Annotated in this window: 113 protein-coding genes and 2 pseudogenes (2 of these 115 running past the window's edge); 79 read left to right on the top strand and 36 right to left on the bottom strand. The window is 43.7% G+C overall.

The window, feature by feature from the left end; translation table 11 throughout:
* From BDD43_RS21290 to BDD43_RS21220, 16 genes are all read left to right on the top strand, one after another.
* Positions 1 to 1,258, top strand: the 3' portion of a protein-coding gene (locus BDD43_RS21290; RefSeq protein WP_121199587.1) for a c-type cytochrome. It extends 80 nt beyond the left edge of the window; 1,258 of the gene's 1,338 nt are visible here — the last part of the coding sequence; its start codon lies beyond the left edge, outside the window; the stop codon is at positions 1,256 to 1,258.
* Between the two features lie 12 nt (positions 1,259 to 1,270).
* Positions 1,271 to 1,435 (top strand): hypothetical protein, encoded by a 165-nt coding sequence (locus BDD43_RS30195; RefSeq protein WP_162847138.1) that lies wholly within the window; start codon positions 1,271 to 1,273, stop codon positions 1,433 to 1,435.
* A 131-nt stretch (positions 1,436 to 1,566) separates the two neighbouring features.
* Positions 1,567 to 1,953, top strand: coding sequence for a hypothetical protein (locus tag BDD43_RS21285; protein ID WP_246001703.1), 387 nt, complete (start codon positions 1,567 to 1,569; stop codon positions 1,951 to 1,953).
* Positions 1,954 to 2,102: 149 nt separating this feature from the next.
* Positions 2,103 to 4,583 (top strand): TonB-dependent receptor, encoded by a 2,481-nt coding sequence (locus BDD43_RS21280; RefSeq protein WP_121199585.1) that lies wholly within the window; start codon positions 2,103 to 2,105, stop codon positions 4,581 to 4,583.
* 237 nt (positions 4,584 to 4,820) lie between these two features.
* Positions 4,821 to 5,207, top strand: a complete 387-nt coding sequence (locus BDD43_RS21275; protein ID WP_121199583.1) for a hypothetical protein — start codon at positions 4,821 to 4,823, stop codon at positions 5,205 to 5,207.
* Between the two features lie 123 nt (positions 5,208 to 5,330).
* Positions 5,331 to 7,715, top strand: coding sequence for a TonB-dependent receptor (locus BDD43_RS21270; RefSeq protein WP_121199581.1), 2,385 nt, complete (start codon positions 5,331 to 5,333; stop codon positions 7,713 to 7,715).
* 4 nt (positions 7,716 to 7,719) lie between these two features.
* Complete coding sequence (locus BDD43_RS21265) at positions 7,720 to 8,496, top strand: DJ-1/PfpI family protein (RefSeq protein ID WP_121199579.1); 777 nt, start codon at positions 7,720 to 7,722, stop codon at positions 8,494 to 8,496.
* 18 nt (positions 8,497 to 8,514) lie between these two features.
* Positions 8,515 to 10,872, top strand: coding sequence for a TonB-dependent receptor (locus tag BDD43_RS21260; RefSeq protein ID WP_121199577.1), 2,358 nt, complete (start codon positions 8,515 to 8,517; stop codon positions 10,870 to 10,872).
* Positions 10,873 to 10,884: 12 nt separating this feature from the next.
* Complete coding sequence (locus BDD43_RS21255) at positions 10,885 to 11,853, top strand: DJ-1/PfpI family protein (protein WP_121199575.1); 969 nt, start codon at positions 10,885 to 10,887, stop codon at positions 11,851 to 11,853.
* Between the two features lie 52 nt (positions 11,854 to 11,905).
* Positions 11,906 to 12,319, top strand: coding sequence for a hypothetical protein (locus BDD43_RS21250; protein WP_121199573.1), 414 nt, complete (start codon positions 11,906 to 11,908; stop codon positions 12,317 to 12,319).
* A gap of 11 nt (positions 12,320 to 12,330) precedes the next feature.
* A complete protein-coding gene (locus BDD43_RS21245; protein ID WP_121199571.1) occupies positions 12,331 to 13,101 on the top strand; it encodes an MbnP family protein in 771 nt (256 codons plus the stop codon).
* A gap of 1 nt (position 13,102) precedes the next feature.
* Positions 13,103 to 14,161, top strand: coding sequence for a cytochrome-c peroxidase (locus BDD43_RS21240; protein ID WP_121199569.1), 1,059 nt, complete (start codon positions 13,103 to 13,105; stop codon positions 14,159 to 14,161).
* Between the two features lie 38 nt (positions 14,162 to 14,199).
* Complete coding sequence (locus tag BDD43_RS21235; RefSeq protein ID WP_121199568.1) at positions 14,200 to 14,697, top strand: DUF3347 domain-containing protein; 498 nt, start codon at positions 14,200 to 14,202, stop codon at positions 14,695 to 14,697.
* A gap of 41 nt (positions 14,698 to 14,738) precedes the next feature.
* Positions 14,739 to 16,922 carry a TonB-dependent siderophore receptor gene (locus BDD43_RS21230; RefSeq protein WP_121199566.1) on the top strand — a complete coding sequence of 728 codons (2,184 nt, stop codon included), beginning with the start codon at positions 14,739 to 14,741 and terminating at the stop codon, positions 16,920 to 16,922.
* 9 nt (positions 16,923 to 16,931) lie between these two features.
* Positions 16,932 to 18,023, top strand: a complete 1,092-nt coding sequence (locus tag BDD43_RS21225) for a PepSY-associated TM helix domain-containing protein (RefSeq protein ID WP_121199564.1) — start codon at positions 16,932 to 16,934, stop codon at positions 18,021 to 18,023.
* Positions 18,024 to 18,046: 23 nt separating this feature from the next.
* Positions 18,047 to 20,308 carry a TonB-dependent receptor gene (locus BDD43_RS21220; RefSeq protein WP_121199563.1) on the top strand — a complete coding sequence of 754 codons (2,262 nt, stop codon included), beginning with the start codon at positions 18,047 to 18,049 and terminating at the stop codon, positions 20,306 to 20,308.
* Positions 20,309 to 20,403: 95 nt separating this feature from the next.
* On the opposite strand, the gene BDD43_RS21215 is transcribed toward BDD43_RS21220, so the two are convergent.
* From BDD43_RS21215 to BDD43_RS21195, 5 genes and pseudogenes are all read right to left on the bottom strand, one after another.
* On the bottom strand, positions 20,404 to 21,207 hold the full coding sequence (locus tag BDD43_RS21215; RefSeq protein ID WP_211339710.1) for a hypothetical protein: 804 nt from the start codon (positions 21,205 to 21,207) through the stop codon (positions 20,404 to 20,406).
* A 134-nt stretch (positions 21,208 to 21,341) separates the two neighbouring features.
* Positions 21,342 to 22,100: a hypothetical protein gene (locus BDD43_RS21210; RefSeq protein ID WP_121199561.1), complete on the bottom strand. Its 759-nt coding sequence runs from the start codon at positions 22,098 to 22,100 to the stop codon at positions 21,342 to 21,344.
* A 15-nt stretch (positions 22,101 to 22,115) separates the two neighbouring features.
* Entirely contained in the window at positions 22,116 to 22,529 is a 414-nt protein-coding gene (gene traM, locus BDD43_RS21205; protein ID WP_121199559.1) for a conjugative transposon protein TraM, read from the bottom strand.
* Positions 22,520 to 22,714 (bottom strand): annotated as a pseudogene (locus BDD43_RS21200) (DUF4134 family protein); the annotation flags it as partial. The gene traM and the pseudogene BDD43_RS21200, both read right to left, overlap by 10 nt.
* The gene (locus BDD43_RS21195; RefSeq protein WP_147425701.1) at positions 22,711 to 23,220 is read right to left on the bottom strand and encodes a hypothetical protein; all 510 of its coding nucleotides are present in this window, start codon (positions 23,218 to 23,220) and stop codon (positions 22,711 to 22,713) included. The gene BDD43_RS21195 and the pseudogene BDD43_RS21200, both read right to left, overlap by 4 nt.
* A gap of 424 nt (positions 23,221 to 23,644) precedes the next feature.
* On the opposite strand from BDD43_RS21195, the gene BDD43_RS21190 reads away from it, so the two are divergent.
* The 6 genes from BDD43_RS21190 to BDD43_RS29770 all read left to right on the top strand — a co-directional run bounded on the left by BDD43_RS21190 (position 23,645) and on the right by BDD43_RS29770 (position 27,585).
* Positions 23,645 to 24,196, top strand: coding sequence for a hypothetical protein (locus BDD43_RS21190; protein ID WP_121199553.1), 552 nt, complete (start codon positions 23,645 to 23,647; stop codon positions 24,194 to 24,196).
* A gap of 57 nt (positions 24,197 to 24,253) precedes the next feature.
* Complete coding sequence (locus BDD43_RS21185) at positions 24,254 to 24,904, top strand: DNA/RNA non-specific endonuclease (RefSeq protein ID WP_121199551.1); 651 nt, start codon at positions 24,254 to 24,256, stop codon at positions 24,902 to 24,904.
* A 23-nt stretch (positions 24,905 to 24,927) separates the two neighbouring features.
* Positions 24,928 to 25,827 (top strand): hypothetical protein, encoded by a 900-nt coding sequence (locus BDD43_RS21180; protein ID WP_121199550.1) that lies wholly within the window; start codon positions 24,928 to 24,930, stop codon positions 25,825 to 25,827.
* A gap of 10 nt (positions 25,828 to 25,837) precedes the next feature.
* Positions 25,838 to 26,218 (top strand): hypothetical protein, encoded by a 381-nt coding sequence (locus BDD43_RS21175; protein ID WP_121199549.1) that lies wholly within the window; start codon positions 25,838 to 25,840, stop codon positions 26,216 to 26,218.
* Positions 26,219 to 26,281: 63 nt separating this feature from the next.
* Positions 26,282 to 27,184, top strand: coding sequence for a hypothetical protein (locus BDD43_RS21170; RefSeq protein ID WP_121199548.1), 903 nt, complete (start codon positions 26,282 to 26,284; stop codon positions 27,182 to 27,184).
* Between the two features lie 182 nt (positions 27,185 to 27,366).
* Positions 27,367 to 27,585, top strand: a complete 219-nt coding sequence (locus BDD43_RS29770) for a hypothetical protein (RefSeq protein ID WP_147425700.1) — start codon at positions 27,367 to 27,369, stop codon at positions 27,583 to 27,585.
* Between the two features lie 10 nt (positions 27,586 to 27,595).
* Here BDD43_RS29770 and BDD43_RS21165 read toward each other — a convergent pair whose 3' ends face one another.
* Positions 27,596 to 28,495: an RteC domain-containing protein gene (locus tag BDD43_RS21165; RefSeq protein WP_121199547.1), complete on the bottom strand. Its 900-nt coding sequence runs from the start codon at positions 28,493 to 28,495 to the stop codon at positions 27,596 to 27,598.
* Positions 28,492 to 29,751 (bottom strand): aminotransferase class I/II-fold pyridoxal phosphate-dependent enzyme, encoded by a 1,260-nt coding sequence (locus tag BDD43_RS21160; protein ID WP_121199546.1) that lies wholly within the window; start codon positions 29,749 to 29,751, stop codon positions 28,492 to 28,494. Before BDD43_RS21160 ends, BDD43_RS21165 begins: the two co-directional genes overlap by 4 nt.
* Positions 29,752 to 29,947: 196 nt before the next feature.
* On the opposite strand from BDD43_RS21160, the gene BDD43_RS21155 reads away from it, so the two are divergent.
* The 3 genes from BDD43_RS21155 (at position 29,948) to BDD43_RS21145 (ending at position 31,559) form a co-directional block, all read left to right on the top strand.
* Complete coding sequence (locus BDD43_RS21155; protein WP_121199545.1) at positions 29,948 to 30,541, top strand: Crp/Fnr family transcriptional regulator; 594 nt, start codon at positions 29,948 to 29,950, stop codon at positions 30,539 to 30,541.
* Between the two features lie 126 nt (positions 30,542 to 30,667).
* On the top strand, positions 30,668 to 31,099 hold the full coding sequence (locus tag BDD43_RS21150; RefSeq protein WP_121199544.1) for a MauE/DoxX family redox-associated membrane protein: 432 nt from the start codon (positions 30,668 to 30,670) through the stop codon (positions 31,097 to 31,099).
* 136 nt (positions 31,100 to 31,235) lie between these two features.
* Positions 31,236 to 31,559 (top strand): DUF6520 family protein, encoded by a 324-nt coding sequence (locus BDD43_RS21145; protein WP_121199543.1) that lies wholly within the window; start codon positions 31,236 to 31,238, stop codon positions 31,557 to 31,559.
* Positions 31,560 to 31,619: 60 nt separating this feature from the next.
* On the opposite strand, the gene BDD43_RS21140 is transcribed toward BDD43_RS21145, so the two are convergent.
* From BDD43_RS21140 to BDD43_RS21125, 4 genes are all read right to left on the bottom strand, one after another.
* On the bottom strand, positions 31,620 to 32,999 hold the full coding sequence (locus BDD43_RS21140) for a RagB/SusD family nutrient uptake outer membrane protein (protein ID WP_121199542.1): 1,380 nt from the start codon (positions 32,997 to 32,999) through the stop codon (positions 31,620 to 31,622).
* A 17-nt stretch (positions 33,000 to 33,016) separates the two neighbouring features.
* Entirely contained in the window at positions 33,017 to 36,211 is a 3,195-nt protein-coding gene (locus BDD43_RS21135; RefSeq protein WP_121199541.1) for a SusC/RagA family TonB-linked outer membrane protein, read from the bottom strand.
* A 34-nt stretch (positions 36,212 to 36,245) separates the two neighbouring features.
* The gene (locus tag BDD43_RS21130) at positions 36,246 to 36,803 is read right to left on the bottom strand and encodes a TlpA family protein disulfide reductase (protein WP_121199540.1); all 558 of its coding nucleotides are present in this window, start codon (positions 36,801 to 36,803) and stop codon (positions 36,246 to 36,248) included.
* A 145-nt stretch (positions 36,804 to 36,948) separates the two neighbouring features.
* Positions 36,949 to 37,221, bottom strand: a complete 273-nt coding sequence (locus BDD43_RS21125; protein ID WP_121199539.1) for a hypothetical protein — start codon at positions 37,219 to 37,221, stop codon at positions 36,949 to 36,951.
* 374 nt (positions 37,222 to 37,595) lie between these two features.
* Between BDD43_RS21125 and BDD43_RS21120 the strand changes: the two genes are divergently transcribed.
* Positions 37,596 to 37,835, top strand: a complete 240-nt coding sequence (locus BDD43_RS21120) for a helix-turn-helix domain-containing protein (protein ID WP_121199538.1) — start codon at positions 37,596 to 37,598, stop codon at positions 37,833 to 37,835.
* A gap of 48 nt (positions 37,836 to 37,883) precedes the next feature.
* On the opposite strand, the gene BDD43_RS21115 is transcribed toward BDD43_RS21120, so the two are convergent.
* The 5 genes from BDD43_RS21115 to BDD43_RS21095 form a co-directional block, all read right to left on the bottom strand.
* Entirely contained in the window at positions 37,884 to 38,492 is a 609-nt protein-coding gene (locus tag BDD43_RS21115) for a TetR/AcrR family transcriptional regulator (protein WP_121199537.1), read from the bottom strand.
* A gap of 220 nt (positions 38,493 to 38,712) precedes the next feature.
* Complete coding sequence (locus tag BDD43_RS21110) at positions 38,713 to 39,720, bottom strand: protein kinase domain-containing protein (RefSeq protein ID WP_121199536.1); 1,008 nt, start codon at positions 39,718 to 39,720, stop codon at positions 38,713 to 38,715.
* Positions 39,721 to 39,733: 13 nt separating this feature from the next.
* Positions 39,734 to 41,044, bottom strand: coding sequence for a hypothetical protein (locus BDD43_RS21105; RefSeq protein ID WP_121199535.1), 1,311 nt, complete (start codon positions 41,042 to 41,044; stop codon positions 39,734 to 39,736).
* An 8-nt stretch (positions 41,045 to 41,052) separates the two neighbouring features.
* Positions 41,053 to 41,268, bottom strand: coding sequence for a hypothetical protein (locus tag BDD43_RS21100; RefSeq protein ID WP_121199534.1), 216 nt, complete (start codon positions 41,266 to 41,268; stop codon positions 41,053 to 41,055).
* Between the two features lie 75 nt (positions 41,269 to 41,343).
* Positions 41,344 to 42,438 (bottom strand): PIN domain-containing protein, encoded by a 1,095-nt coding sequence (locus BDD43_RS21095; protein ID WP_121199533.1) that lies wholly within the window; start codon positions 42,436 to 42,438, stop codon positions 41,344 to 41,346.
* 168 nt (positions 42,439 to 42,606) lie between these two features.
* Here BDD43_RS21095 and BDD43_RS21090 point away from each other — a divergent pair, with 168 nt between their 5' ends.
* The 12 genes from BDD43_RS21090 (at position 42,607) to BDD43_RS21045 (ending at position 51,270) form a co-directional block, all read left to right on the top strand.
* Positions 42,607 to 43,203 (top strand): DUF6088 family protein, encoded by a 597-nt coding sequence (locus BDD43_RS21090; protein WP_121199532.1) that lies wholly within the window; start codon positions 42,607 to 42,609, stop codon positions 43,201 to 43,203.
* Complete coding sequence (locus BDD43_RS21085; protein WP_121199531.1) at positions 43,200 to 43,982, top strand: 8-oxoguanine DNA glycosylase; 783 nt, start codon at positions 43,200 to 43,202, stop codon at positions 43,980 to 43,982. Before BDD43_RS21090 ends, BDD43_RS21085 begins: the two co-directional genes overlap by 4 nt.
* A 10-nt stretch (positions 43,983 to 43,992) precedes the next feature.
* Positions 43,993 to 44,331 (top strand): hypothetical protein, encoded by a 339-nt coding sequence (locus BDD43_RS21080; RefSeq protein ID WP_121199530.1) that lies wholly within the window; start codon positions 43,993 to 43,995, stop codon positions 44,329 to 44,331.
* Positions 44,328 to 45,545 carry a PfkB family carbohydrate kinase gene (locus BDD43_RS21075; protein WP_121199529.1) on the top strand — a complete coding sequence of 406 codons (1,218 nt, stop codon included), beginning with the start codon at positions 44,328 to 44,330 and terminating at the stop codon, positions 45,543 to 45,545. The genes BDD43_RS21080 and BDD43_RS21075 overlap by 4 nt, the downstream gene beginning before the upstream one ends.
* Positions 45,538 to 46,131 (top strand): 7-cyano-7-deazaguanine synthase, encoded by a 594-nt coding sequence (locus BDD43_RS21070; RefSeq protein WP_121199528.1) that lies wholly within the window; start codon positions 45,538 to 45,540, stop codon positions 46,129 to 46,131. The genes BDD43_RS21075 and BDD43_RS21070 overlap by 8 nt, the downstream gene beginning before the upstream one ends.
* Before the next feature lie 98 nt (positions 46,132 to 46,229).
* Entirely contained in the window at positions 46,230 to 46,781 is a 552-nt protein-coding gene (locus tag BDD43_RS21065; protein WP_147425699.1) for a SagB/ThcOx family dehydrogenase, read from the top strand.
* Positions 46,782 to 46,836: 55 nt separating this feature from the next.
* Complete coding sequence (locus BDD43_RS21060) at positions 46,837 to 47,163, top strand: hypothetical protein (protein ID WP_121199526.1); 327 nt, start codon at positions 46,837 to 46,839, stop codon at positions 47,161 to 47,163.
* 622 nt (positions 47,164 to 47,785) lie between these two features.
* Positions 47,786 to 48,385 carry a hypothetical protein gene (locus tag BDD43_RS21055; protein WP_121202065.1) on the top strand — a complete coding sequence of 200 codons (600 nt, stop codon included), beginning with the start codon at positions 47,786 to 47,788 and terminating at the stop codon, positions 48,383 to 48,385.
* A 38-nt stretch (positions 48,386 to 48,423) separates the two neighbouring features.
* Positions 48,424 to 48,579, top strand: a complete 156-nt coding sequence (locus BDD43_RS30190; RefSeq protein ID WP_162846935.1) for a hypothetical protein — start codon at positions 48,424 to 48,426, stop codon at positions 48,577 to 48,579.
* A 4-nt stretch (positions 48,580 to 48,583) separates the two neighbouring features.
* On the top strand, positions 48,584 to 48,760 hold the full coding sequence (locus BDD43_RS30185; RefSeq protein WP_162847137.1) for a hypothetical protein: 177 nt from the start codon (positions 48,584 to 48,586) through the stop codon (positions 48,758 to 48,760).
* Positions 48,761 to 48,764: 4 nt separating this feature from the next.
* Complete coding sequence (locus BDD43_RS21050; RefSeq protein ID WP_121199525.1) at positions 48,765 to 49,826, top strand: DUF932 domain-containing protein; 1,062 nt, start codon at positions 48,765 to 48,767, stop codon at positions 49,824 to 49,826.
* 112 nt (positions 49,827 to 49,938) lie between these two features.
* Positions 49,939 to 51,270, top strand: coding sequence for an IS4 family transposase (locus BDD43_RS21045; RefSeq protein WP_121199524.1), 1,332 nt, complete (start codon positions 49,939 to 49,941; stop codon positions 51,268 to 51,270).
* 10 nt (positions 51,271 to 51,280) lie between these two features.
* Here BDD43_RS21045 and BDD43_RS21040 read toward each other — a convergent pair whose 3' ends face one another.
* Positions 51,281 to 51,700: a PH domain-containing protein gene (locus tag BDD43_RS21040; protein WP_147425698.1), complete on the bottom strand. Its 420-nt coding sequence runs from the start codon at positions 51,698 to 51,700 to the stop codon at positions 51,281 to 51,283.
* A 181-nt stretch (positions 51,701 to 51,881) separates the two neighbouring features.
* On the opposite strand from BDD43_RS21040, the gene BDD43_RS21035 reads away from it, so the two are divergent.
* The 5 genes from BDD43_RS21035 (at position 51,882) to BDD43_RS21015 (ending at position 61,280) form a co-directional block, all read left to right on the top strand.
* Complete coding sequence (locus BDD43_RS21035; RefSeq protein WP_121199522.1) at positions 51,882 to 52,121, top strand: hypothetical protein; 240 nt, start codon at positions 51,882 to 51,884, stop codon at positions 52,119 to 52,121.
* Positions 52,122 to 52,439: 318 nt separating this feature from the next.
* Entirely contained in the window at positions 52,440 to 54,437 is a 1,998-nt protein-coding gene (locus BDD43_RS21030) for an ATP-dependent nuclease (RefSeq protein WP_121199521.1), read from the top strand.
* On the top strand, positions 54,437 to 56,308 hold the full coding sequence (locus BDD43_RS21025) for a UvrD-helicase domain-containing protein (RefSeq protein WP_121199520.1): 1,872 nt from the start codon (positions 54,437 to 54,439) through the stop codon (positions 56,306 to 56,308). Before BDD43_RS21030 ends, BDD43_RS21025 begins: the two co-directional genes overlap by 1 nt.
* Complete coding sequence (locus BDD43_RS21020) at positions 56,305 to 57,549, top strand: exonuclease SbcCD subunit D (RefSeq protein ID WP_121199519.1); 1,245 nt, start codon at positions 56,305 to 56,307, stop codon at positions 57,547 to 57,549. Before BDD43_RS21025 ends, BDD43_RS21020 begins: the two co-directional genes overlap by 4 nt.
* A complete protein-coding gene (locus tag BDD43_RS21015) occupies positions 57,546 to 61,280 on the top strand; it encodes an AAA family ATPase (protein WP_121199518.1) in 3,735 nt (1,244 codons plus the stop codon). The genes BDD43_RS21020 and BDD43_RS21015 overlap by 4 nt, the downstream gene beginning before the upstream one ends.
* A 657-nt stretch (positions 61,281 to 61,937) precedes the next feature.
* On the opposite strand, the gene BDD43_RS21010 is transcribed toward BDD43_RS21015, so the two are convergent.
* The 3 genes from BDD43_RS21010 to BDD43_RS21000 form a co-directional block, all read right to left on the bottom strand.
* A complete protein-coding gene (locus tag BDD43_RS21010; RefSeq protein ID WP_121199517.1) occupies positions 61,938 to 62,741 on the bottom strand; it encodes a helix-turn-helix domain-containing protein in 804 nt (267 codons plus the stop codon).
* Positions 62,742 to 63,713, bottom strand: a complete 972-nt coding sequence (locus BDD43_RS21005; RefSeq protein WP_121199516.1) for an aldo/keto reductase — start codon at positions 63,711 to 63,713, stop codon at positions 62,742 to 62,744.
* 619 nt (positions 63,714 to 64,332) lie between these two features.
* Positions 64,333 to 65,124 carry an SDR family oxidoreductase gene (locus BDD43_RS21000; protein WP_121199515.1) on the bottom strand — a complete coding sequence of 264 codons (792 nt, stop codon included), beginning with the start codon at positions 65,122 to 65,124 and terminating at the stop codon, positions 64,333 to 64,335.
* A 310-nt stretch (positions 65,125 to 65,434) separates the two neighbouring features.
* On the opposite strand from BDD43_RS21000, the gene BDD43_RS20990 reads away from it, so the two are divergent.
* The 7 genes from BDD43_RS20990 to BDD43_RS20965 all read left to right on the top strand — a co-directional run bounded on the left by BDD43_RS20990 (position 65,435) and on the right by BDD43_RS20965 (position 70,012).
* Positions 65,435 to 65,767, top strand: a complete 333-nt coding sequence (locus BDD43_RS20990; protein ID WP_121199514.1) for a hypothetical protein — start codon at positions 65,435 to 65,437, stop codon at positions 65,765 to 65,767.
* Entirely contained in the window at positions 65,764 to 66,672 is a 909-nt protein-coding gene (locus BDD43_RS20985) for an IS3 family transposase (protein ID WP_121199513.1), read from the top strand. The genes BDD43_RS20990 and BDD43_RS20985 overlap by 4 nt, the downstream gene beginning before the upstream one ends.
* Positions 66,618 to 66,842 (top strand): hypothetical protein, encoded by a 225-nt coding sequence (locus BDD43_RS29765; RefSeq protein WP_147425697.1) that lies wholly within the window; start codon positions 66,618 to 66,620, stop codon positions 66,840 to 66,842. Before BDD43_RS20985 ends, BDD43_RS29765 begins: the two co-directional genes overlap by 55 nt.
* Positions 66,835 to 67,131, top strand: a complete 297-nt coding sequence (locus BDD43_RS20980; RefSeq protein ID WP_262707425.1) for a winged helix-turn-helix transcriptional regulator — start codon at positions 66,835 to 66,837, stop codon at positions 67,129 to 67,131. Before BDD43_RS29765 ends, BDD43_RS20980 begins: the two co-directional genes overlap by 8 nt.
* A 424-nt stretch (positions 67,132 to 67,555) precedes the next feature.
* On the top strand, positions 67,556 to 68,119 hold the full coding sequence (locus tag BDD43_RS20975) for a Crp/Fnr family transcriptional regulator (RefSeq protein WP_121199512.1): 564 nt from the start codon (positions 67,556 to 67,558) through the stop codon (positions 68,117 to 68,119).
* Between the two features lie 74 nt (positions 68,120 to 68,193).
* Entirely contained in the window at positions 68,194 to 69,075 is an 882-nt protein-coding gene (locus BDD43_RS20970; protein ID WP_121199511.1) for an NmrA family NAD(P)-binding protein, read from the top strand.
* Positions 69,076 to 69,085: 10 nt separating this feature from the next.
* Positions 69,086 to 70,012 (top strand): alpha/beta fold hydrolase, encoded by a 927-nt coding sequence (locus BDD43_RS20965; RefSeq protein ID WP_121199510.1) that lies wholly within the window; start codon positions 69,086 to 69,088, stop codon positions 70,010 to 70,012.
* Positions 70,013 to 70,351: 339 nt separating this feature from the next.
* Here the strand turns inward: BDD43_RS20965 and BDD43_RS20960 are convergent, their stop codons facing one another.
* The 5 genes from BDD43_RS20960 to BDD43_RS20940 all read right to left on the bottom strand — a co-directional run bounded on the left by BDD43_RS20960 (position 70,352) and on the right by BDD43_RS20940 (position 74,750).
* A complete protein-coding gene (locus tag BDD43_RS20960; protein ID WP_121199509.1) occupies positions 70,352 to 71,125 on the bottom strand; it encodes a hypothetical protein in 774 nt (257 codons plus the stop codon).
* A 20-nt stretch (positions 71,126 to 71,145) separates the two neighbouring features.
* The gene (locus BDD43_RS20955) at positions 71,146 to 72,063 is read right to left on the bottom strand and encodes a helix-turn-helix domain-containing protein (protein WP_121199508.1); all 918 of its coding nucleotides are present in this window, start codon (positions 72,061 to 72,063) and stop codon (positions 71,146 to 71,148) included.
* Positions 72,064 to 72,071: 8 nt separating this feature from the next.
* Entirely contained in the window at positions 72,072 to 72,728 is a 657-nt protein-coding gene (locus BDD43_RS20950; protein ID WP_121199507.1) for an NAD(P)-dependent oxidoreductase, read from the bottom strand.
* Between the two features lie 352 nt (positions 72,729 to 73,080).
* Positions 73,081 to 73,869, bottom strand: a complete 789-nt coding sequence (locus BDD43_RS20945) for a helix-turn-helix domain-containing protein (protein WP_246001700.1) — start codon at positions 73,867 to 73,869, stop codon at positions 73,081 to 73,083.
* Positions 73,870 to 74,030: 161 nt separating this feature from the next.
* Positions 74,031 to 74,750 carry an SDR family NAD(P)-dependent oxidoreductase gene (locus tag BDD43_RS20940; RefSeq protein WP_246001699.1) on the bottom strand — a complete coding sequence of 240 codons (720 nt, stop codon included), beginning with the start codon at positions 74,748 to 74,750 and terminating at the stop codon, positions 74,031 to 74,033.
* A 216-nt stretch (positions 74,751 to 74,966) separates the two neighbouring features.
* On the opposite strand from BDD43_RS20940, the gene BDD43_RS30180 reads away from it, so the two are divergent.
* Positions 74,967 to 75,140 carry a hypothetical protein gene (locus tag BDD43_RS30180; RefSeq protein ID WP_162847136.1) on the top strand — a complete coding sequence of 58 codons (174 nt, stop codon included), beginning with the start codon at positions 74,967 to 74,969 and terminating at the stop codon, positions 75,138 to 75,140.
* Position 75,141: 1 nt separating this feature from the next.
* Here BDD43_RS30180 and BDD43_RS20935 read toward each other — a convergent pair whose 3' ends face one another.
* The 3 genes from BDD43_RS20935 to BDD43_RS20925 all read right to left on the bottom strand — a co-directional run bounded on the left by BDD43_RS20935 (position 75,142) and on the right by BDD43_RS20925 (position 76,445).
* Positions 75,142 to 75,483: an EthD domain-containing protein gene (locus tag BDD43_RS20935; RefSeq protein WP_121202064.1), complete on the bottom strand. Its 342-nt coding sequence runs from the start codon at positions 75,481 to 75,483 to the stop codon at positions 75,142 to 75,144.
* Positions 75,484 to 75,549: 66 nt separating this feature from the next.
* The gene (locus tag BDD43_RS20930) at positions 75,550 to 76,122 is read right to left on the bottom strand and encodes a Crp/Fnr family transcriptional regulator (RefSeq protein WP_121199505.1); all 573 of its coding nucleotides are present in this window, start codon (positions 76,120 to 76,122) and stop codon (positions 75,550 to 75,552) included.
* Positions 76,123 to 76,232: 110 nt separating this feature from the next.
* Positions 76,233 to 76,445: a helix-turn-helix domain-containing protein gene (locus tag BDD43_RS20925; protein WP_246001875.1), complete on the bottom strand. Its 213-nt coding sequence runs from the start codon at positions 76,443 to 76,445 to the stop codon at positions 76,233 to 76,235.
* 162 nt (positions 76,446 to 76,607) lie between these two features.
* On the opposite strand from BDD43_RS20925, the gene BDD43_RS20920 reads away from it, so the two are divergent.
* The 6 genes from BDD43_RS20920 to BDD43_RS20895 all read left to right on the top strand — a co-directional run bounded on the left by BDD43_RS20920 (position 76,608) and on the right by BDD43_RS20895 (position 81,029).
* Positions 76,608 to 77,429 (top strand): SDR family oxidoreductase, encoded by an 822-nt coding sequence (locus BDD43_RS20920; RefSeq protein WP_121199503.1) that lies wholly within the window; start codon positions 76,608 to 76,610, stop codon positions 77,427 to 77,429.
* The gene (locus BDD43_RS20915) at positions 77,426 to 78,343 is read left to right on the top strand and encodes a helix-turn-helix domain-containing protein (RefSeq protein ID WP_121199502.1); all 918 of its coding nucleotides are present in this window, start codon (positions 77,426 to 77,428) and stop codon (positions 78,341 to 78,343) included. The genes BDD43_RS20920 and BDD43_RS20915 overlap by 4 nt, the downstream gene beginning before the upstream one ends.
* Before the next feature lie 8 nt (positions 78,344 to 78,351).
* Entirely contained in the window at positions 78,352 to 78,681 is a 330-nt protein-coding gene (locus BDD43_RS20910) for a nuclear transport factor 2 family protein (protein ID WP_121199501.1), read from the top strand.
* A gap of 54 nt (positions 78,682 to 78,735) precedes the next feature.
* Positions 78,736 to 79,059 carry a nucleoside triphosphate pyrophosphohydrolase family protein gene (locus tag BDD43_RS20905; protein ID WP_121199500.1) on the top strand — a complete coding sequence of 108 codons (324 nt, stop codon included), beginning with the start codon at positions 78,736 to 78,738 and terminating at the stop codon, positions 79,057 to 79,059.
* A 353-nt stretch (positions 79,060 to 79,412) separates the two neighbouring features.
* Entirely contained in the window at positions 79,413 to 80,006 is a 594-nt protein-coding gene (locus BDD43_RS20900) for a DUF6088 family protein (RefSeq protein ID WP_121199499.1), read from the top strand.
* Between the two features lie 3 nt (positions 80,007 to 80,009).
* Positions 80,010 to 81,029 carry a nucleotidyl transferase AbiEii/AbiGii toxin family protein gene (locus BDD43_RS20895; RefSeq protein WP_121199498.1) on the top strand — a complete coding sequence of 340 codons (1,020 nt, stop codon included), beginning with the start codon at positions 80,010 to 80,012 and terminating at the stop codon, positions 81,027 to 81,029.
* 260 nt (positions 81,030 to 81,289) lie between these two features.
* Here BDD43_RS20895 and BDD43_RS20890 read toward each other — a convergent pair whose 3' ends face one another.
* Positions 81,290 to 82,204 carry a helix-turn-helix domain-containing protein gene (locus BDD43_RS20890; RefSeq protein ID WP_121199497.1) on the bottom strand — a complete coding sequence of 305 codons (915 nt, stop codon included), beginning with the start codon at positions 82,202 to 82,204 and terminating at the stop codon, positions 81,290 to 81,292.
* Between the two features lie 58 nt (positions 82,205 to 82,262).
* On the bottom strand, positions 82,263 to 83,093 hold the full coding sequence (locus BDD43_RS20885; protein WP_121199496.1) for an SDR family NAD(P)-dependent oxidoreductase: 831 nt from the start codon (positions 83,091 to 83,093) through the stop codon (positions 82,263 to 82,265).
* Positions 83,094 to 83,683: 590 nt separating this feature from the next.
* On the opposite strand from BDD43_RS20885, the gene BDD43_RS20880 reads away from it, so the two are divergent.
* The 4 genes from BDD43_RS20880 to BDD43_RS20865 all read left to right on the top strand — a co-directional run bounded on the left by BDD43_RS20880 (position 83,684) and on the right by BDD43_RS20865 (position 86,317).
* A complete protein-coding gene (locus BDD43_RS20880; protein ID WP_121199495.1) occupies positions 83,684 to 84,178 on the top strand; it encodes a hypothetical protein in 495 nt (164 codons plus the stop codon).
* Positions 84,168 to 84,800, top strand: coding sequence for a helix-turn-helix domain-containing protein (locus tag BDD43_RS20875; RefSeq protein WP_162847135.1), 633 nt, complete (start codon positions 84,168 to 84,170; stop codon positions 84,798 to 84,800). Before BDD43_RS20880 ends, BDD43_RS20875 begins: the two co-directional genes overlap by 11 nt.
* Positions 84,801 to 84,802: 2 nt before the next feature.
* The gene (locus BDD43_RS20870; RefSeq protein WP_121199493.1) at positions 84,803 to 85,243 is read left to right on the top strand and encodes a hypothetical protein; all 441 of its coding nucleotides are present in this window, start codon (positions 84,803 to 84,805) and stop codon (positions 85,241 to 85,243) included.
* 126 nt (positions 85,244 to 85,369) lie between these two features.
* Positions 85,370 to 86,317, top strand: a complete 948-nt coding sequence (locus BDD43_RS20865) for a toll/interleukin-1 receptor domain-containing protein (protein ID WP_121199492.1) — start codon at positions 85,370 to 85,372, stop codon at positions 86,315 to 86,317.
* Between the two features lie 166 nt (positions 86,318 to 86,483).
* On the opposite strand, the gene BDD43_RS20860 is transcribed toward BDD43_RS20865, so the two are convergent.
* Together BDD43_RS20860 and BDD43_RS20855 are read right to left on the bottom strand one after the other, a co-directional pair.
* Complete coding sequence (locus BDD43_RS20860; RefSeq protein ID WP_121199491.1) at positions 86,484 to 86,807, bottom strand: nuclear transport factor 2 family protein; 324 nt, start codon at positions 86,805 to 86,807, stop codon at positions 86,484 to 86,486.
* Between the two features lie 18 nt (positions 86,808 to 86,825).
* Positions 86,826 to 87,620 carry an SDR family oxidoreductase gene (locus tag BDD43_RS20855; protein ID WP_211339709.1) on the bottom strand — a complete coding sequence of 265 codons (795 nt, stop codon included), beginning with the start codon at positions 87,618 to 87,620 and terminating at the stop codon, positions 86,826 to 86,828.
* A 124-nt stretch (positions 87,621 to 87,744) separates the two neighbouring features.
* On the opposite strand from BDD43_RS20855, the gene BDD43_RS20850 reads away from it, so the two are divergent.
* The 18 genes and pseudogenes from BDD43_RS20850 to BDD43_RS20765 form a co-directional block, all read left to right on the top strand.
* Positions 87,745 to 88,131, top strand: a complete 387-nt coding sequence (locus tag BDD43_RS20850) for a winged helix-turn-helix transcriptional regulator (protein ID WP_121199490.1) — start codon at positions 87,745 to 87,747, stop codon at positions 88,129 to 88,131.
* Positions 88,132 to 88,905: 774 nt separating this feature from the next.
* Complete coding sequence (locus BDD43_RS31110; protein WP_394339626.1) at positions 88,906 to 89,142, top strand: DUF4007 family protein; 237 nt, start codon at positions 88,906 to 88,908, stop codon at positions 89,140 to 89,142.
* 225 nt (positions 89,143 to 89,367) lie between these two features.
* On the top strand, positions 89,368 to 89,949 hold the full coding sequence (locus BDD43_RS20835) for an RNA polymerase sigma factor (protein ID WP_246001697.1): 582 nt from the start codon (positions 89,368 to 89,370) through the stop codon (positions 89,947 to 89,949).
* Positions 89,950 to 90,031: 82 nt separating this feature from the next.
* Entirely contained in the window at positions 90,032 to 91,228 is a 1,197-nt protein-coding gene (locus tag BDD43_RS20830) for a FecR family protein (RefSeq protein WP_121199486.1), read from the top strand.
* 126 nt (positions 91,229 to 91,354) lie between these two features.
* Positions 91,355 to 94,969 (top strand): SusC/RagA family TonB-linked outer membrane protein, encoded by a 3,615-nt coding sequence (locus tag BDD43_RS20825; RefSeq protein ID WP_121199485.1) that lies wholly within the window; start codon positions 91,355 to 91,357, stop codon positions 94,967 to 94,969.
* Positions 94,970 to 94,981: 12 nt separating this feature from the next.
* On the top strand, positions 94,982 to 96,349 hold the full coding sequence (locus tag BDD43_RS20820; RefSeq protein ID WP_121199484.1) for a RagB/SusD family nutrient uptake outer membrane protein: 1,368 nt from the start codon (positions 94,982 to 94,984) through the stop codon (positions 96,347 to 96,349).
* 106 nt (positions 96,350 to 96,455) lie between these two features.
* Complete coding sequence (locus BDD43_RS20815) at positions 96,456 to 98,906, top strand: zinc-dependent metalloprotease (protein WP_246001696.1); 2,451 nt, start codon at positions 96,456 to 96,458, stop codon at positions 98,904 to 98,906.
* Between the two features lie 202 nt (positions 98,907 to 99,108).
* Positions 99,109 to 99,360 carry a hypothetical protein gene (locus tag BDD43_RS20810; protein ID WP_246001694.1) on the top strand — a complete coding sequence of 84 codons (252 nt, stop codon included), beginning with the start codon at positions 99,109 to 99,111 and terminating at the stop codon, positions 99,358 to 99,360.
* 27 nt (positions 99,361 to 99,387) lie between these two features.
* Positions 99,388 to 99,630, top strand: coding sequence for a hypothetical protein (locus BDD43_RS20805; RefSeq protein WP_121199481.1), 243 nt, complete (start codon positions 99,388 to 99,390; stop codon positions 99,628 to 99,630).
* The gene (locus BDD43_RS30175) at positions 99,614 to 100,021 is read left to right on the top strand and encodes a YwqG family protein (RefSeq protein WP_162847134.1); all 408 of its coding nucleotides are present in this window, start codon (positions 99,614 to 99,616) and stop codon (positions 100,019 to 100,021) included. Before BDD43_RS20805 ends, BDD43_RS30175 begins: the two co-directional genes overlap by 17 nt.
* A complete protein-coding gene (locus BDD43_RS20800; protein WP_121199480.1) occupies positions 99,963 to 100,469 on the top strand; it encodes a DUF1963 domain-containing protein in 507 nt (168 codons plus the stop codon). Before BDD43_RS30175 ends, BDD43_RS20800 begins: the two co-directional genes overlap by 59 nt.
* A gap of 63 nt (positions 100,470 to 100,532) precedes the next feature.
* Entirely contained in the window at positions 100,533 to 101,168 is a 636-nt protein-coding gene (locus BDD43_RS20795; RefSeq protein ID WP_121199479.1) for a hypothetical protein, read from the top strand.
* Positions 101,168 to 102,319, top strand: a complete 1,152-nt coding sequence (locus BDD43_RS20790; RefSeq protein WP_121199478.1) for an AAA family ATPase — start codon at positions 101,168 to 101,170, stop codon at positions 102,317 to 102,319. The genes BDD43_RS20795 and BDD43_RS20790 overlap by 1 nt, the downstream gene beginning before the upstream one ends.
* Entirely contained in the window at positions 102,319 to 103,026 is a 708-nt protein-coding gene (locus BDD43_RS20785) for a hypothetical protein (RefSeq protein ID WP_121199477.1), read from the top strand. The genes BDD43_RS20790 and BDD43_RS20785 overlap by 1 nt, the downstream gene beginning before the upstream one ends.
* A complete protein-coding gene (locus tag BDD43_RS20780; RefSeq protein WP_121199476.1) occupies positions 103,019 to 105,385 on the top strand; it encodes a hypothetical protein in 2,367 nt (788 codons plus the stop codon). The genes BDD43_RS20785 and BDD43_RS20780 overlap by 8 nt, the downstream gene beginning before the upstream one ends.
* A gap of 1 nt (position 105,386) precedes the next feature.
* Positions 105,387 to 106,523: a hypothetical protein gene (locus BDD43_RS20775; protein ID WP_121199475.1), complete on the top strand. Its 1,137-nt coding sequence runs from the start codon at positions 105,387 to 105,389 to the stop codon at positions 106,521 to 106,523.
* The gene (locus tag BDD43_RS20770; RefSeq protein ID WP_121199474.1) at positions 106,468 to 108,120 is read left to right on the top strand and encodes a tetratricopeptide repeat protein; all 1,653 of its coding nucleotides are present in this window, start codon (positions 106,468 to 106,470) and stop codon (positions 108,118 to 108,120) included. The genes BDD43_RS20775 and BDD43_RS20770 overlap by 56 nt, the downstream gene beginning before the upstream one ends.
* Before the next feature lie 181 nt (positions 108,121 to 108,301).
* A pseudogene (locus BDD43_RS20765) lies at positions 108,302 to 109,657 on the top strand (IS1182 family transposase); the annotation flags it as partial.
* A gap of 338 nt (positions 109,658 to 109,995) precedes the next feature.
* Here BDD43_RS20765 and BDD43_RS20760 read toward each other — a convergent pair.
* The 4 genes from BDD43_RS20760 to BDD43_RS20745 form a co-directional block, all read right to left on the bottom strand.
* On the bottom strand, positions 109,996 to 112,449 hold the full coding sequence (locus tag BDD43_RS20760; protein WP_121199473.1) for a patatin-like phospholipase family protein: 2,454 nt from the start codon (positions 112,447 to 112,449) through the stop codon (positions 109,996 to 109,998).
* A gap of 27 nt (positions 112,450 to 112,476) precedes the next feature.
* Positions 112,477 to 113,280 (bottom strand): peptidoglycan recognition protein family protein, encoded by an 804-nt coding sequence (locus tag BDD43_RS20755; protein WP_121199472.1) that lies wholly within the window; start codon positions 113,278 to 113,280, stop codon positions 112,477 to 112,479.
* Between the two features lie 12 nt (positions 113,281 to 113,292).
* On the bottom strand, positions 113,293 to 113,928 hold the full coding sequence (locus BDD43_RS20750) for a hypothetical protein (RefSeq protein WP_147425696.1): 636 nt from the start codon (positions 113,926 to 113,928) through the stop codon (positions 113,293 to 113,295).
* 151 nt (positions 113,929 to 114,079) lie between these two features.
* Positions 114,080 to 115,343, bottom strand: the 3' portion of a protein-coding gene (locus BDD43_RS20745) for a dipeptidase (RefSeq protein WP_121199470.1). The gene runs 221 nt beyond the window's last position; only the last 1,264 of its 1,485 coding nucleotides appear in the window; its start codon lies off the right edge, out of view; the stop codon is at positions 114,080 to 114,082.

Raw genomic sequence — 115,343 nt, 5'->3', positions numbered from 1 at the left:
TTTACTGGTACTTTCCTTTTTATTGCACATTATTTTTATCAGCCTGATGGTAGGTGGCAGTATCGTTACACTGTGGGCTGAGATCAAGGGCCTGAAAGAAAAACGCTTTGACACCTTCGCCAATGAAATTGCCAAAACCATTACGGTCAATAAGAGTATCGCGGTGGTGCTGGGCATCGCCCCGCTGCTCAGTATCGGAACCTTATACACCATGTACTTTTATGCCGCCAATGCATTGACCGGATTTGCCTGGATCATGATCATCCCGCTGGTTACCATTGCTTTTTTGCTTACCTACCTGCACAAATATACCTGGTACACCTTTAAAGATAGCAAGCGCATCCACATTGCAATCATGGCCCTTTCCGTTGGTATTTTCCTGTTTATCCCGCTCATCTTCCTGGTCAATGTCAACCTGATGATGTTTCCTGAAAAATGGGGTACCATTCATGGCTTTTTGAGCGCCCTGCTGCTTCCTAATGTGATTCCCCGTTACCTGGAATTTCTGGGCTCTTGTATCGCTATTACCGGTATTTTTATCGTTTGGTATAACGGCAGGAAGAATTATCCTGTTGAGGAAATTTATGAAGGCGATTTTAGCCGCACAGCGCTCAAAAAGACCGGTTATTCCATTGCCTTGCTTGGCTTAGCCCTGCAGATTTTCTTTGGCGTTATCGTATTATTCAGTCTGCCGTCTAAAGGCATCAGCTATGATGTGATCGCGGTAATGGCGGGTGCGGGAATGTTACTGGCGGCGGCACTCTATTATACTTACCTGTCGCTGACCGGGGCACCTGAAAAGATCGATCTGTATTTCAGGCGGATCGCTGGTCTGATGCTGGTTTATATGCTGTTTTATGGCAGCAGCCGCCAAATGTACCGCAACCATGCGTTAAGTAAACACCAGGCGCTCATGGCCGCACGCACAGCCGAATTTGAAAAACTAAGTAAGGAAGCCGCCGAACATCCTGTAGCAGAACAGCCGCAACTTGAACTTGACCCTGCTTTAGGTAATGTGGCAAGAGGGGCTGCTTTATTCCAGGCTAACTGCGCCGGTTGTCACCGTAGGGATGAAAAACTGGTGGGCCCGCCGATGACCGAGATGGTTTCCATTTACAAAGGCAATAATAAAGGGCTGGAAGCATGGATCAGGAAGCCTGGAAAGAAGCGGCCAGACTTTCCGCAAATGCCGACCCTGACGCAATTAACTGATGCAGACCGTGAGGAACTGGCTAAATATATTTTATCCATCAAATAAACAAAAACGAATATGATTTTCTTTTTAACTGCCGTTGTTATCGGCCTGCTGGCCATCCTGATCAAAATGATCGTCGATGTTTATATGCTGATCATTACCGTCCGGAAGGATCAGGAAGTTGTGGCAAAACCGCATCCTACGGATGAAGGGCACCAATTTATTAAGGGTCTTTATTGATCTCCCATTTTCAAATCTGGCGAAACAGGGCTGCCGTTTTTGTTGACCCTCGTCCATGGTGGACAAAAACGGCAAATGTAGGTATTTGGATTTCTCAATAAATCCAAATACTTACTACCTTTGCGGGCAGCATGTATAAACGAATCATAGGCTGGCTCCTGATGCTCGCGGTTTTCACCGGGAGCTTTTCCACTTTGTTCATTTATGCGGGATTCAAACTCAATAAGGATTATATAGCGGCAAACCTTTGCGTTAACCGTTTTAATCCCGGCCTGCACTGCAACGGTAAATGTTATTTCATGCGAAAGATCAGGCAGGCTGAAGAGCATCAAAAGAAACAGGCCGGCCGGAGTAACTCGCTTCGTATCACAGTCAGTTTTTTCCAGGAAGCTTATCGTGTTAAGTTTTTAGAACCTTCTTTACTAGAAAAGCATAAAATTTGCCTTACCAAATTTAATTATCTATATACCAGCCAGTATTTAGATGCTATCTTCAGACCGCCCAAGTCTTTAGTCTAAGCTATATACGCTTCTCCCCACAATTCCTGCAATAACCTGTTCAGCTGTGACAACGTCATCAGTTGATCACTCTTTTTATTTAGAATTTAAATAAGAAAGCGCCGCCCGTATGCATTTCCGGGTGTCGCCCATTCTTTCAGAAAAATGATATGAAAACTCCATTACGATTTTTTAATTTTCTTTTTATACTATTAATTATCTCTGTTGGCCAAACGGCTTTCGGAAAAATAACAACCGGCGATGGCAAAATCACCGGTAAAATCACTGATAAAAGTACCGGCAACCCGATAGCCGGTGTAACCATTACCATTCCCGATTTAAAAATTGCAACCAGCACAGACGCAAACGGCAACTATTTGCTGAAACGGCTGCCGAAGGGCGAATACCTGATCCAGGTAAGCGCTATCGGTTATGCCAGTGAAACCAAAGTGGTAGACCTGGGTAATACCTACTCGGTGGATTTTAAACTATCCACATCCAATTACGAACTTTCGGATGTGGTGGTAACAGCTTTGGGTAATACCACTACCCGCAAACGCGCCACGATCCCCATTACGGTAGTCACCAATAAAATGATCCGGGAAGGTGTGGCCAATACGGCTATTGACTTAGTTTCCTCACAACCGGGTGTTAACGCGACGACAGAAGGCTCAGGTACCACCAAGCCCCAGATCAACGGTTTGGGTTTTGACCGCGTATTGACCCTGATGGATGGTTTGCCGCAGGAGGATTTTCAATGGGGCGATGATCATGGCATATTGATCGATCCTTACGCGGTACACAGTGCCGAAGTGATCAGGGGGCCGGCTTCCCTGCAATATGGTGCCAGTGCAGAGGCCGGCGTGATCAGTTTCAAATCGGCCCCGCTGCCGCAAAACGGAACGGTTGTGGGCAGTGTGCTCACAGAATACCATACCAATAATGGGTACCTGGGAACTTCCTTAAACATCGCTGGCAACCATAATGGTTTCGTATGGGGGCTGCAGGCGAGCGGCGAAGCAGCGCACAGTTATTCTAATCCCAAAGATGGCTATGTATGGGGTACCGCCTGGAACCAGGTAAACGGGCGGTTGGTGCTTGGCGTTAACCGCTCATGGGGTTATTCGCGCCTTACCTTAAGCGCCCTGCACCGCAGGATAGAACTGCCCGATGGGAACCGCGACAGTACAGGCCGCTTTATGTTTGATTTTCCGCAGAACGGGAAGATCTATCCTACACGGTCTGATTTTTTGTCTTACAACGCCAACATTGCCAGCGATAAAAGTTTGGGCGAATACCAGGCCTGGTGGCAGAACAGTGTTAACGTGGGCAAAGGCAAAATTGGATTGGATATTGGCTTTGCGCGCAGCGTACACCATGATATTGATACAGGCACCGTTGGCGCAGGTAACTTAATATTGGGTGATATCCCTTTCAACCTGAAATACCAGATCGCAGATGATAAATCCGGCTTAAAGCTAACGACAGGTGTTAACGGCATGTATGAGTTCCATCATAACGGCGATGCCCCTCCATTGCCTTATGTACCTGATTATGAAATACCCAATTATACCAATTTTGAGATCGGCGGCTATGCCATCGTAGAAAAGAACTTTAAAGATCTGACGCTAAGTGGCGGCTTGCGCTTTGACCACACCAATTTTACAGGCGACCCTATGTCGTTGAACATTGACGGCCGGATAGTTCCTGTAGGGACCTCGGGTTCTACGGTGCAATTCAGCAGTTTTAATAATAAGTATAATGGCCTATCGGGCAGTATTGGCGCATCCTATCAACTGCCCGGCAATAACTATGTAAAACTGAATGTTTCGAAGAGTTACCGCGCCCCGGCGATCAATGAGCTGACCAGTAACGGGTTGAATATCGGCTCCAACCTGGTGCAACTGGGTAATCGCAATTTAAAAGCCGAACAGGGCTACCAGGTAGATCTGGTATATGGCTATGATGGTAAAGATGTAAGCGTGGAAGCGGACGGTTTTTATAACCATATTAACAATTTCATATTCGCCAACCGCACCGATTCACTCTCCGGCGGGTTCCCGATCTATCAGTATCTTTCGACCAATACGGCGATCATCACCGGCGTTTCCGGCTTCCTGAATATCCATCCGGCAGCCACTAAATGGCTGGAAATCGATAATGGTTTCACTTATATTTATTCTCATATTCCCAACGAGACAGATTCAACCAGGCATCTGCCTTATATCCCGGCACCGCATTTAAACTCAGAAGTTAAATTCAGGTTTAATGACGGGCATAATTCAATTTTTAAAGGCACTTATGTCAAATTTGGCTTACAGCATGACTGGGCGCAGAACAATGTATACAGCGCATTTTATACCGAACTGCCTTCTGCGCAGTACACCATTTTTAATGCAGGCGTCGGCACCAATTTGGTTAACCCTAAAACCGGGAGAACCATTTGCTCGGTTTATGTGAATTGCACCAACCTGACCAATGTGGCCTACGCTGACCACCTCAACCTGGCGCAATACTTCCTGGCTTATAACGGCACACCGGCTACGGTAACGCAACAAAACCAGGGCATTTACAACATGGGCCGGAATATCAGCTTCAAACTGATTTTTCCCTTTGGCAGTAACAGCCATAAAACCACGACTGAAGAATAGCCGGAACAGGTGGCAAAAACAGGCACCGGCCTTTTCCTAATCGTAAAAGGAAAAGGCCGGGATGCCTTGTTGAGCAACTAAAAATAGTGTTGCAGTCATTGGTACGGGTGTTAACCGGCAACTGATCGCCATTTCAATAAAAGTGCGTGCTTTTTAGTTGTTATTTATAATAGTTCTAAATAAATACAATACTTTCCTGAAAGAGCTTTAACGGCTTATATTCTATAACTTTGTAAAATGTTTCGCCAGGCAACCATATTTCTTTTGATCCTGACCACGCTTACGGCGAACTGTTCCCGCTTTTTTGTTTTTGCCGGGTTTGAACTCAATAAGAAATATATCGTTAGCAACCTCTGCGAGAACAGGAACAGGCCTTATCTGCATTGTAACGGTAAGTGCTATTTCATGAAGAAAATCAGGCAAGCCGAAGAAAACGAAAAAAAAGAAGCGTCGAAGGATAACCTGAACCGCCTGGAGGTTTCGTTTTTCCATGAACCGTTTAAGTTATCTTTTCCTGAACCGGTACTTTTAACCGGCATTGAACAATATTTTCCGGTATATACCTATCAGTATACCAGCCGCTATCTTTCAACCATCTTCAGACCGCCTAAGCAGGCCGCTTAATTACCATTCATTTAATGCTTCGTTAACGGTTTTATAAATTCCGTGCGATCAACCTATTTATTAAGCATTGGTTAAATACCAGCATCATATGCTGTGTGTACACTCTGCTATTACAGCGATCTGATGAAATTTCTATACATTATCATTCTATTTTTATTTTCTACTCCTGGCATTGGGCAAACTATTAAAGGTAATATCACTTCTACCGACGGGGGACCCCTAAGCAATATCAGCGTTAAACTGGAGGGAACCGATTTCGGTACACGTACCGCGGAAAACGGTGATTTTACGCTCCGGAATGTAAAACCGGGCACCTACACCTTAGTGGCTTCCGGCATCGGTTATTCAGCCACTAAACAAAACCTGATCGTCATTAACGGTAAAAAAAATTTCCTTACACTCGAACTCGATAAAGCTACACAGCAGTTATCTGAAGTAATAATTGGCAGCCGCAGGACCCGCCAGCGGGATAAAGCGAGCAGCATTGCAGCGAGGCTGCCATTGAGCAATATCGAGAACCCTCAGGCGATTAATACCGTCTCTAACCAGGTCATTACTGAGCAGGCAGCTACCGACCTGAACAGTATCATTAAAAACATTCCCGGTGTGGTTAAAGCCTGGTCATCCGTTTCTGCTTATTACACCAGCCGCGGCTTTAATACCCGCAATTATATCCGAAATGGCGTATCTGGCTATTCAACCGCGGATCCGGATATCGTCAATATAGAACAACTGGTGGCTGTCAAGGGGCCATCCGGAACTTTGTTCGGCAGCACTTTGGCATCCTTCGGTGGTGTTCTTAACCGCATTACCAAAAAGCCTTTTGATACCACGCATGTGGAGATCGCTTATCAGGGAGGCAGCTATGATTTAAACCGTTTTACGGCAGATATCAATACACCGCTTAACAAAGACAAAACCGTTTTATTACGTGTTAACGCCGCACAGCACTACGAAGGTAGTTTCCAGGATGCCGGTTTCTTGCGTAGCACCTTCATTGCACCAAGCTTGTACTACAAAGCTAGTGATCGCCTCAGCTTCTCGCTTGATGCGGAGTTCTTCAACCGCGAAGGGACATCCTTACCCCAGATCACGCCGGTAGGCCCTATACAACCGGGATCAACCAAAACATGGGCGAGCAATCCATCCCGGTTACCATTGGACTATACGCGTTATTATGGCAACAACAGCGTAACGTTAAAAGACCCAGCCCGGAGCTTTTACGGCCAGGTGAACTACAAAATCTCCGACCAGTGGACATCTCAAACAAACCTGACCAGAACAGGCACGGAAAATACCGGCAACTATTTGACTTTTACATTGCTGAAAGGCGACAGTGCGCTTGTACGTAACGTATCCAATTACCCCGCTAGTCTAATTACAATCAGCCAGATCCAGCAAAACTTTATCGGCGATTTTAAGCTGGGTAAACTACGTAACCGCCTGGTTGTTGGTTTGGAGTTTTACCAGAACTCATCTGCTTTTGCGTCTAATTCACTTGCCGGCTCAGGTGGCCGCAAAGCGTTTGACACCTTGTTTGTTACCCGTTCTATGCCGAATTACGAACTGATCGGCCCGGCAAATATCGCTAACAAATTAAATGGGCTTGCAGCTACCTATTCTTCATCCAGAGTAAATACTTATGCAGCCTATGCTTCCGATGTAATTAACGTCACTGACCGTTTATCGGCGTTGTTAAGTTTAAGGGTTGATCGTTTTAATAACAAAGGCACAACCAATACAACCACCAACGTCACTACAGGCAATTATGACCAAACTGCTTTTGCGCCCAAATTTGGATTGGTTTACCAGGTCGTGAAAGACCACGTATCCCTGTTTGGTAACTATAACAACGGTTTTCAAAACGTAGCGCCTGCTACCCAGCCGGATGGTTCGGTATCTGCGTTTAAACCCCAATATGCCAACCAATTGGAAGGTGGCCTGAAAGCCGAATTGGCTCATGACCTGTTGAGCGCTACGATCAGCTATTACAATATCAAAGTTGAGAATACCCTAAGGCCTGATGTTTTACGACCGGCGTTTACCGTTCAGGAAGGCACACAGTTTAGCAGAGGGGTAGAAATTGATCTGTTTTCCCGCCCGGTCAATGGCCTGCTTATCAATACTGGATTTACTTATAATGACAGTAAGCTTACTTCTGCAAACGGAACGGTCAATGGCCTGCGCCCCGTAAATTCCGGCCCGGACAAAACGGTTAACTTTTACACCAGTTACAATCTTCCCTTCACATCGATGCAGGGTTTGGGCATCGGTTTCGGCGGCAATTATTATAGCCGTAACCTGATCGTTAACAATACGACTAACGGGCAATTCTACCTGAATAGTTATGCGTTATTCAACGGTGCTATATTTTACAACCGTCCGCGCTACCGCTTTGCTGTTAATGCAGATAACCTGGGCGACAAAAAATATTACAACGGTGGCTTTGGAACCATCACTCCCGGTATGCTGCGCAGATACATGGCTACCTTAACTCTTAAATTCTAATGCAATGATAAAAAGGATCATCTTAATTGTGGTAATCATTGGCATCCACCAGATAGTGAATGCGCAAATGATGGTGAATGCCCGCATGGGGCAGAAAAAATTTGACAAGCCGCTGAATGTTGCGGTCTTTGTTTATAATGGTGTTGGGCTGGGTGATATGAACGGCCCGATTGATGTGTTTACTAAAGCTGGTAATATGACCGGCGGCCAGTACCATGTTTATACTGTAGCCTTAAAGCCGGGAACTGTAACTACCCAGGCTGGCGGGTTAAAGTTCATGCCGGATTACACGCCTGATCAGATGCCGCAGCCTGACATTTTGGTTATTCCAGGCGGCTCGGTAGGCTTAGCGGACTCGATGCGTTATGATCAGCCGGTGTTAAATTTCATCAAGCAACACGGAGAAAAGGCCCAGGTGCTGATGTCTATTTGCACGGCGGCGTATTTCGTTGGCCAAACCGGCGCATTTGACGGACACAAGGTAACCACGCATTTTTTCCAGGCAGAAGATCTGCAAAAACAGTTTCCCAAGTCAACGGTGATTCAGGATGTTCGTTTCGTGGATGATGGAAAATTGGTGACTGCTTCTGGTGTAACTACCGGTATCGATGCCTCGCTTCACCTGGTTGCCCGCTTTAGTGGTGACCGGATGGAAAAGTTAGTGGAGGGCGCTATACAATATACCATGAAGGAACACGACGAATGGCCCGAAGCAGTGGGCGGGATGAGGTTTGACCGTGGTATGCGTGAACAACTTAAAATGTTAATGCCACATCAATAGTCTTTTAAACTAAACATCATGAAAAAATTTATAAAACTTACAACCCTTATCATACTATGCTTTAGCATAAAAGTATTCGCTCAATCGGGCAAAATACAGGGTACGGTTACGACCACCAGCGGAGAAGCTATCGTCAAAACAACGGTTAAATTACTCAATACCAATTATGGCGATATATCAGACAGCCAGGGTAAATACAGAATCAACAATTTAGCAGGTGGAAATTATACCATCAGTGTTTCAGCGGTCGGCTACGCCTCGCAATTGAAAGCCCTTGAATTAAAAAAAGGCCAAGTACTGATCCTTGATTTTAAGCTGGCGGAAAGCAGCAGTCAATTAAATGAGGTGACGGTATCTTCTGAAAAACGCCAGGAGGCTATCCAGAAAATACCGGCCGCGATCACTTCTTTAGATGCCAAACAGATCAAGGATTATCGCTTATGGGATATCACGAACCTGACAGCCATTGCACCGAATTTATTTGTGGTGGAGCACGGTAACAGCACTAGCTCCAATTTCTTTAACATACGTGGGGTGATGGGGTTTTCTAATGAGCAGGCCGTTGCTACTTATGTGGATGGTGTTTATCAATTCGATTACTTTTCTGCGCCGCCCTTGTTCAACGATGTGCAAAGCATCGAGATCTTGCGCGGGCCGCAGGGAACCTTATATGGGCGTAACGCCTATGGTGGCGTAGTCAATATTACTACCAAACAGCCCGGCAACACGCCTTCCGGCTATTCAGAAATGACTTTCGGTAATTACGGCCAGCAGCGTTACACGGTAAGCCTTTCAGAACCCATCGTAAAAGATAAACTGTTTGCCAGCGGTTCGTTAACATATAATCACCGTGGATCGATCTATTACAACGAGTTTACGAAAAGCGGTTTTGACCGCAGAGAGGATTATTCCGGCAACTTTAATTTACGTTACCTGCCGTCTAAACAATGGTCACTTGCACTGAATGTGAAAAACGAAAACGACAACGACCGCGGCAGTTTTCCCTGGGTCGGCTCCATAGATGATGTATTTTCAAAACCATACCAGGTAAACACGAACAATACGAACGTGGAACGCCGCAACAATTTCAATACCTCGCTGGCTGCCAATTACTATGGCAAGGATTTCAACTTCACTTCAGTATCATCCTATATCAACTGGCATGAATATTACGAAGGAAGAGGCGTGGATTATGATTTCAGTCCTTTGGACGCCATTAGCACTGCTCCTGATCAGCGTCAGCATATCTTTGCACAGGAAATCCGGCTTTCTTCACCGTCCGCAAGTCCAAGCAAATTAAAATGGGTAGCCGGGGCTTATGGTTTTACGCAAAATCTGCACATGATCACGCCGACATTTTATGGGCCCGATTACGTGCAATTTGACCCGACTTCCGGTGCACCATTTACCACCATCGGCAACAGCCACGGCAACAATAAAGGGTATGCATTTTTCGGACAGGCCACCTATTCGCTAACTAACCAATTGGACTTCACCGCAGGCATACGTTACGATTACGAAAATCGCGGGCTTAGCCAATATACCGATTATCAGAAAGATCCTGCCCCTGCAACCTTACTAACCCCAAATGCGGATTATAAGGCCAGCTTTCACGCCGTGACCCCTAAGTTCGTATTAAGCTACAAAATACAGGACAACATGCTGCTTTACGGTTCGTATGCGCGTGGATTCCGTGCAGGTGGCTTAAACACCAATGCGACCGATCCGGCACAAGTACCTTACCAGCCAGAACATTCGGACAATTACGAGATCGGCTGGAAAAACACGTTTTTGGATAATAAGCTAAAATTTAACCTGACCGCTTTTTATCTCGAACAGCATAACCAGCAGATCAGCACGGCGATGGACGGAATTAACGCCCTGATCCTGAACGTTGGTGAAATGCACAATAAAGGTATTGAACTGGAACTAACAGCCCTGCCCGTAAAAGGCCTGCAAATTGACTGGAACGCCAGTTATTCCCATGCGCGCTATTCCTCGCTGTTGCTGTATAGTGCAGATGCGAAAGCCGTTGTGAATTATAAAGGCGACCAGCCTATTAACACGCCGCCGGTTAGCTCGATGCTGGCTGCGCAATACACCTATGATTTTGTGGGCAGCAAACAAAAATTAGCTGCTTTCGTCCGAGGCGAATATCGTTATATAGACAAATATTACTTTGATTTTGTGAACGGTTTAAGCCAGCCGGCTTATAGTTTGTTCAACGCTAAAGCTGGTATCAGCAGCAAGAACTTTGAATTGAACTTTTGGGCGCGGAACATCACTGATAAAAAATACGTGGCTTACGGCTCGTTCGGCACTTTCCTTTTGGGAAGCCCGAAAACTTACGGAACGACTTTGATAGCAAAATTTTAAATAGAAGATCTGATGAAAAGACTATTTTTTGCAGCAACCCTCATTTTGATGGTTGCTGCTTGTAAAGACAAACCAAAAGATACAGCAACTACCACAACAAAAAGCCATGAACAACAAATGGCAGATATGCTCCCTGAACCTAAAGTGCAGATCAAGACAGTAGGTATCCTGCTATATGATAACTATGCTGTGTTAGATGCGATGGGGCCATACCATGTCTTAAGTGAACTCATGGGCGCTAAAGTGTTTTTTGTGGGTCGTCACAAAGGATTGATCACCACCGGTGGGGGCATGAAAGTACAGTGTGATACGTCTATTAACGAGGTAAAGCAATTAGATATACTGGTGATCCCAGGTGGCTTGAACGAAACCTTTACCGCAACTAAGGATACTGCTTTATTAAACTGGATTAAGGCCATTGATAAGCACTCCAAATACACCACCAGTGTTTGTACCGGTGCCTGGATACTGGCTTCGACCGGCTTGTTAAAAGGCCATGAAGCCACTACGCATTGGTTCGGTAAGCAGATATTAAAAGACCAGTTTGGGATCACCGCAGAAGATAAACGTTATGTTCAAAGCGGCAAGTATTGGACGAGTGCAGGCGTTTCCGCAGGTATTGATATGAGTTTGGGCTTAATCAACGATATCATGGGTGAAAAGTATACCCAAACGGTGATGCTCGACCTGGAGTACGATCCGCAGCCACCGGTCAAAGGCGGCAGTGAGCATAATACAGATAAAGTGATTGTAGAAAGTGTACGCACGATGTATAACAGTGCTTTAGAACCTTTGCTGCACCCACAAAGTGTATCCGCAAAAGCCAAAATCGATAATGATAAAGACCCTGTTTGTGGAATGGCCCTGACTGGCTATGCCGATACAGTTCATTACAAAGGAAAGATCATCGGCTTTTGCTCTGCACGTTGCAAAACCGGTTTTCAAAGAAATCCGACCGCTTACGAACTGCATACACGCTAAAGGAGATACTCGAAATGACGCTAATCGCAAAAGTTTATTTATAAAGCTTAACATGACAGATATCGCAACATCATCCGTAATGGCCTTATCGGCTATTACGCCAGCAGCCATATTCAGTTACCTGGGTCTGGAAAAGTATGGCAGTAAACTGTACTTTTCCTGGTCTAACAATGCGCTTGCATTTGATATGCAGTTCCACCAGGGCGCGTTGGAGCGTCATGTAAGGCGGCATATCAAAACGCAATTAAAAGAACAGGTCACCTTAACCATCGGCGGCGAGCAGATGCAAGGTTTCATCAGGCAGAACGGGCGCAATCAATTCACCTTTTATATGAATTATAATTCACCCGTCATCAGCGTCCGCAAAGTTGATGGCGGATGGCAGGTGATTGATGAGGAAGAGAAATGCCCCAGGGAATTGGCAACTCATTTTATTATGACTTTAGAAAACAGATTATTCAATTAAATCCATTCATTATGAAAAAGAACCTACTTTTTTTAGCCTGCTTGATTGCGATAACAGCAACCGCGTTCGCTAATCCTCCGAAAGGAAAAACTAAGGATGCCAAAAAAGGAAACTTAGCTGTTCATTTTAAAAATGTTGTTGACGGCAAAGACCTGAAGCTGAACGATTCCACTTCGTTTTATAAGAATGCCAACGGCGACGATTTCAAGATCACTACCTTCAAGTATTATATCAGCAACGTCAGCCTGATCGCAAAAAACGGTGACAAGGTGGCTATACCTGATTCTTATTTCCTGATCAACGCTGCGGATTCCACCACGCTCAATCAGCAGATCACCAATATACCCGAAGGAAAATATACCGGCATAACTTTCACCATCGGCGTAGATAGTGCAAGGAACTTCGCGGGTGCGCAAACCGGTGTGCTGGACCCCGCCAAAGGCATGTTCTGGAGCTGGAACAGCGGTTATATCTTTGTCAAGCTGGAAGGGGAATCACCGAAGTCAACCGCCAAGAAAAACCGTTTAATCTTTCATATCGGCGGTGCCAAAGCCCCGAATAATACGATCCGCACCTTTACGCAAAAGTTTCCGAAGACCTTAAAGATCAGTGAGGGCAAACTGCCGGAACTGGAACTGGTCGCAAACGCAAGTGCTTTGTTCCAGGGTAAAACTACTGTTGATTTTGCCAAACTAAATTTCACCATGGGCGGCCCTAATTCTGTTATTGTTGCTGACAACTATGCGGACGGACTTTTTAAGATCACCAAAGTAAAGAACTGATATGAAGGTTAAGGGAATTGTCTTTTTAGTATTGCTCGGTTTTATTACTATTTGCACGGCGTTCAATTATGGGTTTAAGGGAATTAATTATGGTATAGCAGCGGATAGCGTTCGCTTCGCCGTCCCTGCCAATTTTCCTAAGCCTGTATACGATTTCAAAGACAATCCGGTAACCAGCAATGGCTTCAAGTTGGGCAGGATTTTATTCTACGATCCGATCATATCCAAAGATAAGTCCATTTCCTGCGCTAACTGTCACCAGTCCTTCGCTGCTTTTGCCAACCTTGACCATGCGGTTAGCCACGGCGTAGATGAATGCCTGGGCACGAGAAATGCTCCGCCCTTATTTAACCTTGCCTGGCAAAAAGAGTTTATGTGGGATGGCGGTGTGCATCATATCGAAGTTTCGCCGATGAATGCCATGACCAATCCCTGCGAAATGGCGACTGACCTGAATACCATCGTGAGCAGGTTACAGGAAACCAAAGCCTATGCTCCTTTATTTAAAGCGGCCTTCGGGACAACGGAGATCAATTCACAGCGTGTTTTCCGGGCAATGGCGCAGTTCACCAGCATGCTGGTATCTGCGGGTTCCAAATACGATAAATACATCCGGCATGAAAACGGCGGAGCATTCTCCCCGGAGGAAACGGCAGGTTATGCGTTATTTAAACAGAAATGCAATACCTGCCACCAGGAACCGCTATTCACCGACCTTTCTTACCGCAGCAACGGCCTTGATATTCAATCCGAAGACATTGGAAGGGACAGCATTACGCATCTGGAAGCTGACCGTGGCAAGTTCCGTGTGCCCTCGCTGCGAAACATCGAGCTGACCAGCCCTTATATGCACGATGGCAGGTTTGAAACCCTCGAACAAGTATTAGCGCATTACAACGCAGGCGTGAAACCGGGCGCTAACCTTGATCCGGCTTTACATCAAAATAACGTTTACGGGATCAGGCTGACAGCAATCGAACAAAATCAGTTGATCACATTCCTCAAAACTTTAACCGACCGGGACTTTGTGAACGACAAACGTTTCCAGGCACCGGAATAACAATCATTTGAAAAAATTAACCATTTAAAACTACAGACATGAAAACGTTAAAAACAACAGCACTTTTTTTGGCAATGACCCTACTGTCCATCCTAACTGTTAAAGCGCAAAGCCCGCAGGCTAAACCGCTGAATACGGTGATCACCAATTACCTGGCCCTGAAAGACGCCCTCGTCAGCGGTGACGGCACAGTTGCTGAAGCTAAAGCGAAAACTTTACTGGCATCTGTCGGGGAAGTGCCTAAAATCGGTTTGAGCACTGATGAAGCGGCCTTATTGCCTAAACTGGAATTTGACAGCAGGCATATCAGCGAAGTCAACAAGATCGCGCATCAGCGTGAACACTTTGCCAGCCTTTCCAACAACCTGTATACCCTTGTAAAAAAACTGAAAGTAAACAACACAGTACTTTACCGCCAGTATTGCACCATGACCAAAGCCTACTACCTGAGCGAAACCGATAAAGGCAAAGACCCTTACATGGGAATGAGCAATTGCAGCAAGGTAACTGAAACCTTACCAGCAGCAAAAAAATAACCCGTCCATCCCCAATCCATCCAAAATATACGATCCTTTAAATGAATAAATTTTTAATGATAACAGGTGCAGTGTTACTATCCGGCAGCTTGTATGGTCAGCAAAGAAAACCTGCTAATCAAGATACGGCATCTGCTAAAAAAGATACGACCACACATAACCTGAAAGAAGTAACAGTAACCTCTAAGTATTATAAAAAATATAAAACAGACAGGGCTTCCAATTCCTTGAAGGTAAATACGCCTCTTTTAAAGCTTTCTCAAAACATCCAGGAAATTGATCAAAGTGTCATTGCCGACCAGCAAGCAATTACCATCAATGAGAGTATCACCCGTAATGTGAGTGGTGCCGTGCGCAACAATAATGCTGACCTGTATACGCCTTATATTTACATGCGCGGCGCTCAGATCACGCCTTTACGCAATGGGATGGATATTTCTATGATCTATGCCGGGCCGAGCGCGGAGGATGCCGCCATTATCGGTCGGGTGGAGTTTATTAAAGGGCCGTCCAGTTTTATCAACGGCTTGTTTGATCCCGCCGGTTCATTTAACGTACTCACCAAACAACCGATGGGCACGCACTCCAACCAGATCAATCTTACTGCCGGTAGCTTCAATCTATACCGGCTCAGCGCCGATCTGGACGGTAACTTAGACGAGTCCGGTAAATGGCAATACCGGTTGAATGCGGTTGGGCAAAAAGATAAATCATTCCAGAAATATAACTTTAATGATAAGGTAGCCGTGGACCCGGTATTGAAATACAATATCAATAAGCACTCATCCATTTCGGCAGAGTACATCTTCCAGACCCAGCGTTTCCAGCAGTACTTTGCCACGGTGTTTGCGCCTGATGGATTTGCTTCGCTTCCCCGCGATTTTACCATTAATGACCCTAACAAGAAGCCTTATCAGTCAACAGAAAATAATGGTTTCCTAAATTATTATAATGAGTTTAACAGCCATTGGCGGTTTACGGTAAAGGCTGCCTACGCCAAAGACCATTTGGAGGGCACTTATTTCTTCGTTTCGAGGTACAACGCGCAGCAGCCTAACCTCATTATGCGCAGGGCGAGTTACGAGCGGCTAAATACCGACGTGTTAGCCATCCAACCTTACATCAGTGGCGAGTTTAACACCGGAGCAATCAGTCATCATTTCCTGGGCGGCATTGATGTGAACCGTAAGCATTTTCTTTCCTATTCAGGATCTAATGACCCAACAGCTAACCAAACCCTGTATCCATTGGATGCTAAAAACCCGGTGTACGGGATCAGTTTTGATGCCAATGTCCGTTCCGGTAAGTTGTCAGACATTGCCACAGATCAACAATCCATCAGTTACCAGGCAGCCTACGCACAGGACGAGATCGGTCTATTGGATAATAAATTACGCCTGACGTTTGCGGCAAGGTTGACTTTTTCCAATACAGGGGTGCAGAAGAACCCGGTAACAACAGGTTTGGGCAGCACCGATAACACCGCGTTCACACCTAAAGTTGGCCTAAGCTATTCCCTGATGCCTGATTTTTCGGTATATGGTTTGTTTGACCAAACCTTTACACCGCAAAGCGGCGTAAGCACCACCACAGGAGAGGCTTTTAAACCTTTGCTGGGAAAAAACCTGGAAGCTGGCTTAAAGAAAGACTGGGCAGGCGGTAAATGGAATACTACGGTTTCGGTTTATCGCATCGTACGTGATAATGTTAAAGTAACAGATCCGTCTACCAATATTCAATCGCAGCTGGGCCAAACACTGTCTAAAGGGATTGAGTTCGACTTGAAAGGCGAGATCGTAAAAGGCCTCAACGCGGTGGTTAACTACGCCTACACAGACAGCTATATTTCCAAAGATGCCAACCCGCTGCGCATAGGGCTGGCAACCCCGTTCCGGGTGAAGCATATCCAAAATACCTGGCTTAACTATCAACTACCGGGTGCAGCGTTAAAAGGTTTTTCTGTTTCCAGCGGTTATCAGTTACAGGTAGGCCGAGCCGGAAGGTATGAATTGCAGAAATTGCAACTTGCACCGGTTTTCAGGGTGGATGGAGGTCTTGGGTGGACGAACGGTCGCTATTCGGTTAATGCAATCGTGAATAATATACTGAACCGCTACAATTATGGCAGTGCCTGGATCACACCCTCATCCGGCACAGTCGGCACCTATGCCTATGTTCCGTATCCTCCGCGTGAGCTGAGGCTGAATCTAGGCTTTAACTTTTAACAGATCAGCATGGCCTGGAAAAAGAAGTTAACTAAGATTGCATTTAAGCTGCATGGCTGGATGGGCCTCTTTGCGGGTTTATTCTTTTTGCTTTATGGTATCACCGGTTCCATGCTGATGTTCAGGCATCAGCTGGACCGCTACTTTAACCCGGAACTGCATCAGCTTAAGCCGACAGCACATCCAATCCCTGCTGACCAGCTTTACAGGACGGTATTGCGTACACATCCCAACTTAAGAAAACTGGTATTACATGATTTTCCTGTAGATCAACAGGATTGCTACGAATTCATGTTGTATAAGCGGCAGCAAAAGCTGACCGACAATTATCTGTACTATGTATTTGTAAACCCTTATACGGGACAGATCATCAGGGAAGGTAGTTATGGTGATGTAGCGCCTTCCTTCTTCAGGTGGTTATATACGCTGCATTACAGTTTGCAGTTAGGCATACCCGGTATGCTATTGACTGCGATAATGGGCATCGTCATGTTGCTCTCCCTTTTAACAGGGGTCATTGTTTATCGTAAACATTTCTGGCAGGCCCTGCGATTTAAAGCCGGGTTGAATTTCAAGAACAGGCGTACGGCTGTTTCATCATTGCACCGTATTTTGGGGGTATGGTCTTTAGGTTTTACCGCTGTCTTGTTTTTTACCGGGTTCTGGATGCTGAAGGAGTATTTCACACCGGAGCAATGGGAGTTACCCAAATATCAGGCTGCCTATGCCGTGCCGGCCAATGTCGATTCGATGATCATGAGCGCCAAAAAGATCGTGCCCGGATTTAAACCGATTGCGGTGAATATTCCAACTACTAAAGGTGCGGATGTATTAGTAAGGGGATTAATGCCGACAACCTGCTTCTTCCTGCTGCAGGGCAAGGCAAGTGGATTGTCGTTCGATGCGCAGACTGGTAAGTTTAAAAAGCTTTCCGACATCGATAAGCAGAGTTTTGATCAGCGGTTTGAAACAGAAGTTTACAATCTGCATATCGGCTCTTATGGCGGCGACGTTATCCGTTGGTGCTATGTGGTTTTAGGTTTATTGCCCGGAATTTTATCGGTCTCAGGCGCTATCTTATGGTTCAGACGGAAATATTGAGCATTTTCGTGACGGCTTAAAATATGAAGAAATTTTTACTTTTTATCTGCTTACAGTTTATCATTAGCGGTCTGTCGGCACAGCAGCGCAACCTATCCGGCAAAATTATCGATAGTGCAACCCAAGTGCCGATCAATGGTGTTACGGTTATAATAAAACCTAACAATAGGACGGACATCACGGACGAAACGGGACGATTTTTTTTCAAAAATATAGCGGGAAATACAAAAGTACTGACGGTATCCGCAGTGGGCTATCAAAAGAAAACCTATCAGCTCGACGATTTTAAAAATGGACAAACCATTAGCCTTGCGCAACGGCAAACGCAATTATCAGATGTGGTGATCACCGCAGATAACCGAAACCCCTACAAAGCCATCAGCGAAACGGACATCAAACTGCGCGGCGTTTCCAATTCTCAGGAAGTACTCCGCATTGTACCCGGATTGTTTATCGGGCAGCACCAGGGCGGCGGTAAAGCCGAACAAATCTTTTTGCGGGGCTTTGATAATGACCACGGAACGGATATCAATATGAGCGTAGACGGGATGCCGATCAACATGGTTTCACAGGCGCATGGCCAGGGTTATGCGGACAGCCACTTTATCATTCCGGAAACCATCGAGAGCACCACTTATCAAAAAGGCATGTACAATGCAGAGAAAGGTGATCTGGCAGTAACCGGCTTTGTGAATTTTAATACGGCCAATGCGATCAGTTCCAATATGGTCAAGGTTGAAGCAGGGCAATTCAATACCTATCGCCTGATGGGTATGGTTAACCTCTTAGGTGAGAAGGCCAAAGCCAATAACCAGTCCTGGTATGCGGCTACTGAATATCGTTACAGCGATAGCTATTTTGACAATCCGCAGCACTTTAAACGATTCAATTTTTTCACCAAATATCATGGCAAACTGAATAATAATAACTGGTTGACGCTTTCGACATCAACCTTATACAGTACCTGGAAAGCATCTGGACAAATTCCTGAAAGTGCTGTGAATGACGGAACCGTAGGATTTTACGGTGCCATTGATCCGAACGAAGGCGGCATTACATCCCGTACTAACTTCAATGCACAATTGCTGACCACATTACCCAATCATGATATTATCAAAAATCAGCTTTATTATTCCCGTTATAAATTTGACCTGCATACAAATTTTACTTTTTTCCTGGTAGATGCTATCAATGGTGATGAGATCAGGCAGCAGGAAGCCCGTAACCTTTATGGCTACAATGGCAGTTACCAGCATGAAGGGTATATCGGCAATACAAAGGTCAATACCGAAGCGGGTATCAGTGCCCGTTTGGATATGACGACAAATTCAGAATTGTCGAATACGGTCAATAATTTCACAGTGATCAAGCCTTTCAAGTTAGGCGATATTACGGAATTGGGGGCAGGTGCTTTTATTAACGAAACATTCCGATTCAGTCCAAAATTCAGCTTGAATGCTGGTTTAAGATTTGACCAGTTCTATTATAAATACAATAACAAATTAGCCAGCGACAGCACGTTAAATGGTGCCGGTGTCTACTCAGCCAATAATAATATAATTAGCCCGAAATTGAACTTTTATTACCAGGCAACGGATAAAACGCAGTTCTATTTATTCCTGGGAAAAGGTTTCCATTCCAACGATACCCGCGTAGTGGTTGCTGAAAAAGGTTTGCAAACCCTGCCCGCTGCTTACGGCGCTGACCTGGGAACAGTTTTTAAACCTGCGAAAAACTTATTATTCAATGCCGCTTTATGGTACAGTTATTTGCAAAAAGAATATGTGTATGCCGGTGACGGCGGTACGGTTGATTTCAGCGGGCGTACACAGCGTATTGGTTTTGACTTCTCCGGACGTTACCAGCCCGTTACCTCCCTTTACTTTGATGCAGATGTAAACTACGCGCATGGCCGGTCTTTAGATGACCCTAAAGGCGAAAACTATATCCCTTTGGCACCGGTATGGAGCAGTACAGGCGGAATTACCTATATTTTAAAAGATGGATTTAACGGTAGTCTCCGTTACCGCTGGCTGGGCGACCGTGCGGCAAACGAAGATTACACTTTAAAAGCAGAAGGGTACTTGATCAATGACCTGATATTGAACTACACCAAGCGTAAATATGAAGTCGGCTTAACAGTCAACAACCTGTTCAATGTCAAATGGAAAGAAACGCAGTTTGAAACGGTTACCCGTTTGAAAGGACAGTCTGCGGTAGATGGGATCGCTTTTACACCGGGGACGAAGTTTGCAGCCCTGCTTCATTTGAGTTGCTTTTTTTAGTGCAGCATGATGATCATCTGTGTTTTTAAATAGATGTCTAAATCTCGCAAGTTATTTACCGGTGCTGAACTACAGTCTGCATAGATCCCGCAGAATCAAAATACGGTCTTCAGGACCTTATCTGTACCATTGATCAGGTCGGCGACTTCTGTGGGTTCAGGCTCACGTTTTTTATTCTGGACGCAAAGTTGATAGAGTTCGGCCAGCAATCCGATGTGCCGATAATCCGGAAAATCGATGATTTCGTTTTTTTTGAGTGTTTCATTCAGATCGGTGATCGTCTTCCGGCTGATCTTCAATTGCCTTCGCTCGCAAACCTGTTCCAGGTGTTTTTCCAGTACGATACCCGCCAGGGCACCCGCCGCCCGCAATTGTTTATTTTTGACCAGAAAGGCAGCTTTGTCCAATTCTGCATCGAGCAGGCTTGCCTGCACCTCGCGCCGGATGTCAAGCAGCGAACTATCAAGTATGTTCATGATGGCAGCGAGGATATGGAACTGCTGCTCAAACGCCGGTATGGCGGCCTCAGGGCCTGCAACTACCTTTTTATCAAAACCTGAGGTTACCACCGTGTCGCTCAGATAATCTTCGATAACATAATTGTCTTTGGTGATGTCCTTCCTATTTTTAGGCTTTTCATATAAGCGTAAGAAGTCATTGTATCGCAAGGGCAGCAATATCTTTACCACCGCCATGGCTTCGCTATACCAGGGCTGGTATGCAGCCTTAAAAACAGGAAGCCCTTTTTTAAATTCCTGGTAATCCTTTTTTAACACCGTGGTAAAATGTTGCTCCATTTGTGCGGGGAACTGCTCATCCCGCATCGCATTGAGTAAGTTCACGCCCTGGGTATGGAGGCGTTTCACATCCGCTTTGATCTGCCCGAAATTGTCTTTCATGTCAGCTGCAAAATTAAGTGTTGCGGGTATTTAAAAAAATAAAAGTCCCCAACACTCGCTGCCGGAGACTTTAAACCTAAACCTTATCACAATTGACGGAAAGAGTCCGTCATTAGATAAAGGCAATTTACGCTTTATGGTTTCATTTTAGGGCCTTTTCGCTGCTTTTTTTCCGGCGCATCCTCCGATACCTGCGCTTGCTTTTGATCTTTCTTATTTTCATTTCTGAGTTCCGGCTTTTTGTAATGTTCCAGTTGCTGGGCTTCGCCTTTGTAATTCGTGAGGTTGACCCGGTGTTCGGCGGGATTGGCTTCTAAATACAATTTAACTTCTTTACCGTCCTTCATTGCCGTAACCTGGTGCCGGTTGCCTTTCTCTAATGATTTGATCAGTTTTTCTTTGGCCCCCTCATCATTGATTCCGACAATATCCAGTTTATCGATAGCACGTTCCGGCTTATAGTTCCAGCCGTCGGTAAATGGCCTGAGTTTATAATTACCGTTATCCGTTTTGTTTTCCTTGTCAATAATGATCCAGGCATTATATTTTTCTCCTTCGAGGTTTTCAAGTTGTTTGTGGACCGCCCGGCCTTCCATTAAATTATAGGCTTCTTTTGCGGTAATGGCGCCCCCTTTATTGATATAAAAGGTTTGCTGCATGTCCTTATCCCGTAAGGAGGCATCGTATTTATTGAAAAAATACATGTCGTTCTGGTCGCCTGCTTTATAGTGCAGCGTATAATCCACGTTTTGCTTGTTGTACTCTTGTTCAGCATTTAAGATAAACTCCTTTTTGCCTGACTTGATGTTTTTTTCCAGTTGTTCGTTTAGTTTCTCGCCAAACCCCAGGTTCAGCAGTTGCTTTTGCAGGTAGCTTAAATTCTCTGTGTTCATAATACTTAATTTTAATTAACGGTTGATTTTTAACAGGACGGGGTATTCGTCCTTTAATTTGACTTTGATCTTTTTTACCTTTTTACTGAACAGGCTTTTGGCGGCATTCACACCACCTGCCGCCGCCTGTGCGCCGATGCTTTGGTCCATGGTCAGGAACTGCATACTTTGGATCGCATTATCGGCACCATTTCCCGCCGCGCCCCCTAATTCGGCTTCCGGCGCGGGTATGCCCGGCATGCCGTCCAGGCTGAATACGGTTAAATTGACCGGGATGATCTGCTTATCCAGGCGTATGTTCTGAATGGTCAGCAGCAGCCGCTGGTTGGTGACTTGGCACATGCCAAAGATTTCCTGTCCTTTGGATAATAATTGATTTTTAAGGGTGACACTATCGGTTAGTTTCAATTTAACAGCTCCGCCATCCATTTTTTATAAACTTTGATGGCACCCACCAGGCCGACAATCGCGCCTATGGCGTACATCAGGTTGGTACCCGTGGCGAAGTAGCTTTTGACCTGGTTGGTGGCTTCATTGATGCCGGCATTCCCATCCTGGGCCATCGTTACCGTTGCGATCAAGAGCAGGGAGATGATTGCTGTTATCTTTTTCATGATGCAAATGTTAAGGGCCATTCACTGGCCTGGATTTGAAAAGGAAGTTTATTGGTTGCGAAAGCCTTTAGGGGAGTAATGACGGCAGGCAGGCTGATCTCGTCTGCAAAGACTTCGTATTTATCCAGTAATAGTTTAAAGAGCGAAAGGAATTCCGTTTTGTTATCATTGTCTCCGTACGCCTCAACAAGTACCATGGCTTCGGCCAGCAGGTCATCGCCTGGTCCTTTGGGCAGTGTTTGGTCGCTGATATCGTCGGGCTCAGCAGCCGCGAAATGCAACTCTTCGGGCGGGTAAAGGCCGGTATCGGTTTCGGGTTTTGCCGCACCCATGACAACAGTCAGTTGATTGGCTACCGGAGGTACCGCGCCTTGAGCAGCCGGCTTGATCTTTAACCAGGCGGTCAGTTCTGTGCGGTAGTAGCGCAAGCCGACATACATATACCAGGCTGCGCTGAAGATGAGTATGGCAGTGAGGTATTGCTGCCAGGATATCGCGTTTAACATAGTCCTTTGTTTTAAACCCGACAGCACCATGCTGCCCGGCAAAACAAAAGTGGGCACGCTGCTAATTTTTATTTCACAACGCTGACACAGGTGGGGGCGCTTTTCCTGAATAGAAGATTATTATAGCTTCTTATGCACTTAAAAAAAAATTTAGTCTTAGATACTTTCCCGATTTTCTATCCGGAATGCATAGTATATAAATGTTGCTAATAATATTGGCACGTCGACAGATCGGATTAAGCAATTTTATTTGTTGGTAGTAAAATATATTTCGATAATATTTTATATTTATCGAGATACTTAATTTACTATATTACAGATAGTTAATATGAGAATTTATCTATTTTAATTTGTTTTATTAAATATCAATAGCTATTTTTAATCGCCTTAACATTATAGTTAATCACCTTAAACACTTATCCAAATGTATGCCTTCACCATCTCTTGTAGCGTAGCTGCATTTCTGATCTTTTTAATTCTTTTTTTCAAAATGAGAGAATTAAGCGCACTGTTAAAAGATGATAGTGCACTTTCGCCGGATCAAAAACCATATAGCTTAGCCCGGACAATCTTATGTTTTTGGACGCTGATCATTTTTCTCTCCATCTGTTACATCGGGATTGTTAGCGACAATCTTCCTAAAATCGATGCCGGGGTGCTGATTTTGATGGGGATTGTCGTTGGCACTACAACCGCAGGCCGTGTAATTGATACAACACAAAGTAAAGACCCCAATATAACCAGAACTCAGGATACTGACCCTTCCGTAGGCTTTTTGACTGATATCCTTTCAGATGCAAATGGTATCAGTATTTCACGATTCCAAACACTTGTGTTTAATATCATCTATGGTTGTGCTTTTATATCCATCGTAGTGACACAAAATACGCTCTATAATTTTCCTCCTGAAACCCTTACGCTGCTCGGGATCAGTTCGGGCGCTTATGCATTATTGAAAATTCCTGAAAATAAGTAACCGATCAGGCGAATAGCCCGGCTTCAAACTTTACTGTTTTATTTAATTAATGGCGTAATGAATAAAATAATAACAATGCTCCTGTGTATCTATTCTACTTATTGCTACAGCCAGGGGGCAGCAACCGATACAGTAACAATCAATCAAGGCAATTTTAAAGTTACCTGGAGTCATAGTGCAAAATATCCCGTAAAGGTCGTATGGAAGTTGACTAAAGAAATGCTTAGTTGTTCCCAGCCTTTAAAACGCTGCAACTGTTTCCAAGCCGATCCTCAATTAGCCCAGGAAAGTAATTTGACTGCCGATTATGCGCATTCCGGTTATGATCAAGGGCATAATTTTAATGCCGCTGACGATGCCTGCGCGTCATCTCAAGTCAATGTCAAATGTTGGTATTTCACCAACATGACGCCACAATTACCCCATCTGAACAGGATTACCTGGAAGAATTTAGAAGATCAATGCCGTAATTGGGTTAAAGGTGGGGATGAACTTGTAATAGAATGCGGCAGTTATGGCTGTGTTAAAAAGATCGGTCCCGATAACGTTTGGGTGCCTGCATATTGCTGGAAAATTATCCGTCATAAAAACGGCGTGGTCGATTCATTTTTAATGCCGAATACTGACGATGTTAATGCGCACGACTATTTTTATTATCATACAGACATCACCGTTATCCGCCAAAAAACGGGGATACCCACACTTTAAACCTAAACCATTAAGCACAACATATGAAACTCCAAAAAATCCATTTTGTCCTGATATGCCTAAGCGTTGTTCTCGGAAGCTGCGCTGACTTAAAGCACATTAATACTTTTTCGGCAACAGCTGTTAAAACTATCAATAGTTATAATGATGTCGGGTATACATTTACGAGCAGCTATAACGACTACACATTAAAAAAGAATGCTTATAATTTTGAAGGCGATGTGGCAAACAACGTATTATCGCTTCCAACTGTACCGGTAATCGCTGATGAGCCTAAAACGGCGATGGATGCCGATAAAGCGATCACGCTGTACATTACAAGCATAACTTCTTATTTCGATGGGTTATCAAAGCTGTCTGATAAAGACTTAGTGAATTATAACTTCGATGAGGTTACTAAAGATCTTAAAAACCAGACCGCGTTAAAAACCAAGCTTCATATTGACAATGACGACAAAATCGATGCTGCATCAAGTATTGCCAAGGTTTTTACGAATGAAATCATGGGCGCTTACCGGGAAGGTAAACTGAAAGAAGTGATGATTAAATATGATGGTCAGGTTTCTTTATGCATCCAAACGTTGATAGATATCCTCAATAAAACAGTTTTACCCCATATTGATGCTGATAAGGTGTTAGTAGACGGCAAGTACCAGGTTGTTTTGGCTAATAAGCAAATAGATATGGGCAAGAAAATAGACATCATTAAAGATTACCAGGCGGAGCAGGCAACCCTTAATAAAAACAAGGAACAAATATCACAAATTATTACAGCGCTTGAAAAGATCAAGGATGAGCATAATAAAACAGTCGTAGCATTAAAAACGGAAAAATTGAGTTCAAAAGCTGTTATAGATATTGTCAACACCCATAGTGCGGAAATTTATCAACTATATACCAACATCAAAACGTTAACCAAATAATTAAATCCTCATGGCAACAACTTACGACCTTACCACACTCGCAGATAGCCTGAAGGCCTCCGCAATAACTATAAATCAACGTATCCACGACGATATTGCAAATATGGATTTTCACGAAATTCAGGAACTCACAAACAAATCCCAGGATTTGATTATCAAAAGTAAAACCCTGTATGAGATGGCAGCTATTAATATCGCGAATGATGGTAAAGCTGCACTCGATACGCTCGCGAAAGCCCAAGACGATATCCTTCATGCGATAAAAACGATAAAAACTGTGCAAACAGTGATAGATATTACAGCGAAACTGGTAGTTCTTGCAGGAGCAGTGATTACAGGAAACGTTGCCACTATTGTTTCTACCGCTGGCGATATTACATCCTCGCTATAAATAATTGGTTAAACTATAATTCAAGCTGATTTCCAGGTTATCATACGACAAAACACAACGCTGATGGTGGTAAAAGAAGATCCAAATAATACAAAAGGTGCCGATCCGGCCCAAAATCTTGAACGTCTTAAACTATGGATAGAAGTAATAAAGTGGTTTATTACAAGTGTTGTACTGGTCATCATTTCCACTATTATCGAAACCGGGTTTAAAGATCGTACCGCAGGAATTCAGGAAATACAACAATATGACAAATATGTAACCGACCTGATTGTCCTTAACAAGGAAATAGGTCCGCGACGTTTATTGGCTCAGTATTTTGCGAATGTTACAGCATCAGATAAATTAAAGCAAGGCTGGAAGGATTATTATAAATTGGTTGATAAAGAGTATAATGAATACGTCCTTAAGGACTCGCTGGCAAAGATAGCTTTATCTAAAATACAAAAAAATGATAGCTTAAAGATAGCCAAGAGCCATGGTTCACAGGATGGCAAAAAGTTGGTGTTGCCCATTAACAAAGACGCGATAAAGTTACAACAGACTATTGCCGATATTAATCATCAATTGAATGCAAATATAAAGCTTCCGGGCAATTCAGCCGTAACCTTAGTATCGGCATCACTGATGTTAAGGACAACATCCGATGATAAAGATCGGGATACCCGTTTATCAGTAAAATTGACATACCCGAATCATAATATTTTAGCAGCTTTCAATATCAACGGCCAAATGTTTGAAGATAACTCTTATAAGACATTTGATTTCCCTTTGTCCGGAGGCATTAACAAAAATGAAATTGCTAACGGTTTTATTGATTTCGAGATCACACCAAACGGGAATGATACCTGGCGGTTTGTACCTACCTTGACCTTAAAGTTTTCAGACGGTTCAACCGCTTCCTATAATAATTATCCCGAAAAACAATTAGATCAAAATTCCAGAACCCTTACGTTAGCATTTTAATCTGCACCTTAAAATACTTAAGTTGAAAAGAACAGCGAAGAATAGAAACAATCATTCTGACCTAACTGAATTTTTTTGATGTTTTTCATGATACGAAGATTGAAATCAAACATTCTAAAGGTTGCTTGTACTGCCCATGTATTTTGCCCTTAAGGCTCAACCAATATAAAATCCTATTGTGCATGGTTAAAGCAATTTCACCGTTTAGTTGCCATGGTGAATTTTGCTGCATTCTTAACAGCAATTCTAGTTTTTATAAAAATATGCCTCATCAGGAACTCGAAAGACTACAGGCCGTGCATCTGTTTAAAACAGGAATTCAGTTTACGGCACTTAGTCAAAAAGATGCAACTATGTTTCATCAGTTAACTAACTGGGAAGTTAGTGAAAGGGTCAGTTAGCGGGCTGCCATCACGAATGCAGATAGGTAGCCGCAGTAAAAAGTGCCGTAATTGCGGCGAGCAGTACTAAAGCCAGCTTATCGTTGATGAAATTCTCGAAGCTGTTCCTGAGCCGGTTCAGAAAGATGAACATGTCTTTCTTCCGTCGGCTGATATCCAGAAGCTTATGATAAGTCTCATGTAGTTCAGTCTGGAATACAAATTCAAAAATGGCGACCAGTTCGCTGATATCGATATTGCCGTGGTTAACCGCCCCGGACGATTTAAGCGAATACAGCAATTCTACCGCGTCCGTCTGGCTTGCCGTCCAGTTCGGATGTTTAAACGGGAAAACTTTCTGCCCGTTTAGCGACAGCAGGCCCTCATTGCCAACCTTCGCCATTTCAAGGATCAGGTAATCCCGGAACTTTTCATGTGCTATGATCTTGGATAATTTATAGTCATGAGAAGTGCTGTATTGTTCGTCTTCTTCAAAATCCTCCAGTTCCATCAGTACATCGAAGCTGCCGCGGGTATAATAAATGGCATCCATGTGCGTGCTGCGGGAACGGTAGTACTGGTAAAATGCCTTGTTGTTATCAAAGAAGCGCTGGAGATCCGATAAGTGGAAGTTAATATAGGCACGGATGGCCTCTTCCCCGCAGGGAGGCAGCTGCATCAAAAAGTTATAAATATTGATGAAATAGATGTATTTACTGTAAAACAGCGGTTTTAATTCTTTAAAGAAATAGATCTCCTCCGCCGAGTCCGCAAAAGCATAGCTGGAGATGTAGCGCTTGAGTTTGGTCATGGCTTTTTTGCAGATCAGGATGGAAACCCGGTATTGCTCGGTCAGGGTCGATTCATTCAGGATAGCCTCTGATAGTTGGCTTTCCATGGCGGCATAATACCTTTCAGCTGTTGTTTTCATGATTTTCCGGTTAAATGTAGTTGATGGTCAATGGCGGCAAAGGCATTCAGTACTTTGTCCAGGTGTTCGCGTGTATGGGTGGACATCACGTTCATCCGGATACGCGCGTTCTTTTTGGAAACGGCCGGATACATGATGGGGTTGGTATATATGCCTGAACGCAGCAGTAACCTGCCTGCTTCCAGTGTTTTAGGGATGTCGCCGATCTTGACGGGGATGACCGCTGAACAGGTTGTGCCCACATCGAATCCCAGGCTGACCAGCCCGCTTTTCAGGTAATCAATGTTTCGCGATAACTGTTCACGCCAGGCAGGTTCTTCGTCGATCAGCTCAATAGCTTTGACAATGCCCATGATCGCAGGCGTGGCTGTCGTGGAAAACAAATGCTGCTTCGACTGGAATTTAAGGTAATTCACCAGCTCGCGCCCGGCGATCACATAGCCGCCGATGTTGCCGAGTGCCTTGCTGAATGTTCCGGTGATGATATCCACCTGTTCAAACAGATCATAGAGCTCGATCACACCCCTGCCGGTATCACCGACAACGCCGATGCCGTGGGCATCATCCACTACCAGGTAAGCACCGTAATGATGGGTCAGCGCTGCGATCCGGTCCAGATAAGCGATGTCTCCGTCCTGGCTGTATACCCCGTCAACAACCACGAATTTCGTACGGTACGCATTTTGGGCCTTGGAAAGGATCTGTTCCAGGTGATCCAGGTTGTTGTGCAGGAACTGTTTGGTATTGGTGGTGATGCAGCCTTCATAAACGCTGGCATGGACCGCCATGTCTACAATGGCGAGATCTTCCTGGTGCATCAGGCATTGCAAGGTCGCGCTGTTGGCGGTATAGCCAGTGGTATATAAGATGGCATCCGTTTTTTTATAGAATTTGGCAATCTTTTGTTCCAGCAGTTCGTGGTAACTGAAATGGCCGCCGATTGCCGGTGAAGCCCCCGAACCTGTGCCGAAGCGGCTGATCCCCTCGATCACTGCTTCTTTAATCTTAGGGTGCTGGCTGAATCCGAGATAGTCGTTGGAAACCAGGCACACGGCTTTGCTTGGTGTGCTGTTTCCCGGCAGCAGGAGTTCCATCTCCGGGCCGACCGGGCTGACCGATTCGATCCTGTAATTCAGGTGTCCGTTCTGTCTTAAAAAATCCAGGTATTGCTGGAATTTCCCGGCGGTTTGAAAGGCATCCAGCCCTGGTATGTTTTCAAAATCCTTAAAGCTTGCTTTGGTAAAATCTATTTTCATATCGGTAAATGTTTAACTATTATGAAAATAGGTGTCCGAATCAGCACAATCGGTTACATGGAAATATTTATTTACAATAATTTAACAATAAGTAAATATTGGCCGTCATGTAACCGCTTTGCCGGAATCAGGCAATTAGTTTTGGACGGGCCGGGGCATTCCGGTCAGGATCGCTTTCCGTTAGGACGAGCCTTATATGGAATTGATTAATACACCTATGTCCGTTGAGCAATTATTACATGATTTAGCCGGATGGACCGATCTGTCCGGCGTTTTTAAGGAAGCCTTGTTATCCGGCCTGCATCTTGAGCGTTACAGACAGCACCAGGTCATTGTCGGCGAAGGCCAGATCGAAAACCGGCTTTGGTACCTTGGCAGCGGATTCGCGCGCTGTTATTTCTACGATAGTGATAGCAATGAGCAGACGATCAGGTTCTGGGCTCCGGGTGAGATCATCTTTTCCTACCAGGGTTACCTGAAAGCTCCTGCAGATGTCTATATCGAAATACTGGAAAACGCAGAGTTGCTCTCCCTGACCTATAAGAAACTGGATATCCTGTCAACCAGCTACCCGGAAACGAAAGTGCTCATACGGGCCTATATGTTAAAGCAACTACGAAAGGATTTCCGGCGCACGGTACTTAATGCCATGAATTCCGAAGAGCGCTATCGCGCGTTACGAAAGGAAAACCCGCTGGTATTCAAATATGCGCCATTAAGAATGATCGCCTCCTACCTCGAAATGAGCAGGGAAAGCCTGAGCCGCCTCATTTCCAGGGATCATCTTTAAGCGTTTGATCACGTCTTGTAGGAAGAAACAACAACATCAGGCGTGATTTTTTAGGTGGCAACACGTGACGGATGGGCTTTAACCGGCAGGCGGAGGGATCTAAATTTGATTGACGATCCCATACCTATGAAAACAACTGCCTTAACCGATGCCATTATGTTTCTGCTGATCCTGCTCTTTGCCTACACCGCTTTCAGCAAACTGATGGATTTTACGGAGTTCAGCGGACAGATGTACCGGCAACAGCTCCCTGCCTGGGCAGCCAGGATACTCATCTATTCTTTACCCGGCATAGAATTACTCACAGTTGCTTTGCTTTGTCATCCCGGGTACCGCAAGGCGGGTTTATTTTTATCCGCTATCCTGATGACGGTGTTTACGGTTTATATCGGTTTGGCATTGGCCGGGGCTTTCCCGCAAAAGCCTTGTTCCTGCGGCGGCGTGTTCAGGCACATGGGATGGAAAAACCATTTTTTATTCAATCTCTTTTTTTTGCTGTTGACGTTTACCGGATTATATCTCACGTACAGGGAAAGGAGGATACGGCAAAAAAGCTAAGCTTTGATTGCGGATCCCATGACCGGGTGCCATGGATCACGCACAGGATCAGCCGAAAACCTGGCAGAGAGTAGGCTATAATTGTCCGAATTTTATTTAAAGTTTTCCGTGCTTTTTGATATAAAGGTGCTACATCATGAAAAAACAGTTTTTAGGCCTAGCGGCCATTGTTATCGCTGTAAGTGCGAGTGCATTTACCACTACCCACAAATACAGCACTTATTTTTACCGTTATACTTCGAGTTCCCACGCGCAGACTGATATTCAGAATATCAGCAATTATGTGCGCCAGGACCTGACCTGCGGTGACGGGGCTAATGTCTGCGGGGTCTACCTTGCGACCAACAAACCAACCGGACAACAACCGGTGACCAGTGAATTCAATTCAGAACAATCCGCGCTGTGGGCTTCACAGCAAAATGGCAGCCCGAGCGATGCCAATATTGACATGAAAGAATAATTCCTTCGCTCAATGTACGAAAAGCAGCGGGTTCAGCCTATTGAACCCGCTGTTTTATTTTCAGGGGTTTTGTACGACTCCGCTGATATTAACCGCGTTCCTGTCCAGCTGAAAGGTATAGCGTAAACCGCCCGGTTGCAGTGTATACCTCGTCCCACCGATATTGCGGTAAAGGGTTTGCGCGGTGCCTGCTTCCTTATTCAACCGCCGCAGGTCCGTCCAGCGCAGCGTCCGGTACAACAATTCCTTTCGCCTTTCCTGCAAGATCAAAGTCAGCAGTTGTCCGGGATCGCTCGTCGTGACCGGCACGTAGGTTCCCGTTTTATAGCGGGTGGTTAACAGCGCATTCAGATCATTCAGGGCAGCCTGGGTATTGCCGTTCCTCGCAGCCGCTTCTGCCCGGATCAGCAGAACTTCGTCTGTAGCGCAGCCGGTAAAAAGTGAAGCATTGCTCAGCCCGGTATAATTTCCTTTAAAAGCTTTACTGCCATTGGTATTGGACTTAAAAAAGACCGTCTTTCGCAGGTCATTGGTCGCATAGGACCCGAAGAGCGTCGTATCAATGCGGGCCCTGGCAGAGGACAAGGCCGCGGGCGGCGATGTCCGTGCATCATAGATCACCTCATCATTAAACTGTTTGAAAGGTATCGTGGAACTGGCACTGACCGTATTGTAATTGATCAGCGTATGATACAGCTGCAAGCAGGAATCCGCGTAAAGCCCGGCCTGCTCATATTTGCGCATGGACAGGTAAACACGGGCCAGCACCGCGTAAGCCGCGGGTTTGGTCGGCCGGTATTTCAGCACGGGTGTGGCGGGTAGCAAAGGAACGGCTGCTTTCAGGTCGCTAATGACCGAGGTATAGGTAGCGGCAACTGTGGAGCGAACCGGCAGGTCCGCGATGTCGGATTTTAAGCGCAAGGGTATGCCCAGGTCGGTACCGGCTGTCTGCTCATCATAGGGCACCGCGAATAACTGGGCCAGCGCGTAATGATAAGCGCCTCTTAAGAACAGGGCGCTTCCCCGTATTTCGTTTACTTTTGCCGGATCACTGCCCGGCAGGCTGTTCAGGGTTTCCAACATGATGTTCGCATAGAAAATGCTGTTGTATGGTGCGGTATAGTCCCCGCCGATGTCGTCGAATTTTTGCCACAGGTAAAAGTTTCGCTGGCGCTCGACCAGGCTGGTATAATCCGCGTCCGTCAGGTAAAAATTATCGGCACTCACCTCCGAAGCCGAAGGATAATGCGTGTTCAGTGCCGAATAGTTATCCAGCATGCCTTCGAGGTCTTCAATGGTGGATGGCGTTGTTATTTTCTGGTCGGGCTTCGCTTCCAGGTATTTCTTACAGGCTGTGGTACCCATAGCCACCAAAAGCAGTACCGGGATTAAGCGGTAATTCGTTTTCGTTGTTTTATATAGCAGCGTTAAGATTTTCATATCAAGTCATTTAGCGTTTAAAGATTAACTTTGAGGCCAGCGGAAAAAGTGACCGGCGGTTTAACCCCATAAAGAATATCCGGGTCAATGCCTGATTTATTGGCTTTCCAGATCAGCAGGTTCAACTGGCTGGCGTACAGATAAAACTGGACTGACTTCAAGCCCAACATGGGATGTTGCGGCACCCAGTCATATCCCAGGTAAATATCGTTCAGCTTGACATTATCGGCCCGTTCCACATTGATATCCGCATAGTGATAAAAATTATCCCGCAGGGCGTTAGCCGGATAGACCAGCGACGGAACGTTGGTTAATTTCTCGTCGCCGGGTTTCATCCAGCGCTGATCGTATTCCGAGTATCCGGTACCATAGGTAAACAAAGTGGTATAATTGAGCGATGGCCGCCGGAAGTAGTAATCCAACTTATAAGTGATATTGACCGCCAATGAAAAATGATGCCAGTCCACGGTATTCCTGAATGTTCCGAACAAGGGTGGCAGAGCCGAACCACTTACAACCTGTTGCTGTACCGGATTTTTGGCGATGGCCTGGTAGTCCTTACTTACCTGACCATTCACATAGCCCATCGGATCACCGGTTTGGGGATCAAGTCCTGCCCATTGGTAGCTTACGATTTCGTAAGGATTATAGCCGACCACGGGAAAGATATAATTACCGTCACTGACTAAACCATCCGCAGAGGGCGGATTGAGATTTTTTGAAACTTTATACGATACATAGTTTACCAAAAGCGTAGACCTCCATTTGATTTCCCGGTTCACATTCAAGGTGTTCAGCACCACATCAAAGCCTTTTGAATCAATAGCTGCCGAGTTTTGCAAAGCGCCGGTCATACCGACGGTAGGGTCAAGTATCACATTGTTGATCAGATCAGTGGCATTCTTTTTATAAAGATCAACCGAACCCGTTAAGCGGCTGTTGGCCGAACCGAAGTCAAACCCTGCATTCCAGGTCTTCACCTGTTCCCAGCGCAGGTATGGATTGGGCGGTGACAGGATATCCACTGATGGCAGGTTGATGGGTGAACGTGAAGGATCGTTGTATTGGATCTTGGTCAGTGCCGAAGCTGTCAGGGAAAGATTGCCGCTAACGCCGTATGTTAAACGCATACTCAGCTGCGGTAACCAGCCGACCTTATAGAATTGCTCCTGGTCGATCCGCCAGAGCAAACCGGCAGACCAGAGCGGCACCCATTTCTGATTGGTATTAACACCGAAGATATTCGAGGCATCACGCCTGGCACTTCCTGACAGGGTATATTTCCGGTTGTAGGTATAAGCTGCATTAGCATACACCGAAACAAACCTGTTTGTTAAATTATCAATACTGCTGCCATCGGGAATATAACTATTCCCGTAAATGCCGTCAAATGTGGGATACGGATTGCTGTAATCCACACCAACTGTTGTTGCCGTATTGGCATCGTAGCCATATAGGTTGCTTGTGCTGATATGGCTCCGGGTTTCCCTGATTTCGGCACCTGCGATGGCAGACAGTTCATGTTTGTCCCCCCAGTTATTATTTACATTGAGCTGCCCGCGTAAAGACTGCGCCCTGTTCAGCACATCCCGCGTTTTTAGAATCCCGTTTTTAGGTACAATATAATCTACACCTGTAGCGGTGAGCTGGCTGAACCTGTTGATCAGATCACGGGTGGAAAAAAGGGCCAGGCTATTGTTGTTGGTCGTATTGTTCCAGGACTGCTGATATTGGTATTTGAGGTCTGCACTTAGCCAGGGCAGCACTTTGTACGATGTGCCGGCATTCAATAATATATCATTCGCCGTGGTGGTATTGTCATTATTGGCTAACTCCTGCAAGGGGCGGTATTTCCAGTCCAGTAGCTTGCCATGGCCTGCCGTATCCGTGTACTGTCCCCGGTAAAATAGATCCACAGCAGCCGGGGTGCCATCGGAATTGACCAGCCTGGCATAAGGTGAAATGTTACCCGTAAAGCTATAATTGCCATAACCTCCGGGGCTGTTGGCAGTGGCATCGGTATGCGTAAAAATGACATCCGTTTGCAGTTGCCATCTTTTTGTCAGGTCAATAACGTTATTGGAACGCACGGTAATCCGCTGGTTGCCGTTACCTTGCAGGCTACTCAGGTTTTTATCATAACCTGCCGATAAGAGATACCTGATGTTATTACCCGAGCCCGTCAGGTTCAGGGCATATTGCTGAACAGTTGCCGGGCGGTATAAGTACCTGGTCATATCATTCCGCACATCCTGACCGGCAAGCTGATTGATCCGGGCATCTGCCTGGGCCTGTGAAAGCGTGCCCTGTTTTTGTTGTTGCAGAATTTCGACGACCTGCGATATTGGCGGGTGGGTAGGGTCATTAAATAAGTTATCGTAGTTGCCCTGCGCGAACAGGTATTTTTCCAAGCCAATAAAACTGCCTACTGATAACTGGTTTGCAGAAAACAGGTTTGGTTTGGCAGATAAGGTAATGTTCGAGTTGATGCTGACTTTTAAGGGCTGGTTCAGCTTCGCTTTTTTGGTATTAATGACGATTACCCCATTACCGGCCCGTGCTCCCCATATTGACGAAGCAGCGGCATCTTTCAGCACGGTTACACTTTCTATATCGTTGGGATTGATGTTATTGATATCACCGGCATAAGGGAAATTATCCAGTACGATAAGCGGTGAAGCCGCGTCGTAATTCAATGTACTGAGCCCGCGGATCTGTATGGTACTTTGATTGGGGTCACGTTTATCAATCAACAAGCCGCTGGTTAATCCATCCAGACGGCTGACGATATCGCTGCCGACCCGCTGATTTAATAATTGATTATCCAGTTTGTAAAATGAGCCGGTCGCTCTTTCTTTGGGGATATCCTGGTAGCCTGTACTGACCACCACTTCGTTCAATTCGCTGATCAGCGGTTCCATTTGGATACGGAGCGGTAAAATGGTGGCGGAGCTAACGGGTAAGCGTAAAGTTTTATAACCAATATAGGTGATCCGCAGGGTATCAGGCGAACTTCGTATCGCGATGCTGAAATGGCCGTTGGTATCCGATGCCGACGAAGTACGGCTGATCGACAAAGTGAGGGTTACCCCGGCAAGGGTCTGTCCTGTGGCAGAGCTGACCTGTCCACGGATCATTTTTACCTGGGAGAAAGCGCTCTTTGTAAAAACAAGCAGGAAAAGCCATAAGAATGGGTAATATTTTAATTTCATGTAGCAATCATCATAGTGTGAAAAATATAGTGTGTTAGCGTACCCTGTCAATCTTAACAGGGAGGTCAATCCGTCCGGAGGCGATCAGGCGAGACACGTTAGCATCCGTGACCTCCTTTTTACCTGTCATCGCGACTATTCGGCCTTGCTGGTTAATCCAGACGTAATGCGGAAGCGCGGTAAACCGGAAATAATTACTGCATGTGGTATCCTGAACTGCCACCGGCAGATGTGGCGTAAATGCAATCCTTTTGAACAGGGCATTGATCTTGTCCAGATCATCACCTGTCTTTTTACAATTGATCAGGAATACTTGCAATTTGTCGCCGAATTGCCTTTGCAGGGAATCCATATGTGGTAGCCCGTTTATACAGTTACTACACCAGGTAGCCCAGAAATCCAACAGGATGACTTTGCGTTTAAAAGCAGCTAATTTGGCGGTGGTAGATTTGTAATGTATCAGGTTGCTGAGCAGGATGTCCGGCAAAGTATCCCCGATGGCAAGCGGTTTAACTGGTTGGAGATGCTGCGCGTTGACCCGAAAATTCAGGCATAGCAAAGCCAGTACGATGTAAATCGTTATTTTTTTCATGAGCGTTTAGTTAGTGGATGAAATGAGAAAAGCGGGAAAAATACATAATGGCAACCCGGTCAATTTTTAACTATTAACCGGAACCGGGTTACCATTACCCTTTGATCATTCGGGGGGACAAATGACCAGTAGCCAGATACTTGATTTACTTGTCTTCATGATCTCCTTTAATTTGATTTTCAGACATGATTTGCAGTACCTCAGCACGATGATAGATCTCACTGATTAAGTTGGGAAGGCCGATGATGCCATCTTTTTGAAGCGTATTTAAGTCAATTCCTTGTTCCCGCAGGTTACCAGTAAACCAATCGTTTAGCTCCTTTTGAAATTGTTCGTAGGGTACACGATGAAACCGTTCCATTATCCCGGTTAGGGTGCTGAAATCGGGAGATTCTGGGTTTGATTTTTCTGCTTCCATTTGATTGAAATATTTAAAATGGAGCCCTGGAGGGTGATCTACAAAATAGGCGTGGACACCCTACCCATCGCTTGTGAGGCCCTGAGAAGCCCTGGAACGAATAAGCGGGCGCCACGCCTATAGCGTGGGCGCCTTCCGCTTTATCGCCTTGTTCCATTTGAAATTTCTCAGGTTTCACAAGCAAGACTCAAAGCGCGAACGCCAAATATTTTATGCAGTTCGCAAAATTAAGAAATAGTAAAAATTATCTATACATCATTAAAATTAAACTATAAAAATAGAGAATATATCTACAAATATAGACTATTTACACTGATATGCAAATAATTTATCTACAAACAGGATAGTAGGTTATTTTTAAATAAAAAAACGAATTGCAAAAAGAAACACTTACAGCCTTAGGACTATTTTTAGCAAAAAAATCGGTTAATAAGGCTGACGTAGCTAGAAAAACAGGGTTGAGCCCTTTTCGATTAAGTCAATTATCAATTAATCCTAAGACTTATCTAAGAGTGGAAGAGCTTTATCTTATTGCATTAGCTATAGAAGTGTCTCCATCTGATTTGTTGGAAGCCGTGTGTAAAGACGTAATTCTGCCAAATTCTAAATCCTGAAAGCAAAGTCTTTTATTGTAATGATACCGATAGATGTCATTTTAGGGCCTAACTTTTTTCATATGCCCATTCAACGATCTGCTCAATAGATTTTAATATTTCGTTTTGCCCGTCAGAAGATTTAACATCTATGTCACAAAACGTACCTCCGTTAGACCGGGTATGCAGGATGGTGTAATAAATACCACCAACCAGCAAAGCAGATACCGCACGAAAATTTATTTTTTTGTTTTTGAAATGTTCGTCCGTCATCTCCAGTAGTTTTTGACCATTACTCTCCCTGGCATTATGAATACTGGTCATTAACCGGCTTTGCCCTGAAAGTTCCCAATGGATCAAACGTTGCATTTCCGGTTCGGAAAGAAAAAAGGTAAACTGATTTTGCAGCAATTGCGTAACCAGCGGTTGGGAACTCAGCGATCTGTTATTTTGGATCAGATCATTCAGACTGTTTGAGAAGGTCATCCAATAATCTTTTTCAACTACATACGCTTCGATTAGGTATTCTAACGTCCTGAAATAGCGATAGATCAAACTCTTGTTTACGCCAGCCTTTCTCGCGATATTATTAACTCTCAGTGCACTATAGCCTTCGTTTTTCAATATTTCACCTACGGCATTGATCAAACGCCTTTTGGTTTCCTCTTTATTTTTCATAGCGGTATGATTTATAATGAAGAAAAAAAATCATCACCAAAATTTGTACCAATTATTCTAAAAAGGAGTATTGGCGACTTTATAAAAATGTATTTTCGCTGAATAACTGAAATTGTTAATGCTATAGTGTGTTTTCTCTTGGAACTTGATACCTAGCCAGACAATTAAACCGAAGCTGAATAGTTTTCCAGCGCGCCATCGCTTGCCTTACAACCCGGGCTTAATCGAATATCTTGCTATAAACTTTTCTTTTTACTTCGGAATTTTCGATTATCGTCATTTCCAGATCGGCATCCCAATTTTCCGCTTTTCGTATTTCTTCATGGAAATCCTCCCAGGCATATTGGAATTCCAGGCTTTTTCCACGTTTCTCGGCAATGCGTTTAGCCGCTGTCACAACCGGCATAATATTCCCTCTACCTAATGGAGAATTGACCAAGGTTACAAAGAAGCCTTTGATCCCCTGTTGCGTCAGTTGATGTTTCTTGGCATGAACCAAGAAGTCAAGTACCCTGGTATAGGCTATTTTCAATAACCTGGTTTCTGAATAGCCATGATATAAAATTTCGACCAATTCAAACCATTCCCAATCCATGAGCGTATTGTCCAGCACTCTTTTCAGCAGACGGTAATCCTTTGCTATTTTTTCCGGCTCATTATCACAATAAATCTCGCCTTTAATGGAAGCATTATCAAAATCGATCAGCACCACATGAAAATGATATTGTTCCATTACATCTTGGGCAAAAACCATAATATTACCATCATGGAAGTCCCCATGGCCATAACCACGGTCATGACAAAATGCTAAACCCTCTAATAACGAAGGAACCAAACCGAAGGCATAATCTTCGGCTACAATTTTCCGGGTTGCGTCGTCCTGTTCATCTGTAACTGCCCATATTTTCTTGAGCGATCTGCCCGGGACAAACTGTGAAATGACGGCACGGCAGTTCTTTTGATCATAACTTTCATATTTTTCAATGGTATGCGTCGTTGCAACGTGCGGTGTATTAATGACGGAGGAAATGGCAAATCCGCGAACAGCACCCTCTGGTGCGACTCCGTTGTGATGGATCTTTATCGCCACGATAACGTTCCGGTAGAGGTCTTTTGCTTGAAAAACGGCACCGTAGCCGCCATCTCCCAAGGGTACGTCTGAAAGAATAAGGTACTTATCCTCAAATTTCTGCTTAAAATCACTCAGCAATTGCGCAGTTTCCATCATTTAATTTTTTACCCTAAACACCACATATTTTAACAAAGTCGCCCATCTTTTGCTCGTAGTAACCGAACAATGTCCATCGTTCTTCCAATGACATCATTCCTGTCGTGGAAACTTTGGTCAGAGCAGTTTTAAAATCCACGCCATCTGTGTCAATCAGCGTGTCCTGAAAAGTAAAATCAGGAAAGTATTGTTTTTCAACTAGCCATTGGTCAATGGCGGCTTTCTTCCCATCAATGCCTCGTTTAGCATAAATCTCCATACCCATATTGAGCAGGTACGTCCCGAACAAAGTGAAAGGCCCGGCTTTAAGCTCATGCAGATTCATCGCCATTTCTGACAACACCTCAAGTTCTAGTTTGCCCTGATCGGGTAAACCGGATGCTGCCAGCACATTTGCTACGGAATAGGCGTCTTTCCCATAGGTTTTGACCAGGTTGGTCATCATATTAAAATAACTGAAACCAATATCGCCGTTTTTGACCATGGCTGTTGCACGAGCATCCCAGGCCACGCCGTTGCCACCATCGTAGCGTTGTTTAGCTAAGACCGACGAGGGGGTATTTAATAATAAGGTACCTAAAGAAGAGGAAATTTGATATGTCCTAAAAATATCGGTGATGTGATTGGGTGTAGCTGTTAAATGCGCCACAACACTATAAACAGTCAACCCTGTCTGGTAAAGCAATTTTTCGAATTCTCTATTTAAGCCCTGTTTTTCGATGGCCTGCGCAAAGGGTTCCTGGATTAGGCCTACAAAGGCAGCCTTAACTGCGAATTCTTCAAAAGTTGCGTTAGTTTCAAGAATGGACGCGACGCTAACCGGCACCCGTGTAATGGGTTTCCCTTTACTGGTGTAAAATTTGGTAAACAACAGTGGCCTGTCCGGCAATAGTGAACCATCCAGCCCATACCTTGCTCCACAAGTTATTTCATATCGCCATAAATCTTTAAAGCTGCCCTTATGATCAAAGTATGTTTCATCATAATAATCCGCCAGTAAATCGGTGCTTAGACTCAAGTCCAATGTCTTTATCCGCCAAAGTTCTTTTTCATCGCCATTGGCCCAGGCATTCATTGCATTCAGCAATAAGACGATGTTTTTTTGCCCCCAAAGCGTACCGACATGGTCTATCCAATGAGTCAGCTCATGCCTTACCAGCGCCAAAGTTTTATAGTTCTCAACGGTGATCTTTGAAAAATCATTGGCCAAGTATTCTGCCTCAGTGATGGAATCCAAGGAAACGGTCAGGTAGAACGGATCATAAGAAGCCGCTGTAATTAAATTTGGAAATGGATTGCCAAAAGTGGTGCGTAAAGTAGACATAGGAATGGTTAGGAAATGGTGATCTCGTGTACATTCAATCCAGCCACATCCGTAGTCTTTTGGTCATAAACAATACCGCAGGCTACAAAGATATTTTTAAGCTGATCAATCGACTTGTCGTCTGTATAAACTTTATCGCCCTTTTTTAAACGTTCATTCACGTGGCTCGGTAAAACACTGTAAATTTGCCTGATCTGGTCAACAGAATAGGTGGTGCTTGCCATGATTATATTGGTTAAGGTTAATTTATTGCAAGATAGATGAAAGTTGTTTCAAATACCAAATTTGATATTTGCCTATCAATAATGTTCATGATCCCAACGCCCGAAGACAGAAAATCCCTGACCATCGTTGATCGACTCCACCTCAAACTCCGCATCAATGAGATCTTCATCAAATTCCACTATGATCGTTAGCATCACATCGTGACTATCTTTTACCGTTACTGAAGTACTTTCCACGAAATGCCACCGATCATCTTCTTTGTCGTACCAGGCATCAGATTTGTCTTCAACCGCGATGTCCAGTTCGTAAGCGAAATTAGCCGGACATTCCAATCTGGCCTCGCCCTCACCAAGTGAAACAATAGCATAACCCGTAATGTCAATATCGCTGAGGTCAATATGATCAAGTACATCGACTTCCATGCCGCCTATCTCCCCACGTGAACTAACTTCTTCCTCAAGATAGGCCGTAATCAGCTGGTGGGCCTGCTTTTCTATCTTTACCTTATCGCGATCAAACATTTCCCCGATAAAAGCCGGTGTCCGGGATTTCTTTTCCTCTTCGAACCGAATGATCGCGTCGAGTGCAATTGCAGCCTGCTTGACCGGGATGACGACTGTTGTGGGTAATCCATCAAAATCTTTGTCACTGGTCACTAAATAACAATCATCTTTGTGTTTTTCGAAATATTCTTTTATCGCCTGATAGGAAAAGGCATCCGGAAACTCACTCTTTTTCTCCCCACTGCCGAATGGCGGCGCGGCATTAAAATAATCGTCAAATATTTTTTCAATTGTCAAATGCCCGGTTGGGATAGTTTTTATACGCGCCTCTTTGATATAACGGTCAAATTTTACTTTAAATGCAGCACACGCTGCGTCAAGATCGACTGTTGGTAAATTAAAGAAAGCTTTATATGCTTCTGAATTTTTGAGCGTTTTTAGTTGATTTTCGATCAGATTTTGAATATTTCTGGATTTCTCGGCCTCTGTAATTAACCGTTGCCTAAAGCGTGAAAACACTTCCCGGTACACAATGTCCGTGATAAAAAGATGCCCCCAGCGTTTACGGCTGATTTTTTTCAGGTCGCCAAATACGATCCCCTCCAGGAAATTCTGGCCCTCTATAAAAGAAGTATCTAAAACAATATTTCTAATTGGTGTTGCCATCTACAATACGCTCCATTAATATATATATCATCAAATATAAGGATTCTTCCACCTTTACCTGTTTTTTAAAAATGATCTAACACGCATATTTTCCAATTAAATAAATAATTAATTATTAGCTATTTAAGTTTGATATTTTGTTACCTTTTTAGATATATTTGTAACAAAATGAATTCAACTCATCAACTCATTGCCAATAAGATCAGCCGCCTTGCAGCGGGTGAGTTAGCGTTTCCTACAGATTTTCGCGGAATGGGCTCTGAAGATGCGATTAAAATGAGCTTGAGCCGGCATACGAAAGAAAACCGATTGGAACGGTTAGGGCATGGTGTTTATTTGAAAGCTGGTAAAACTGCAAAAATCCCAGCTCCCGAAACGGTTGCAATGGCTATCGCAAGGAAGGATAGAGTCAGGATCAGGCCTGACGGGCAGCTTGCTTTGTTTCAGTTAGGTTTGATCGAGAGCAGACCAGATGAACTGATCTATTTAACGGATGGCGAACCACGCAGTATTAAGATCGGTGAACAGCGCCTGATCTTCAAATCTACGACCGCTAAAAAGCTGTCGCTTTCGGATACCACCAGCGGGCTGCTGGTACTGGCCTTAGATGAACTTGGGAAAGACAAGGTAACCGACAAACTATTGGCACAAATCACCGACAAATTAAGCGCTATCGATAAAAATAAATGGACGAAAGACCTTCAGCTGGCCTCCGGCTGGATATATAACTTATTACACAAACTCTATCAACAAACAGCGAAATGAAAACGATAACCCTTGCAAACGATTCAGAATTGGCCTGGAAACTTTTATGTGATGCCGTCCGGCAGTTACCTGGTGAAGACCACGAACTGATGCCTGGTGTAAGATGGGGGGACTGTGCCCAGCTTTACACCCCCGCTTTTTGGAAGATCCAATACATCTCTCACATGCAGCGGCGCGAACCACGTCGGATTTACAAATTGGGGAAAACCATCCTGGAAGAGATCATCGTATGCTTACTTGGTGGTTTTGGGATGCCATCTGAGGTTGGCCTGGCCGCATTTGATCGTTTAAAGCAACAAGAACTGATCAAACCTAAGGTGAGCAGAGAACAACTTTACCAAGCATTGGTCACACCTTTTGTCCTGCCTAACGGCAAAAAAATAACTTACCGGTTTTACAACCAAAAAAGCAGCTATATATTCAAATTATTAAACAGGGGTGATCTAAACGCTATACCTCTTCATAGCGACCTGGACTTGCGCAACTGGTTACTTACCGTTGACGGTATAGGACTGAAAACGGCTTCCTGGATCACGCGGAATTGGCTGGACAGCGACCGGGTCGCAATACTGGATGTTCATATTCTCAGGGCCGGCTTACTGGCCGGATTTTATCATAAGAATTATGATTTGACCAAGTATTATTTACACTTGGAAAAACAATACCTGTCATTTTGTGAAGCATTGCACGTATCATCAGGTATTATGGATGCAATAATTTGGGATTTCATGAAAAAAACTAATAGATTAGCACTTAGTGCACTAAAGCACTTAGACTAAACCAATTATCATGTCAGGTAACGGAGATTCAGATTACGATTCGCCACCAAGCGGAGGCGACACCAGTAGTATCAATTGCGCCACGCTCAGCGGCAGAGGAACCATCATGTCGCCCAGCGCGGCTGTATTGGCAACCCTGAATGTCGGCGATATCCTGGCGATCCGCCTGCGCGCCTCGACCGGCCCGGTTCAAGCTTTCACGGCTTCGGGTCAATTAGTTGGGACCGTTTTTTTAACGAGCGCGCTTTCTGCATCGCTTATCTACTGTCTCAACGAACTGGTCGACTATCAAGGCGAGGTTACATCGCTTGCGGGCGGCTCTTGTGAATTACTGATCTCTGCCGTATGATTATCGTCGGCGGTACTTATGATGAATACTGTTTCGAACCCAGATGGGACAAAAAGTTCGGATCAGGGTTAAGGGCTTGCTGGGCGATGGCCCGCCTACGGCCACAGCAAAATGTGGCGTTTTATACTTTCGGCAATGAGGCGACCAGCCAATATCTCAACCAGGTCGCCGAAGGTATTGACCTGACTTATCATGTTACGCCCATAGCCCATAATATACAGTTCAGATACGATTATCCACTGGCCGATCCTGTCGTCATCCCGCGGCCGGATACACTTGGCAACCATCAAAACCTGCTGGAAGTTAAAGGCGATGTCATTCTATATTATGGAATGATCGAAGGCAATGGACGGGTTTCCGGGCGGAAGGTAATTTATGACCCGCAGTCACCCTCGAACCCGGTTGGTTTCCGCGCCACAGGGTCAACAGCTGAGCGGCTGGCTATTGTGGTCAACTTGACTGAAGCCAAAAAGATAACCGGGATACGGACAAATGATGTCCAGGCCATACAGCAATTTTTTTTTGAGCAGGAAGATGCCGAAGTCGTTGTACTTAAAATGGGCGCAAAAGGCGCTTGTGTCAGGACACGCGAGGGTGCCGAAGCCTTAATCCCGGTGTACGAAACGCAGTCGGTATGGCCGATTGGTTCCGGTGATGTATTCGCTGCTTCCTTTGCGCATTATTGGGATGAGTCCGATGACCCCATACTCGCTGCCAGGCAGGCATCCTGGAATACCGCCGTCTACTGCAATACCCGTAATTTTAATTTTTTGCCTTTTGAAAGCGTACCAGAGATCAAACCCTTTTTGATCCATGATTATCCGAAAGCGCAACTATACTTAGCAGGGCCGTTTTTTACTTTTTCTGAACGCTGGTTGATTAATGAGATATTTCATTGTTTGAAATCGATGAATATCAAGTTGTTTTCACCATGGCACGATGTCGGCCTCGGCGAAGCATCCACAGTTGTGCCCCTGGATATCAAAGGGCTAAATGAATCTAAAGTAGTTTTTGCAGTATTGGACGGCTTAGATTCGGGTACCTTGTTCGAAATCGGTTTTGCGGTCGCCAAAAATTGTACGGTCATTGGTTATGTCGAGAACGAATCCTCGGAAAGCATCAAGATGCTGGAGGGAACTGAATGTATCATTGAAAGAGACCTGACGACAGCACTTTATAAATGCCTTTGGGCGCTCGCAAAACTTGATGGATAAAGGCATATTATTATCGGGTGGATTAGATTCCGTGTCCTTGGCCTATTGGAAGCGACCGGATATCGCATTATCGCTTGACTATGGCCAGGCGGCAGCCGAAAAAGAAATAGAAGTTAGCGCCATCATAGCTAAGGAACTTGGGATGGATCACTATATCGTCAGGGTGGATTGCAGCAGCCTGGGCAGCGGCGACCTGGTCAATGGCAGCGCGATCAATGGCTCTCCCTCAACGGAATGGTGGCCCTATCGTAACCAGTTACTAGTTACACTCGCCTGCATGAAAGGCATCAGCCTGGGAATCAATGAACTTATGGCCGGTTCCGTACTATCAGATGGTTTTCATAAAGATGGCACGATAGGTTTCTACGAACGCATCAACGAGTTGATGAGTTATCAAGAAGGCAATATTAAAATTACCGCCCCAGCCATCCATCTTTCGTCCGTTGAACTGATCAAAATTTCAGGCATTCCAGCGTCATTGCTGCATTGGGCACATTCCTGCCACACCGGTAGTGTAGCCTGTGGCAAATGCAGGGGATGTCTTAAATATCAATATACCCTCAGAACTTTATACGGTGACCAGTGAAAAACCCAAGCCTAAGATCGAAGGAACTACCGGTCGCGAGTTATGACTACGCGCTACAGGAACGAATAAAGCTAGCTAAACCCAGCCAACCGCTTACCATGGCCTTTAGGGAAGTGATCACTAATCGCCGGTCTGTTCGAAAATTTCGCCCTGTTAGCAAGGAGCAACTTAGCGAATTGCTTTGGTATTCCGCCAAAGTGAAAAGCCTGCAAATTCAGGATAATGGCTATATCCTAACGCACAGAGGAGCACCTTCTGGGGGAGCCCGTCACCCCATTGATATTATCGTCTACGATCCTACAATGTTCAGCAATGCGCATTTCTATTATTATAATCCATTCGACCATTCCCTTAACCAAGTAGTTAATAAGAATACCGCACCATTGATCAACCATGTTAACCAAATTGTTCCTATCGATGATGGTACCTTACTTTGGTTTGTTGCCCATACGCAACGGACAGCAGCTAAATATAAGCATCCCGAATCGTTGATTTGGCGGGATAGCGGGGCGCTGATCAACAGCTTGCAATTGACCTGCACTGCATTAAGTTTAAATTCTTGTCCGATAGGAAGTTTGGGTGAACCTTATATCTCTGAATTTTTTGGGGTGCCCGGCATCTTTGGTGCGGGCGGGATAATTATAGGTTGAACCTGCTTGGATAACTCCTTATTCTTAACATTGAAACCGGAGATCGAATAAAGATATGAGAACCTTACAAAAGCTATTGCTGGGACTGGCCTCCCTAACCAGAAGTACGACGTCATCCCGAGCCGACAGCGCGCCGCAAAAAGATCCAAACCGACCTTTCAAAACCGGAGATAAGGTCAAAAAGCAATGTTTCACCCGCGCAAGATTTCCTGGAAAACCCGTAGAAATATCGGAAGATTTCTACTATGGCACGATTGTTTTTATGGAAAACAAAGGTTATGCCTCTGTTCGTTTCCGGCATCAAAGAACTCCTGAAATGGAAATGCTATCGGATCTCATCCATGTACCAGATGACGAATGGCGTTATATATGTGTGCAATGATCGTTTCAAATTCAGCAATAACTACTGCCACGCACACGATTTCTACCTAAGCACTCATAATACTGTTTCAGCTACACTCATCTTAATTTCCGTTGGCTTGCCCAATAACATCAGTTCACTCGCGAACACTTTGGTAAATACCCGTTTACAACTGTTTTAAACGTTTGTGCGGTGCCTGTGCGGCCCGGGCTCATCCGCTGTATCTCCTGCGGAGGATGTCGCTGCGATCCTTACCGCGTGCGTTTGATTTTCGCTGTCGCTCAAAACATCCGCCCATTTAGCGCAAAAGCATCGCCATTCAGGCTGATAGCCCTGAATGCCTCCGCACTTGCGAAACACTCATAATAGATTGTTTATGCATTACTGTTTCCAAAAGAAGGAGAAAAAGGATGCTAAATTGGGCACTGTTGCCTGATGATTGCCGATAGTATGCAAAAAGACTACGGCATAAACGGCTGCCTCCCCAAAGGGTCCCCTCCAATTATTCCGTTTCCTTTTTGCTGCGTGTCGTGCCCGGCCATTTGCTTTCTTTTTCTCCTTTTTCTTTTGGAAAAAGCTTTTACGGGAAAGGGGCGAAAGAGAGAAATAAACAGCAAATTTTTAACTCTTAATGCTTAACAAAATGAAAACAGCAGAAAAAAATGCAAAGCAAGTACAAGGTACTAACGCAAAAAACAACAATGCACCAAGGACAGAGAACCGTCCAAACTTAACAGGAAAGGAAGCTAAACAAGATGAACCCGCAAAAGATGAAAAACCCGCCGAGGCTGCGAAAATTGAGGCAACCCAAGCCGGTGAAACAAAGGCCGGTGATACCGTTGCAGTGGATAACCAACCCGCTAACGCTGCACCCGAACAACAAGAGCAGCCAATAGCCGGGGAAGTGCAAAAGGCAGAAATTAAATATATCAAACCTGCATTAAACTTAGAGCAGACCCTAAAATCGGTGGGTAACCTGCACCGCCTGACCATCCAGCGTTTGGCGTTGATCGGTCGCATCAAAACGTTGGAAGATTTCGAGGTAAAGTTGGTGGAAGAAAACGACGAGTTGGAAAGCAACCCGTATCAGGGTTGCAAATTGATTATCAAAGATGATAAAGGCCGGGAGTTTATCACCAACACGCCAAATCTTATCCGCATGGTTACGCAATTCATTTTTGATGCCTGCCATGAAAAATTGGGTGAAATCGAAGCAAACATTGTGTTCCCGCAACATGGCTAATTAAGTATGCTCCCGGCTTTTTGCCGGGAGCATTTTTTATGGTTTTACAAAAAACAGGAATTAAGATGTACGAGCAATTTATAGAGTTCACCGACCAAATATTTTGGGAGGGATACGCAGAACAATTAGCAAAAGAAACCCCCGAACGGTTTCAGTTTGAGTATAACGACTTTTTAAGTACCTATCAAAACTAAGGTTATGGAAGACCGGATTTTTTTATTGGTGAAATGCACCATCACGACCACGCACAAGCACATACGCGATGCGATACAGGAATTGCAGGATGATATCATACTGCAATTAACGGATACTGAAAATGTGCAGGTGCTGCAAACGGAGATAATAAAAATGAATACCAAATCATCTAAAAATTAACATCATGGCACATCAAATAAATTTCAACGGAAAAACAGGCCAGCACAGCTTTATGAGCGTAAAGGAAAAAGCTTGGCATAATTTAGGTCAAATTATTGACCGTTACCCGACCAGCAGCGAAGCGATACAATTTGCAGGGCTGGACTACATGGTAGAAAAACGTCTCCTATTTACCCACGACACCAATAACCATCTTTGGAACAATGACGAGGCAATACCCGATATACAAGTGCCCAACTATTTTGCTACAGTCAGGGCAGACACCGAGCGGGTATTAGGCGTAGTGGGTAATGATTACGAGGTCATCCAAAACCGGGAGGCGTTCAGTTTTTTTGATGCCATTGTCGGCGGTGGCGATGGAGTATTATATGAAACCTGTGGGGCATTAGGTAATGGTGAGCGGATATTTATTACCGCTAAATTGCCGGGTTATATCCGTGTAGGTAATGACGACCTGATCGAAAAATACCTTTTTTTAACCACTTCTCATGATGGTTACGGCAGTATTACCGCAGCATTTACACCTACCCGTATTGTGTGTAATAACACGCTACACGCTGCTTTAGGCAATATGACCAATAGCGTAAAGATAAGGCACACGCAAAGTGCGCAGGAACGCTTAAAACAAGCCCACAAGGTGATGGGCATATCCAATGTCATGAGCGAACAATTAAACGGAATATTCAACCGCTGGGCACATATCCGTATAACTGATAAACAGGTGCTAAAGTTAGTGCAACAAGCGATGGCACCAAGCAAGGAAGTATTGCAAAATGTACTGGATGAAAATATAGACGAGTATAGCAGCCAGTTTTTAAACACCGTAGAAAAGGTTTGCGAATTTGCTTTTAGTCACCCCACCCAACAAATGGACACCACACGGGGAACATTGTTTGGAGCATATAATGCAATTAGCGGGTACATGCAAAATGTGAAACAATACAAAAATGAAGAAGTAAAATTGAAAACCATCTTATTTGGTAGCGGTTTTACCAAAACACAAATCGCTTTTCAGCTTTGTAAAGAGTTTGAAAAGACAGGTGAAAACCAATTTGTACGCAACTAAACAAAGGGGCGAAAGCCCAATGTCATTAAGTTAAGGACTTGAATACTTACTCTACAGTAAAGAACCGGACACCATCCGGTTCTTTAGTTTTACAGGAAATTATAGCTGTATTATGTCTGTAAACATTAAAATCATTAACGACCTAAAGAACTTTATTACAGAGTCTGCCACTCAAACAGAGCTAAGGGAATTATTCACACACTCAAAAACGGATTTCTCCCGCGATAGAAAGTTAGGGTTTGAGCGGTTGGTTCTTTTATTAATTAATTTTTTTCGGAAGAGTTATAGTGTTGAAATCGCTGAATTTTATAACTGGCTGGATATAGATGACCTAATAGTAAGTAAATCAGCGTTTTGTCAGCAACGGATGAAAATCAAAGATTTATTCTTTGCTTGCCTCAATGAAGTTTTGGTACAAAGTTTCTATGAGCATTATCGACAAGATATTAAGCGTTGGAATGGAATGCGAGTTATTGCTGTAGATGGGTCAATAATAAATTTGATTCATTACGATGAAGTCATTAATCATTTTGGCACTCAAAGCAATAAAAGCGAGAAAAAATTTCCAATGGGGCAAGCACTGGCTGCTTATGATATACTAAATGGTATTGCAATAAGAACTGAATTGTATCCAGTGAAAATATCCGAACAGAGAATGGCGCAACAATGGGTGCAATATTATGAATCTGATATGTTGTTGATCTATGATCGTGGTTATCCAGGCTTTATCAGTTTCTACCTACACCAAAATAAAGAACAGCCACAACCTTTTATCATGCGTTGCCCGCTAAGATTTACATACGAAATAAGAGACTTTGTTAGTAGTGATAATAACGACACAATTGTTGCATTCAGAGCGAATAAATACTCATCAGATGAGTTATACAAACATGGATTTGTCGTTCCCTTTGGTTCAACTATCAACGTGCGGTTAATAAAGGTTATCCTTGACGATGGTACGATAGAAGTATTGGCAACCAACCTTTTCAACAAAAAGGACTACCCGCAAGAAATTTTCAAAGAATTATATTTTATGCGTTGGGGGATTGAAACTAGTTTTAGCGCAATCAAAAATCAATTACAATTGGAAGCTTTCAGTGGACAGCGAGTTATTACTATCATGCAGGATTTTTATATTACTTTCTTCTTGTCTAACTTACAGGCAATTATCGCAAAACCTTGTGAAAAAAGGATAGATCTGATTACTTCAAAAAGATTGCACCCGTATAAAATCAACAGAAATATCGCCTTTGGCATAATGAAAAACAGGATTGTAGATTTGTTTATAACACACAATCCTGAAAAAATCCTACTCAATTTACAAGAATTGTTTATTCATCACCTCGAACCTGTTCGGCACAATCGAAAATATCCTCATTGTAGGAAAAACAACAAGTCGAGAAGCAAGTACGAGGCATTAACTAATTATAAGAGGGCTATTTAGACAAAAGCAATTATTCGATAGTTTTGATGCTTGGGTTAACGTTTTTTAATGCACCGATAAATCGATCTATATCGATTGGTGAGATATAAATGTCATCCCATTTATTATACTTTATTATAATCCCCTTTGTTGACAAGGATGGTTTTATACCTGAAAATTGTGTTTTGTTTTTAACTATTTCAACAATGGTGCTAATGTTGATCGATCCTTTTAATAAAGCTGATTTATAAAATAGCTTATCACCATCTATCATGTAATAGGTATCATACCACATCCAAACTAAATAAGATAGCGTTGCGATCAATATAACGGTAACTATATAAGCTTTGTCCGAAAAACTGATTATAGCCATAATTATCAAAAAACTAATTAAAGCAACGATAATGTACCCCTTACTAGAATAAAACTTCATAACACTGTCTTTTTTCAAATTTAATAATTAATGATTACAATGTTTATGATCATTAAACCTACCATAATTGCCTTTCGTGAGATCATATTCTTTTATAGTCGCAAAATATCGTCAATAGCGCACAATCACTATTGACGATATTTTAAGCCTTAACTTAATGGCATTGGGCGAAAGCCCCTTTGTTACCTAAATAACCATTATGAAAACGTTAATAGCATATCCCGACCGCATAACCATTTACGCCATTGTATTGTTGGCTATCGGCTTACTACTTCGTTATATTATAGGCAAACGCAGGTTTAACCGCCGTGGAATTGGAGGAGTACAATATTTTAAATCTTATGGTAGAAGCTTGATCACTACTACTTTTGAACGAGTGCTAAATATTATAGCTACTTTAATGATAATAGGGGCAATCATTTTATATTTGATTAGATAGTAGTGGATAAGAATTTCTGAAATTGCCCCGCGGCTCCGCATCGCGGAGCCCTTAGCGCCCTCTGTTTACATTGTTGACCTTTTTTCAGCGGTGTAAACAGGGGGCGTTTTGTCGATACTATTGAATATATAAGTCAAAAAATTCTTTAAATAATATTTACTTATAATAATCATTAACTTTACTACATAAATCTTATCAATATAATTCTCGGATTTCCTCAGATCAAAGTTCGTTAACTCTCCCTGGATATAAGCGATATATTGTTTAGGCCTATTTTCATTGTTAAACCGTGTTTATTGCGATATAAATAAATTCTTTATGCTGATAAGTAAGTTGAAAATTAAGGGATTCAGGTCTTTTGGACAAGAAGTTGTCATTGATATTAAAAAAGATTTGGCCGCTTTTATCGGGTTGAATAGTTCCGGGAAAACTTCGGCGCTTGAAGCGCTAAGAAAGTTATTCGGTAGCCACAATGAACGAGACTTACGTTTTCAGGATTTCCATATTGGAAAAGATGAAAATCCCGAAGATTTTGAATCACGCGAATTAGCTATTGAAGTAAGACTTGATTTCTCTGAAGCAGAAAAAGCAGATATTCCTCATTTTTTCAGTTATATGGTTGTTGACGAGGAAGGAGCCGACCCTTATGTAAGAATAAGGCTTGAGGCAAGTTGGAAAAAAATTGATTATGAACCAGAAGGAAGTGTTGAGTTAAAAACATATTTTATCAAAGTAGCTGAATATGAGGCCGGCGATGAAATAAAGCAATTAGTTCCCTCACATTTTAAGTCAATATTTCAAATATTATATGTCCCCGCAATACGCCGGCCTGCAGAACAATTGAAGTATGCTTCTGGAAGTATTTTATATAGGGTACTGCGTAAAATAAATTTCAAAGATGAATTCAAAGAAAAATTTGATGAGAAAATTGCTGAAATAAATGATGACTTTAGAGGATTACCGGAATTGGAGATAGTTCAAAAAGCGATAAACGGTTATTGGGATAAATTTCATAAAGATGAACGATACAAGGAAACATCACTTGGTTTTGGCGGAAGCGATTTTGATTCCATATTAAAGAAACTTGAAATTTCATTTAGTCCAACTCCAATTCACCGCAAATTTGATATTGATGAACTCGGAGAAGGATATCGTTCCTTGTTTTACCTTACTCTTGTTTGCGCTCTTTTAGAAATTGAGGAAAAGCTTGCAAAAGAACACGATGAGGAAACTATCGGGATTAGTCGACCATTGATGACCATACTTGCAATTGAGGAGCCCGAAAATCATATTGCGCCGCAATTACTAGGAAGGGTCATCAAAATTTTAAAAACAATCGCTGAAAAACCAAACTGTCAGGTATTACTATCTTCCCATACGTCGGCTATCGTAAAACGGCTCGACCCTGAATCTATCCACCATTTTAGGATCACTGAATTTTTTCACACACAGGTTAACGGAATCATTTTGCCCGAAAAAGCAAGCGAAGCCTATAAATATATAAAAGAAGCGATTTACAACTACCCTGAAATATATTTTTCAAAATTGGTGGTAATTGGGGAAGGTGATAGTGAGGATGTTATTTTTAATCGATTAATGGAAGTTAAAGACACAGATTTTGATGATAATATTATAACGTTCGCACCACTTGGACACAGGTTTGTCAATCACATATGGCGGCTTTTAGAAGCGTTGCATATCCCTTATATTACATTGTTAGATCTTGATATTGAAAGAGAAGGCGGTGGTTGGGGACGAATTAAATACGCATTAAAACAATTAATAAAGAATGGTGCAGATAAAAACAAATTATTGAAGCTGGATGATGATTCTGTACTATCTGATGAAAGGCTTGATGAAATGCATAAATGGCCATTAAATAAAAAAGCAGATATTAAGTTGATAATGGGTTGGGTATCTTTTCTTCAAGGCTATCGTGTCTACTATTCCTCCCCGTTGGATTTGGATTTTTTGATGCTTGAACACTATACTGATTTTTACAAAAAAGCAATCCCGAAAGGTGGCGGGCCCGAAATACCAGATGTTGACGAAGATCCTGAAGCTTTTGCAAAAAAATTGGAAACGGCAATTCAAGCTACGTTAAAATCAGAAAAAGCTGTCGGCGTAACGTATTTAGATGAGCAAAAAGAATTAATGATATGGTATAATTACCATTTCCTTGGTAGAGGAAAGCCTTCAACGCATATTCATGCCTTATCATTAATGACCGATAAAGAGTTGCTTGACAACTTACCGCCAATTTTTGATAAGGTGTTTAAAACAATTGCTAAAGAGCTTAAACTCCCTGTTAAATAATGAAAGCAATAAAAACTGAAGAGTGGATACCGGCAGATGGATTTGAGTTAGAAGATAATGCTTTGTTAGTAATAAAATTACCTGATAATTCGCTTGTGCTTGCTGGTCCAGGTGCAGGGAAAACAGAGTTACTTGCGCAAAAGGCAAGCTATTTATTGCAAACAAATTGCTGCAAATTCCCGACGCGCATTCTGGCTATAAGCTTCAAACGTGATGCTGCGTTCAATCTCAAAGAACGTGTGAAATTACGATGTGGCGACGAATTATCGCGGCGCTTCGACTCTATAACCTTCGATTCCTTTGCCAAGCAGATTTTAGATAGATTCAGGTTGGCGTTGCCAAAGGATTATGGCATTAGTGCCGACTATGAGATTGCAATGAAGGACAATGAAACACTGACGTATTATCAAAATGCCGATCCTGACACCAACTATGAAGTACGTGGTGCGGCTGCACCGATCACGTTAAAAAATCATACCGCCGACCAGCTTCCTCTTGATAAAAGGGGCGCGACAAAAAAACTTCGATATGGTGTATGGCAAGATATGCTTCGGGCAACGCCTTCTCAGTTGAACTTTAAGATGATAATGCGTTTGGCTGAATTAATCATTAATACAAACCCTAAGATTAAAGCATATCTACAGGAAACGTACCAGTACGTCTTTTTAGACGAATTTCAAGATGCGACTGATTTGCAGTATGATTTTTTCAAATCGTGTTTTTTGGGTAGTGGCAGCAAATACACGGCGGTCGGTGATGACAAGCAAAGAATTATGCTTTGGGCAGGTGCTTTAGACGCCGTTTTTGACGATTTTATGAAAGATACAGGCGCTATCCGTCTACCTCTGAAAATGAACTTTCGGTGTGCACCGCGGTTGGTGAAATTGTTAAACCATTTGACTGAACACCTATTGGGTAAGACAGATTTTGCCATACCCTCACCGAAATGGAATGAAGAAGAAGGCGAATGTTTCGTATGGGTATTTGAAAATCCGGAGAAAGAAACAGAAATATTATTTAAAGAAATAAAAAAATGGATTGAATTCGACGGTTTGAAACCACGGGACATTTGTATCCTCGTTAAACAAAAATTAGAAAATTATGCGGGTGGCCTGATTCGCTATTTTAATGAGAATGGTATAAAAGCGAGGGATGAGAATGCCTTCCAAGATCTTCTGACACAAGAGATTTCGCTGTATATCATCAACGTTTTCTACATGATTTTTAAAAAGAAGGCCTCAGATTCCAAAGCAATAACCTTTTCTTTTTTAAGCAACGTTTTTACCGAATTTGAAGACGAACAACTTTTGCGTCTGGAGGTCTTTTTTCATAAATTCATCAAACAATTAATAAAGGATTACCCTCAAGAAGAATTAGACGAGGCAAAACTAAAGACATTGGTCAATTTAATTGTTGAGTTTGCAGGGCGTGACAGAATAAGGGCCTTTTATCCCGCTTATAAAAACTCGAAATACTTAAATGGTATTATAACCGAGTTAACCGAAAAGCTCATTGAAAGCTATAATTTGACAGGCACCATTATAGGTGCTCTGGATCAACTTGTTGGCAACGATACCATCCCGGTTATGACGGTTCATAAAAGTAAAGGTCTGGAATATCACACGGTTATCTTCATTGGCTTAGAAGATGGGGCATTTTGGAAATTTCAAGAAAATCCCAATGAAGATAAATGTACCTTTTTTGTCGCGCTATCACGGGCTAAGGAGCGAGTGGTTTTTACGTTCAGTAAACAACGGCCCAATCAATACGGACGGATGTTTAACCAATCGATAACTAACATACAAGTGATTTTAACGGAATTGGAAAATTCCGGAATTGTAAAAATGGAAGAAAAATCTTTAGCGGAATGAAAATAATCCATACCGGTGATTGGCATTTAGGCCAATTGTTTTACGAATACGACCGAACTTTTGAACACCAAATGTTTTTAGATTGGCTTACCAATCTAATTGCCGAACAGCAAGCCGACGTTTTATTGATTAGTGGAGATGTTTTTGACCTTTCTAACCCGTCTGCGTTAACCGTACGAATGTTTTACACGTTTTTAAATAAAGCCGTTCGCGCAAACCCCGACATTCAGATCATTGTCACTGCGGGAAATCACGATTCTCCCTCACGCCTGGAATCTCCTAAACCATTATTGGAATTGTCTAATATTCACATTGTAGGAATGATAGAAAAAGATTTAAACGGGCATATAAATTTCGAAAAGCTTGTGATCCCTTTGAAAAACAAACAACAACAAACCGAAATTTTATGTTTGGCTATTCCGTTTCTACGAATGGGGGACTATCCGGTTATTGCGGAATGTAGTGATCCGTATGCCGAGGGCGTTGCTGAAATGTATAAGCAGGTCAATAAATATGCAATAGCTCAACTAAAATCCGGCCAGTCTGTAATTGCAATGGGACACCTGTATGCAGCCGGGGCAGAAAGGTCAGGTAATGATGAACATGAGAGACCGATATTAGGTAACATAGAATGCGTTTCTGCTTCCGCGTTTCCTGCGGATTTAAAATACGTTGCACTTGGTCATATCCATAAAGCTCAAAAAATCGGTGGGCTCAATCATATCCGCTATTGCGGTAGTCCTATCCCGATGTCTTTTTCAGAAACAAACTACACCCACCAGGTAATTTGTTTCGACTTCAACAACGGCGAGGTTGAAAATCTGCATCCGATAGAAATCCCTACGGCTATTCCGTTATTAAGAGTTCCAAATAACCACAGGCCAATTCACGAGGTGCTTTCCGCTATTAACGAACTACCCGATGCAGATGGGGACTTAAATATAGCTCCATATTTAGAAGCTAAAGTATTGCTCGATGGTCCGGAACCTGGATTACGCCACAAAATAGAAACCGCATTGAAAGGGAAACATGCAAGGCTTGCTAAGATCGATGTAAAACATCCGGTGTTGGAGAGTGGTGGTGTAACTACGTTCATAACAAATAAAAAATTGGAAGAGATCAAGCCTATCGAAATCTTCACCAAAGTATATGAAGCGAAATACAATGTACCGGTTCCCGAAATTTTGACGAGTCTTTTTAATCAGGTATTTCAGGAAGTATCCCAGGGGGAAAGTAAATGAAAATCTTAGCCATTAGAATAAAAAACCTTGCTTCTTTAGAAGGAGTTAGTGAAATAGATTTTACGGAAGACCCTTTATGTTCCGCTGGCATATTTGCGATAACCGGGCCAACCGGATCAGGTAAATCTACTATTTTAGATGCAATTTGCCTCGCCTTATATGGTAAAACACCGAGGTATATTCAAGCTAAAGAAACAGGTATAGAGATTCAGGATACACCCGGCTCACGGATATCGCAAGGTGACGTCAAAGGAATTCTGAGAGATGGAACGGGCGAAGGATTTGCTGAAGTAGACTTTATCGGGGTGGATGGCAATAAGTACAAAGCCAGTTGGCAGGTCAAAAGAGCTTATGGAAAAATAGAAGGCGCGCTCCAGGGTGAGGTGATTGTTCTTACTAACTTAAATACGAATGTTGTGGTGCCGGGAAAAAAGACCGAGACGTTACAGCAGATCGAAAGACTCGTAGGCTTGAATTTCGAGCAGTTTACCCGCTCTGTACTTCTAGCCCAAGGAGACTTCACAGCATTTCTAAAGGCAAATAAGGATGAAAAGGCCTCTTTACTGGAAAAACTTACGGGGAACTTTATCTATTCAGAAATCTCAAAATCCATTTTCGACAAGTGTAGAAAAGCTGAACAGGATTTGCGCGAACTCAATTTACAAAAAGAGGCTATCGCTATATATACCGATGAGGAAATTGTAATAATAGAGAATCATCAACAGGAACTCGCCAACCAAATTGAGCATTTAAACAAAATAAGCAAAGAACTAATAGCAGAACAGTCCTGGCATATCAGGCTGGCTGAGCTAATAGCGGGGACATCCAAAGCTGAAAATGATTGGCAAGTAGCAATAGTTGCTAAGTCCGCCTCTGAAGCCCGATCTACGTTGGTACAACGGGTAAGTGAAGTTCAGCCGGTAAGAACATTAGTAGACGCAAAATTTCAGGGAGAAACCCAATATAAGGAAGTAGCCGGTGAACTTTCCGTTGCAGATCAGAACATTGAAGATCTAACAAAATCACAAAGCGCTTACAAGGATCAGCTTCAGTTGGCTGAAAAAACTTTAACTGATTCAAAAAAAATAAAATCGGAGACCTATCCTTTAATTGAAAAAGCTAAAAAGCTTGATGTGGTGATCAGTGAAAAGCGCAGTCAGGTTTCCGTCGCAGAAAAAGCTATTGACGATGTGAGCAAAGAAATGGACTTGCATAATTCACAGGTTAAATTAAAACAAGCTGAAGCAGCTTCATTAAAGCAAAAAATAGAAAACCTTGAATCGTGGAAAACTGAAAATATCCATAGGCAGCCTATTGCAACAAACATTATTTTGATTTCTTCCAAATTAACCGATGCCGCTAATATTTTGTCGTCCAGATTAAAGGTTAAAGGGGATTTAGAACTTAATAATCAAAATGAAATTGTCTTAAAGAAAGATATAAAGCTACTGGAGGACAATGTTTTACGAAAGCAATCGGAATTAGCATTAAAGACCTCATCCGTCCAAACTGATCAAACAGTCCTTGCCGGTATAGATATTGATAAAATCAAAAAGGAAAAGCAGGTGTGTGATGCAGAAATTGAGGATATCATTTTAGGTTCCGCGCAGTGGAACCTATACTACCAGGCTTTAACGGATCATCGGTCAACTGTAAATAGTCTAAAGAATAATCAAGCTGCCTTAATCGATAAGAAAGCATCACTAGAGCTGGCTCAAAATAAGTTAGCGGAGATCAAAACTATCAAAGATACTTCCGGAAAAATTTTGAGTGATGCAAGGTTAAGGATCGCGGAAAACGTAGAGCATTTACGGACAAGCCTAATTGATGACGAACCATGCCCTGTATGCGGAAGTACAGAGCACCCATACAAAGAATATTCGCCCGTTTTAAACCAAGTTATTTCCGGGCTTGAACAGGAGCATCGCCAAAATGAAACAATTTACGAAGAATGCCTTGAAAAATACACGGGTTTAACACAGGCATGCGAGGGTCTGGAACGTCAGATAAAATTGGATAATGATCAACTTGAAATTAGGAGAATAGCCGCTGGCCAGTTGGCGGATAGATGGAAATCGTTCAAAGTCCAAAAACAATGCGAAGTTATAGATCAAGATAAAAAAGCCGTTTGGCTACGGGATAAGACAGCAGGATTAAAATCTGAACAAACTTCGTTGGACAGCAAGATTACCAGCTATAACAGTTTAAAACAAGCTGTAGCAAATATTCAGCTTGAAATTGAAAAGGCCAAATCGGAGTTAACTAAATTAACTGACGATGTTAAAGACAAAACCCATAAAAAACAATTATTAACTGAACATTCCAAGGGGCTCCTACAACAGGAAGCGAAATGCGAAGCCGACCTTAAGATTTTGCATGACGGTTTGTCGCCATATTTCGAAAATAAAGATTGGTTTACCCATTGGCAAGATAATCCACCACAATTTATAAAGCGAATAAAAGATTTTGCTGATCTATGGGTGCAAAAAATAGGTGATCTTGAAAGCGATAAAAAAAGCGAAGGTATATGTCTTACAGAATTGCTAGGGCTTGCAGGGCGAACAAAAGATTTCGCATCATCCTTTAGTAAACAACAGGAAATTCATTTAAACCGAAAAAATGAGTTGCAAGCGGTTGTCAAAGAAAGAAAGGAACTATTTAGTGGTGAAGAAGTGATAACTGTTGAGAAACGATTAGAGGACAATATTGTCAATGCTGAACAAAACGTTAAATTGATAAATGATGAACTGCAAAAAACTGAGGCCCTTCTTATTAAAACTAATACCCAAAAATCGCAATTAACAAAAGATGCAGAACGGCTAAAACAACTGATTAACAATAATTCATCAAAAATAAAGGAATGGCTTTCTAATTATCAATTTAAGCATGGCGTCGAATTGGCGGAAGAAGAACTCGCTAATCTACTACAGTTTACCCATGATTGGATTGACGAGGAAAGAAAAGCATTGAAAGTCATTGACGATGCCGTTACTACTGGTTTATCAGTACACCTTGAGAGAAGGAGTCAATTAGAGAATCACATAAAAAAGCAACTTTCAGAAAGGACATCAGAAGAAACAGAAGAGCTATTGACGGAAAATAAATTAAACCTGGACGCTTCTGTCCAAGTGAGAAATGAGAATACGTTTAAACTACAGCAGGATGTAATTAACAAACAGAAGTCAACTGATCTGTTGAATAAAATCCAAGATAAAGAGACTGTTGCCGAGAATTGGGGTAAACTAAATGAGATGATTGGCTCCGCTGATGGAAAAAAATTCCGCCAAATAGCGCAAGAGTTTACACTCGATGTGCTGTTAGGATATGCTAATATCCACATGCAAATGCTTAGTAAGCGATATTCCATTCAACGGATCAGTAATACGCTCGGGTTACAGGTTGTTGACAAAGACATGGGTGACGAAGTTCGGACGATCTATTCGCTTTCGGGAGGAGAATCATTTCTCGTGTCCCTCGCTTTGGCTCTTGGTTTAGCGGAACTCTCATCAAGCAAAATGAATGTTGAGTCGTTATTCATAGACGAAGGCTTCGGCTCTTTAGACCCGGTAACATTAACCGTTGCCATGGGAGCTTTGGAAGGATTACACAATCAGGGCCGAAAAGTAGGAGTGATTTCGCACGTTCAGGAAATGACGGAAAGAATCCCTGCACAGATCAGGGTAACAAAATGCTCCAGCGGTAAAAGTGAAATTACAATTGCCGTCCTATAGTCTATTGGACTAATTTAGCTGTTGGTTGGGCTTGAATTCTTATTTGATTTGTAATTTTGATGAACAGGATTCATGTCACATAATTATATAAAAATGTGACAAACATTTATCGTTCATTTACGGAGAACACCGCATTTTAGTATGTTTTCAGTTAGTTTGGATACGTTCAATGCGCTTCCCAATTGATGGTAGCCATATGCTAGGCTCGAATTGAGGGAATTATAGTATTGATTTTCAGTTAATTAATATGGAACGATTATTAAGGTAGCTGGATAGGTGTTAAGCCGTATCTATCCGTGAGATATAATTGACTATTTATCAACATGTTCCGAATGCGTTAAAGGTGTTCCTTCTAGTTTCAGACTTTTGCCCACAGGTTACGGTTTATGCGCCTAGTCGGCCTCAGCCTGAATGATTCATAGCATTGATTCTCAATAAATTAAAATTGAATAATATTTAAAGGTGGCTGTATTGGAGTCACATCATTGTCGATTACCTATCAGAAGTAACTACATAACAGTAAGTCAATAATTTATCGGGAGATGTGAAAACACCTCTTTATGAGATATGTACTCTTGTACAGTTATTCTCTCAATCACTTTTTGATGTTTGCCAGGGTACTGGAAACCACAAACGTTCCTTTCGAGGTTGAATTAATTACCCAGTGGGAGCCTTACCGAATTTTCTCTTGAAGGAATGGGAGAAGTGGGACAGGCTTTCAAAACCGAGTTCAAGATAAATGGCTGATGGCTTTTGATGTTTGGTCTCGATGAGGTGCTTTGCTTCGTGTAGCCGTTTATCCTGTAACCAGTGACGGGGCGGAGCACCAAATGTTTTAAGGAAGTCCCGTTTGAAGGCAGCCAGGCTGCGACCGGTAAGCTGCGCGAATTTTTCGACCGGGACATTAAAATGAAAATTATTGATCATGAACTTTTCCAGGTCGATCTTGTGCGGTTCAGAAAAGTCGAATAAAAAACTGCGAAGCACCGGCATGGCAAGCATGAGTAATTTAACGCCTTCCTTTACCTTCAGGATGCCCATTTCATCAGTCATCTCCGCACCAGAGCTACGCGCGTAGGGAACAATTGATTGAAAATACCCCTGCAGGAATTCGTTAGAAGGTATTAAAATATTTGGCGGACCGATGTATTTCCGGTCCGCTTCAATCTTTTCTTCTAACACAATTCTGCGCAACAGGTCCTCCTGCAGGGATATTACGATCGTTTCATAGTTTGCTCCGGGCAGTGGTGTTTTGGTAATTGTACCGAGCTGGTTTTTACCGATCAGTAACATTTCCCCTCCGGTCATTGAAATAGTTTGCGCGGAGGTTTCCAGCGTAAATTGTCCGGATACCTGCAATATCAGGGTGTGGTGGTTCCAGAAACATGCTTTCTCTTTCCGCTCGGCAGAGAGGTAAGAGTAGAATATTACACCCGGGAGTATTTCTGCTGGACTGGTCATTTAGCGTTGCAAATAAGTGCCGCCTTGTATAGCGCCTGTTGCAAAAGTAGTGTTTAAGGCATTCATTTCTTCCGGCGTAAATACAATATCCATCGCTGCGATATTTTCCGGCAGGCGCGACCTGCGGCTCATGCTTACTAAAGGCATAATATGATCGCCTTGTGCGTTTACCCAGGCAATAGCAAGCTGTGTTGGTGTATAACCTTTATCCGCAGCCAATTGCTTTAATACCTCAACCTTTTCCAGGTTATGTATCAAATTTTCGCCTTGAAAACGGGAGAAATGGTTACGGTAATCATTTTCGGTAAGGGGGGCTTTCATTTCACCGGTCAATAAGCCTTCGGCAGTATTGGCGAAAGCTACTACACCAATGCCTAATTCTTTTGCAACCGGTAGCAGGTCGCTTTCTATTCCGCGTTCAGCCAGTGAATAGCCGATCTCCAATGCACTGATGGGATGGATGCTGTTGGCTTTGCGAAGCTGGTCAGCCGTGATCTCAGATACTCCAATACAGCGAACTTTACCTTCTTTAATCAGGTCGGCAACCGTACCGATAATGTCTTCTATCGGCACGCTGTTATCCATCCTGCTGGGCTGGTAGAGGTCGATCGTTTCAATACCCAAACGGGTCAGTGAGTAGTTTACAAAATTTTTGATAGCAACGGGCCGCAAATCCATTCCCAGCCACTGGCCGTTGTGAAAGATGGCGCCGAATTTTACACTGATAAAAGCATCGTCTCGCCTCCCTTTAATGGCTTTGCCGATCAGCATTTCATTATGTCCGGCACCGTAAAAATCTCCGGTGTTTAAAAAATTGATGCCATTATCCAGGGCTTCGTGAATTGTGGCAATGCTTTCTGTTTCATCAGGTGTAGGTCCGCCCCAGATAGATGACATGCGCATACAGCCCAAACCAAGTTTAGATACGACAGGGCCATTTTGTCCCAGTTGAATTTTTGTGATGTTTTTCATAATACAAAGATCAGTGTTAATTGCACATGATACTTGCTTGTATGGCTCATTTAATTTGACTACAAAGCTCATTGAAATTTATTTTTTCAATAGCCTCTAACGCCGTTACGATTTGATACATGTTAGATTTTAATCGTTCGACCTATTGTACCGATCTTTTGCACTCGTTTAATAAATTGATTCAATGGTTATTAGAATGGTTAAGCTGAATGGGGCAAACTATATTTCAACGGACTTTATTTGCTCTCGCAAGGCATCTTTATGATGATTGGCACTCTAGCTATCTGAACAATAGTATAGAACTTTGGCTCAAGCTTTACGTCCATACCTTTTTATTCTATACGCAATGCAAAACTCCAGGAAGAAAGTTTTTGTTAAAATGGAGCCTGCACCATAATAAACGGGGCTTTTATGGCCTTTATACTATTGAAAGCAGATTCCTGAATTGATGGGCGGGTTCCGCTGACTCGGTATGTTTATTTTCTATTGTGTCTAAAAAATCATAGTTACTCGCTGCCATTCCAAAAAAAGATTGGGGAAGAGCGTGGATAATTGACAGGCATGCTGTAATATAAATAGGTAGTTCAGTGTTACCTATTTAGATTGTAGCGGCCAATTATTATACCGGGATATTACCACCGTCTATCAAATAATTTGCACCAGTTAAATAGGCAGCTTTCGGTGAGACTAAAAAGCAAACAAGTTCTGCAACTTCCGTAGGTTCTGCCATTCGTCCCATCGGTATGCCGCCAATCTTGTCCATCATTGTCTGAGTCATCTGTTCTACCGAGATACCTGCATTATTAGCATAGCCATTTAAAAATGCCTCCATGCCTTCGGTTTTAACAGGTCCTGGCGAAACGGTCAATACTCTTATGCCTTTACTGGCAACTTCGTTAGATAGCGATTTGCTGTATGTGTTCAGAGCTGATTTTGCCACGCCATAGACCAAATTAGCCTCCCACTGCGGTACCAGGCCGCTGGTGGAGGATATATGAATTATTACAACGTCTTTTTGCGCAGTCATCAATGGTAATAAGAGTCTGTCCAGACGAACTGCGGATAGTAGATTAACCTGTAGGTCCTTTTCCCAATGTTCATCAGTTAACACACTGTATCCGCCCCCGGGACTGTTCAGTCCGCCGACGTTATTTATTAAAATGTCAACTTTACCAAATTTATCCACGATTTCTTTTACTAAAGCTTCGGTGTCTTGCGCATTAGATATATCTCCAGCAAAAAAGTGATGTGCTGGATTTGGTTGTTGGCCGTGATTCCTGGCTACCACGATAACTTTCGCGCCTGCCTGCGTTAACTTGTCAGCAATTGCCTTGCCTATACCTTTTGTTCCACCTGTTACAAGTGCAATTTTACCTTCAAGTTCGTTATTGTAATTCTGTTCGTTTTGCATTGAAAATATTTTTATCGTTAGTTAAGCTTTTTAAGTTTCTTTCTATTCCTAATCTGAATTTTTCGAAACTTTTAGTGTTTTATTTTATACAAAATTAACTGCTATTACTTTACTTTTGCTATGCGTTACCTTAAGGATAGTGACTATTAATATGGGAATTCAAGAATGTGAAGCTGACTTGTATGATCAGAACATGCTAGCGTTAAAAGATGCGATTGAGTTATTAAGTGGTAAATGGAAATTTTGCATTCTGCTTAATCTATACAATTTTGACTTGTCCTGGGAAAAGTTGACACCATAGCGTGTCAAAATGAATCAAAGAGAAAGAAAATCGTTAGCGATCAAAGAATATTTGGCAGGAGGGTCCACATCTGCTAAATTAGGGCTTAAGTACGGGTTCGGGAATTCAAGTATATCAAGATGGGTTGTGGAAGAGAAGAAAAAGCAAGAGAACTGGGAGCTGCGTGCGGCATCTTTACAGGCATTAAACGAACGGGCAGGCATGCCTACGGATATTAAGGAACTCCAGGAAGAACTGCGTATAGCGCGGCTCAATATCTGTTTACTGGAAGCGATGATCGATATATCAGACGAGCAGTTTGGTACCGACATCAGAAAAAAAGCTGGCACCAGGCCGTCATGAAAGTAGAACAGCTGCAGGAGGGTAATTTGTCCCGGCTCTGTTCACTGTCTGGTTATTCCCGTCAGGCTTATTACAAACGGCGTTTATTAGGAAAACGCGAAGCTTTAAGAGAAGACCATCTTATTGAGCAGGTGGCCGGTTACCGGGACATTCAGCCACGCATAGGCGGCAGGAAGCTATTTTTCTTAATGAAACCATTCTTTAAGCTGCACGAACTGGCGATGGGAAGGGACAGTTTTTTCAGGATGCTGGGCAGGCACGGTCTGTTGAACAAAAGACGCCGGGGTAAACCCAGGACGACCGATTCAAATCATTGGATGAAAAAATACCCTGACCTGACCGGTAAACTCGCCCTTACCGGTTCGGAGCAATTATGGGTAAGTGATATTACCTATCTTGATCTTTGTGACGGGCATGCTTACCTGAGCCTGGTAACAGATGCCTACAGCAGGAAGATTGTTGGGTTCCATGTGAGTGACAGCCTTACGGCTGCCGGCTGCATTAAAGCTATGCAAATGGCAATTGCAGGCCGAATTAACAAGATGGGGCTTATTCACCATTCAGACCGGGGAACACAGTATTGCTGTGATGATTACGTTGACCTGCTCCAGGATAACAATGTTCACATCAGCATGACCCAAAGCGGCGACCCGCGGGATAACGCAATTGCAGAACGGGTCAACGGGATACTGAAAATGGAACTGCTAAAACCTGTCTTTACTGATCTGGAAAATGCGCGGACAGAGACAGCAAGGGCAGTAAACATTTACAACTATCTCCGACCCCACAGCAGTATATCCATGTTGACACCTGCTTTGGCACATACCCGAACACTTGATCTGAAACGCTGTTGGAAAAATTATTACAAAAAGAGATCAACAAAGCAGGAGGTGCCGGCAGAATAGTTGTTAACATAGATGCCTTACTTTTTAAAAGAAAAAAAGAAGCAAAAAAAGAAAAACGTGTTAGGATGTGGATAACGCTCCGCGTTACCCACATCCTAACACGACAAGCAAGACACAACAAAATTGTTCTTGCTGTAATTCTAAAAGAATTACAAACAACTAATGTATAATTGTAAACTGTCAACCTTTTTTAGGACGAGTCATTTCGGCACCATGCGATTCAAAGATTTACAAGAAACTGCAGGAGGAATAACTCCAAAAGTACTTTCAAAAGAACTACAGGAACTGGAGGAGAATTTACTTATCACACGAACAGTGAACAGCACAAAACCAGTGACCGTTTCTTATGCTATTACCAGTCACGCTATAGAAACCCAACCAGTAATTAATTCCTTAATTGAGTTCGGTTTGAAACATAGAACAAAAATTAAGCAAAATAACAATCGGGATAAGCCTTAGATGTTTATGGTGTCATCAATTTGGTGATTTTTGGAGAGCGAGGAACGCGGACAGTTCACTTTTGAATACCTGCAACATCGAATCGCCAAAACGAGGATTTACACTCTTGTATTTACCTGATTGACAAATAATTAAAGACCAAAAAAAAGGGCAAGCGGCCGAGTTTTCGTGCTTGCCTAATATGGCTCCCCAGACTGGGCAGAATTCGAACCATTTAATAGAACAGGCAAAGTTGCTCAATAACTTAGGAGAATATAAAATGCTTTAATAATGGAGTGTTGCCTCTGCTTATGGCGAAGAATTACTGGAGTCGTTGACCAGTGTAAAAGTCATTGATTTATAAATAACGCAATTATAGTTTGCGCTCGTTTTCCTCAATCTAAAAAACAGCTGGTTAAATTTACTATAATTGCTAAACGATCAAATGAAAGAACTGTCAGATTTTATAAAATCCAGGGTTACCATTAATGGTGCTGACCTGGATTTTATTGTAAGCTGTTTCAAATTAAAACAGGTTAAGAAAGGCCAGCTTATTTTAAAGCGGGGGCAAATTGCTTATCAATATTTTTATATAAGGTCGGGTGCCCTCCGTTTCTTTTTTGGTGAATTTGACGAGCAGTTAACTGCCTGGGTGGTTTTCCAGGATGAATTTTTTACCGAGATTTCAAGCCTCAATCCGCAAAAGCCGACCAGGTTCAATATTGAGGCTATAGAAGATACAGAATTGCTTTACATAGATAAACCGGATATGGAAAAACTTTACAGGGAATTTCCTGCCTGGCAGGAGTTTGGCCGGGTAACCTGGGAAGCGATGGCAGTGCGTATGATAGATCAGATCATCAGTTTTCAAACCTTATCTGCCGAAGAGCGCTATCTGGAATTTATGGCAAAATCGGAACTGATCAAAAGGGTTCCTGTTAAACAAATCGCCTCTTACCTGGGCATCACACCCAATGCGTTGAGCAGGATCAGAAAAAATATCAAGTAATTCGATTATCTACCAAATGGTAGTTTTTACAGCCGGTTTCGTCTATAAGTTTGCATCATTAACAAACGATGCAAATGAAAAATTTAATATTGGTAGCAGGAGCTACAGGTAATCTCGGTCATAAAATATGCCGGGAATTGACCAAACTAAATGTTCCTACCCGTGCGATTGTACGTGAAGGAAGCGACCCTGAAAAAATACAGGCGCTTGAACAATTAGGTATCGATATTTTTAAGGTTGATATGTCTAATGAGCAGGAATTGATTGGTGCTTGCCATGGTGTTTCCTGCATAGTATCTGCCATAGCAGGCCTGCATGAGGTGATTGTAGATGTGCAAACTAAGCTTTTGAATGCCGCAGTTACTGCGGGAGTTCCCCGATTTATACCTTCCGATTTTTCAACTGATTTTACGACAATGCCTGATGGAGCTAACAGGAATTTTGATTTGCGGAAAGAATTTGAAGCAATACTGGATAGCGCGCCGATTAAGGCAACATCCATATTTAACGGCGCTTTCGCTGACATCCTGCGTTACAACATCCCCCTCTTTAACACAAAGGAAAAAACCATCGCTTATTACGACGATAAAGCAGACTGGAAAATCGATTTCACGACAATGGATGATACTGCAGCCTTCACCGCAAGGGCGGCACTGGATGATGCCACCCCAAGGTATTTAAGGATAGCCAGCTTTCAGGTTAGTCCCAATGACCTTGTTAGTTTAAGCGAAAAACATAAAGGGTCAAAGTTTCAATTGGTTCACATGGGGTCTATGGAAAACTTTTCTGCTTATAACAAGGCACAGCGGGCGGCCGATCCTGAAGGTGAAAATAAGTTATACCCTAAATGGCAGCAAGCGCAATATCTGTACAGCATGTTTTTGGTGCATCACTCCGCATTAAATAATGACAGATACGAAGGTATAAACTGGTCACCGGTCGAGCATAATATATAAAATAATTATAATGGAAAACGAAAAAACAAATACTACCGATCCATACTCGGATACGGAACTCATTAAACAATGGCCAGGATTTGAAAACAGATACACAACCGTTAACGGTGTGGAATTACATTATGTGGAAGGTGGTTCAGGAGCACCTTTAATTTGTCTTCCGGGCTGGCCGCAAACCTGGTATTCTTTTAAAAATGTAGCGCCTAAATTAGCAGAAAAATACCGTGTGATCGTTGTAGACATCCGCGGTATGGGTACATCAGCCAAACCGGAAACAGGCTACGATAAAAAAACAATGGCTGTGGATATATACCATTTGATCAGCTATTTGAAACTCCCAAAAGTACACCTGCTTGGCCATGACATAGGAGGGATGGTGGCCATGAGTATAGCATTTAACTTTCCCGATGTGGTGCAGAAACTTATTGTGATGGATGGCGCGCACCCGAGCGAGGGAATGATGCGAATGCCCCTGATACCGCCCTTGGGAACTTTTACTAATAAAATGCACGGCGATGCACCTTATGCCTGGTGGATGAGCTTTAATCAGGTTAAAGGATTGCCAGAAAAATTATTGGAAGGCCGCTTCAATTACTTACTGGACTGGTTGTTTGATTTTGTGATGATTGACGAAAAAAAGATCTCGGCTTTTGAGAAAGAGGTTTATGCAGCCGCTTATAATACAGCCGATAGCATTCGCGCTTCCAATGGCTGGTATCAAACTTTCACACAAGATATTGAAGATGGGAAAACTTATCAGCAACTCAACATGCCGGTTTTAGGGATTGCAAGCAATGTAAGTTATACTTACATGAAAATGGGCTTGCCTTATGTTGCCAAAGATTGTGAAGTGGTAGGACTGCTGGATAGCGGGCACTATATGAATGAAGAAGCGCCTGAAAAGGTGATTGACACCGTTACTGATTTTCTTCACTAATAGATAAACTGGTAGTCGATAATATCTGTTAACGCAAAATGTCGTGACTATTTGCGTGTTATCTACATCCCCAGGCCGGGCTCGAACCAGCAACCTCTGATTAACAGCGATATTTAAGGTTTGCAAATACGTGACAAAACATTTCTTAGGCCTGATAAAGCATTTAATGTAAATTGGATATGTGATGACACCAACAGATGGTTATTCAGACGATTAGAACCCAGCCTGGGAAAGTAAAATAAGACTGAGCTTGTTAATTTGTTGCTTGAATTCGTAGGAAAGATACATGTTCACTTTATTAGAGAGCTGAACACATCTCATGTGAGAAGGTAGCACAGATTAGAATCTGTAAGGGATTAAAGGTTTACCAGCTGTTGCCCGGAAGAGCGAAAAAACAGCTAAAACGCCATAAGCCAAGCTTAAAATTATTACCGCCGGGATACTTCTGAAAACGTAGTAGCTTAGCAGCGGCAGTATTTGTAATGCGTGGATTCCAATAAAGTGAGCAATTCTTAAATCTCCATACTTTGTACTCCAATCGGTTACCGCCAATGCCGGACCTCCTTCAGGGCCTCCTATGGTATGTGACTGCCTTGAACCCATCGATGCACCCTGAAAAGCAAAAACTACAAAAAGGAAAATACTGAGCCGGATACTCAGAACATAATAACCGGGTAAATCGGGAAAATCTGTACTGAAAAAAAGTAAACCTATATAAGCTGTCCAAAGAGTCACCACTACAGCAGATACAATCATCAGGAACAATAAAAACCCATAAAATGGTGTGCTGGAATTGTAATGGGATAATTGTCCTCGCCCGGCCTGAACGGCTATGTACAGCTCAAGAAACCCTAAGAGTATAATGACCATCCAGCTGTATAAGCTGACAGCATTTGACATAGGTAGGTAACCCGTAAAGTATCCCATAGTCCAGGCGAATATGCCGATGGATAGGAAAAATTTAAAAGGTTTATACCAGGCATTTGCTCCTCTGACCATGGTCTGCGAAACTTGCGTTAATAACAGACAGATTGCCCCGGCAATAAAATCACAATACCCAAATACAAAAAGCGGTTTATTGGTGGATTGTAAGACTTCAATAAAGTGTATCATTGTTCCTAATACCTGTCCGATTAATTAAAAGATTGCCTGAATTCCATTGGTGATACTTTAGTTTTGGATTTGAACAGCTTACTGAATGATTGTAAATGCTCAAATCCCAATGCATAGGCAATTTCGCTCACGGTTAAGTTTGTTGTCGATAGTTTTTCCTTTGCAATAGCTATGACCTTATTATGAATATGCTGCTGTGTGTTGAGACCGGTCTGCGACTTTAGCATTTCGCCCAGGTAACCTGTTGATAAATTTAATTGACCCGCGATATATGCTACAGTCGGAAGCCCTTTTTCATTGATCGAATCAGCGTTGAAGTAATTATCAAGAACCTTTTCCAGTTTGTCAAGCGTTTTATGGTTGCTGATTTTCCTGGTGATGAATTGGCGCTGATAGAAGCGCTCTGAATAATTCAGCAATACTTCGAGTTGGGCGATAATGATGTCTTGGCTGAATTTGTCTATGCTGGAATGGTATTCATGTTCGATATTGCTGATCACACCGGTGATAATGTGCTCTTCTTTTTCAGAGATGTATAAAGCTTCATTTACTGCGTAATCAAAAAATTTATAATTCTTGATATTTTTGGCCAGGGGCGTATTCCAGATGAAATCGGGGTGGATCACAATCAGCCATCCGGATGGCTGGGAATCTTCATTATTGTATGCTATAGTAAAGACCTGGTTGGGCGACATAAAAGAAATGATGCCCTGGTCAAAATCATATTCTTGTTGTCCGTACCTGAAGCTGGCATCGATTGTAAAATTCAATGCGATCAAATAAAAATCAAATATCAGGCTGATCGTTCCATAGCCCGGAACACGTTTGATGTCCGCTAAATTAATGACGCTGATCAAGGGGTGCTCGGGCTTTGAGAGCCCGAGTGCCTGATGATACTGACTGATGGTACTGATACGTTCCGGATGGATATTTGCCATTGTTAATATTATTTTACATAATAGCTCAAATCACAGCTATGTATAGCGGAATCATCTTTTAAAAGTTCATAATTATATCTCGCACAATCCGCAAAAGTCGCTATACTGAATTTTGTTTTGGATCGTCTTAATGTTCCTTTGGAATTACCGTCGCCAGCTATACCTGCTCTGTGTACCATCCACTCGATATCGGCTGCGTTTTCTACCAGATATTTGACTACCGCTTCATTATCGCGGTGTTGTCCAATAAGTCCCGCAAATCGTACTAACGTTTGTTTTAACAACCAAAACATTAAAGGTAAACTTTTTTTATAAGGCCGGGTAAAGCCCCCTGCCTGATAAAGCAAACGCCTTATACCGTTGCGGCGCATTGCCGGAATTAGTTTTTCAACAAATATGGCGTTAACGTTTTCTGTCTTTTGTAATTCAGCGTCGCCTAACATACAAATCACAAAATCCACGCCGCTAAGAAGTTTATCAAAATCCTGGTAATCAAGTACAGAGCCCTTGATTAGTTTTAAATCAGGGTTTTTTGTGTCAACTTTTTCAGGATTACGGACCAGGGCTGTTACTTTATGACCCTCATTAAGCGCGATCGAAACAAAATGTCTGCCGGTTCTACCTGTCGCACCAAATACGAGATAAGTGTATTTTGAATTTGTCATTTTTAATATTTATCAGTAGTTGAGCACTACGTTGTGATTTACAAAGTGTTGTAAATCAAATGTCCGGATTAATTATAAAGTTAATTTAGCCAAACTTCGGAATATGTTAGCCTAAATACAGTTATACCAATTTTTTAGAAATTTCGAATTGATACTTGACTGTAAACTGTTTTATTCCGGTGAGGCACATTATGCCAAAAGGTAAAGTCAGACTGGCAAATTGCTGGTTAGTTGGGCAAATTGTTGTTTTAAGCAATTTGTCTCGTCCTGATTTTACTTGTCTACCGGAATCAGGTGGTCAATATCAGCGGAATATCCACTTTTAGGTAAACTATTCAGCACTAAAATAGAATTAGTTTAAGTGCTGCCCTCTAAACAGGCTGGGACTTATGCCCGTTTCTTTTTTAAATAATCGGGAAAAGTAAGGTGGATTTTCGTAGCCCAGCAAATTGGCTATTTCATTAATCGTGAGATCGCCCTGGTTAAGCAAATTCTTGGCTTCTGTAATCAGGAAAATCTGTATCAGGTCCATTGCGGTCTTCCCTGTTTCCTGTTTTAACAGGTCGCTCAGGTAGCGGGGAGACAAATGCAGTTCGTCAGCAAACATTGCTACCGTCGGTAGCCCTTTTTTCTGGAGCAGCCCCTGTTCAAAGTAGTTAGCCAATGCCTTATTGAATTTGGTGACTGTTGTGCCGGATAGCATAAAGCGATTCATGAATTGCCGCTTATAAAAACGAAGGGAATATTTCAGGATGGATTCTATATGTCCAAGTATGATATCACGGGAAAATTCATCCTGGTTATTATGATATTCAATTGCAATTTTTTCGTACAAATCCCATATAATTTTTTGCTCTTTTGGCGAAATGTGCAACGCTTCATTAAGTTCGTAATTAAAATAGCTATACTTCTTTATCTCCATATGGAGCGGATGACCGCTCAGGTAATCTTCATGAAACCAGATTTCAAATCCCTTACCGTCAAGGGAAATATCTTTCATTTGAATAACCTGCTGCGGCTTTAAGAAATACATCGAGCCGCTCTGGTGATCGTAACGGGTTTTCCCATACCTGATCTCTCCCGAACTTAATTTTTTTAAAGCGATAATATAGAAATCGGTGGTTACTTCGTAGCTGGTCACGCTTCTTAGCGGATTACAAGTAAATAGTGTGAGCAAAGGATGCTCAGGCTCCGGGTAATTATTACAACGATGAAGATCGCTCAGACTTTTGAAGTGCATTGCTATCGAATTACAATCACCCCTGAAACTCAGGGGTGATTAATAAGTAAATTTACGAATAATTAATTGCCATGCGCCTTAACCGATACCTCATTCCATTCTTCCCAGCTTGCCAGGCGCTCTGCATATATTTCCTTTGCTAAGGGAAGTGCCTTTTTTCCAAGGAACAGTCTTAACGGAGGATTTGGCGTATCCACTAACTTTAATATGGCCCCGGCGGTGGCTTTGGGATCTCCATAGGCATCCGGAGCAACTAAATTAGGATCGGCGTATAACTCGGCTTTCATTTTGTCGTAGGCGGCAATAGATTTACTTTGTACCGACGACGCATTAAACTCGGTCGCGAATCCATTTGGTTCTACAAGTGTGATATGTATACCGAGGCCTTTTACTTCCAGTGCGAGCGCCTCGCTAAATCCTTCGACAGCAAATTTACTGGCGCTATAAATGCCAACTGTAGGAAATGTATAAATACCCATAGCGCTGGATACCTGTAAGACATGGCCACTTCCCTGAGCCCTCATTACCGGCAATGCTGCCTGTGTAATCCATAACGTTCCAAAAAGATTGGCATCAATAATATCCCTGGCTTCTTGTTCTCCCAATTCTTCCACGGTGCCGAACACGCCTGTACCTGCATTATTAATAACGACATCAATACGACCGAAATGATTGTTTGCTTTAGCTATAGCTTCAAAACACGCAGTTCGGTTAGTGATCTCCAGTTCCAGCGGCAACAGGGCACTTCCATATTTATCTGCCAATTCCTGTAATCCGCTCAAATTTCTTTAAGTGGCAACCACTTTGTCACCCCGATCCAAAAAGGCTTCTGCCCATATTTTTCCCAATCCTCGGGATGCGCCCGTAATAAAAATTATTTTTGACATTCCTTATTGTTTTATAAGGCAAAGTTATTGCGATCACTCCCTGAAACACTTATACATAATAGCGGAATAGCGATACATTTTTACAAAAATTAACAAACTTTAGCGCTAAATGTGGACATTACCCGAAAAGCGGTTAATAATGATCTGTTACAAAAGCTGGAGGAAATACCGGAAGGGTATTTCATTGATAGCGCAGCCTTAAATAAGGGGATTCCGACTGTACAATACCCGGCAGACCAAATACACCTCTCCACGCACTATTTAAGCGATATGGTCAAAATTTGACTTATATAACGACATGCTCAGTCGATATTAAAAAGCTGCACCCATGCAAGTCAAGAAATTTCTCTTCATCCGGCCTGATCAATTCCATGTAATCTTTAGCACCAAAAACTTTTTCGATAGACTCTGCATTATCAAACCATATCTCTGTGATCCCATCATATTCCGGAGGTGGCAGTCCCGGAAGCGTTACCGGTAGCGGATGACATTGTACGTAACGGCGGACATATTGCTTTACCTCTGGTAGCGAAGCAAACAAAGCCGCGTGATTATTTTTATGATAAGAAACAAAGTCTTCGTGACTGGTTCCGGGACGCCTGCGTAGCAGGATAGTGAATTTAATCATGGTCATATTTTTTTATCAAATATGGCCCATCGTTAACCGCTATAACGTTGACTTGGGTTAAGAAAACTATTTATAATGGATCCGCTTGCGCAGCCTGCTCAATGATTCTGGTTTTACACCCAGGTAAGATGACATGTGAAACTGCGATATTTGATTAAAAAGTTCCGGGCGCGTCGATAAAAGATGCTCGTAACGTTGCTGTGGCGACATAAATTGGAACATTTCTACACGTTCGTTCAACTGCAAATAGACGCGCTCAGCAACAAGACGGCCAAACTTTTCCCAGGCGGGAGATCTTGCATAAAGCCGTTGAACTTCTTTGTAAGAAAATATCAGAACTTCTGAGTCTTGCATGGCCTGCCAGTAATAACGCGAGGGCATCTGGGTAAGAAAACTCTGGAAATCGACTATGAAGTTATCCGCTCCTGTGAACCGGTTATTGATTTCATTGCCTTCCAGGTCAACATAAAACATGCGGAAGAACCCTTTAGTGACAAAACAAATATTTTTACAAACGTCACCTTGTTCCAATAGGTTGCTCTTCTTTTTTACCGATACCTTAATTCCCGGTTTTAAAAGGTCAAAATCTTCGGGGGACATGGGTGAGATTTCATTGATCACGGCTTTAAGTCTTTCCATTGACGAAGATTTGTTTCGTTTCTGCTAAGATCAAAGTTAGTTAACAGAAAAGCGAAGTTATGCAGGTCCACAATGTTTTTATGAGCATCGTAAGCCGTCAGCCCGAATAATTATCTAAACGCAAAGGAAATAAGGGATAGATTTTCAAAACCTACTTCAAGATGCATTTCTGAAGGGCGTAGGTTTTTCCTGGCTACTAAATAGTGGGCCTGCTCCAAGCGCTTTTGTTGTAACCACTTTTCGGGTGTCGTTTCAAATAGCCTGGTAAAATCCCTTTTGAAGGTGGAAAGGCTGCGTCCGACGAGCTTGGCAAACGATGACAGGGGAATGTATACGGATAACTCATATACGCCTATTAGCCGGGATCGAATTCCCTTACTGTTCTCGAATTAAATTTTACTCCGTTTTGGTTACAACACCGTCTGTTTCGGTTACAATGCAGCAGTGTTGATGCCCCACCTTTGTATTACACAAAAGGAAACAACATGAAAACTATTTTGATCACCGGCGCATCGACCGGGTTAGGCAAAGCAACCGCTAAATTATTTCAGACTAAAGGCTGGAAAGTGATCGCCACTATGCGCTCACCTGAAAAGGAAACCGGGCTTAATGAATTAAGCAATATTACGCTGTTGCCATTGGATGTCACCAATAGCGAACAAGTACAGCAAACCGTAAAAGCCGCACTAGAACTGGGCGATATCGATGTGGTATTTAATAATGCAGGTTATGGTTTGATCGGGCCAATTGAATCACATACGGAGCAACAAATAAGGGCGCAATTCGATACCAATTTTTTCGGTACACTATCGGTGATAAGGGCTTTTATCCCTTATTTTCGGGGACGGAACAAAGGTTTGTTCATCAACACCACATCCCTCTGCGGGCTGGTGTCCAACCCGCAGTCTGCGATCTACAATGCTTCGAAGTGGGCTTTACAGGGATTGGCCGAAAGTCTTTCCTATGACCTGGCCCAATTTAACATCGGCATTAAGAATGTAGCCCCTGGTGGTATTAAAAGTGATTTTACCAAAGCCATGCAAGTGACAGAAGACAAAGCCTATGAAGCCACCATGGCAAAAATGATGGAAGGGTTTAAGGATGGTACGTTGATGGAATTTACCGAAGCAGAGCAAATTGCCGATGTAGTTTATACGGCAGCCACCGATGAGCTAGACCAATTGACTTACCCTGCCGGTAATGATGCGGTGCGCCTTTATGCCAAACGGCTGGCTGAAGGACCGGAAGCTTACCGCATCGGGTTAACAAAATACCTTAACTTGCAGAGCCCATATCCTCAAGCATGAAGAACGTAAGTAAACAGCCGGTCATCTTTGATTCGATCTCAGCATTACACCGGGCGCTGGGCCTGCCCAAACCCCTGCACCCGCTGATCAGCCTGGTAGATTATAGTAATATCACCGTAGATACTGCCGAACTGGAAAAAGGAATGTTGTTCAATTTTTATAAGATCTCTTATAAAAAGAACTTTAGCGGCAAGGTTAAATACGGCCAAAGCCATTATGATTTTGATGAGGGCGGCTTGTCCTTTATTTCACCTAACCAGGTGATCACGGCCCTGGAAGGAGAAGCGGATTATGGTGGCTACACACTGCTGATCCACCCTGATTTTATCAGGACATACCCTTTAGGAAAAAGCATCAAAAACTACGGTTTCTTTTCATATGCCGTAACCGAAGCATTATACCTCTCGGACAAGGAAAAGCAAGTCATCATCGGTTTGTTCAAAAATATCGAAACGGAACTGGATTCGCCGATAGATCAGATCAGTCAGGATGTATTGGTTTCACAAGTGGAGCTGTTGCTGAACTACAGCAAACGTTATTATAACCGTCAATTCGTTACCCGAAAAACGGCAAGCAGCGAATTGCTCACCCGTTTTGAAAGCTTGCTCGCTGAATATTTTGATACAGGTAAGCCATTGACCGATGGCCTGCCCGCGGTGGATGATCTGGCCGCAGCGCTTAACGTATCAGCTCACTATTTAAGCGATATGCTCCGTACGCTGACGGGGCAAAATACGCAACAGCATATCCATTCGAAACTGATCGAAAAGGCCAAGCAACTGTTAAGCGCAGGCGAATTGTCTGTGGCAGAGATTGCCTACCAACTGGGTTTTGAATATCCTCAATCCTTTAACCGGCTCTTTAAAACCAAAACCAAATTCTCACCGCTTGACTTCAGGCAATCTTTAAATTGACAACCATCATGAGCGAAACAGCCATCATGAAATTCATTGCAGCGGCTAACCGCTATGACACCCAGGCAGTTCTTGATCTTTTTTCTGCAGATGCAGTGATAGACGACGTGTCTGTGGGGGAAAAATTCCGGCAGCAAGCCGGAATTAGAAAATATTTCACAACGTATTTTATTGGTTATCATACCAAGACTCAATTACTGGCTCTGGAACAAAGTGGCGATAACAGTACCCTCGCCAAAATTGATTTTACCGGTGACTTTGGCCATGAAACAGGCGGCCTGAACTTCAGGTTTAATGAGGCGGGGCTGATCTTGCATATTGATGCTTACCTGGATTAACCAGTCAAAGCGTAGCAATAAATTAATAACCAAATATAATCTTAAGCAAATACCATGAGCGATATGAAATTGAGTGAATTGATCAAGAGATCAAGACAAATAAGAAACCGGTACCATGAATTGGAACTGATGCATCATGGCAGCGAGTGGACAGTAGAGGAAGACGCATTGGCTTTTTTGACTGATGCGGGTCTGGTAGGCAGACTGACGATGTCGCAGCAAGGACGCTGGCCCAAAAGCAATACCACACCCGAACTGGAACACAAACTGGGTGAATGTGTCTGGTGGCTGACTGTCCTGGCTGACCGGATGAATATAGATATAGCAGATGCACTGGAATTGTTCTTGTCGAAAACAGAAGCACTCCTCAAGGAATAGACACATCGAGATCATATGTCCGCAAGCTCGAACAATAAGCTCTTTTAACTTGGTCTTGAACGATCAATTAATAGCGCTGATTTTTAGTAGATTAAAAATGAATAATCACTAAAGGTGGCCTTAAGGGTGTCACTCCATTATTTATATTATGGCCTAACTATTTGTTTAATAATACGTTAAGCAGATATTTGAAGGTGAAACTTCGTTAAATTATAAGGTTTTCATATTGCTTATAACTGCCAGCCTTAATATTCAAAAGAAATATACCGATAGTTTTTTTGTTACCTTTTTTAAATAAAAGAGTAACAATTCATCTAAAATATTTGTTACCTTTATCTAATAAATAAGTAACCATGAGCAGTGCATCCGTACAAATTGAGCAGGAGATCAAACACAAACGTAAAGGTGATCTGATCTTTCCAACGGACTTTAGGGGCATCGGAACTGAAGGTGCCATAAAAATGGCCTTAACGAGGCTAAACAAAGAGGGTATTATTCAGCGTTTGGGGCATGGAATTTATTTACTTCCTAAAACCGATCCGGTTTTCGGGAAGATCTCTCCAGCGCCGGAGGAGATCGCAAATGCTATCGCAAAAAGGGACAAAATAAAGATCAAACCAGCCGGGGCCTATGCTTTACATAAACTGGGCTTAACCACGCAGGTGCCAACCAAGTTGGTTTATTTGACCAACGGCCCCTCGAAGGAGATCAAGATAGGGAAGACAACGATCAAGTTCAAAGCGACTACTCAAAAAAAGCTGGCTATGCAGGGTAAATATAGTAGCCTTATTGTTCAGGCGCTTGGAGAGTTAGGCGTTGAAAATATCGACACCAATACGGAAAAAAGATTGAAAGAATTGCTTTTGCTTGAAGATCCTAAAATACTCAAAGAAGATTTGAAATTAGCTACGGGCAAAATAAATGATTACTTGATCAAATTAATATAAGGTATGATAGGTTGGTTAAAATTGACGGACGCCCAGCGTAAAACGAGTATTGACCAGGCTTCACTGGCCAGCGGAATAGGCACAAAGGCCATTGAAAAAGACTGGTGGGTAACGCTGACCCTAAAAGCATTATTTGCTACAGAATACGCCGATTCCCTTATATTCAAAGGGGGCACATCATTGAGTAAGTGCTGGAAGCTGATAGAGCGCTTTTCCGAAGACATTGATATCGCGCTTGATCCCAAAGTTGTCGGTATGGAATATGCTGACAACCCAAGTCGGGGCTACCTGGGTAACTTAAAAAAGCGTGGCTGTAAGTTTACAAGCACACTGCTTAAAGATGCGCTGGAGCAACAATTCCAGAAAATCGGTATTCCGGAAGGCACTTTGACGATCATACCGGAAGATGTGGAGCCTACAATGACTGATAAAGATCCTCAGACTTTGTTTGTAAGATACATCTCTTTGTATGATCCCAATCCTTACCTCGCTGATGAGGTCAAAATAGAAGTGGGTATCAGATCAAAACTTGAACCGTATTCCAAAGTAGCGATTCATTCTATACTAAACGAAGTATACCCTAATGAGGCCTATTCTGAAGAGCCAATCCTGGTGCAATCTGTGGAGCCTCATAAAACATTTTTACAGAAGGCCTTTCTTTTACATGAGGAGTTTAAAAAGCCCGATCCCGCTAAGATCAGAACCGGTCGTATGTCCCGTCATTTCTATGATCTGGAAAGAATGATGGATAGCGCGACCGGTAAAAAGGCGTTGGAATCAAAAGAGCTGTACCTGAACATCATAGCGCACCGAGAAAAATATAATACGATGAAAGGCTTAGATTATGCAACCCTGCAGACACAAACGATAGATTTTACGCCACCTGATGATCTGATGGCGGCATATCAAAGCGACTATGCAACAATGAGGGAGCAAATGATCTACGGTGATTCATTAGAGCCGGTTCAATTATTTGATCGGATCAAAGAATTACTGGAAAGGTTCAGGGGAATACACTTCTAATCCGAAAGATGTTACGCTTACTGATCACCTTAAAATAAGATAATTTTAAGGTGTAACCCGAATTTGGCATCAAACACAATTTAATGTACCCTAATGGGTGCTTGTCGAACCATTTCATGGATGATTTAAGAAATTTGGCCGCATTGTCTTCTCTTTGAGGTTGATTACAACTGTGTCCAATTAAATATATCCGGTTCGATACCGGTGTCCGGCTTTTTGTAGTTATAAGCGCCCCAGATCAAACTAGGAGCCCCTTAAAGTTAATTAAAGCGCTGCCTGAATTCAAGTGGAGATTCATCGACTCTGGCCCGAAAGAGTTTATGAAGTGATTGCGGATGCTCAAATCCCAACCGGTAGGCGATTTCGGCAACTGATAAAGAAGTGGTTGATAGAAAGTTTTTGGCTTTTTCGATCAGTTTGTCATGAATATGTTGTTGGGTGTTACGGCCTGTAACAGCTTTAAGCATATCGCTTAAATATTTGGGCGACAGGTTAAGTTCCCCGGCCAGGTATTGTACTGTAGGTAAACCTTTTTCGCCGGTTTCTGTGAAGTGCTCATTAAGCAATTCTTCCAATCTGCTCAACACATCATTACCGGCTTGTTTCCGCGTTATAAATTGCCGGTTATAAAAACGGTTACAGTAATTCAGAAACAGCTCCAGGTAAGATATGATGACATCCTGACTAAACCGATCCGCCGGAGAAGCAGATTCAATTGCAATTTTTTTAATGATATCTTCCAGCATCACCTCCTCCTCTTCTGCCAGGTGCAGTGCTTCATATACTGCATAAGAAAAAAAAACATACCCTGCTATTTTTTTGGCAAGAGATGTATGCTGAATAAAATCAGGATGAACTACCAGCCACCAGCCGGATAAAATTCTATCATAATTGATATCCGTAGTCACTACCTGGCCGGGGGCAAAAAAAGTCATCAACCCTTCATCAAAATCATAATAATTTTGTCCATATTTCATTTTGCCTTCAAATTTTTTTTTGATAGCGATACAGTAGAAGTTATACGAAACACTTCGAAGCTTTTCTTCAGAATAGCACTTTATCTTTTCAAAATCTATAACGCTTATCAAAGGATGTTTTGGTTTGGTCAATTCCAGTACACGATGAAGTTCAGATATAGATTGAAACCTATATGGCGGATTTGTTTGTCTATTCATTGTCTTTCTTTATCAAAGCGGAAAACCCTAAAGCTAATTTAAGGTTTTCCCGGAAGTTTTATTGATCGAAATCTGTTGACAAGGTTATATCTTTCCAGGCCGCAAATTCCTGCTTTTCTTTTTCACGGTGTTCAGTAACCAGTTGATAGGTATCCGGCCCTGCCAGCAGATGAAGGGGAGGATTTGGATGGTTAGCCAGATCCATCAACACCTGTGCCAATTTCGCTGGGTCGCCTCTTTGCGTGCCGCTATATTCCCGCCACATTTTTTCCGCCTCGACCAATTTGTAAACAGCAATTTTATTTTCAGCAAAAGCCAGAGAATCCATAAAACTGGTTCTGAACTGCCCCGGAGCAACAACGGTTACCTTAATCCCAAATGCTTTGCTTTCTTCCGCCAGCGCTTCGGAAATTCCTACCACGGCAAACTTTGCAGCATTATAACTACCGGCGGTAGCAAAGCCGATATAGCCGGCATTAGAGGATATATTAATAAAATGCCCTGAACCCTGCTTCCTGAAATGCGGCATGGCCGCTCTAATCGTATTAACAGTTCCAAATAAATTTACATCAATTGTTTCCCTAAATTCCTGATCACTCAATTCTTCTATGCTGCCTACCAGGGAATAGCCTGCATTATTTACAACTACATCCAGCTTACCAAAATTACCAATTGTTTGGCTAATGCTTTGTTTTACGCTTTCATCCCTGGTAATATCTACTGCCAAGGGCAATAAATTATCCGGGTATGCTGCCACAAGTTTATCAAAAGCACTACTATTCCTTGAGGTGGCAGCTACTTTATTGCCGTTAGATAAAAGTAATTTTACCAGGTTAAGGCCTAATCCTTTAGACGCACCGGTTACGTACCATACTTTTTGATTCTTCATTTTTTTTATGATTAATGAAGGCAAATTTCCTGGTTAACTGCTGGCGTAGAGTAACCATATTCCGTTTTATAGTATCCAAAAGGACTCTGATATTTCTAATTCACCGGATCAATATAAATGTATTATTCAAAAACCCCAACCGTGCTCGAACCAAAAAGTGCCTCTATTCACTATAAACACAGGTTACAAAAATGGACAGAAAATAAAAACGGCCTTTACGCTATCGTAAAGGCCGTTTTGTGCGCCTAGTTGGACTCGAACCTACCTGTGTATCATATTGATTTTTAGTTGATTAGAAATGTCTTTTAATCATGGGGGCCAGTTAGGTAATGTGCCTTAACCTGTATTCGCCTTAATAAACTATTTATCAGCGCATTACGAATGCTACTTAGTGTATTAACCAATTTCATCGAAGAATTTAAATCCCCTTAGATATTTGGCATTACTGGTTTGGAAGATTTTACTTGTTCTGTAGATATTTAGTAACGAATTCTTTCGTTGTTAGAATTCTTAGCACAATATACCTATTTCACTTATAAGTGAAATTTTCTCTATATTTGTATATTATAGTAAAATTAATGTATTTTTAAATGAACTTTGGTTTAGAGAAAGTAGATAAGTTGAGCGGCAGTGAGGCTTCGGTCTATGCTGTGACCTTAGCAGGTCAGCCGTCTTCTGTATTCGAACAATTTCTAGCTGAATACCAGGTAGATTACTTGCCTGAAGTAAAAGATATCATTAACCGGCTACGTGTCATTGGTCATAAGACCGGCGCCAGAGAACAGTTCTTTAAACCCTTCGAAGGAAAGTATGGCGACTTGGTATGCGCCTTGTATGACGATCCAGATAAGAAGCTGCGGCTATATTGCATGCGATTCGGCGGCGACTGTGTGATTTTGGGTGGAGGCGGGCCGAAAGAAGTACAAGCATGGCAGGACGACCCTAATTTGACTTACCATGCCGAACTAATGATAAAGGTCGCTAAAAAAGTGCATAAGCGCTTTGAAGATGGAGACCTTAAATGGGCTTCTGGGTTTAAAGACATTAATGGTGATCTTACCTTTATGGAGGACGATGATGAATAAAGAAAATAAAACGACTAGCCGGACACCGGTACTCGATGCCTTAATGGACGAGATCGATCCGCTTGAAGCGAAAAGAACGGAAGATAGAATGCTGATTGCAGTCCGTATCGGTGAATTAATCAAAGAGCGCGGCTGGAACAAATCCTCATTTGCCGTTCGCGTGGAACAGCAACCCTCAGTTATTAGCAAGTGGTTGAGCGGTATTCATAATTTTACTTTGGACACGTTAACTCAAATCTGCGTCGTGCTTGAGGTGCCCTTGGCAGAACTGTTTAGGGAAAAACCACAGGAACTTGTCTTTCGGTCGAATTTTGCTGTGACAGGGCTGGCGGGAACAGCCTATTCGAGGATATATTACGGTGGCGGACCGACGGCGATTTATCCTGGTCTTATTTCCACTGACCCCACTTATATTCATTTGGAGGGAGTAAGCGATCCTGATGACTGGGCAGATTATATCAGACAGACTGATAATGCTCAGGGAATGCTGGTCGTTCCCCACCATGGCAGCAAGAATTGGCAAACCTTAGGAACAACCTATTGGGTCGGAAACGCCAATGATTTGCGTCCAAAGAACAAAAAAGATGTTGACGAAGACAGGAATTACGCATTAAAAGCTTAACCATGAGCAAGACAAAAAAACATCCTGAAATAGATTTTCAACTGGTTCAGATAGAACAAGCAGGTTTTGGCCTGAATATCCCGGAAGGATTTAAAGCCGCCCAGGGATTTCAATTTCGCATAGCTCTGGAAAGTTTTATCAATTCAGAAAAAAAAAGATTGATTGTGACCAATCGTATTGATATACGTGATGGTAGCGACGCGCCCATTTTGGGGCATCTGATCGCGAAATATCATTTTGAATTAATCGGGATCGAGCATATAAAGCAAAATAAAAAAGGAAAGCACTTGATTCCTGACGAACTACAGTTTTTCGTAAATACAATTGCCTTATCTACCACTCGCGGGTTAATGTTTGCGCAATTTAAAGGAACCGCTTTGCAAGGGGCAATTCTTCCTGTGATCGACCCTGCCAACTTTTCAGTAAATGAAGCAGAAGAATAAGATACAGGGATGATTTAAAATGGATGGATAAGTTTCGATGTTTACTGCAAAGCGAACCAACCTTAACTATTAAGTGTTGCATATACTATCTGAACTTTCGTCACCTTTAAAAACAAAATCAATTTTATGGCCAGAGCTTTTATATCCTATAGTCATGCTGACGAAAAGATTAAAGAAAAATTACATACGCATCTTGCAATTTTAAGACGTGAGGGTAAAATTGATGCCTGGCAGGATCAAGAGATATTGGTGGGAACTAATCTTAACCAAACTATTTCATTGGCGTTATCGTCGTCTGAGCTATTTATTGCTATCGTTAGTCCGGATTACCTTAATTCCAATTACTGTTACGAAAAAGAATTTCAACAGGCTTTGGAACTCCAGGCAGCCGGAAAGATGATCATAGTTCCAATTATAGCTGAACATTGTGACTGGTTAAATTCGCCATTTCGTGAAATGAAAGCAGTGCCAAAAGATGGCAAACCAATTAGTGACTGGACAAACGATAACGCTGCTTACTTAAATATTATAAGTGAACTGCGACGATTGCTGGATGCGCTGAAAGCGCCAATTAAAATCACTGCAACGAGTGAATCAGCAACCTTACCTTCTAAAAATTACAAAGTAAAAAAGGATTTTACACAAGTTGATGTTGTTAATTTCAGGAGAGATTCTTTTAATGGGATAAAAAAGTTCTTCGTAGAATCTATTGATGAGATCAACACCGTTGATAACATACAAGCAATGCTGTTAACCGAAGATAAGGACAGTTTTAGCTGCTTGATATCGAATAGAGCAAAAGTAAACAGTAACGGATATATCACAGTATTTATGCCGAACGAATCCATGTTCGGAAGAGCCGATATCTCATATACACTCGCTGAACGTCGCCAGCAGAATTCCATTCAAATGGATAATATATTTATGATTGAAAATGACCAATATCAGCTTTATTGGTCTGCAAAAAATATCTATGGCTCAAGTGAAAAAAAGTCATGGACAGTAAAGGAAATTTCTGAAAAGCTCTGGAACGCATTTATTGAACAGGTTGGAATCACATTTGATGCAGATTAACAACAGAGGATAGCTTACCTACAGAAATTGAAACCCCGGAAGCCAGATAATAAATCATTCATTTGATGAAATGAATATGCACCTGGTAGTGCTTAATTTAGAAAACCGCCGTCCCTAAGATAGGCGGTTTTCTAATGATTTATCAGTGCTGCCTGTTTGCTGTAAATTATTCTGTTACGTTCAACGAATCGATAAGACCGTCCTTTAGGCCTAAATGAAATTTCAGCACGATAGGACTTCCTGGAAATGTGCCTGAAACCTTTGCGGTTAACATGCCCTTTGAACCCGACTCTTCGTATTGAAGCGGTTTCAGCTGAGATTTATATGCCTCCATTGCATGTTCGATCCACTGGTGAATTTCTTCTCTGCCGGTGTGAGTCTTGCCTTCGTCATGAACGATGGCTGTTTCGGTGAAGCATTCCGTGAAAGCCTTGCTGTCGTAAATCTGCTGCGTTTCTATGAAGCGCTCTACTACTTGTGGTAATTCCATGATATGATGTATTTGTTTTTAGATTGTTGGTAATGTTCCGCCGTCAATAACGAAATTTGTTCCGGTTAAGTAATTGGCTCTTGGTGAAACCAAAAAGCCGACCAGCTCGGCTACTTCTTCCGGGTGGGCCGGCCTGCCGTAAGGTATGCCACCCAATGCATCCATAACGCTTTGCTGAGCTTCTTCTACAGTACTATTAGCATTTCTCGCGATCTCGCCTAAAAAGGCTTTCGATGCTGATGTATTTATCCAACCTGGCGAAACCGCTAGCACACGGACACCTTTTGGTGTAACTTCATTAGATAAACTTTTACTGTAATTGATCAATCCTGCTTTTGAAGCTGCATACGGCAAGGTAGAATCGTATAGAGGCAATATGCCCTGTATAGAAGCGATGTGAATAATAACACCGCCTTTCCGCTCGATCATTTGTGGTAAAAATCCCCTGTCAAGCCTGACAGGAGCCAATAAATTAGCTTGGAGGGTCGATATCCAATCGTCATCATTCAATACTGAAAAACCACCTGCTGGTGTCGTAGAAGCACCAAGGTTGTTTACCAGGATATCCAGCCTCCCATGGGTTGACAGCACTTCGCTGATCACTTTCTTCGCATCCTCTGCATTACTTAGATCGGCAGGAATAAAATGCACGCTGCTGTTTTCTTTTTCAGGGGCATTCCTCGCAGTTATAATTACAGTTGCACCAGCTTGCAACAGCCTTTCTGCGATCGCTTTTCCGGCGCCTTTGGTACCACCTGTTACCAGGGCGATCCTTCCGGATAATTCATTGTTGTAATTCATTTGCTCTTTCATATATGTTATTGTTTATGCAAATCTCAGCAGTACATCAACACCCTACAATTACGGGCTTACGAATCAAATAGGGATAAATTTGTCCGTATTGCTCACCAATAAAGGCTGTTGTATATTTGTAATTATGTACGTAAAAAAAATTGCCCCGTCTCTCAATTGCGGCCTTGACCTGATTGGTGAAGTGCTGTATGGCAAATGGAAGATCCGTATCCTTTGGTTCATTCATGAAGGCCACTTACGGCCAAGTGAATTGCAACGGAAGATACCGGACGCAAGACGGCGGGTGCTTAATGTACAACTGAAAGAGCTTGAAGATCATGAGTTGGTGACCAGGACGATCTATCCCGTTATGCCGCCAAAAGTAGAATATCATCTTACTGACTTTGGCAAAACACTTATCCCGTTGATCCGTTCCATCGGCCTTTGGGGCGACGAACATCAGGAGCGACTACGAAGAGTCATTTTAAAACAAAATGAAATGCTCTCACTCGAAACGGAGATTTCTGAGTAACAATATTCTTTGGGTGGTCAGAGCTTAACTGCTGCGGAAAAGAAGTCTGTATATTAGAGTTCAATATCAAGATAGTATGCCTGTCATATTAATTTAATACCATCTGCAGATTGCCAACAATCAAGTCATTTTTGTTTCGACATGCGCCTGGTTGGGCTCGAACCCGGGACCATGATTTTTTTCCCTTTGTAAATAGCTGATTTTTAGCTATTTTTGTATTGTCAGAGAGGTGAATCCCCAAAGCGGCTACCAAGCCTTTTGCATACCTCGTAAGGCGCTGAAAATCAATTGATAATAGAGTTAGGTATATAGCCCAGGTGGGCGCACTTCATCAAAAACCCGTTTTTTACTATAAAAAACGGGTTTTTTTATTCGTCAAAAGCGGTTTAGGATCGACCGCAACACTGTGACTGTTACACTATAGTTACAGGATTTACATCATTTTTTGTTGAACTTAACGCGGTTTTGTTACAAATATGTAACAGCGATTGCGTGTAATTTTTTGTAAATCATGGCAACTGTAAGTGCAAAAGTTTATGAGCACCACCAAAAAGATGACGGCACCTTCAATGTTAAGGTTGTCGTTTATCACAAACAAGAAAGGAGATTTATCGAAACTCCACATTATGTCTCTAAGAGGCAACTTAATGCAAGCTTTGACATTAAGGACAAGTTCTTATTGCGTATATCATCGACCGGGAGCAGCAGGAAATGACCTAGCTGGGGCGATTTTTATTTGAGGGCCATGACCCTTTCCTGGAAGACATCGGCTCGTTGTGGCTACTGCATTATTCGGCTATTAAAAATGAAAAATTGTATTTGTTCAACACGTTTTTTAACGAGTTTACCAAAGAACGGAGCGAGTTTGCGAAAGACCACCTGATCAACTTCATGAAACGGAAAACTGAAGCGGAAGAGGTCAGGCTTTTCATTGATAAGACTTACGAGGCAGATGCGAATGTGTTTTTAAGGACTTATTTACGCTCGAATGACGGCAAGGTGGACCCCTGATGAGGATTACATTACTGAGGAAGAAGATTTTGACGAAGAGGGAATGGATGACCTCGAAGAAATTCCGGAAGATGAGAACGAAGATTAGTATCTTCGCTAAGGTAATACATTCGTAATTTGCCATAAAACATTATATTAGCCCTTCTACATCCGAAGGTTCCCTTTCAAGGGCTACATATCCACCGGTAAGTTTCAAAGGCTTCGGCTTTAAGTTATATGACAAGTATGCCACCTGAAAAAGAATTATTGATCGCGTTGAAAGCAGGTGACGAAAGCGCTTTCAAGGCTGTATTTGATCTTTATTTTAAAAGGATGTTTGCTTTTTGTTATAAGATGCTTAAAAACAGGGAGCAAGCCGAAGAGGTGGTTAATGATACTTTTTTAAGTGTCTGGACAAACAGGCACAAACTTAATATTGAATTTCCCATAGCTCCATACCTATATACCATAAACCGCCGGTTAACACTTAACGCGCTCAGGCAAATAGCTACAAGCCAAAAAGCGATCAATGAATTGTGGCTTACTATTGAAAAAATCAGCAACGACACGGAAGAATCGATATTATTGAATGATCTGCAACGATTTACCGATGAGGCACTACAGATTTTGTCGCCTCAGCAACAAATCGTTTTTAAAATGAGTCGTTATGAACATTTAAATTATGATGAAATAGCCGAAAAATTGAATTTATCCCGAAATACGGTTAAAAATCACCTAATCGCGGCACTAAAAACCCTCAGAAATTATTTTAGTCAATCAGATTTGAATTTTTTTATATTGATTTCGGCAATTGTGTTAAAAAAGTAAATTTTTTATTGCCTTCCTTAGTCCTCTTTCCGTTTTGATGTGTAATGTTATTATAAACCCAGTATAAAGGGAATATAAACAAATGGCAGACAATCAACAGATAGCTCAATTACTCCAAAAATTTGCAAACGGTCAAATCAATCAGCAGGAGTATAATGAACTTATAGCCCACTTTAAACTCAGCGGTAACGAAGAGGAAATGCTATCGGCTATGGATTCCATATGGCAAGCCACTGCCGGGCCTGAGGATTTAATAACCGAAGCTGAAGCCGGACTAGCCTATCAGAAGCTGGTAGGCTCAACCGCCTACCAAAACGCCAGGGGCAAGGCCAGGGTTATTGGTTTATGGTACCGCGTGGCTGCCGCCGCTGTTTTGTTCATTGTTTTAACTGCCGGTGCTTACTGGAGTATAACAAACCATCAAAAAGCGGCTATGGTCGCGGCCTCAGATAAAATAGGCCCTGGCGGTAATAGAGCAACATTAACTTTAGCAGGCGGTAAAGTGATAAACCTGGGCGACGCCCGTATTGGCAATGTGGCCCGGCAGCAAAATATAGCAGTTACAAAAACGGCCAGCGGGCAATTGGTTTATCATATTACACCGCAGCAGTCAAATAATAAGACCGCGCAAGCCTATAATACCATCACCACTCCACGTGGCGGCCAATACCAGGTTGAGTTGCCCGATGGTACCAAAGTTTGGTTGAATACAGCTTCTTCTTTACGTTTCCCGGTACAGTTTAGCGGCGCCGAGCGTAAAGTAAACCTGACCGGCGAAGCATATTTTGAGGTCGCAAAAAATAAACACCAGCCATTTAAAGTCATCACCGCAAACCAGCAGGTTGAAGTTTTGGGTACCCATTTTAACATTAATGGGTATAACGATGAGGGGACAGTAAAAACAACCCTTTTCGAGGGTTCGGTAAAAGTTACACTGAACGACAAAACGAACGCGGGTTCACAGGTGGTATTGACACCCAACGAAGAATCCGTAAACCAAAATACTTGGCTCACGAAGCATGAAGCAGATATTGAAGAAGCATTAGCCTGGAAAAATGGCTTGTTCTTATTTAACGGCGAAAGCCTCGGCCAAATTATGAAGCAGGCCTCACGCTGGTATGATGTGGATATTGTTTTTGAAGACAGCACTTTAAAAAGCCAGGTATTCTCGGGGTCTATTTCGAGGTTTAAAAATATATCCCAACTATTGGAGGTATTGGAATCAACCGGTTCTGTTCACTTTAAAATTGAAGGAAGGAGATTGACCGCGATGAAATAAACTTTACAGAACGACCAGTGAACATCTGTAAAAAAACCGGGAATGCAGCGAACATCCCCGGCTATAAGGCAGTGTTCCAGAAGAGACGTATCATACATATCAACTTAACCACTAAATACAAATGTAATGAAATTAAGGGATCAATTCCGATCCGGGCATTCCGCCTGTTTATACAATCAAATAGTTCGTACCATGAAGCTAACTATACTTATTATCACCTCCGTTTTATTGCAGGTTAGCGCCAACGGATTAGCGCAAAAAGTAACCTTCAATAAAAAGGATGTTACATTAAAACAGCTTTTTACCGAAATAAGAAAGCAAACCGGTTACAATGTTTTCTGGCAGGATGGCAGGGTTGACGACAGTCAGAAGATCAATGCTGATTTCAGGAACGCATCGCTCGAAGATGTGCTGAACAATGTGCTTGAGCCGCAATCGCTCACTTATTCGATCGTGAACAAAACGGTAGTCGTTAAAAAAAAAGAGAAAACGTTTTTTGAAAAGATAAAAGAAGTATTCAGCAATATAGATGTCAGCGGAAAGCTTATTGATGCAGAAACCGGCCAGCCCATACCTTACGTTACGGTTACGCTGAAAGGTACCAACAGAAAGGTGTTTACCAATGAGAGCGGTACCTTCTTTTTTGCAAAAGTGCCCGAAAACGGTAGCTTGGTTTTTACAAGTGTAAGTTATGAAACGATAACGAAAACTTTATCTGCAACGATGGTTGTTAAATTAACCGTTAGGGTACTTAAACTGGATGATGTGGTTATCTCAACAGGATATCAGCAGATCAGGAAAGGTGCCTCTACCGGTTCTTACAGCATTTTAACTGATAAAGACATTGAAAGTACGCCAAGTGTGAACCTGCTTGAGCGTCTGGATGGTAAAGTACCTGGTGTACACTTTGATGTGCGTAATAATGCTATTCAAATGCGCAGCATTAACGGTTATGTAAAAAACTCCCCGCCTTTAATTGTAATAGATGGTTTTCCGGCGGCCAACCAAAACCTGGTTAACATCTCCAGCAGTGTTATTGATGGTAACCCACTGAATGGAAACAAATCCTATCTGAACCCTGACCAGCCGGGCACCTCAGGCAACGCGGTAATGGATAACATTAACCCGAATGATATTGAGAGTATTGCCTTCTTAAAAGATGCGGCGGCGGCTTCAATATGGGGTGCTGCGGCAGCTAACGGGGTTATTGTCATCACCACCAAAAAGGGTAAACGCAATGCGCCAAGCATTAACTACAGCGTTACAGTAAGTACTTCTGCACCGGGCAATTTCTCTAATGCCAAAGCCATGACCAGCGCCCAGTATGTTGAGTTGGAGCAGGAAATGTTTAACAAAGGGTTTTTTACCGATCCAATCACCGACTTCAGGAATGCACCGATAAGCGAAGCCCAGGAATGGATGTTCCGGGTTAAAAGAGGTACAGCAACCGCCGCCCAGCGCGATTCGGCGTTGAATATACTGTCTAATCGTTCAAACCGGGATCAGTTTAAAAAATATTTACTGCAAAGAGCGACCAGCCAGCAGCACAGCCTTTCATTATCTGGTGGTGGCAATAACAATACCTATTACATAGCGGCTAATTACAATAAAGATGTGCCTGTTTATCGTAGTAACTATGGCGAAACATACGCGCTTACATCTAACCTGAGTAATGACTTCTTAAATAAACGGATTACTGTAAATACCGGTATCAATTACCAGTATACCAAAAGCCAGGTTAATAGTGCCGCATTGGCCGCCCTGGGAACAGGCTCCTTTGGTTATGCCCCTTATGAAATGCTGGTTGATGCGCAAGGGAACCCGATTAACAAAGCGGTAACTTTTACCCAGCGGGTTACTGATAGTTTAAGCAACCTGGGCTATTTACCCTGGGGATATAATGCTGTAAATGAATTAAACTATAGTAACACCATTCTTTCAAAAAACAGCATCAGGTTAAACAGTGCCATTAAAGGCAATATAACCGACTGGCTGAATGTAACAGTTTCAGGCCAGTACCAGCGTAACCTGGCCAATCAGGACTTCCTCCAAAACCAAAACAGTTTTGCCACCCGTAACCTAATCAATACAGGTACTACATTGAGCGGTAAGACACTCATTTATGGTGTTCCGGTAGGTGGAGTATATAAAACCAGTAGCACAACGTATGATGATTACAGTGTGCGCGGCCAGCTGAATATCAATAAAACTTTTAACCAGCACCACATCGATTTCCTGGGCGGTTCGGAGATCAGGCAATACCAATATACCGGCGGCACACAAACCAGGTATGGGTACAATGAAGATTTGTCCACATCGGCTGCGGTAAACCCAACCGTATCGTACGCAACTGTTACCAGGTCTACCTCAAGCCTCGGCTATTCGGATGGTAATATTTTTAAGGATTCCAAACGTTACCTTTCTTACTTTGCCCTTGCAAATTATTCGTTCCAGAACAAATATTTTGCAAGTGGTAGTATTCGTTTTGATGATTATACAAACCAGGGGCTCGACCGTAGCCAGCGTGCTGTTCCGCTTTATTCAGGCGGTTTACGTTGGAATATCCACCAGGAAAATTTTCTGAAAGATGTCAAATGGATAGACGGGCTTAACTTACGCGCAAGTATCGGCACAGGCGGAAGTATACCAACTGCAGGTACATCATATGCAACCATCAGCATCGGCTCAAATGATCCATATACAACACTGCCTACTGCCAGCATTGTGGTACCCGCCAACAGCCAGCTTACGTGGGAAACCACCCGCACTATAAATGAAGGAATTGACGCCGAATTTTTGCACGGCAGATTATCTTTATCAGCAGATATTTATCAAAAGCGCAATTACAACCTGCTTATATCATTGCCTTATAATGCAACCTATGGCTTTACTACATTGCAATACAATGCCGGTGATGCAAAAGGGTATGGTGAAGAGTTTATCATAACCGGCCAGCCCATAAGCACGACTAATTACAACTGGACATCGTCTTTCAACTTTTCGTACGCAACAAATGTTATCACTGATCAGCGTTTAGCTACTACCAACACATCCGGAGGTATTGCCGAAATCACTGCAGGTTACCCGAGTGATAACATTTTTGTTTACCGCTGGGCGGGGTTAGATAATGCAGGGCACTCGCAAATTTACGGTACCGATGGTACTGTACTGAAAAGTAGCGGCTCGCGATCTGTAACCAATGCTGATCTTGTTTACGGCGGCCGCACTACGCCACCGTACTTTGGCGGCTGGACCAATACATTCCGTTACCACGACCTTAGCCTTATTGTTAGGGCAACATATGCCCTGGGCTATAAATTTTTACTGACAGATATCAACACCAGTTCATACCCTACAGGTACCGGATTTGGCGGTTTAATTGTTAACAGTGCTAGGCTGGCCACCCGATGGCGCAATCCAGGCGACGAAGCAACCACAGACGTTCCCGGCTTAGCGGGTAACAGTTTTAATAGTGTATCACGTTTCCTGGGTGCGGATATTAACCTGAGAGATGCAGGCAATATTCGTTTGCAACAAGTTTCGTTGAGTTATCGCCTGCCACAATCATTCACACGGGGGCAATACATTAAGGCTATAACGGTAGGGGCAACCGCAGCTAATCTGGGTTTAATTTGGCGTGCTAACAAAGACGGACTTGATCCTGACTACCAGGTTACCGGTACTTATACCAATCTGCCTCCAAGCGCAACTTTCCTATTCAACCTTAATGTTTCACTTTAACAAAGCCTTGTGATGAATAAAATAAAAATATTGATTTTAAGCCTTGTGCTTTTGAGCATGGGCGCTTGCCGTAAATATGTCGAAATTCCGCCTAACCAGGTAAGGGCGTTAAAAACGACTGCCGATTACCAACTGTTACTTAACGCCGGCCTTACTATTGAACCGGGATACTACTATCCCATCTTCGCAGGGGATGATTTTGGTGTAGATGATGCCGGCTGGTACACCAAACTTACCGTGACCGCCGCAGTTAATACTTATACTTTTGCCGATAAAATTTATGGCTCGACAGAAGAAGATGTAGATTGGGCTTCTTTGTATAAACAGATCTACGTTTTCAATACGGTTGCTACAGGAGTAATGGGTAGTACTGATGGTAACGATGATCAAAAGAAAGCCATTCAGGCTGCGGCATTGGTACACAGGGCGTATAATTATTTTACATTGGTCAATATTTATGCCAAGCAATATGATGCGGCCACAGCAGCCAGTGATCAGGGTGTTCCCTTATTACTCACAACTAACCTGTTTGCTGACCTAACCCGTGCCAGTGTACAAGCCGTGTATGACCAGGTTAAAGCCGATTTGCTGGCTGCCCTGCCTGTACTTCCTGATAGCCCTACTTACGATGTTAACCCTTCAAAAATGGCAGTTTACGCACTCATGGCCAGGGTTTGTTTAAATACACGTGAGTTTACCGAGGCTGAGCGTTACGCTAACCTGGCACTCGCTCTGAAAAGCACGCTTCTTGATCTGAACAACTATGTAACTACTACTACTACCTTGCCCCTTAAACTGGCAAATCCGGAGGTTATGTTTTTTAAACGATCCATACAAAACCCAACCAATGTACCTTTGCAGCCAGCAGCCGTTGCATTGTATGATACCAGGGATCTGCGTTACCTGATTTTTACCCAGGATGGCAGTAAAATACCAGGCAGTACGTTCACTACAGGACGGGGGCTTTATATTCAACGCATTGTAACCGATGGTTTTTATATTGGCCCAGGTGTGCCCGAAATGATGCTTATCAAAGCAGAGTGTGAGGCACGTGCCGGTAGCACAGCCAACGCCATGTCAGCTGTTAATACTTTGCGAAAAAAACGCTTTAAGCCCGCTGAGTATTATGACCTCACCGCCGCCGACCCCAATACCGCGTTACATGTTGTGATTGACGAGCGCCAACGCGAGTTTATGGGCCGCGGCTACCGCTGGTTTGATCAGCGTAGACTGACTAAAGATAGCGGCTTTATCGGTACAGTAACCCATATATTTAAAGGTGCATCCTACACTTTAGCACCCGGTGATAATCACTATGTATTTCCAATAGCCGATAAGTACATTAACCTGAATCCAGAAATAGCACAAAACCCCAGATAAACATACCTAATATATGATTTTTACAAAAAAAAAACTACTGTTATACAGTGGGCTCGGTTTAGTTGCTTTAGCATCTGGCTGTAGTTTATTTCACCACCAAAAAACAATGGTACAGCCACATGGTGCGGTAGCGTTTGATCCGGCTAAGCGTAGAGAAGACAGCTTGAAAAGGACGATGACTTTGAAACCTTATACCGAAATTATCACGAAAGGTACCAAGACCCAAACTGGTTTTTTTACCGTTCATCAAAAGGACACGAAGTACTATTTTGAGATACCTAACAATATTTTGAATAGAGAGATACTGGTAGTGAGCAGGGTATCAAAGGCGTCATCAGATATGCGTAACGGAAGTTCAGGGTATGCAGGTGATGAAATTGGCGAAAGTATTTACCGATTTGAAAAAGGACCGGCAAATAAACTGTTCCTGCGTCGCATGTCGTACGCGGAGTACAATAAGGATAGTACCGCTACCTTATTTGCCGGTGTACAAAAAAACAACATTACGGCTATCGTGGCCGCTTTTCCAATTCTGGCTTTAAAGAAAGACTCATCGGCCAGCGTGGTTGATGTTACCGATTTTTTAAACAGCGATAACGATGTTATTTATTTCCAAAGGAAGATATTTAAGGATAAGGCAGGGATGGGTGCCCAGCAGAATGATAAAAGTTACATAGACTATATCCGCCCGTTTGAACACAATGTGGAAATACATTCGGTAAAAACTTATAGTGCCGGCTTAAATCCCACCAATTCAAGCTATACTGTTGAGTTAAATGCCTCTATGGTATTATTACCCTTGAAGCCCATGAAAGCGCGTTTAGAAGATGAGCGCGTTGGATATTTTACTACATCGTTCAAAGATTTTGATGCTGATCCGCAGGGCGTAAAGCGGACGGCGTTCATCGAACGCTGGAAACTGGAACCTAAGCCTGAGGATGTGGAAAAGTACAAGCGAGGTGAGTTGGTTGAACCTAAAAAGCAGATTGTTTTTTACATTGACCCGGTAACACCTAAAAAATGGGTACCTTATTTAATTCAGGGTGTTAACGATTGGCAAAAAGCATTTGAGGGTGCCGGTTTCAAAAATGCCATCATCGCGAAGGAAGCGCCAACCAAAGATCAGGATAGTACCTGGAGCATTGATGATGCCAGCCATTCTGCCATTATTTACCGCCCATCTTCGGTAGCTAATGCGATGGGACCTAATGTTTCCGATCCGCGGAGCGGAGAGATCATTGAGAGCCACATCTTCTGGTATCATAATGTAATGTCATTATTGCAACGCTGGTACATGATTCAGGCCGGGGCTGTTGACCCAAGGGCACGTAAACCCGAATTTGATGACGAATTGATGGGTAACCTGATTCGTTTTGTGTCTTCACACGAAGTGGGGCATACCTTAGGTTTGCGTCATAATTTTGGTTCAAGTTCAACCGTTCCAGTGGAGAAACTGCGCGACAAAGCCTGGGTGGAACAGCATGGCCATACGCCATCCATCATGGATTATGCCCGTTTTAATTATGTTGCTCAGCCCGAAGATAATATCAGTGAGCAAGGCTTATTCCCAAGGATTGGCGACTATGATAGGTGGGCCATTAAATGGGGCTATACCTGGCATCCGGCATATAAAACTCCGGAAGATGAGCATAAAGCAATGGTTAACGTGGTAACGGATTCGCTAAAGCATAACCACCGCCTTTGGTTTGGATCAGAATCAGAGTACGCAGACCCACGTTCACAAAATGAAGACCTGGGCGATGATGCCATGAAAGCAGGCGCTTATGGTATTAAAAACCTGAAAAGAATAATGCCGCAGTTAGAAAGCTGGGTAACTGTTCCGGGTGAAACGCCGGAAAAGCTATTCAACGCTTATAGCGCCGTGTGGGATCAATACGCGTTGTACTTGGGACATGTAACCAAAAATGTAGCGGGTGTTTATCATACTCCGAAAGTTAACGGAGAAGTTGGTGCTACCTACGAAACAGTACCCTATGCCGTGCAAAAAAACGCTGTTAAGTTTTTGAACGACCAGGTATTCACCACGCCGATGTGGTTGTATAACGAGCGGCTCGCCAAAAAATTCAATGTTAACCTGGGGTATGAATTTGGCAATATACAGCAGGAAAATATCAACGCATTAATTACCCGTGCACGTTTGAGCCGGTTGTTAACCCAGCAGCAAGAAACTACTACCCGTACTTACACTATAACAGACTTATTGAGCGATTTGGATCATGGGATTTTTGCAGAAATATATGCAGGGAAAAACGTTGACTTTTATCGCCGCAATATGCAAAAATACTACGTGTACAGATTGTTGGTGCAAGCTTTTTTAGAAAACGAAATGAATACCATCATGCCCGAAGTATACCACTTTACGGTAACGGATGTGAATGCCATACTTCGCGACGAATTAAAAAAGCAGCAGGCTTTATTTAAAAGGGAGGCCAGAAATCCGGCTTTAAATAAAATAACCCGTCTGCACCTTAACGAAATTGACGAGTTAATTCAAAGAAGGTTTACTGCCGAGAAAAATGGATTAACAGTTAAATAAAGGGGTGTCAAAAATTAAAATCTTCATCGTTCTTTATAAGTCAGTTAAAAATGAGCAGCATATCCAGGGGAGTATGCTGCTTTTTATTTAGCAGATAATTGCATAAGCGCATTTGGTGGCCAGGATAGTGAGAAGGCACTTGAAAAGCCCAACGCAACACTTGGCTTCCGGCAGATACGGACGAGGATTAGTATCTTCGCCCGTGGAGCAAGCTGAACCGATGCTATTACCCGTTGACTTTAACGGCGAGGAGCTCGAATTTGAAATGCGGATACAGCAAGGTTATGTGCCGCGTGTCGAAATTATCATCGCGGGTATCCCGGTGATCTTTGAAACGGATAACGAGGAGCAGTACCGCGCTTTGGTCAGCCCTGAGCAAATGTGTCAAAGCAAGGCCCTGGTGCCGGGCTTACTGCAAGCAGTCGCTGAGCAGCTCCAGGTACTATTCTCCTAATTTGTAAATATTTTATATTTTGGGCCTATGATCGGGATCTATGATTTTATGGCCATGGATGATATCCAAAAAGGAGAAGCTATCTTTAGCCGGGCCTGTTTGGGTGACCGGCAGGAAGACGGCCACCTCATCCAGCTCTACCGCGTTGATGAGGTTTATGTGGAGGTTTTATATGATCCGGTCCTGAACCAGATCACCCGGTTCCTGCCCTTTACCACCAGTGAATTATTAGTTCCTTATATCAATATCAAAGATGGGTTTGTTCAGTAAGTTATTCGGTAAGACAGATGAGGGCGGCAAGCTGGACCTGAGCCCGGAGCAGTTCATTCAAACGCCTTATGTTCAGCATGCTTTGAAGCGTTATCAAAAGCGCGCCGTGATCCTGAACCCGAGAACAACGGCTGGACCGATCAATCCTAAATTAAGCAAGTTTGGAGGAGCGCCTAACCTGAACGGTTTGGATACCTATCCCTGCTGCGACGTGTGTGATAGGCCACTGAACTTTGTCCTGCAATTGTATCAAAGGGATTTCCCGGAACATTATTACCCGAAGGGTAAGGATCTGTTCCAGTTGTTCCGGTGCCCGAACAGCACTTGCCCCGATGCTTATTCGGAACCTTTCCTGGCGGGCCATAAGATGTTCGTGTATTATTGCCGATAAGGAGGGGCTAAAGACGCTGGCGGTCCCGGAGCCGGAAACTGACGAGAACACAGAGGAACGGATACCGGATTGCAGGCTCGAACCGGAACGCGTGATTGATTTTCCAATGGATGATGATTTTGATAACGTAATCAACGATATCGAGGAGCAATACGGTGAAGAACTTTCGGAGTATTTTATGGGTAAGTATTCGGCCATTCAGCGAACGAAGTGTGGCGGATATCCCAGCTTTACGCAGCCTGCACATAACCCGGTTTGTGACTGCGGCAAAACCAAGGAATTTTTCTTCCAGTTATCCAGCGAGGATACCGAAGAGGGTGTGAAAAACCCGGCCTCGGACAACTGGTCGCCGCATGGCATCATGATCGGTGATCTCGGTAATATCTATTTCTATGTCTGTAAAGATTGTGGGGAACAAAGCATAACCAGTTATTGGGATTGTTATTGAGGATCGTAAAGCGGAGCTTTCCTTTTTTGCTTTATTCAGAATATTTGTTTTAATTTAAAGCAAGTGAAACTCAGCGAATTTTTAACCCGGTTATTTAGCGAAGGTGTGGTGGATGTGCCGCGGGAGTTGGTGGATTTTGAGGGAGCTGATCTATTGATATCGGTGGATCTTATCCGCCAGTACGAAGCCGCTATGCGGATGGAAATGCCGGCTCAGGTACCGGAATTGAATACGGATGCGGCGCTTTGGGCGGCGCAGTATTTATTCCGCGCCATTCAACTGGTGCTTTTGCGGGAACTGGAAGCGGAAGTGATCCCCGTTTATTTATCGCCTTATGGCGGTGAAGCCGACGCGTCTGCCATTTATTCGGTCGATCTGCTGTTCCGGCATTTGCGGCCGCTGTTCCAGTTCAGTAGTGGGATCTCTCCGGATGATCCTTTGGTGTTAGCCTTACGGAAGACCGCGGCTTCGTGGCCATTTTCGTCGGTCGGATTCAAGGTGGAGACGATGATAAATACCGATAGGATATTAAACGATAGCTGCTTGCGATTAATGTATCTCGACCGGATCATCGCGCACCGCGACAGGGGGCGTTTAAAAAGCGACGCTGAAATAACGGCATTAACCGAAGTGACCGGTATGCACCAGGAATTATTCTGGCCAGGTTTGGAACTGGCCGAACTGAAAACAATCAAATAATGACAACCACTACGAATAAGGAATTTATAACGATCGATAAACTGCAGGCCGTATTGCGCCACCTCAAAGAAACCTTTGTGGGTAAAGATGAGATTATTGACCTGATGGGCATTTGCCTGGTGGGCCGGGAGAACTTGTTTTTACTCGGTCCTCCGGGTACGGCCAAAAGTGCGACAGTAAGGGAATTATCTAAGTTATTGGATGGCAAAACCTTTGAATACCTGCTGACCCGATTTACCGAGCCGAACGAGTTATTTGGCCCTTTTGATATCCGAAAATTGCGCGATGGGGAACTGGTGACCAATACAGAGGGGATGCTCCCCGAGGCCTCGCTGATCTTTTTGGATGAGCTTTTGAATGCCAATAGCGCTATCCTGAATAGTTTATTAATGGTATTGAATGAAAAGATCTTCCGCAGGGGAAGAGAAACCCGTGCTTTACCTGCTTTGATGGTGATCGGTGCAAGTAATCATTTACCCGAAGATGAGGCCTTGCAAGCTTTATTTGACCGTTTTTTGATCCGGGTACGCTGCGATAACGTGGAACCGCAACAATTGAACGCGCTGCTGGATGCTGGCTGGATGCTGGAACAAAAGACGGGTTCCGAAAAACCGAGTATCGGCACCGAGGAGGTTCGAGCTTTACAACAACAAACATCTTTGATCGATCTGAGCGGTATCCGTAAAGATTATATAGAACTGGTTCAAAAATTGCGTAACTCGGGTTTGGCGGTATCAGACAGGCGTGCGGTTAAATTGCAGCGCCTGATCGCGGCAAGCGCGCTGATCTGTAAAAGGGAAAAAGCCATCGCTTCTGACCTTTGGGTATTGCGCCATATTTGGGATACCGAAGAGCAGCGCGAGATCATCAGCAATATTGTGAACGCCGTAGTAGATACCTCAGAAAAAAATGAAGCCAGCCATCCGAGGGCTTCTTTGAGTGCTTTACCCAACGCGGATGATATTTATTCCGAAGTACAGGAATTAAGCGAGCAATGGCAGCAAGAGATATCGATGGCTGAACGTTCGGTGATCAAGGATCGGTTGATGCACTTGAACAGCCGCTGCGACTGGATAGGCAACGAGGAGCAACGCACTTACGTTAAAAAGCCGATTGATGAGCTTTGGAAGAAGATCATGCATACTGCCTGATGGAAAAGATAGTCGTCCTGGAGGATAAGTACGCAGATACATTGGGTAATTTGCGCGGGATAACCGGTCTTAAAGCTGCGGCGGAGGGGGATTTGATCTGGCTACGCGGTATTGATGCCGTGAACACGGACAAACGGGTACTTTCTTTACCGGTTTTGAACACTTATTTATTGGACACGAATGGTTTGCTTTTTCCTTCGGGTGGTCAAACCCCTGTCGCGAAATTGCCGGTGCTCGATTGGCAGGTGTTAAAGACTTTTTTACCGGTGCAATTGCCAGTTTCCGCTTTGCCGGGCAAGGTGTTTTTGCATGTGGATGTACGCTTAGCCCGTTCGGAGAGAACCCGGGAAGCCTTTGCCCTATTGACCGATCTATCCACCTGGAAAGCTTATGCGGAAACTGCGCCGGAAACGCGGCTCCGCGCTTTACGTTTTGCGGTTTCAGCCCAGGCAGAGGTGCTGGTTTTAGGGAAACCACTGCCACAACTGCCCGGCAGGACTTTTTGGGCGGATGACCGCTTGCTGATACCTACCGGGTATGATCTCGATCCGCCGGTGCTGGCTACGATGTTAAAAGCTGATCTCTTTCAGGCTGAAGACAATTTAGCGCTTTTTACGCCGGATAATACCTGGCAAGCCATTCCTTTATCAGCTTTCCAGGCAGCGCGCCGTAGTGCAGTGCGTTTAACGCAATTGGATCATGATTAACCAGGAGACGAAAACGATCAGTTATTTCCGGGCAACTGCCGGTTATTTCTGGAAGTGGGCCGATAATGGGAGTGTGGTAGAATTTGCCAATGGCCGCACGATCTGTTACCAGGAGGATCTGAATTTTATTCTGGAGGCCTTGGAACTGTCGCGTGATATTCATTTGGGTACAGTCTTGTTGGTACTTTGCGCCTGTAAGGATAACTACGAAACCTTGTTTGAACCGGAGGTGCATTTAAGACCGTTGGGGTACCGACCCGGTTACCTGGAAGCTGAACACCTCTTGGCGAAGCAACTGGTGCAGCAGGCGTTGGACTTGATGAAATTGGTGAATGCATTGCCTTTTAGCTACCGGTCAGGCATAAGCCGGGTCGCGTTATGCCAGGCGGTATTGGCAGGGAAGGAAAATAGCGATGTTAGACCATTAAAATCCTTACTTCAAACTTTCCGGAGTGGTGCGCTTGACGATGCTATTTTCAACAAAAATTTTGATTTCGGGTTTACGGTGTTACAAAGCGACTTGATGCCGTTGGCTTCTGCTTTGGATGAATTAAAAAATACGGCTGCCCTCGAAATGAAATTACGGACAGGTATGGCCGAAATACCTGCCCCGGTGGATATTCCGCTTCCAGCTCCGGTTCCCGATGAATTAATGGCGCAGCTGGAAAGCGATATCAAAACTGTTGGCTTGGCGCGGCTGGCCAAAAGAATCACGGCGGCGCTCAATATTCCGATGCATTTGGCCGGGAGCAGCGACCAGTCTATCGGCGGGGTGTCGGATATCAGCAATCGCGGACACTTTGATAAATTACTTTTAAGCGAATTGGCGCAGGATGATCTGTTGTTGACCGCCAGGCTAGCCAATAATGAAGCGCTTTTTTTACAGCGGGAAGAGCTGCCCAATAACGTGCACCAAGAATGGCACGTGCTTTTAGATACGACCCTGAAAATGTGGGGCACGCCGCGGGTGTTCGCCCTGGCATCGGCTCTAGCATTCAGCGAGAACCGGAAGCAAGACCGGATGAAGGCCTGGGCCTTAGGCGGCAAAGGATATGGCCCGATGGATCTGACGAGCAAAGAAGGTATCATCAGTACTTTGGAAAAACTGGACCCGGCATTGGGATGTGGGCCGCAATTGAAGAAACTAATGGCGGAGCAGGCTGCTCCGCAAGGGAAATATATATTGATCACCGGTGGCCAGTACCGGTTGGATGCGGAGTTCCAACAGGCCTTCGCAACCATTCGCGACCAACTGGATTACCTAGTCGAAGTCGGGCGGGACGGTCAGATTACGATGTTTGAGACGCGCGGCAAAAAACATAAGATCGTAAACAGGGCTTTAATTGACCTGGAGGAAACACTCTGGAACCGGAGAAGTACGATTTTGCAAAAACGGAATATGGCGGGTTTGCCCGCTATGCTCCAGCAAACTGAATTTCCGTTGTTGTTCCCGGCCTCGAAGATCAAATTTAAACATGATAGTATTTTTAAGTGCGGCACAGGGCAAACGATCATTATTACGCAGGACCGGCGGGTGCTGTACTGGACGATCAAGGATGAGGGCGGCCGGGAATTGATCGAACAAATAGAACCCGGTGATTCCTTTTGGGGAGAAAGCCCGCGTTATGTATACCTCCTGATCCGGAATTTACAGGAAGCCTACGTGAAAATCTACCAGGTAGATATGGCCAACATCTCGATCATGGTGCATAACATCGAGAAGATCAAAGCGCAGGAGGTCCGGTTCGCTAAAGGGCTTTTCTACATCACAAGAGAAAATGATGTGATCCTGGTAGATCCGCAATCAGGGCATACCAAACCAGCTGATCTTGGCCGGAAGGATGTCAAAACGCTCCAGGTGACGGCCCATTTCCAGGTATTAAACCAAATTAAAAAGCTCGTCAATAATGGATACAGCGTGATCAACTCAGCTAAAAATATTTATGTGCATACCGCAGGTAAGATCTTTATTGATCAACGGGAATTGAACCTGGCGGCAAACGATAGGCATTTAAGCTGGAAGGAGAACAGTTTGGCCGCGGTACAATGGGTTAAACCCCTTAAACAGGAAAATATTGAACTGGCACACTTGCCTTATTTGAAATTCACTAAATTCAGTTGGGCGGATGGAAGCGAAGCTGTATTGGATTCGCGGGGGCTTTTGCATTTAAAAAGCGCTGATGCCAATATCGCCGAATGTAGTGTTATTTTAGTGGTTGATCAGCCAACCGCCTGCTGGAGCGCAGATGGTAAGATCACGGGATCGCCTTATTTTACGGGAAACAGGCAAGCTGGAGTGATGCTTGCCGGTGATTTTTACAGGGATTATATAGACAGCTTTATCAAACGTTTGAAATAGTATGCAACTTAAGCTCCTTTACCGGGAACAAAATCAGAAACCTATCGCTGGGGCATTTTTGCCTGGTGGTTCGCCTATGGACTGGTTCAGGGGAATGGACCGTTGGCGTATTGACCTGCATACCCTACGGTGCTGGATTATGCCGGAGGGTATGGCAAGCGATACAGGTTCTGGTATGTTCGTTGTTTTCGGCAAAGCTTTGCCTGCAAAAGCCCTGATCCGATACCCATACACCTGTATGGCCGATCGGCTTTTTATTCCTTTGCAATCCGAGCTTTGGCCCGTTGTGGGTGGTGATGAATTGAAAAGCTTATTGCTTTGGGATATGCAGGTTTTTCATCCGGTGATCGGGCTGGTGGGTTTTGAGGCTAAAGATGAAGTTGAATTAAGTGCTTTTGTGCATTTAAAATCGGCGGCCGGGTCAGATTGGTCATTTGCCCATCCGGGTTTAGCGGAGCCGCCGGTGTTGCAGCGGATCGGACTGGAGGCCGTGGAAGAGCCGGAAGATGTGCTGGATTCGCTAAAAGACGATGTGGGTTCAAAGCCGCTGGAAGAAATACCGGGGGCTGATCCGGATGAAACGGCTATCCTGAAATACGGCAAACCAGTGTTCAACGCTTTGGAACAATTGGGTTTGTATTTTATTTTGATGCTGGCCCTGATCGGTAAGGTGCTCCTGATGCCGTTTTCCTGGTTTTTTACCGGTGAAGGCCTGCGATCCGGTTATGCTTCGAAGGGCCTTTTTCAAAAGATGGAAGAATGGGTAGGGCAGCGTTTAGCTGATCTGGATAAAAAGCGGGACTCGGAGCTGAAACGTCTGATGGACCTTTTTGATAAAGATACTGACGAGGCCCTGCAATATGCGATCCCTTTGAGCAGTGCTTATTTAAACAGGGGAACTGCGCCGCCCTCAACTAAACTCACGCGGCGGTCCACAGATTTTAACTTAAGGAATTTGGGCGGTGGCCGGAGGGTAGATGGCTGGAATTTGGACGCTTATAACCAGCAATTGCGCCAACGTTATGAGAAAGCCGCTAACGACGCGATAGCAGCTGGCAATTATAAAAGAGCGGCCTATATCTATGCGCATCTGCTGGGTAATTTTTTTTTCGGCAACGAATGTATTGCAGCAAGGTAAACTCTTCCGCGAAGCCGCCGCCTTGTACCGGGAGCATGTGAAGAATGACAGGATGGCTGCGGAATGTCTCGAAAAGGGAGGTTTATTGGACGAAGCGATCGCTATTTATCTGGAGCTCGATCAAAGTGAAAAGGTGGGCGACCTGTACCGGAAACTGGGTAGGGAAGAAAAGGCAGAAATGTATTACCGGAAAACCATCGAAGAATTGCGTTTGGCAAAAGCTTATCAGAAGGCCGCAACTGTTCTGGTTGATAAACTCGCGGCCCGGGAAGAAGCTAAAGCGATATTGCTTGACGGCTGGAAAGGTGCGGGGCATCCTGAGGCTTGTTTGACTGATTACTTAGAGCTGAGCCGTGATGCGGAAGAGCAACATTTGGCAAGAGAGATCACTTATCTATACAGTACTCATGTACCGCGTTTAAAAAGAATAGCATTTTTGAATGTACTGACCGATATTAACCGGCGGTATCCGGAACCGGGTTTACAGGAAGCGGCTTTGGGTATCGCCTTTGAAGTGGTGAGCCAGCAAGTGGAATTGAACGATACCAGCGCGCTTAAACTTATCGGTAACTTTTTACCGGAAGACCGCTTACTGACCTCCGATGCGACCCGTTTTATACAAAGAGGCTTACAATTGCCTCCCGTTTATACCAAGCCTGATTATGTGTCGCTGCGCAATGATACGAGCTGGTACAACATGGCGACTTTTCATGACCAGCTTTTGGGCATGGGGATGCGCAATGGGGAGATCCATTTTTTACGCGCCAATTGGGAAGGTAAAATAACTTACCAGTTCCTTTTTAAAATGATAGCGCATACTTTACCCTTATGCCTGCTGGCCGATCCGGGCCTTTCTGACCATATATTCATCGTAGCAGAAAACATGAAGACCCGTATCGATCAGAAGTTACTGGCCTATTCCTACTTTGAGCGGGAGATCACGCTCAAAACGTTGGATTGGCTGCCGCAGGGAAGGCTTTTGGGCTGCTGCATCAACGGGCACCAAGGCGTATCGGTATTGCATTATGATATTCACGGTTTAATGCTGAGCCATTTTACGATGGATGGCAAACAACTAAGGAACCAGCAATTGCAATTGAACGATGACAGCATTAACCCTGGAGAAACGCGGTTCGATCCTTATTGCATGGTTTGGCGTAAGGGGCATTTCTATTGCGGGATCGGGGAAATTCTGGTCCGTATCGACACGGAGGGCGCTGTTGAGGTTTTAGATCTTGGAGCAGTATTTACGAAGATAGCGATCACTGATGTTTTAACCGCGCTGAAGATCGTTGTGCTCACCACGGAAGGTTGCCTATGGATTACGCCATCGCTTAAGGAAATGAAATTGACCTCAGGTTTCTTTGGCGGCGAGATCGAAGGTAAAGAGATCAAATTAATGACGGATAACCGCTTGATTATCGCAGGTGGTAAACGTGCCGCAGTGTATGAACTTAAGAACCATGCACCTGTTTTGCAGGGCATGATTGAAACGGAAGAAGAGATCAAAGGGATCATCGCGATCCCTAAGCGCCATTACTGCGCGTTTCTGGAAGGGCATAACCGCGTTTCCGTTTACAAGATCCAGACGGAATAATGTCCGCTCAATTTACAACGAAAGAGAGGCTGTATCATAAATCATGATCAGCCTCTTTTTTGTTGATATTAAACCTATAGGCCATTTTGATGTTAGTAGAGATGATGCTAAATATTTTTCCTTGCAGGCAGTTGTTTTAATTACCTCATTTTCATATATTTAAAGTATAAATAAATGAGATATGGCAATAAGACAACCTGTTTTCAAGCCTTATAACCAGCAGCAGATCCTTGCTATCCCGCCAACATTGGACGAGTTGATCCCGCAAACACACCCGGTCAGAGTGGTCAACGAAGTGATCAACAAGCTTAACATAGAACCGCTGTTAAAAGCCTACCATATCAAAGGGAGTTCCAGCTATCATCCGCAGCTACTGTTAAAGGTCCTGATTTATGGCTATGTAACCAATACCTATTCCAGCCGCAAGTTGGCTGCGGCCTGTAAGGAAAGTGTCTACTTTATGTGGCTGAGCTCAATGGGCTACCCCGATCATAATACCATTAACCGTTTCAGGGGTGTCCGTTTAAAGGATGCGTTGCGGAGTGTATTTGAAGAAGTAGTGAAACTGCTGGCCGAAGAAGGATTGTTAAGCATTGAGGAGGTCAATACAGATGGCACCAAGATCGAAGCCAATGCCAACAAATACACCTTTGTTTGGAAGAAATCCATCCAGACCAATAAGGAAAAAATGAAAAAACAGCTCACGGAGATCTGGCAGTATGCCCAGCAGATCGCATCCGATGAGGATAAAATGCCGGAGCCGCCTGATTTTACGGAAATAGACAGCGAAAAAGTAAAAGCCACTATAGAACAATTGAACGAAAAGCTGGCAGGCAAGGAAAGCATAGATAAGAAAATTAAGGACAAGCTGAAGTATGTCACCAAAAAATACCCGGAAAGCATCGCCAAATATGAGCAACAGGAGACCATCCTGAAGGACAGGAACAGTTACAGCAAAACAGATACCGACGCTACATTTATGCGTATGAAGGAAGACCACATGAAAAATGGGCAGTTAAAGCCGGGTTATAATGTGCAGATCTCCACCTCCAACCAGTTTATCGTCAATTACACTATTCACCCCAATCCTACAGACACCACTACATTGACCCTTCATTTGGCCCAGTATATGGCCAGTTTCGGCAAGGCGCCCAAGGGGCTTACCGCTGATGCCGGGTATGGTTCGGAAGAAAACTACACCTTGCTTGAAAAAGAGAAAGTCACCGCTTTTGAAAAGTATGGCATGTTCGATAAACAGCAGCATGAAAACCATAACCGTAAGTTCCCCTTTGCTGCCGATAAGCTTTTTTATAACCAGGAAAGGGATTGCTATATCTGCCCGATGGGGCAACAGATGCACTTTATCGGCAATTACACCAGGAAAACCAGTACCGGGTTTGAACAAAATATAAAAAGGTACCAGGCGAAGAACTGTGCAAACTGCCCGCTGAACGGTGCCTGCCATAAATCAAAAAACAACCGGGGCATTGAGGTCAATGAGAACCTGAAACGGTTAAAACAGCAGGCGTACGAACTATAAACCTGAGTTTCGATGAATTGCTGAAGTTGTCCAAAAGGGTCAGAACGAACGGAATTCAGGGGATTGTGGCCGGATGCAAAGCTATTTATCTTTATTTCATAGGAGAGCCGTGATGAACGATCTCGACTGAAGTTATTTGATTTTCATAACGAACGACGATTACTCTTTTTTTTCAAAAAAAATAAGATTCCCTACTCGCGATAAGTATTCCCGTCGCTATTTACTGATTGTTTAGATGTATGCGCCCAAACAATCAGTAAATAAAATGATGTTTAGTGGGTCAAGCTTTAGTTTATTTTGTTTTCATGTATGGTAAATTACACTTCATCCTGCTTTTACAAAAGGGTTTCATCCATGCGTCTCACACCCGGCCTAATCGTCCAGCCTTTGGCTGGAAGCACCGTTCCCGCGTCTGCGTCGATTAATTGCCGGTAGGTGAATACAGGACTGGGCATCAGATTGGCTTTTTGAAGCATTTCAAAGGCTGGCAGGTCGATCCTACAGAATTTACGGTCGGGCAGGAATGCGAAACCATTACGCTCGATGACTATTTGGCCATCTTGCGCGTGGACGCCTGCCCAGTACATTTTATCTGCCCGGTAATGGTAATAAAGTTCGGTAACCAGGAATAGCGAGCCGTCTATTTTGATTGCCCCGGAGTCGCTGAAATTACCGGAGCCGTCGATCTCGAAACTCTTTTCTGTAACGGGAACCATAAAGACAAAGGAATAATAGGGGTCATCGTATAGCTGAATAGCGTCGACCGCGTTTTTGACTATTTTGCTGAAAGTATTGAGGGCGACCTGGTCGATGCCCGGGAAGATGTCGATGAATTTGGCATTGGCGAACAGGTTGTCTATGCGTGCATTAAGGTTGATAAGTTTAGCGCCGTATTCATCGGAAAAAGTTTTCTGTTGGGCATCCGACCAGGGCTGATAAGGCGGGAGGACATGGTTGGCTTTGAGCATGCCCAAGTCGCGCATCAGTAGTTGCGCGCAGTATTTGGCCAGGTCGGCCTCGAAATAATTGGGTGTTCTGGACATAAAGCCCGCAAAGCCGCTCAGGTAACCGCCGGGGAGGGTCACAGTGTCTCTGGTACCGTCCGCCTTGATCACCACCGGTGCAACGGCGATGATCTTGCTTTCTTTGCTTTTACCGGTCAGGTTGAGCAGCAGGTCGATAAAGATCGTATAGAGGGCTTCCAGGAAAGGTTTAAGGAGCGTAGTATCCACCGCGGCGGCATCCGCAATAAAAGTATCGATCGCCGGTTTAAGGCCAGAGAAGGCCGCCTTGTTCTCATAACAGACGCGCATCAGTTCTCCCCTGAGGGTGATGGCGCCCTGCGGAATTAAGGTGTTGATCTTGGTCGTCTCGATTAGGTCTTTGACGCTTACCTTAACCGCTTCAACCAGCGGGGCGGTGACCGCTGCGCTATTGATCAGGGTGGCCAGTAAAGCGTCGTATTGTGGCTTTTTATCGAAAAGGTCCATAATGTAGCCGATCTTGTCGTTTTCATTGACCTTGCCCTCATCGATCAGCATGGAGACCAGGGTGCTAAGATGCGGAATGATCCTGTCCAACGTGGCTTTTCGGACCAGGTCGTAGCCGTCCAGCCCCCCTAGAAAAGCCCTGGGTTTTTGTACGGTATAGCGCTGGTGAATAGGTACGCGGTAATTCATTTCATCGTTGTCGAGGCTGGGGTCGACAAAGACGATCACGCGGTCAAAACTTTCCGGGTCGCATTCTGAATCCAGGAACGCCGCCATTCGGAAGGCTTCGCGGACGGGTTCGTTATTAAATGTTCCACCATCCATATAGGTGAAAGGGTAAGAGATTTGATCCGTACGGCCAGTGGCCAGGCGGGAGACTTCCTGGTCTATTTTTTCTGGCCATTGTTCGAACTCAAATTTAAAACGCTCCAGGACCACGGGCTCAAAGGCAAAAGGGAAAGCGCCGCAGGCGATGGAGGTGGCGACGATCCTGGACCAGGCCGTGCTTTTGGTCAGGTCGCCGAAATAGCCCGGTTGCGCGGGCCCCTTATGGTAACGCATCCATTGCGGGGGGAAATTTTCCGGCGTGACATTGCCGCTGGACTGTTCGTTAAAGAACAGGTGAAATACCCGGAACTCCTGATGACAAAAGGACGTGAAAGCATCCCCCGAGGCGGCATAGTTCGGATTGTTAAGCGGGTTTCCTTTCCTGCTGTCGAACCTGACGCCGGTCAGGTTGGCTAGCGAACTGCCAAAGATGACCTCATCCGCCAGGATGCGTTTATTGGGGAACCCGTTTGCAATCTGGTCCATCGGAAAATATTTCCGGGCGAGATCTTCCAGCGCACCGCGCCGCAGCAGACCAGCCTCATAGGTCAGGTCTGCCTGTTGTTCAGGGGTTGTACCCAGCAGTACATCGATATTGATGTCGTTGATCCAGATATCGGCCTGTAGGTCCTGCACCACCTGTGCGGCGATGAGGTCCGCCTGCTGGTCAGCGGTCAGCGTGGCAAAACGCATCGCCGGGTCGTTCTCCAGTGTCGTGGTCGCCCTGGCGATCTCGGCAGGCGTCTGGTAGGCTAGCCCACGAAGCATGATCGCCAGCGACATCGACCCGGCGCTAGCCCCGGCGAATACATCGACGATTACCCTTTCGTACAATTGAAAGTTGTTTTGCTCATCCACATAACCACCCTGCAGGACGGCCTGTTTGATCGCTTCGGATAGTGCGGCGCCGGAAAATGTGCCTAAGGATACGCCTCCGCCCATGGCGAATCCGAGTTTTAATGTCTTTTTCATAAGCCCTTGTTATTATTCATCTGTTTTTTATTTGGTACCGCCGCTCCAGAACCAGTTGCCCTGGATATTCTGATACCAGACTGGGTTGTTATTCACCGCCTCCCCCTGGCTGGTCATGGCCTGATAAGGCAGGATGGTGCCCGGTGCGACGGTCTGGATGATGGCGGAACGGGTACTGGGCTGCGCACGGATATTCAACCGTACGGCAACGGTCGCCTGGCCGGTTTGGACAGCGGTGCCGGGGAGGGCAATGACCGCCCCGGTGCATTCTCGGTACTCCGCGACGACATCCCTTAAAAGCTGATCGTAACTGCGGCGACTCCTGGCCAGTCCGGTCACGGGATCGGTTTTTCGGGCTGGGTCGAGAAAAAAATGACCGGTGATATCCCGGGAAGGGTCCAGCCCGTACACGTTGCACAACTTGGCCAGGACCCAAACGTATTTGGCATAGGCCTTGTCGGCATCGATACCCCCTCCAAAACAGTATTCCACGCCGATGGCCGCGTCGTTCGCGTTCACACCGTAAAGTTCATTATCCTTAGGTACACTGTAAAGCACGTGCCACGCTTTTTCGGGCGGTGCCGTCAGCGCGGGGACGCATTCCAGGATTTGGAGGTCATCGACAAAAAGATGCGCGGAGGATACCTCAGTCTGTGGTACGGTATTGGCGGTATCAATATACCATTGGATATTTCCGGCAGCGGTCGATCCGGGGTTGCCAGTATCGTGCGCGACCAGGAAGCGGACCTTGGTGATGGGAAGCCCCGACCTGCGCCTGGAAGGTTTCGGAATAAATTTCGTACCGATCGTGTATTTGTCTGTGAATGCCATGGTTCTTGTTCTTTAGCCGACGGGTTGTTCTTCCAGATTCGCTTGTACCACAGGAACGACAGGCCCCGAAACGGAAGCGGGTGTTTTATTTTCAGTCGTCTTCAGGGCCGCATAAGTCGCCGAGCTCAGACCCAGGAGGATCAGGTTGTTTTGTGCAATATCGGGCATGACCTGGTTAATGTCGACCTTCGGACCGGTATGCAAGTTTTCCATCACCTGAGCGATGAACCAAACGCCAAAGGCAAGATTGAAGACCACGGTCTGAAAACGGTGGATGCTCACCCCGGTCTGGTCGGACAGGATGTCAATGATAAAATTGGTGCCTTCTTTATCCTGGTGACGTGAAATTGTAGGATCACTGTCCTCCGCAGCGTCAATGGATCTCGCTGTCGCAATTGTGGCCGCACTGATCCCAAGTAGGATCACTGTGGATAAACGCAATTGAGGGGCATCCCCCCGGTCGATCATGATCGTAGTAAATGCGGAAAGTACGATTACCGTCCACCAGGCCAGTTGCACCCTGGACCAGCTATAAGGTTGCTTTTCCGCTTTGCTCAGGTCTTTGAGCATGCAGAACTTTTGGTTGCAATAACCAATCGTTGCCAGCAGCGCGGCGAATAAGAGCCAGAATACGTAGATAGGGTTCATTGTGCTTTTAATTAAGGTGCATGCCTGTCATCTAATATGACTGGGTAGTAAATATTAAATAAACATATTAACAAAAAATAGTTTAAAATACCGTAATGTTGCGTATTTACTTAGGGTATTAATACCCTGTTTACCGGCTGATCACAAAGTATTAATTACCCCAGCCCAGCCTCAGTAAACGCATAGCGTTGCCGGACGTAATGGCAGTGATATCTTTGGGCTGAAACTCCGGGTCGTTTTTCATCGCGGTAATCAGATCAGCCAGCTGTTTGTTTTTGAACAGATCTTTGGGGTTGTCGGCCAGGCCGTCGAAATCGGTGCCGATGCCGACGTGCCTGAAATCTTTGCAGGGACTTTTGGATTTGATGTATTTCATGGTCTGGATCATATAGCCGATGCCGTTCTCGAAGCGCATGGCACGGAACTCTTTGCGGAGATTGCTGTCGGCGCCTGTAAGCCAGAAATCTTCGGGAATGATGCCGATGACGCCGTCGCATTCTGCGATCAGCGCGATTTCTTCATCACTAACACAGTAATGCTTGTAAAAAGGATAACGGTCCTGGTCATAGTATTCATAGACCTGCTGGGCGCCGGTATGGGTGAAGGTCAACGGGCGGAGCGGTTGACCTTCCTCGTCTCTTCTTTTGCGGTTGAGCGCGAAGACGTCTTTCCGGACCTGCGGGGCGGAATGGGTCAGGTCGACAATCACGCCGGTATGAAGCATGTGTTTAACGACCGTCACGCCGATGTCGGTCAGGCCGCGGTCCTGGTCGGGCGTGTATTGCCAGGCCATCCCGGGGGTGCTCTTGGCGTCCGGGGAGATGCCGTCGACGGGATAGGCCAGGTCGTTGCGGAAAAAGTGGGACAGGGTGATCAGGCAAACGCCTAACTCGCGGAAGTCGTCCAGGTTGTGGATATATGGTTTGGCGCGGTCTTCCAGCCGGGTCTTGTCGCCAATCATCTGGTTCTGCTTTTCGTGGCTGAGCGGTTGGAGTTTTTGCTGCGGTTCGAGGGTGATCGGGAAGTTCCGGCCCAGGGCATGGCCGCCTTCGATGGCATGGGCCACGGCGATCTGCTGTTTTTTGGGGTCCTTGATCGCTGCTTCGAATTCAGCGAAATTTTTTGCGATGACATAAGTGACCTGGCCGGGGCCGCGGCTCTTGTTCACCTCGGTCAGTTGCTCGTTGAGCTTGCTGATCATCTTGTTGACCTGTTCCGGGTTCTTTTCGCTCTCGTATTCGATCTTGTCTTTCAGGTCGAGAAACGGGATATGCTTCAGGAAGGGGTAAAGGACATTCAGCGTGTTCCATTCCCTTTTGGTGGCACCTTCCAGGAGGTAATGGGCGGCCAGGATGCCGCGCACATTTCCGAAGCTGAACTGCCGGTCATCTTCCTGCATGTTGAACAGGTTATCG

The organism is Mucilaginibacter gracilis, from assembly GCF_003633615.1.
Lineage (GTDB): Bacteria > Bacteroidota > Bacteroidia > Sphingobacteriales > Sphingobacteriaceae > Mucilaginibacter > Mucilaginibacter gracilis.
The sequence above is the reverse complement of the archived record's forward strand: the minus strand, read 5'-3'. Positions and strand labels throughout refer to the sequence as shown.

Coding starts and splice junctions, on each gene's coding strand:
- BDD43_RS21255 (WP_121199575.1), top strand. CDS start 10,885: ATGAAAAGACTATTTTTTGCAGCAACCCTCATTTTGATGGTTGCTGCT.
- BDD43_RS20815 (WP_246001696.1), top strand. CDS start 96,456: ATGGTACAGCCACATGGTGCGGTAGCGTTTGATCCGGCTAAGCGTAGA.
- BDD43_RS21135 (WP_121199541.1), bottom strand. CDS start 36,211: ATGAAATTAAAATATTACCCATTCTTATGGCTTTTCCTGCTTGTTTTT.
- BDD43_RS21225 (WP_121199564.1), top strand. CDS start 16,932: ATGGCCTGGAAAAAGAAGTTAACTAAGATTGCATTTAAGCTGCATGGC.
- BDD43_RS21060 (WP_121199526.1), top strand. CDS start 46,837: ATGAGAACCTTACAAAAGCTATTGCTGGGACTGGCCTCCCTAACCAGA.
- BDD43_RS21130 (WP_121199540.1), bottom strand. CDS start 36,803: ATGAAAAAAATAACGATTTACATCGTACTGGCTTTGCTATGCCTGAAT.
- BDD43_RS21180 (WP_121199550.1), top strand. CDS start 24,928: ATGAAACTCCAAAAAATCCATTTTGTCCTGATATGCCTAAGCGTTGTT.
- BDD43_RS20960 (WP_121199509.1), bottom strand. CDS start 71,125: ATGATACACTTTATTGAAGTCTTACAATCCACCAATAAACCGCTTTTT.
- BDD43_RS20970 (WP_121199511.1), top strand. CDS start 68,194: ATGAAAAATTTAATATTGGTAGCAGGAGCTACAGGTAATCTCGGTCAT.
- BDD43_RS20750 (WP_147425696.1), bottom strand. CDS start 113,928: ATGAACCCTATCTACGTATTCTGGCTCTTATTCGCCGCGCTGCTGGCA.
- BDD43_RS20980 (WP_262707425.1), top strand. CDS start 66,835: ATGTATAATTGTAAACTGTCAACCTTTTTTAGGACGAGTCATTTCGGC.
- BDD43_RS20865 (WP_121199492.1), top strand. CDS start 85,370: ATGGCCAGAGCTTTTATATCCTATAGTCATGCTGACGAAAAGATTAAA.
- BDD43_RS21070 (WP_121199528.1), top strand. CDS start 45,538: ATGGATAAAGGCATATTATTATCGGGTGGATTAGATTCCGTGTCCTTG.
- BDD43_RS21265 (WP_121199579.1), top strand. CDS start 7,720: ATGATAAAAAGGATCATCTTAATTGTGGTAATCATTGGCATCCACCAG.
- BDD43_RS20930 (WP_121199505.1), bottom strand. CDS start 76,122: ATGGAAAGACTTAAAGCCGTGATCAATGAAATCTCACCCATGTCCCCC.
- BDD43_RS21045 (WP_121199524.1), top strand. CDS start 49,939: ATGTCTGTAAACATTAAAATCATTAACGACCTAAAGAACTTTATTACA.
- BDD43_RS20915 (WP_121199502.1), top strand. CDS start 77,426: ATGAAGAACGTAAGTAAACAGCCGGTCATCTTTGATTCGATCTCAGCA.
- BDD43_RS21020 (WP_121199519.1), top strand. CDS start 56,305: ATGAAAATAATCCATACCGGTGATTGGCATTTAGGCCAATTGTTTTAC.
- BDD43_RS21250 (WP_121199573.1), top strand. CDS start 11,906: ATGACAGATATCGCAACATCATCCGTAATGGCCTTATCGGCTATTACG.
- BDD43_RS21000 (WP_121199515.1), bottom strand. CDS start 65,124: ATGCAAAACGAACAGAATTACAATAACGAACTTGAAGGTAAAATTGCA.
- BDD43_RS20885 (WP_121199496.1), bottom strand. CDS start 83,093: ATGAAGAATCAAAAAGTATGGTACGTAACCGGTGCGTCTAAAGGATTA.
- BDD43_RS20780 (WP_121199476.1), top strand. CDS start 103,019: ATGATTAACCAGGAGACGAAAACGATCAGTTATTTCCGGGCAACTGCC.
- BDD43_RS21015 (WP_121199518.1), top strand. CDS start 57,546: ATGAAAATCTTAGCCATTAGAATAAAAAACCTTGCTTCTTTAGAAGGA.
- BDD43_RS20975 (WP_121199512.1), top strand. CDS start 67,556: ATGAAAGAACTGTCAGATTTTATAAAATCCAGGGTTACCATTAATGGT.
- BDD43_RS21285 (WP_246001703.1), top strand. CDS start 1,567: ATGTATAAACGAATCATAGGCTGGCTCCTGATGCTCGCGGTTTTCACC.
- BDD43_RS20935 (WP_121202064.1), bottom strand. CDS start 75,483: ATGATTAAATTCACTATCCTGCTACGCAGGCGTCCCGGAACCAGTCAC.
- BDD43_RS21140 (WP_121199542.1), bottom strand. CDS start 32,999: ATGAAAATCTTAACGCTGCTATATAAAACAACGAAAACGAATTACCGC.
- BDD43_RS21005 (WP_121199516.1), bottom strand. CDS start 63,713: ATGAAAAACATCACAAAAATTCAACTGGGACAAAATGGCCCTGTCGTA.
- BDD43_RS20920 (WP_121199503.1), top strand. CDS start 76,608: ATGAAAACTATTTTGATCACCGGCGCATCGACCGGGTTAGGCAAAGCA.
- BDD43_RS20775 (WP_121199475.1), top strand. CDS start 105,387: ATGCAACTTAAGCTCCTTTACCGGGAACAAAATCAGAAACCTATCGCT.
- BDD43_RS20955 (WP_121199508.1), bottom strand. CDS start 72,063: ATGGCAAATATCCATCCGGAACGTATCAGTACCATCAGTCAGTATCAT.
- traM (WP_121199559.1), bottom strand. CDS start 22,529: ATGGATGGCGGAGCTGTTAAATTGAAACTAACCGATAGTGTCACCCTT.
- BDD43_RS21095 (WP_121199533.1), bottom strand. CDS start 42,438: ATGGCAACACCAATTAGAAATATTGTTTTAGATACTTCTTTTATAGAG.
- BDD43_RS20855 (WP_211339709.1), bottom strand. CDS start 87,620: ATGAAAGAGCAAATGAATTACAACAATGAATTATCCGGAAGGATCGCC.
- BDD43_RS21150 (WP_121199544.1), top strand. CDS start 30,668: ATGAAAACAACTGCCTTAACCGATGCCATTATGTTTCTGCTGATCCTG.
- BDD43_RS21165 (WP_121199547.1), bottom strand. CDS start 28,495: ATGAAAACAACAGCTGAAAGGTATTATGCCGCCATGGAAAGCCAACTA.
- BDD43_RS20755 (WP_121199472.1), bottom strand. CDS start 113,280: ATGGCATTCACAGACAAATACACGATCGGTACGAAATTTATTCCGAAA.
- BDD43_RS20965 (WP_121199510.1), top strand. CDS start 69,086: ATGGAAAACGAAAAAACAAATACTACCGATCCATACTCGGATACGGAA.
- BDD43_RS21010 (WP_121199517.1), bottom strand. CDS start 62,741: ATGACCAGTCCAGCAGAAATACTCCCGGGTGTAATATTCTACTCTTAC.
- BDD43_RS20830 (WP_121199486.1), top strand. CDS start 90,032: ATGGCAGACAATCAACAGATAGCTCAATTACTCCAAAAATTTGCAAAC.
- BDD43_RS20805 (WP_121199481.1), top strand. CDS start 99,388: ATGATCGGGATCTATGATTTTATGGCCATGGATGATATCCAAAAAGGA.
- BDD43_RS20985 (WP_121199513.1), top strand. CDS start 65,764: ATGAAAGTAGAACAGCTGCAGGAGGGTAATTTGTCCCGGCTCTGTTCA.
- BDD43_RS21240 (WP_121199569.1), top strand. CDS start 13,103: ATGAAGGTTAAGGGAATTGTCTTTTTAGTATTGCTCGGTTTTATTACT.
- BDD43_RS29770 (WP_147425700.1), top strand. CDS start 27,367: ATGGTTAAAGCAATTTCACCGTTTAGTTGCCATGGTGAATTTTGCTGC.
- BDD43_RS21270 (WP_121199581.1), top strand. CDS start 5,331: ATGAAATTTCTATACATTATCATTCTATTTTTATTTTCTACTCCTGGC.
- BDD43_RS21155 (WP_121199545.1), top strand. CDS start 29,948: ATGGAATTGATTAATACACCTATGTCCGTTGAGCAATTATTACATGAT.
- BDD43_RS21065 (WP_147425699.1), top strand. CDS start 46,230: ATGGCCTTTAGGGAAGTGATCACTAATCGCCGGTCTGTTCGAAAATTT.
- BDD43_RS21195 (WP_147425701.1), bottom strand. CDS start 23,220: ATGTTAAACGCGATATCCTGGCAGCAATACCTCACTGCCATACTCATC.
- BDD43_RS21035 (WP_121199522.1), top strand. CDS start 51,882: ATGAAAACGTTAATAGCATATCCCGACCGCATAACCATTTACGCCATT.
- BDD43_RS30185 (WP_162847137.1), top strand. CDS start 48,584: ATGGAAGACCGGATTTTTTTATTGGTGAAATGCACCATCACGACCACG.
- BDD43_RS20790 (WP_121199478.1), top strand. CDS start 101,168: ATGACAACCACTACGAATAAGGAATTTATAACGATCGATAAACTGCAG.
- BDD43_RS21075 (WP_121199529.1), top strand. CDS start 44,328: ATGATTATCGTCGGCGGTACTTATGATGAATACTGTTTCGAACCCAGA.
- BDD43_RS20900 (WP_121199499.1), top strand. CDS start 79,413: ATGAGCAGTGCATCCGTACAAATTGAGCAGGAGATCAAACACAAACGT.
- BDD43_RS20875 (WP_162847135.1), top strand. CDS start 84,168: ATGATGAATAAAGAAAATAAAACGACTAGCCGGACACCGGTACTCGAT.
- BDD43_RS20800 (WP_121199480.1), top strand. CDS start 99,963: ATGCTTATTCGGAACCTTTCCTGGCGGGCCATAAGATGTTCGTGTATT.
- BDD43_RS20910 (WP_121199501.1), top strand. CDS start 78,352: ATGAGCGAAACAGCCATCATGAAATTCATTGCAGCGGCTAACCGCTAT.
- BDD43_RS21170 (WP_121199548.1), top strand. CDS start 26,282: ATGGTGGTAAAAGAAGATCCAAATAATACAAAAGGTGCCGATCCGGCC.
- BDD43_RS20825 (WP_121199485.1), top strand. CDS start 91,355: ATGAAATTAAGGGATCAATTCCGATCCGGGCATTCCGCCTGTTTATAC.
- BDD43_RS21215 (WP_211339710.1), bottom strand. CDS start 21,207: ATGAAAGACAATTTCGGGCAGATCAAAGCGGATGTGAAACGCCTCCAT.
- BDD43_RS21235 (WP_121199568.1), top strand. CDS start 14,200: ATGAAAACGTTAAAAACAACAGCACTTTTTTTGGCAATGACCCTACTG.
- BDD43_RS21230 (WP_121199566.1), top strand. CDS start 14,739: ATGAATAAATTTTTAATGATAACAGGTGCAGTGTTACTATCCGGCAGC.
- BDD43_RS20835 (WP_246001697.1), top strand. CDS start 89,368: ATGCCACCTGAAAAAGAATTATTGATCGCGTTGAAAGCAGGTGACGAA.
- BDD43_RS21030 (WP_121199521.1), top strand. CDS start 52,440: ATGCTGATAAGTAAGTTGAAAATTAAGGGATTCAGGTCTTTTGGACAA.
- BDD43_RS20760 (WP_121199473.1), bottom strand. CDS start 112,449: ATGAAAAAGACATTAAAACTCGGATTCGCCATGGGCGGAGGCGTATCC.
- BDD43_RS21105 (WP_121199535.1), bottom strand. CDS start 41,044: ATGTCTACTTTACGCACCACTTTTGGCAATCCATTTCCAAATTTAATT.
- BDD43_RS21220 (WP_121199563.1), top strand. CDS start 18,047: ATGAAGAAATTTTTACTTTTTATCTGCTTACAGTTTATCATTAGCGGT.
- BDD43_RS21145 (WP_121199543.1), top strand. CDS start 31,236: ATGAAAAAACAGTTTTTAGGCCTAGCGGCCATTGTTATCGCTGTAAGT.
- BDD43_RS30175 (WP_162847134.1), top strand. CDS start 99,614: ATGGGTTTGTTCAGTAAGTTATTCGGTAAGACAGATGAGGGCGGCAAG.
- BDD43_RS21275 (WP_121199583.1), top strand. CDS start 4,821: ATGTTTCGCCAGGCAACCATATTTCTTTTGATCCTGACCACGCTTACG.
- BDD43_RS20905 (WP_121199500.1), top strand. CDS start 78,736: ATGAGCGATATGAAATTGAGTGAATTGATCAAGAGATCAAGACAAATA.
- BDD43_RS20890 (WP_121199497.1), bottom strand. CDS start 82,204: ATGAATAGACAAACAAATCCGCCATATAGGTTTCAATCTATATCTGAA.
- BDD43_RS21025 (WP_121199520.1), top strand. CDS start 54,437: ATGAAAGCAATAAAAACTGAAGAGTGGATACCGGCAGATGGATTTGAG.
- BDD43_RS21080 (WP_121199530.1), top strand. CDS start 43,993: ATGTCAGGTAACGGAGATTCAGATTACGATTCGCCACCAAGCGGAGGC.
- BDD43_RS20785 (WP_121199477.1), top strand. CDS start 102,319: ATGGAAAAGATAGTCGTCCTGGAGGATAAGTACGCAGATACATTGGGT.
- BDD43_RS20770 (WP_121199474.1), top strand. CDS start 106,468: ATGCGCATCTGCTGGGTAATTTTTTTTTCGGCAACGAATGTATTGCAG.
- BDD43_RS20870 (WP_121199493.1), top strand. CDS start 84,803: ATGAGCAAGACAAAAAAACATCCTGAAATAGATTTTCAACTGGTTCAG.
- BDD43_RS20880 (WP_121199495.1), top strand. CDS start 83,684: ATGAACTTTGGTTTAGAGAAAGTAGATAAGTTGAGCGGCAGTGAGGCT.
- BDD43_RS21260 (WP_121199577.1), top strand. CDS start 8,515: ATGAAAAAATTTATAAAACTTACAACCCTTATCATACTATGCTTTAGC.
- BDD43_RS20950 (WP_121199507.1), bottom strand. CDS start 72,728: ATGACAAATTCAAAATACACTTATCTCGTATTTGGTGCGACAGGTAGA.
- BDD43_RS21190 (WP_121199553.1), top strand. CDS start 23,645: ATGTATGCCTTCACCATCTCTTGTAGCGTAGCTGCATTTCTGATCTTT.
- BDD43_RS30195 (WP_162847138.1), top strand. CDS start 1,271: ATGATTTTCTTTTTAACTGCCGTTGTTATCGGCCTGCTGGCCATCCTG.
- BDD43_RS21245 (WP_121199571.1), top strand. CDS start 12,331: ATGAAAAAGAACCTACTTTTTTTAGCCTGCTTGATTGCGATAACAGCA.
- BDD43_RS20850 (WP_121199490.1), top strand. CDS start 87,745: ATGTACGTAAAAAAAATTGCCCCGTCTCTCAATTGCGGCCTTGACCTG.
- BDD43_RS21210 (WP_121199561.1), bottom strand. CDS start 22,100: ATGAACACAGAGAATTTAAGCTACCTGCAAAAGCAACTGCTGAACCTG.
- BDD43_RS21175 (WP_121199549.1), top strand. CDS start 25,838: ATGGCAACAACTTACGACCTTACCACACTCGCAGATAGCCTGAAGGCC.
- BDD43_RS21055 (WP_121202065.1), top strand. CDS start 47,786: ATGAAAACAGCAGAAAAAAATGCAAAGCAAGTACAAGGTACTAACGCA.
- BDD43_RS30190 (WP_162846935.1), top strand. CDS start 48,424: ATGGTTTTACAAAAAACAGGAATTAAGATGTACGAGCAATTTATAGAG.
- BDD43_RS21125 (WP_121199539.1), bottom strand. CDS start 37,221: ATGGAAGCAGAAAAATCAAACCCAGAATCTCCCGATTTCAGCACCCTA.
- BDD43_RS21050 (WP_121199525.1), top strand. CDS start 48,765: ATGGCACATCAAATAAATTTCAACGGAAAAACAGGCCAGCACAGCTTT.
- BDD43_RS21115 (WP_121199537.1), bottom strand. CDS start 38,492: ATGAAAAATAAAGAGGAAACCAAAAGGCGTTTGATCAATGCCGTAGGT.
- BDD43_RS21160 (WP_121199546.1), bottom strand. CDS start 29,751: ATGAAAATAGATTTTACCAAAGCAAGCTTTAAGGATTTTGAAAACATA.
- BDD43_RS21100 (WP_121199534.1), bottom strand. CDS start 41,268: ATGGCAAGCACCACCTATTCTGTTGACCAGATCAGGCAAATTTACAGT.
- BDD43_RS20820 (WP_121199484.1), top strand. CDS start 94,982: ATGAATAAAATAAAAATATTGATTTTAAGCCTTGTGCTTTTGAGCATG.
- BDD43_RS20990 (WP_121199514.1), top strand. CDS start 65,435: ATGAATCAAAGAGAAAGAAAATCGTTAGCGATCAAAGAATATTTGGCA.
- BDD43_RS21090 (WP_121199532.1), top strand. CDS start 42,607: ATGAATTCAACTCATCAACTCATTGCCAATAAGATCAGCCGCCTTGCA.
- BDD43_RS21085 (WP_121199531.1), top strand. CDS start 43,200: ATGAAAACGATAACCCTTGCAAACGATTCAGAATTGGCCTGGAAACTT.
- BDD43_RS20860 (WP_121199491.1), bottom strand. CDS start 86,807: ATGGAATTACCACAAGTAGTAGAGCGCTTCATAGAAACGCAGCAGATT.
- BDD43_RS21185 (WP_121199551.1), top strand. CDS start 24,254: ATGAATAAAATAATAACAATGCTCCTGTGTATCTATTCTACTTATTGC.
- BDD43_RS20895 (WP_121199498.1), top strand. CDS start 80,010: ATGATAGGTTGGTTAAAATTGACGGACGCCCAGCGTAAAACGAGTATT.
- BDD43_RS21280 (WP_121199585.1), top strand. CDS start 2,103: ATGAAAACTCCATTACGATTTTTTAATTTTCTTTTTATACTATTAATT.
- BDD43_RS21110 (WP_121199536.1), bottom strand. CDS start 39,720: ATGATGGAAACTGCGCAATTGCTGAGTGATTTTAAGCAGAAATTTGAG.